Source organism: Skermanella stibiiresistens SB22, from assembly GCF_000576635.1.
GTDB classification, from domain to species: Bacteria; Pseudomonadota; Alphaproteobacteria; order Azospirillales; family Azospirillaceae; genus Skermanella; species Skermanella stibiiresistens.
Genome location: NZ_AVFL01000008.1, coordinates 1 through 113,011, shown reverse-complemented (window position 1 = coordinate 113,011; position 113,011 = coordinate 1). Strand labels below are relative to the sequence as shown.

Sequence of the window (113,011 nt, the reverse complement as noted above, 5' to 3'; positions counted from 1 at the left end):
TCGTGGATGTCGGCGGCGTCGATGCCCTGCTCGGCCAAGCGGCGCAGGATGGCGGCTTCGGACACATAGGTCTCCAGGCAGCCACGCCGGCCGCAGCCGCACAGCCGGCCATCCGGCACCACCTTGGTGTGGCCGATCTCCCCCGCGAAGCCGCTGGCACCGCGATAGACCCGGCCTCCCAGCACCAAGGCTCCACCGACCCCTGAATCGCCGGTGACGTAGACATAGTCCTCGACCGTGCGGCACAGGCCGAACAGACGTTCCGCGATGGCCGCCGCCTTGGTGTCGTTGTCGACCGCGACCGGGCAGTCGAACATCTCCTCCAGGGTCGAGCGGATCGGCACGTCGCGCCAGCCCAGGTTGGGCGCCAGCACCAGCGTTCCCGTCCTGTCCATCAGCCCCGGCACGCCAACGCCGATCGCCCGCACCGAGGCCCAGCCTTCGCCGATCTCGGCCAGTTCGCGGTCGATCACCGCGCGCACCGTCACCAGTGCCGCCTTGACGTCCAGGCTGCCGGGCAACTGGCAATGACCCAGCACCTCGCCGGTCAGCGTCGTGGTGACGACGCGGATGGTCGTTGGCTCCAGCCGGACACCGACCAGAACCCCCGCACTCCTTGGGATCGTCAGCGCGGTCTCCGGCCTACCGACCCGCCTGGTCTTGGCCTGCTCCGACCGCTCGACCAGCCGCAGGTCCTGCAACTGGGCGACGACGGTCGAAACCGTGGCTTTGTCCAGGCCGGTCAGCCGGCCGAGATCCCGCTGTGAGCTTTCCGGATGCTCGCGCAGAGCGTGAAAGACGCGCGCGATGTTTATCTGACGAATCAGTGCCGAGTTGACCCGGGCTGACACGGCGATGTTCTCCTCGCCCGCTTGACCATGCCTAAACCATAGGCTACGCTGTTTTTTGTTCGATGGTCTATCTAATTTGAGATCAAGCGTCGGGAAAGACGCCACGACATCGGACGGGAGGGATGAACGCCAGTGCCGCGCACACCACAGCGCCAGCAGCGCCTTTTCCATGACGTTTTCGCCCCTGGCGGCCTCGCCGCGGGGCATCCCCTCCCGCGCCCGTTCCACATCAGCGAGGGCACGATCAGATGAAGACGATCAAGGGACCGGCCATCTTCCTGGCTCAGTTCGCCGGCGACTCCGAGCCGTTCAACTCGCTCGCCGGGATCGCCCGATGGGCGGCGGGCCATGACTTCAAGGGCGTCCAGATTCCCACCTGGGACGCCCGCCTGTTCGATCTGGCGAAGGCGGCCGAGAGCGTCACCTATTGCGACGAGGTCAAGGGCATCCTGAACGAGGCGGGTGTCGAGCTGACCGAGCTGTCGACCCACCTCCAGGGCCAGCTGGTCGCCGTCCATCCCGCCTACGATCTCGCCTTCGACGGCTTCGCGGCGCCCGAGGTCCGGGGCAAGCCGGAAGCGCGCCAGAAATGGGCGGTCGAGCAATTGCGGCTCGCGGCCAAGGCCTCGCGCAACCTCGGCCTGACGGCGCACGCGACGTTCTCCGGCGCGCTCGCCTGGCCCTACCTCTACCCCTGGCCGCAGCGCCCGGCCGGTCTGGTCGAGACGGCGTTCGACGAGCTGGCCAAGCGCTGGCTGCCGATCCTCAACGAGTTCGATCGGGCGGGAGTCGACCTCTGCTACGAGATCCATCCGGGCGAGGACCTCCACGACGGCGTGACCTTCGAGATGTTCCTGGAGCGGGTCGGCGAACATCCCCGCTGCAATATCCTGTACGACCCCAGCCACCTGCTGCTGCAGCAGCTCGATTACCTGGGCTACATCGACGTCTACCATGAGCGCATCCGCATGTTCCACGCCAAGGACGCGGAGTTCAACCCGTCGCCGCGCCAGGGCGTCTATGGCGGCTTCCAACCTTGGATCGACCGGGCGGGCAGGTTCCGCTCGCTCGGCGACGGGCAGGTGGATTTCACCGGCATCTTCTCCAAACTGACCCAGTACGGCTTCGACGGCTGGGCCGTCCTGGAATGGGAGTGCTGCATGAAACATCCGGAGCAGGGGGCCGCCGAGGGCGCCGCCTTCATCGAGGCCCACATCATCGAGGTGACGGAGCGCGCCTTCGACGACTTCGCCGGCGCCGGCACCGATGACGAGGCTAACCGCCGCATGCTCGGCCTCGGCCCGACGGGAGGTGGCGCATGACCATCGAGGGCGGGAACGCCGCGGCGGCGCTGGGACGCCGGCTCCGGCTCGGCATGGTCGGTGGGGGCAGGGGAGCCTTCATCGGCGCGGTCCACCGGATCGCCGCCCGGATCGACGATCGTTGGGAACTGGTCGCCGGCGCGTTGTCGGGCGATCCGGCGCGCTGCCGCGACAGCGCCGCCGACCTCCACGTTCCGGAAGACCGCGCCTACACCGACTTCGCCGAGATGGCTCGGGCGGAGGCGGCGCGCGCCGATGGCATCGACGCGGTCGCCATCGTGACGCCCAACCACCTGCACTATCCCGCCGCCCGCGCCTTCCTGGACGCCGGCATCCATGTCATCTGCGACAAACCCATGACCGCGACGGTGGAGCAGGCTGACGATCTGGCGGCGGCCGTGGCGGCCAGCGGACGGCTGTTCGCGCTGACCCACAACTACACCGGCTACCCCATGGTCCGCCATGCCCGCGCCCTGGTGGCCGAGGGTGCGCTCGGGACGATCCGCGTCGTGCAGGTCGAATACCCGCAGGACTGGCTGACCACCTCGTTGGAGGAGACCGGCCAGAAGCAGGCGGCGTGGCGGACCGATCCGGCGCTGACCGGCGGCGGTGGCTGCATCGGCGATATCGGGACGCACGCCTTCAACCTCGCCGAGTTCGTCTCCGGTCTCCACTGCACCCAACTGGCCGCCGACCTCTCCAGCTTCGTGCCGGGCCGGCGGGTCGACGATAACGTCAACATGCTGCTGCGCTTCGGCAGCGGCGCCCGCGGCATGCTGTGGTCGAGCCAGGTGGCGCCCGGCCATGAGAACGGCCTGCGGCTCAGGATCTTCGGTGACCAAGCCGGCCTGGAGTGGCACCAGGAGCAGCCGAACCATCTGCGCGTCACCCGGTTCGGCGAACCGCCCCAGATCGTGACCCGCAACGGCCCCGGCTCCGGCCCCGCCGCGGCCCACGCCAGCCGCATCCCCGCAGGCCACCCCGAGGGCTACCTGGAAGGCTTCGCGCAGATCTACCGCGATGTCGCCGAGCAGGTCGCGGCATCCATCGAAGGGCGCGAGCCCGATCCCGCCGCCTTGCTGGTGCCGACCGTCGCCGACGGCGTCCGCGGCGTCCGCTTCATTTCCGCCGCCCTCGACAGCAGCCGCAACAACGCGGCCTGGACGGCGCTCTCGACCCCCTGATTTGCCCCCCGATCCGCCGGAGCCCCCCATGACCACCGAAATTTTCAAGAACATCGGCCGCATCCCCTTCAAGGGACCGGATTCGGACGACCCCCTGGCCTTCCGCGACTACGAGCCCGACCGCATGGTGCTGGGCAAGCGCATGGAGGATCACCTGCGGGTGGCGGTGTGCTGGTGGCACACCTTCTGCTGGCCCGGCGTCGACATGTTCGGCGCCGGCACCTTCGACCGTTCCTGGCAGGCGGCCGACACGCTGGAGAACGCCGAACTGAAGCTCCAGGCCGCGTTCGAATTCTTCGAGAAGCTGGGCGTGCCCTATTTCTGCTTCCACGACGCCGACGTGGCGCCCTTGGGCGAGACCATCGCCGAGGGTGACGCCAACCTCGCGCGGATCGAGGAACTGATGCGCGCCGGCATCGACCGCACCGGCGTCAAGCTGCTGTGGGGCACCGCCAACCTGTTCTCGCACCGGCGCTACATGGCGGGCGGCGCCACCAACCCGGATCCCGAGGTGTTCGCCTTCGCCGCGGCACAGGTGGCACGCGTGCTGGAGATGACCCACCGGCTGGGCGGCGAGAACTATGTGCTGTGGGGGGGCCGCGAGGGCTACGACACGCTGCTCAACACCGACATGAAGCGCGAGATGGACCAGCTTGGCCGGTTCCTGTCCATGGTGGTCGAGCACAAGCACCGCATCGGCTTCACCGGCACCATCCTGATCGAGCCGAAGCCGATGGAGCCGACCAAGCACCAGTACGACCACGACGCCGCGACGGTCCACGCCTTCCTCCGCAAATACGGACTGGAGAAGGAGATCCGCCTGAACCTGGAGGTCAACCACGCGACGCTCGCCGGGCATTCCTTCGAGCACGAGGTCGCCTACGCCATCGCCAACGACCTGATGGGCAGCTTCGACATCAACCGGGGCGATCCGCAGAACGGCTGGGACACCGACCAGTTCCCCAACGACGACCGCGAGGCGGCACTGGCGCTGTTCCACATCCTGTCCGCCGGCGGGCTGACCTCCGGCGGCTTCAACTTCGACGCCAAGGTGCGGCGCCAGTCGATCGACGCCGAGGACCTGTTCATGGCCCATATCGGCGGCATGGACACCCTGGCGCGCGGCCTGCTGATGGCGGAGCGGATGATCGGCGATGGTAAGCTGGCGGGCTTCGTGACCGAGCGCTACGCAGGTTGGACGCAGGGCTTGGGCGCCGACATCCTGGCGGGTAGGTCCAGCCTGTCCGACCTCGCGACCCTGGCCCGCGACCAGGGCTTGAAGCCGCAACCGCGCTCAGGCCGTCAGGAGTATCTGGAGAACCTGGTTAACAGGTACTAGTCTGCGCCCACCGAAGTCCGAAAACTGGGAGCCGACACCATGAACCTGCGGGACCTCACCGCCGCCCTGTATCTCGATGCCGAACAGCTCCAGGGCGGCACCCGCATCGTCCGCAGCCCGATCGACGGCGCCGAGATCGCCCGCCTGACGGACGACACGCCCGAGACGGCGGACGCCAAGATCGCCGCCGCCGCCGAGGCCTTCAAAGGGTGGCGGCTGGTGCCGGCTCCCCGGCGCGGCGAGCTGATCCGCCTGCTGGGCGAGGAGTTGCGCGCCCACAAGGAGGCGCTGGGCAGCCTCGTCACCCTGGAATGCGGCAAGTCGATCCAGGAGGGCTATGGCGAGGTCCAGGAGATGATCGACATCTGCGACTTCGCGGTCGGGTTGTCGCGCCAGCTCTATGGTCTCAGCATCGCGTCGGAGCGGCGGGGTCACCGGATGACCGAGACGTGGCTTCCCCTGGGGCCCATCGGCGTCATCTCCGCCTTCAACTTCCCGGTCGCGGTGTGGTCATGGAACTTCGCGCTGGCGATCGTCTGCGGCGATCCGGTGGTCTGGAAGCCGTCGGAGAAGACACCGATCACGGCGCTCGCCTGCCAAGCCCTGTTCGACCGCGCCGCCGCCCGGTTCGGCGACGCGCCGGTCGGCCTGTCCTCTGTCCTGATTGGCGACCGCTCGATCGGCGAGCGGCTGGTCGATGACCGCCGTATCGCCCTGGTCAGCGCCACCGGCAGCACGCGGATGGGCCGCGAGGTCGGACCCCGGCTGGCCCAACGCTTCGCGCGCTCCATCCTGGAACTGGGCGGCAACAACGCCATGATCGTCACGCCGTCCGCCGATCTGGAACTCGCGGTCCGCGCGATCGTGTTCTCCGCCGTCGGCACCGCCGGCCAGCGCTGCACCAGCCTGCGCCGGCTGATCGTCCATTCCGATGTCTACGACACGCTGGTGCCGCGCCTGAAACAGGCTTATGCCGGGATTCCGATCGGCGACCCGCTGGACAAGACCAAGCTGGTCGGGCCGCTGATCGACCGCGACTCCTTCGACGGCATGGCCCGCGCGCTGGAGAACGCGGCGGGCGAGGGTGGCACCGTCACCGGTGGTCGCCGGGTGCTGGCCGACCAGCATCCGGACGCCTTCTATGTCGAGCCGGCGCTGGTCGAGGTGCCGGCCCAGACCGACACGGTGCGCCACGAGACCTTCGCGCCGATCCTGTACATCCTGCGCTATGACACCTTCGAGCAGGCGGTGGCGCTTCAGAACGACGTGCCGCAGGGCCTGTCGTCCTGCGTCTTCACCACCGACCTGCGCGAGGCCGAGCGGTTCCTGTCGGCCAGCGGCAGCGATTGCGGCATCGCCAACGTCAATATCGGTCCCAGCGGCGCCGAGATCGGCGGCGCGTTCGGCGGCGAGAAGGAGACCGGGGGCGGGCGCGAGTCGGGTTCGGACGCCTGGAAAGCCTACATGCGCCGGCAAACCGCGACGGTCAATTACTCAGACGCCTTGCCGCTGGCCCAGGGCATCAAGTTCGGCTGACCGCCAAAAGATGATCGGCCAGCGGCGGTCCCCGTCGGGCGCGGGTGAGTTCCACCAGCCCCAGCTTGGACATGCCATAGACGTTGACGCTGGCGGGATCGTCCGCTGTCGCCTTGCCGAGCGCGTCGAGCACGCGTTCGGCATCGCCGCGCGACGCCATGTTGATGAAATCGACAATGACGATGCCGCCGATGTTGCGAAGCCGGAGTTGGCGCGCGATCTCGGCGGCGGCGTCCAGGTTGGTGCCCAAGGGATTGGGCCGCTCGCCGCCATTGACGTCAACCACCGTCAGGGCTTCGGTGCGGTCGATCACCAAGCCGCCGCCTCCGGGCAAAGGCACTTGGCGGTCTGTCAGGCGAAGCAACTCGCCCTCGATGTCGTGGCGGTCGAACAGGGCTTCGGGCTCGACCTGGATCAACGGCGTCAGATCGGAACCCCAGGCGACCAACTCATCCCGGATCGCCCGCTCCGCGACCACGATGCGGGAGATTGGCCGCCCGCCATTCTCGATGATCGCCCGGATCGCGGCGGAATGCCCGGCCTGGAGCGTCAGCGGTGGTGCCGAGGTAACACGCGCCTCGATCCCCCGCCACGCGACGGCCAAGCTTTCCGCCTCCGCCGCGACGGCTTCGGAATCGATGCCGAGTGCCGCACCGCGGACGATCCATCCGCCGCCCAGGCCGCCGGTGATCTCGGAGATCGTCTGTGACAAGCGCCCGCGCGCGTCGCCTTGCGCCAAGCGGCGCGAGATCGAGATGCCGGGCTTGAAGGGTGTCATCACCAGGAAGCGGCCGGGCAGGGTCACGTCCATCGTCAGGCTGGGACCCTTGCCGCCACCCGGTTCGGACTTCACCTGGACCAGCACCGCCTGACCCGTCCGCAGCGTGGTCGCAGCCCGCGCCGCCTTGCGGCTGGCCGGGGCGGATGTGCGCAGATCGGCGTTGTTGAGCAGGCCGGTGGCGCCCCCGATATCGACGAAGGCGCCGTTCAGCGCCGTCACGATCCGATCGACGCGACCCAGGACGATCTCGCCAAGCCGGCTCGGCCGCTCGGTGCTGTCGATATGGAGGTCGGTCAGCCGCCCGTCCTCGACCACCGCCGCGCGGGTCAGCGGTCCGGAGTGGTCGATCAGGATCTCTATGGAGGTGGTTTTGCCGCCAGTCACGAGAGTGTCGGAGACTGCGCCGCTGCCGGAACGAAGCCGACGCCGCGCAGCATGTTCGACACCTCGAACAGCGGCAATCCGACGACGTTGCTATAGGAGCCACCGATCCAACGGATCAGCGCCGCGGCACGCCCCTGGATGGCGTAGCCACCGGCTTTGCCGTGCCACTCGTTGGACGCGATGTAATCCTCCGTCTCCTCATGGCTCAGGACCTTGAAGGTGACGGCGGTCTGCACGACCCGGTCAAGGGTGCGTCCATCGGGCAGGACGAGGGCGACGCCGCCGAAGACGCGATGGCGTCTGCCGGACAATAATTTCAGGCAGGCGCGCGCCTGCTGTTCTGTCTCGGCCTTGGGGAGGATGCGGCGGCCACAGGCCACCACCGTATCCGCCGCCAGCACATGGCTGCCGGCATGGCGAGCCGCGACCAAGGCGGCCTTCTCGGCGGCGAGCCTCGCGGCGTGCCGGGCGGGAAGCTCGTCTCGGAGCGGGGTTTCATCCAAATCGGCGGGGTCGATGCTGGCCGGGTCGATCCCGATCTGGCGCAGCAGGTCAAGACGCCGGGGCGAGGCCGAGGCGAGCACCAGCGTGTTGGGGGCCGGCGCGACTGTCATGACATCGAGGTCACGGTCTGTCCTGCGCGGCGGTTACTTGAATCGGAATGTGATGCGGCCCTTGCTGAGATCGTAAGGGGTCATTTCCACATTCACCCGGTCGCCCGCGAGCACGCGGATGCGGTTCTTGCGCATCTTGCCGGAGGTGTGCGCGAGCACTTCGTGGTCGTTGTCCAGCTTGACCCGGAACATGGCGTTCGGGAGCAGTTCCATGACGGTGCCGGAGAATTCGATCAGATCTTCTTTTGCCATAAGTCCTTTGGTCCGTTCAGCAGATTCCGCGATGATAAGTGATCGCCGGAACCACGCGGGTCAAGCGGTTTCCCGGCGCGGGCCGAACAATAGGCCGAAGTGCCGGAAAACGATACTGCCCATTTTACAAAATCCCGACACAAACCGCTTTCCCGCAAAGAGAATGGCGCCAGCGCCTCCTCCGCTCATCTGGCGGAGGAGGCGCTGGCGCCGCGGTAAGGCGTATTGGGCCGGCGCAACTTAGTACCGGAACCTAGTGCCGCTCGACCATCAACTTCTTGATTTCCGCGATCGCCTTCGCCGGGTTCAAACCCTTTGGGCAGGTGCGGGTGCAATTCATGATGGTGTGGCAGCGGTACAGGCGGAACGGGTCCTCGAGCTGGTCGAGCCGTTCGCCGGTCATCTCGTCACGGCTGTCCGCGATCCAGCGATAGGCCTGGAGCAGGACGGCCGGTCCCAGATAGCGGTCGCCGTTCCACCAATAGCTGGGGCAGCTGGTGGTGCAGCAGAAGCACAGGATGCATTCGTAGAGGCCGTTCAGCTTCTCGCGCTCTTCCGGGCTCTGCAGGCGCTCGCGGTCCGGTGGGGTGGCCGATTGGGTCTGGAGCCATGGCTTGATCGAAGTGTACTGGGCGTACACCTGGTTCAGGTCGGGCACCAGATCCTTGACCACCTTCATGTGGGGGAGCGGGTAGATCGCGACGTCGCCCTTGACCTCCTCGATCGGCTTCAGGCACGCCAGCGTGTTGACGCCGTCGATGTTCATGGCGCACGAACCGCAGATGCCCTCGCGGCAGGAGCGGCGGAACGCGACCGTGCCGTCCACGTCGTTCTTGATGTGGATCAGGGCGTCCAGAACCATCGGTCCGCACTTGTCGAGATCGATCTCGAACTCGTCCAGATGGGGGTTCTGTCCGTCCTCGGGGTTCCACCGGTAGATCTTGAAGTTCTTGGCGCGCTTCGCGCCCTTCGCGTTCGAGACCCTTTTGCCCGGCGTGATCCGCGAATTGCGGGGTAGCGCGAACTCAACCATCGTATCAAATCCTCGAATACCTTGCCCGCCGCGAGCCGCGGCCCGGTGCCGGGACGGCCGATGCCGCCCCGGCCTTGCATTGGCCAGTCAGGTCAGTACACGCGCGCCTTGGGCGGGAACACCTGGACCTCGTTGGTCAGCGTGTAGAGGTGGACCGGACGGAACTCGAAAGTCGTCTTGCCGGCCTCGTCCATGCTGACGACGGTGTGCTTCATCCAGTTTTCATCATCGCGATCCGGGTAGTCCTCGCGGGCGTGGGCGCCGCGGCTTTCCGTCCGGTTCGCCGCCGAATTCATGGTGACGACCGCCTGATACATCAGGTTGTCCAATTCCATGGCTTCGACAAGATCCGAGTTCCAAACAAGCGAACGATCGGTGATGCTGACATGTGGCCGCTTGGCCCAGGCCTTCTGCATCAGGTCGACACCCTCCTCCAGCACCTCGCCGGTGCGGAAGACGGCGCAGTTGTTCTGCATGTTCCGCTGCATCTCGGCCCGCAGGTCGGCGGTCCGGATCTCGCCCTTGGCGTGGCGCAGGCGGTCGAACCGCTCCAGCGCCAGATCGTCGCCTCCCTTCGGCGCCGCGCGGTGGGACGAGCCCTTCTCGATCACCTCGGCCGCGCGGATGGCGGCGGCGCGGCCGAACACGACGAGGTCGAGCAGCGAGTTGGAACCCAGCCGGTTGGCGCCGTGGACCGACACGCAGGCGGCCTCGCCGATCGCCATCAGGCCCGGAACCACCTGGTCGGGGTTTTCCGGGGTCGGTCGGACCACCTCGCAGCGGTAGTTGGTCGGGATGCCACCCATGTTGTAATGGACGGTCGGCAGGACGGGGATCGGCTCCTTCGCCACGTCGACGTCGGCGAAGATCTTGGCCGTCTCGGCGATACCGGGCAGGCGCTCGTGGATGACCGCCGGGTCCAAGTGTTCCAGGTGCAGGTGGATGTGGTCCTTGTTGGGACCGACGCCGCGGCCTTCCCGGATCTCGATCGTCATCGACCGGCTCACGACGTCACGCGACGCCAGATCCTTGGCGGACGGCGCGTAGCGTTCCATGAAACGCTCACCCGCCGAGTTGGTCAGATAGCCGCCCTCGCCGCGCACGCCCTCGGTGATCAGGCAGCCGGCGCCATAGATGCCGGTCGGATGGAACTGCACGAACTCCATGTCCTGCAACGGCAGGCCGGCCCGCAGCACCATCGCGTTGCCGTCGCCGGTGGAGGTGTGCGCCGAGGTGCAGGAGAAGTACGCGCGGCCATAGCCGCCGGTCGCCAGCACCACCATGTGGGCGCGGAAGCGGTGGATCGTGCCGTCGTCCAGGTTCCAGGCCATGACGCCGCGGCAAATGCCGTCCTCGTCCATGATCAGGTCCATCGCGAAATACTCGACGAAGAACTCCGCCTCGTGCTTCAGCGACTGCTGGTACAGCGTGTGCAGGATGGCGTGGCCGGTCCGGTCGGCGGCGGCGCAGGTGCGGTAGGCGCGGCCCTCGCCGAACTTGGTGGTCATGCCGCCGAAGGCCCGCTGGTAGATCTTGCCTTCCGCCGTGCGCGAGAACGGCACGCCGTAATGTTCCAGCTCGATGATCGCCGGGATCGCCTCGCGGCACATGTACTCGATCGCGTCCTGGTCGCCCAGCCAGTCCGACCCCTTGACGGTGTCGTACATGTGCCAGCGCCAGTCGTCCTCGCCCATGTTGCCGAGCGCCGCGCTGATGCCGCCCTGCGCCGCGACCGTGTGGCTGCGCGTCGGGAACACCTTGGTGATGCAGGCGGTCTTCAGGCCTTTTTCAGCCATGCCAAAAGTGGCCCGCAGTCCGGCCCCGCCGGCGCCGACGACGACGACGTCGTAGGTGTGGTCGATAATCTGATAGGCGCTAGCCATCGCTGCCTCAGCCTCCGAATGCAATCTTGAGAACGGCGAAGATGCCGGCTACCGCGAGGACGAAGCAGAGGAACTTCGCCGCGATGATGGCCGCGACCTTGACCCATTCGTTATGAACATAGTCTTCCAGGACGACCTGGATACCGGAGGCGGTGTGTTGAAACGTCACACCCACGAACAGGATCATCATGATCGCCGAGAAGGGCGAGCGCAGCCACGCCACCGCGGCTGCGTGACCGTCGCCGACGATGCTCAGGGCGCCGAACACGAACCACAGGGTCAGCGGGATCAGGGCGATCGAGGTCAGGCGCGACATCCACCAATGCTGCGAGCCGGCCTTGGCGGAACCGAGGCCGCGGACGCGGCCCAGCTGGGTACGCAGGCCCGGATTTGAACTTGTGCTAGCCATTGGTCTTCCTCACCACGCGATCAGAGCGATGATCCAGGTCAGGATCGTGAGGCCCACCGAGGTGCCGATCACGATCCAGCCGCCAAGATACACCTTCGGAAGTTCGAGGGCGTATCCCGTGTCCCAGATCAGGTGCCGGATGCCGGCGCAGAAATGGAACCACAGGGCGAAGGTCCATCCGAACAGGAGCAGAAGGCCGAAGAACGACCCCATGAACCCCGCCGCGCGGGCGTAGCTTTCCGGCCCCGCCGCGGCTGCCAGCAGCCACCACACCATCAGCAGGGTGCCGACGGCGAGCCCAAGCCCGGTCACGCGGTGGGAGATGGACAGGACGGACGTGATCTGTGGTCGGTAAATTTGCAGATGGGGTGAAAGCGGCCGACTGCCGTTCGACATATCTGACATCCTCGCTTGGGCTGCCGCAACCTGACGCGCGCGGCTGTGCGAAAACCCGAATTTTTATTTTGCGAGGTTGATTTACGCCGCTGGTTCACTCGAGTCAACGGCACCCCGACAGTTCGACCGCGCTGCGGCATCGCGCTGCAACATGACGCGTACGGCGCGTGGCGCCTTGATCCGGCCTATCTCGCAGGTAGGTGAAACGGCCGAGGCGTACGGGCCGCCGGAGCCCAAGTATCCGTATCCTCGCCTCCAATGTTTCAGGGCGAGGTCGGTTCAAACAGGCGTTTGTTTCTTTCACGATACGGTAAAAACGCTGGGTTTTTCCGCAACGTGTCCGCATATCCAGCCGGTTTGACTGCCCATGACTGCCGCGTTCGAGCTGACATCGAGGATTGTTTTATCAATGTGGCGCAATTACGGGCATTCGCATGCGCGCGAAACGCGCACGCATTTTCCGGCCCGCGACCATTTGCGTCAGTGGTGTTCCTAATAGTCGGGATGGGTTTTCGGCAGTGCGGACCACGGGCGCGTCATGGATCCGGAAACGCGGAGCGGCGTCGTCGCGGGTGACGGGAGAACCCGTCCCCGAGATCGGGAGGGCGCCGGAAGGATTGGCGCGGGAAGGGAGGCGAAGCGGATCGTGTCTCCGCCGCCGGCTATCGGCCGCCGGTGCGGAACCGCTTGCCGTTGGAGCCGATATCGTTGTTGAAGCCTTCGGCGACACGGTCGTCGCCACCCGACGCCAGGCAAAGCGTGATGTTGATCGAGGCCAGGATCGCTTGATCTATCTGATCGGGGTCTTGAACGTAGCGTTTGATCGCTTGAAGCGCGCGAGTCACGGATTGTGCCATAACACTTGAACTCCGAAGAACTGCCGGGCGTCCATTGGACCGTTACCAGTATCCTGACCTGATCCAGGCCGCTTGTCTGTGAAGCGGGCCACGGCGCGCGAAGAATTCGATCCCTCCACGCTCGGCTCCGCTTCAACGAACATCGGTGTGGTGCCGGTGACTTATAGCATTAAAGAAATTAACTATAAGTGAAGGACGGTTATGGGGCACATACTACCACTTCCGCACGGCTTGTCTTGCGGCGGATTGTAGCAGTCCGTCGCGGTCCGAGGCGGCACCCCTCAGTGTCCGCCTTCGACGGCGGCGCGGGGTTTCCGCACCAGGGGCATGCAGAGCAGGGCGAAGGCGAAGACGCCGGCCATCAGCAGCAGGCAATCGGTGAATGTCAGCACCATCGCCTCGCGCTCGACCACGCTTCGGATCATCCGCAGGGCCGCCAAGTCGGGATCGCCCGTGATGACGCCGGAAAAGCGGCCGGACAACCCGTCCAGCATGTCCTGGACCCCCGGGCGGGATGTCGTCACGTTGTCGGACAGCCGCGACATGTGGAGGGCGTAGCGCTCGATCAGCACCGTGTTGATCGCCGCCAGTCCGATGGCGCCGCCAAGGTTCCGCATCAGGTTGTAGAGGCCGCTGGCGTTCTTCAATTGCGCCGGGGGCAGGGTGCCAAGCGCCAGCGTATTGATCGGGATGAAGCACATCATCAGCGAGAACCCGCGCACCGCCTGTGGTAGGAAAAGCTCGTAGAAGTCTGATTCGGCAGTGAGAATCGAGTTCAGATAGACGCCGAACCCGAACATGCCCAGACCGATCCCCAGCATCAGCCGCAGGTCCATCCTCTTCGACATGATCCCGGCCACCGGCGCCGACATGAACTGGAATATGCCGGTCACGAACATCACCATGCCGATCTGAAGGCTGTTCAGCCCCCTGATGCGGCCCAGGAACAGCGGCATGATATAGACCGAGCCATAGAGCCCGACACCAATCACGAAGCTGAATAGGCAGCCGATCGCGAAATTCCGGTCCTTGAAGGCGCGCAACCCCACGATCGGATTGTGGTAGGTCAGGACCCGGTAAAAGAACAGGACCGCGCTGACGGCGCACACGACCGCCGCCAGGGTGATCGTCCGATCCTCGAACCAGTCGTCGCGCGGACCCTCCTCGACGACGAACTCAAGCGTGCCGAGGAATAGCGCCATGAACAGCAGGCCGGGCAGGTCGAACCCCTTCAGGACGCCACGGTCCGGCTTGTCGACGTCGACGAAGCTCCAGACCAGCCCGGTCACCATCAGTCCGGGAGCGACGTTGATCAGGAACAGCCAGTGCCAAGACAGGCTCTGCGTCAGATAGCCGCCGAGCGTCGGCCCCAATGTCGGCGCCATGGTGGCGACCAGCCCGATCATGACCGACACCCCGGCGCGCTTGTCGGCGGGGAACAGCGAGAAGCTGGTGGCGAACACGGTCGGGATCATGGCCCCGCCCAGGAAGCCTTGCAGCGCCCGGAACACGATCAGCGACTCGATATTCCAGGCGAGGGCGCAGGCGAAGCTCATGACCGTGAAACCGATCGCCGAGATCACGAAGACGTACCGGGTCGACAGCACCCGCGCCAGAATGCCGGACAGCGGGATCATGATCACTTCGGCGATCAGGTATGACGTCTGGACCCAGCTGATCTCGTCCGCGCTGGCCGAAACACCGGCCTGGATCTCCGCCAAGCTGCTCGACACGATCTGGATGTCCAGGATCGCCATGAACATGCCGACGACCATGGCGAAGAAGCCGATCCAGTCCCGCGTCGTGACCTGACGGGTTTCCGGCGGGCCCGCCGCCATCACTTCCGTCCCGGTTCGGCGGCGGCGGCCGTCCCGAAGATCCCGCCGGCCGCCAGGGGTCCGATGCCCTCCTCGCGGGTATCGACCGCCGCCTCGACCGACAGACCGGGCCGCAATAGGCCGGCCAGCGGGTTGTCGGTGGGAACCGCGATGCGGACCGGGATCCGCTGGACGACCTTGGTGAAGTTGCCGGTGGCGTTCTCCGGCGGCAGCAGGCTGAATTGGGCGCCGCTGGCGGGCGCGAAGCTATCGACGGTACCGCGCAGGGTATGGCCGGGAAAGGCGTCGACCGACAGGGTGACCGATTGGCCGCGCCGCATGCCGGCCAATTGCGTCTCCTTGAAGTTGGCGACGACATAGACGTCGGGCAGCGGCACGACCGCCAGCATGGCGGTGCCGGCCTTGACGTACTGGCCGAGCTGGACGCCCTTGTTGCCGATCACGCCATCGACCGGCGATCGGATGATGGTGTGGCTCAGGTTGTCGCGCGCCAGATCCAGGCTGGCCGCGGCTTGCCTGACCTTGGCTTCCGCCTCCTTGCGCGACGCCTGGAGGACGCCCAACTGGTCGTGCTCCGCCGCCAGGGCCGCCTTCGCCTTGTCCAGCGCCGCCTCGGCCTTCCGCAGATCGGCCTCAGCGGTGTCGAATCGCTGCCGGCTGACGGTGTCGCCGCTGACCAGGCTCTTGACCCGGTCGAAATCCTGCCGGGCGCGGTGGAGGTCCGCGTCGGACCCGGCGACGGTGGCTTGCGCCTGCGCGATCATGGAGTGTTCGAGCGTGATGCGGCTGTCGATGCTGCCGATGGCGGCCTGGGCCGCTTCGAGCGCCGCGTCTGATTGGGCTTGCTGGGCCCTGTACTCGCTGTCATCGATCACCACCAGCACGTCGCCGGCGGCGACCTCCTGGTTCTCGCCGACCCTGATATCCGCGACGTAGCCGGCGATCTTGGGGCTGATGATCGAGATGTCGCTGTGGACATAGGCGTTGTCGGTCGATTCGAAAAACCTCCCGACGGTCCACCATTCCCAGCCGAAATAGCCGCCACCCGCCAAGGCCACCAGCGCCGCCCCAATCAGTACCGACTTGCGCATCAAGCTGAACTCCCGGACGACGACCGCGTGCGTGTTCGAACTGAACGGTTCAGTTCACTCTCCAACGATGGTCTCCTAATTATCCCTAGTCAAGTCGAAACTGAACGGTTTAGTTTAACCTTGAACCATCGTCTTCCGGAGACGCAGAGATGACCATGACGGCCACGCGGGACCCGCGGCCCGAAATCCCAAGTGGACCGAAGCCCGCCCAGATCCTGTCGGCGGCGAAGACGCTTTTCACCAGCCAGGGCTTTGGCGCCACCAGCATGGATGCCATCGCCAAGATGGCGAACGTCTCCAAGGCGACGCTCTACGCGCATTTCTCCGGCAAGGAGGAGTTGTTCGCCGCGATCGTCAGCCATGAGTGCCGCAGTCAGCAACCGGCGCTGTGGGCGCCGGGGGTAGAGGACAAGGATGTCGCCGACGCGCTGACCGAGATCGGCCGCAATTTCCTGGGCCTGCTGCTGTCGGCGCCCGCCGTGGCGATCTTTCGCGTCGTCATCGCCGAGTCCGCGCGCTTTCCGGAACTCGGCAGGATCTTCTTCAACTCCGGACCCAACCAAGTGCGGCAAAGCCTCAGCTCCTATCTGGCCCGGGCCTCGGCGCGCGGCCGTTTGGACATCAGGGACTCCTGGCGGGCCGGCGAACACTTCATCGGCATGCTTCAGACACCGGTCCATCTCGATGTGTTGTTCGGCGTCAAGGACGGTTTCACGCGCGACGAGCTCGATCGGATCGTCAGGGATGCAGTCGATACGTTCCTAAGGGCGTATCTGCCACGCGATCGAACGGCGATGGCGTGACATAAGTGGTACAATGTTCGAGAAAGCCGAGTTCCGGCCGGCCTCGGGCGTTCATCCAAAAGACTCGATGCACTGATTGTGAGGCTTGGTGTCAGCACAGACGCTCCCAGCGGCGGACGGCTATCTTCCGTCGCGCGCCCGTATCGCCATCGCGCTGATCTTCTTCGTCAATGGCGCTGTTTTGTCCAGTTGGGTACCCCATATCCCAACCGTCCAGCGAAAGCTCGACCTCAGCACCGGCATGCTCGGCTTGGCGCTGTTGGGGATCGCCTGCGGGTCGCTCCTGTCCATGCCGCTGGCCGGTCTGCTGGCCGCGCGCCACGGCAGCCGCGTCGTCACCCTGACCGCCGCCTTGCTCTTCTGCGTCGCGACACCTCCGCTGCTGCTGGCGGGGAGCCTGCCCCTGCTGTTGGTGTTCCTGGTGCTGTTCGGTGTCTTCAATGGGGCGATGGATGTCGCGATGAACGCCCATGGCGTGGCGGTCGAGCGCGCGATCGGACGCCCGGTGATGTCGTCGCTGCACGCGCAGTTCAGCATCGGCGGCTTGGTCGGGGCGGGCAGCGCCGTGGCCCTCCTGCCGCTCGGCGTCCCGCCGATCGTCCATGTCACCACCATCGCGGTGTTGGGATTCATCATCGTGATTGGCTCGGCCCGCTTCCTGCTGCCCCACAGTGCCGATAGCGGGGCGGGGAGCGGCAAAGAGGGTGGAGCAGGGGGGCATCGCTTCGTGCTGCCGCGCGGTCCCTTGCTCATCCTCGGCGCCATGGGGTTCTTCATCCTGATGACGGAAGGCGCCATGTCCGACTGGACCGCCGTCTATCTCCGGTCGGACCTGGGGACCGGGGCCGGCTTCGCCGGAGCCGGCTACGCCATCTTCTCCGCCGCCATGGCGGTCGGACGCTTGACGGGCGACAGGATGGTCGCGGGTCTGGGGGCGGTGGCGATGGTCCGGTGGGGGGCGGTGCTGGCGTCGGTCGGCCTGGGCGGCGCGCTATTGGCGCATGATCCGCTCATCGCGATCATCGGCTTCGGCCTCGTCGGCCTGGGATTGGCCAACATCGTGCCGATCCTGTTCAGCGCCGCTGGAAACACGCCGGGCATGGCGCCGGGTTCCGCCATCGCGGCGGTGACGACGGCTGGTTACTGCGGCTTCCTGGCGGGGCCGCCCTTGGTCGGGTTCGTGGCCGAGGTGATCGGCTTGCCGGGCGCCCTGGGAATCTTGGCGGTCGCCGTCGGCCTGATGTCATCGCAGGCGGGATTGCTCAAACCGCGTCGATGATCCAAAGGGTGATGTTGCTCGTGGGGTGATTTGTCGAGAGGGAAGGGAGTTGGGACGCCCCGCGGCGGACCGGCTCCAATCGCCCGCCGGGCGACCGCGGGGCGGAGGAAAAGCCTTAGCTTATCCTCAGTGGCTGGAGAGCCGCGTCAATTCGTCTTTGAGCCTGAGTTTATCAAACTTGAGTTTCTTGATGTCGATATCTTCGGAGCCCGGTTGCTTCTGGAGGCTCTCAATCTGTCTGTCGAGGGCGGCATGGCGGTCGCGTAGAGCCTGAACGTGATTCTCGTTGACCATGTGACTTGCTCCATGTCTTTCAGACTATAACCCCTGAAGCATACACACTCTCAAAGGGATTGCTAGCCTGTTCCGTAAGAAAATGAAAGTTCGGACACAATGGAAAGCAATTTTTCATCTATTTAAATGCATATCTTTGTAATCATCTTTGGGCGCCCACGGCTGATGTGTGTCGGCGCCGAAAAGCGCCCCATGGGGCCGGCAGCCTGAATACCTTTGAAAACGGCTGACCCCTGGGCGGGGCACAGGCATGGTGGCCCCGCGATAACCGATCAATCTTGAAGTAGTCATGAGGAGGCGGTGGTGCCCAGGGACGGATTTGAACCGCCGACACGGGGATTTTCAGTCCCCTGCTCTACCAACTGAGCTACCTGGGCTTCGCCATTACCTCGCGGCGGCTTTGAAAGCGGCGCCGCGGGGCAGGGAGGTGCTTATAGGAAAGTTTGCGGACGGTGTCCAGCGGCTAAAGCTCGGCAAATCCACGGTTCGCGTAGCAGGATCTAGGGAACGGCCACAGGCACTCACCAACTGTTGGGGGCGCACTCGACAGGCTGATTTTGAGGCTGGAAAGGGAATGGTGCCCAGGGACGGATTTGAACCGCCGACACGGGGATTTTCAGTCCCCTGCTCTACCAACTGAGCTACCTGGGCATCTTCCAGGGCGTCGCCGTGGCGCCGCCGTAGGGCCGTGCTTGTAGGAAAAATTCGGCGGCCTGTCCAGCGTCGGATTACGTTTTCGTGAGGAATTTTCGCGGCGTCCGGAAAAAAGAAAAAGGCCCGCGCCACCGTCGGGTGGCGCGGGCCTTTTCCTATCCCAAGCGCGGGAGTTCAGGCCGCCGCGGTGCCGCCGACCGTCAAGCCGTCGATCCGCAGCGTCGGCTGTCCGACACCGACCGGCACGCCTTGGCCTTCCTTGCCGCAGGTGCCGATGCCCGGATCCAGCGCCATGTCGTTGCCGATCATGCTGACCTTGGTCAGCGCGTCGGCGCCGTTGCCGATCAGGGTGGCGCCCTTGACGGCGGGGCCGATCTTGCCGTCCTCGATCAGGTAGGCCTCGGACGCGGAGAAGACGAACTTGCCGGACGTGATGTCGACCTGCCCGCCGCCGAAGTTGACCGCGTACAGCCCCTTCTTGACCGAGCGGATGATCTCCTCCGGCGACTTGTCGCCCGAGCGCATCACCGTGTTGGTCATGCGCGGCATCGGGTGGTGGCCGAAGCCCTGACGGCGGCCGTTGCCGGTCGGCTTGACGCCCATCAGGCGGGCGTTCATGCGGTCCTGCATGAACCCAACCAGGATGCCGTCCTCGATCAGGGTGGTCGACTGGCTGGGCGTGCCCTCGTCGTCCACCGTCAGCGAGCCGCGGCGACCTTCGATGGTGCCGTCGTCCACCACGGTGACGCCGGGCGACGCGATCCGCTGGCCCAGCAGCCCGGCGAAGGCCGAGGTCTTCTTGCGGTTGAAGTCGCCTTCCAAACCGTGGCCGATCGCCTCGTGCAGCAGGATGCCGGGCCAGCCGTTGCCCAGTACCACGGTCATCTCGCCGGCGGGGGCCGCGATCGAGTCGAGGTTGACCAGCGCCTGGCGCAGCGCCTCGTCGACCTGGCCGCGCCACGCCGCCGGGTCGAGATAGGCCTCGTAGCTGGTGCGGCCGCCGACACCGTGGCCGCCGGACTCCATGCGGTCGCCGTCACCGACCACGACCGAGACGTTCAGCCGGACCAGCGGCCGGACATCCGAGACCCGCAAGCCATCGGCGCGGATGATCTGGACCGCCTGCCACTCGCCGCCGATCGAGGCGGAGACTTGGCGGACGCGCGGATCGCGGGCGCGGGCATAGGCGTCGATATCGGCCAGCAGCTTGACCTTGGTCTCGAAATCGACCAGGGCCAGCGGGTTGATAGCCTCGTACAAGGCGCGGTTGGTGCCGGTCGGCGGCTCGGCCATGGTGCCGCTGTGGCCGGCGTGGACCGCCTTGACCGTCACGGAAGCGCGGCGGATCGCGTCCTCCGACAGGGTCGAGGCATGGGCGTAGCCGGTCGACTCGCCCGAGATCGCCCGCAGCCCAAAGCCTTGGCTGGTGTCGAAGCTGGCGCTCTTCAGCTTGCCGTCGTCCCAGGCGAGGCTTTCCGACTGGCTGTATTCGAGGAAGAGTTCACCGTCGTCGGCGCCCGCCAACGCTTCCGACACGATCGATTCGGTGCGTGACCGGTCGAGCCCGGCGCGGTTGAAGAAGATGTCGTCGGTAACGGCGAGCGTGCTCATACAGGACTCCAGAACGGGATACCGGGGCGGCTGGCCCATCATAAGGTCAGGATACTTATGTGGGCCAGCCTCCTTGGATGTGAAGGGCCAGCCTTTACCCGCCCGGCACCGGCCCGCCCGGATCAGGCCCGCCCGATCACGCCGCCGGCTGCGCCTCGGCGGTCCGCTCCAGCGCCTGGGTGATCAGCTCGCGGGTGTTGGCGACGCCGTACAGCTCGATGAAGCTGCCCATGCGCGGCCCCTGTGTCTGGCCCAGCAGCACCTCGTAGAGCGCCTGGAACCAGCTCTTGAGGTCGGCGAAGCCATGGCGTTTGCCGATCTCGTAGACCTGGAACTGGATCTCCTCCGCCTTGGCGCCCTCGGGCAGGCGGCCCAGCTCGTCGAGCAGTTCGGTCATCGCCGCGCGCTCGGTCTCGGTGGGCGGGCGGTAGCGCTTGGTCGGCTTGACGAAGTCCTGGTAGTAGTTGACCGCGTACTGCACCAGCCGATCCAGGAACGGCGCCGTCTCCGGGCTGGCCTCGGGCGCGTAGCGGGAGATGAATCCCCACATCACGTCCTTGCTCTCGGCGTTGGCGACACCGGCCAGGTTCAGCAGGATGTTGTAGCTGAGGTCGCTGCGCGCCGCCGGCGGATTGCCGCCGTGGATGTGCCAAGCCGGGTTCTCCAGCTTCCGCGCCGGTTCCTCCGCCGGGAACTTCGACGTGAAGGCCAGGTACTCGTCCACCGCGCGCGGGATCACGTCGAAATACAGGCGCTTCGCCACACGGGGCTTCTGGAACATGTAGAGCGACAGGCTCTCCGGCGGGGCGTAGCGCAGCCATTCCTCGACCGATAGGCCATTGCCCTTGGACTTGGAGATCTTCTGCCCCTTGTCGTCCAGGAACAGCTCGTAATTGAAGCCCTCCGGCGGCTGCGTGCCCAGGATTTGGCAGATCTTTCCCGCCAGCTCGACCGAGGGGATCAGATCCTTGCCCGACATCTCGTAGTCGACGCCCAGCGCGTGCCAGCGCATGCCCCAGTCTGGCTTCCACTGAAGCTTGCAATGGCCGCCGGTGACGGGAACCTCGGTCTTCCGGCCGTCCTCGTCCTCGAACACGATGGTGCCGGCATCCGGGTTGTGTTCCAGGACTGGCACCTGCAGGACGCGACCGGTCGTCGGCGAGATCGGCAGGAACGGGCTGTAGGTCGCCGCCCGCTCCTCGCGCAGCGACGGCAGCATCACCTTCATGACGGCGTCGTAGTTCCGCAACACCGACAGCAGCGCCTCGTCGAACCGGCCCGAGCCGTACCAGTCCGTCGCCGACTGGAACTCGTACTCGAACCCGAAGCTGTCGAGGAAGCCCCGCAGCATGGCGTTGTTGTGATGGCCGAAGCTCTCGAACTTGCCGAACGGATCGGGCACCTTGGTCAGCGGCTTGCCCAGGTGCTCGCGCACCATCTCCTGGTTCGGGATGTTGTCGGGGACCTTCCGCAGCCCGTCCATGTCGTCGGAGAAGGCGAACAGGCGCGTCGGCACGTCCGGCGCCATGATCTGGAACGCGCGGCGCACCATCGTCGTGCGCGCGACCTCGCCGAAGGTGCCGATATGCGGCAGGCCCGACGGTCCATATCCCGTCTCGAACAGGACATAGCCTTTGGCGGGCGTTTTCCCTTTGTGACGCGCGATCAGCTTGCGCGCTTCCTCAAAGGGCCACGCCTTCGCCTGCAATGCCAATTCCTGGTCGCCAGACATGATACTTCACCGCTTGGGATAAAGATTGAAAGAGGGCGAACCTAGGGAACTCGCGCGCGCGGGTCAATCTTGTCGGGGGCTCCCGCCAGTCCTAACATGGCGGCGGCCCCGACTTCGTCAGCAAGGTTCCGCCCTCCCCATGATGCAGGACGTCATCAACTCCTTCGCCGCCGCGGCCGGGCTAATCCTCGGCTTCGACGACACGCTCGCCCAGATCGTGTCGCTGTCGCTGCGCGTGACCCTGACCGCCGTCGCGATCTCCATGGTGATCGGCCTGCCCCTGGGCGCGATGCTCGGCATCTCCCGCTTTCCCGGTCGGGGCGTCCTGATCGTCCTGTTCAACGCGCTGATGGGCCTGCCGCCGGTGGTGGCTGGCTTGCTGGTCTATCTGGCGCTGTCGCGCTCCGGCCCGCTGGGCAGCCTGGGCCTGCTGTTCACGCCCAGCGCCATGATCATCGCGCAGACCGTGCTGGTCGCGCCGATCATCGTCTCGATCACCCGTCAGGTGGTCGAGGACATGTGGGGCGAGTATCAGGAACAGCTGCGTTCGCTGGGATCCTCCCGCTGGCGGGCGATCCCGACCCTGCTGTGGGACGCCCGCTTCAGCCTGATCACCGGCGTTCTGGCCGGCTTCGGCCGGGCAAGCGCCGAGGTCGGCGCCGTGCTGATCGTCGGTGGCAACATCGCCGGCGTCACCCGCACCATGACGACAGCCATCACCCTGGAGACCGGCCGCGGCGATCTGGCGCTGGCGCTCGGCCTGGGCCTTCTGCTGCTGGCGCTGACCCTGACGATCAACGCGGCCGCCTACCTGATCGGCCAGATCGCCCGCCGCTCCGCCGGTTAGGCTTCCGCCAGGATCAGCGTCGCGCTCAGACCGCCGCCCGGCCGGTTCAGCAGGGTCACGTCGCCGCCATGGGCGCGGGCGATGGTGCGGGCGACCGATAGGCCCAGGCCGGTGCCGCCGGTGTCGCGGCTGCGCGAGCGCTCCAGCCGGTAGAACGGCGCGAACACCTTCTCCTGTTCCTCCACCGGAATGCCGGGACCGTCATCGTCGATCCGGATCGCCACCTGCCCATCCTCGCGCTGCTCCAGCAGGGTGACCCGAGCACCGCCGCCGTATTTGAGCGCGTTGTCGATCAGGTTGCCGATCGCGCGGCGCAGCGCCATCGGGCGGCAGCCGATGATCCTGTGCTGCGGCCCCGCGTATTCGATGGCGAAGCCGGCGTCGCCCAGGTCATCCACCAGACTCTCCAGCATCGCCGCCAAGTCCAACGACACGCGCGGCTCCTTGCGGGCGTCGTCGCGGGCGAAGGCGAGGGTGGAGGTGATCATCGCCTCCATCTCCTCCAGGTCGGCCAGCATCTTCCGCTGCTGCTCCGGGTCGTCGACGAACTCGGCGCGCAGGCGCAGCCGGGTCAGCGGTGTGCGCAGGTCGTGGCTGATCGCCGCCAGCATCTGCGTCCGGTCCTCGACGAAGCGGTGCAGGCGCGTCTGCATCTGGTTGAAGGCGCGTGTCGCCTGCCGCAGCTCGCGCGGGCCCGTCTCGGGCAGGAGAGGGGCCTCGCCATCGACCCCCAGCCGGTGCGCCGCCTCGGCGAACCGCTTCAGCGGCGCGCTCAGCAGCCGGCCAACCCAGATCGACAGGCCGAAGATCACCAGCCCGACCAGCCCCATCCACAGCCCGAACCGCAGCAGCCGGAACGGCCCGTCGCGCTCGGGGTCGGAGCGGAACGTCAGCCACGTGCCATCCGACAGCGGCAGCGCCATCCGCATCACGTTGCCGAACAGCCGCGCCTCGGCGGGCGCCAGCGGGCCGGGGCTCGGCGGCCCGTTCCGCACCTCGATCAGGATCTCCCGCTCCGAATCGCCCAGAGCCTGTCGTACCCGGCGCCGGAAGCCGTCGAACGGGAACCCGCTCTGGTTTCGCTGGAACTCGGGTGGCTTCGGCCGCCACTCGACCTCCAGCCCCGGCGCGTCCACCGCGCGGACCACGCGCGGGCGGAACTGCGGCGGCGTCTCGTCTGCCAGCCGGGTGATCGCCGCGACCCGCTCCACGATCCGGCCGGGACCATGGCGGGGTGGCCCCTCGCCGGCGTCGGTCAGATAGACCAGCGCGCTGACGCCCTGGGTCAGGGCCAGAGCCATCAGCACGGTGAAGCCCAGCCGCACGGCGATGCCGCCGGGCATGAACCGGCTTTTCGCCAGCAGGTTCCAAATCCGGGCCGCCCGCATCTCAGCCCCGGGTCACGGACGGGGTGAAGATATAGCCGCCGCTGCGAACGGTCTTGATCAGCGTCGGCTCCTTGGCGTCGGGCTCGATCTTGCGCCGCAGCCGGCTGACCTGGACATCGACGCTGCGGTCGAACGGCATCGCCGTGCGGCCCCGCGCCAGATCGAGCAGCTGGTCCCGGTTCAGCACCCGCTGGGGATGTTCGGCGAAGGCGACCAGCAGGTCGAATTCGCCGGCGCTCAGTTGGACCAGCACATTATCGGGCGACCACAGCTCGCGCTTGGCGACGTCCAGCCGCCAGCCCTCGAAGGTCAGACCGCGATTGGCCGGCTCGGCCTGCCCGCCGCCAGTCGACGAACCACCCACGGGCAACCCGGTGGAGCGGCGCAGCACCGCCTTGGCGCGCGCCAGCAACTCGCGCGGGTTGAAGGGTTTCGCCAGATAGTCGTCGGCCCCCATCTCCAAGCCGACGATCCGATCGGTCTCCTCGCCCATCGCCGTCAGCATGATGATCGGGATGCCGCCCAGCGGAGCGGGTTGCGCGCGCAGCCGGCGGCACAGCGCCAAGCCATCCTCGCCGGGCATCATCAGGTCGAGCACGATCAGGTCGATGCGGGAGGTCTCCAGCACCTTCATCATCTCCAACCCGTCCTTGGCGCTCGACACGCGATAGCCATGCTTGGTCAGGAACTGGGAGATCAGGGTGCGGATTTCCCGGTCGTCGTCGACCACGAGAAGGTGGGGCTGTTTGTCCATGGCCGGCATCATCGTCCAACCCGCGTCGATCGGTTAAGGGAATAGTTGTAACGGATCGTTACAGCCAGCGCGCTGGTTACACTACGTTACCAAAAGGGCGGTTGGCGGACATCAAGCGGCAAAGCGGCGCTCCTATCTTCACCTCATCGGAGCGGCACACCGCTTCGCCGCATCAAATGGAGACTAGAAATGAAGCGTACCGTTTTGGCGACCCTCGCGTTCGGCACCCTGCTCGCCGCCGCGGTTCCGGTCTTCGCCCAGGGCGGCCCCGGTGGGCCCGGCGGTCCCGGTCCGCGGTTCGAACGGATGTGCGAGAACCACGAGGCGCGCGTCGCCGGCATGCTGGCCTTCGCGGAAACCCGCCTGAAGATCACCGACGCGCAGCGTCCGGCGTGGGACAGTTTCGCCACCGCCGTCAGGAACACCGATGGTGTCATGGCCAAGCGCTGCGCCGATCCCGCCAGCTTCAAACGCCCGGCGACGCTGCCCGAGCGGGCCGCCCGCATGGAGGACATGATGACGACCGGCCTGGAGCAGGTCCGCCAGATCCGCCCCGCGCTTGATCAGCTCTACGCCACCCTGTCCGACGATCAGAAGAAGACCGCCGACGAGATGTCGGAGCGCATGATGCGTCATGGCCCCGGCGGCTTCGGTGAGTTCGGACACGGCATGCGTCATGGCCATGGTCCCGATCATGGTCCGGGCAGGGGCCCCGGCGGCGACGGCCCGCGTGGCGAGCCGCGCCCCAACTAAGTAGGCTCCAGCACGGCGCGCCGATTTCGCTTTATGAGCCGGCGCGCCGCCGCTATGTCTATCGCGTGAACCAATTGACCCGCCTCCTGATCGAAGCGGGGCCGCTCGCGGCCTTCTTCGTGACCAACGCCAAAGCCGGCATCATCACCGGCACCGGCGTCTTCATGGCCGCGACCGCCGTGGCCGTCCTGCTGTCCTGGCACCTGGAACGCAAGCTGCCGATCATGCCCCTGGTCGGCTGCTTCTTCGTGCTGCTGTTCGGCGGATTGACCATCTGGCTCGAGGACGACCTGTTCATCAAGCTCAAGCCGACGGTGGTCAACCTGCTGTTCGCCACGGTGCTGTTCACCAGCCTGGCGTTGCGCCGCAACGTGATGAAACCGCTGCTCGGCACGGTGTTGAGCCTGAGCGACGAGGGTTGGCGCATCCTGACCCTCCGCTGGGCCTGCTTCTTCGTCGTACTGGCCGTGCTCAACGAGGTGGTCTGGCGGACCATGACCACCGACGCCTGGGTCAACTTCAAGGTGTTCGGCATTCTGCCGCTGACCCTCGTGTTCAGCGCCCTCCAGATGCCGGTGATCATGAAGCACCAGACCCCCGAGGAGCCCGCGCGCGCCGAATGACCGCCCCAGCCGTCCCGGAACTCGCCGGTCCCGATTATCTCCCCCCGGACTATCTCCCCTATGCCGAGGGTCCGTTCCGGATGGCGATGGGCCTGATGGCCCTCAAGCCGGCGGACTGGATCGAGATCGACCAGCACCACGCCGCCGAGATCGCCCTGCGGAACCACCTGCTGGACACCCGCCGCGACGAGGTGCTGGCGATGACCCCGGAGGCGCTGGACGCCTGCCGCGAGGTCCTGGAGCAGCTGGCCGGTTTCCTGCCGGAGCGGTTCCCCGGCATCTTCGAACGAGTGGGCTCCAAGCTGGTCAACCATCTGACCGGCCACCGCTGGCCTGTTTCCGCCAACGTCACCGACCCGCTCGACATCGCCGGGCGCATGGTCCAGGAGGATCTGTGCGTCCTGCAAGACATCGACGGCGAGCTGAGGCTGACGGCGGGCGTGCTGTGCTTTCCCAACCGCTGGCGCTTGGCCGACAAGCTCGGCCTGCCCATGATCGGCATCCACGGCCCGGTGCCCTCCTATGCCGAGCGCCTGGGCAAGCCGGTCGACCGCTTCCTCGGCCTGATGACGCCGGACCGGCCGGTATGGCGGATGAACTGGTCCTTGACCAGCGACCCGACACTGTTCCAGCCGACCGGCCATGGCCGACGCGACATCGATCCCAGCGTCACCCCCGAAAATGCCGGCTCGCGCATCCTCCTGCGGGTCGAGCGCCAGACGCTGCGCCGCTTGTCGCGCACCGGCGCCGTGCTCTTCACGATCCGGACGTATCAGCGGACGGTCGACGGCCTGGCCGATCGCCCCGGCGAACCGGCCCGGCTGGCCGCCGCGATCCGCGCCCTGCCCGACGACACCGCGCGCTACAAAAGCATCGCCCCGTTCCGGGAGGCACTGCTGGCGTTCCTTGATCGGCAAATCCCCGGCAAGCATGAAGCGGACGGTTCTGGTCCGCAAATCGGCCCATAATTGTAACGGTACATGCGCCGCCCGGCACCCTAATCCTCGACTCGGAATCCTTAATTTCGAAGTCGGTAATTTAGAGGTGACGCATGACCGAGCCCACGGCACTCGATCAGTATTTGATCGAACTGGTCAATCGCGCGCGTCTGGACCCCGCCGCCGAGGCGGCGCGCCTGGGCATCGACGTCAACCAGGGTCTGGCCGAGGGCCAGATCAGCTTGGCGCCAAAACAGCCGCTCGCGTTCAACGCCACCCTGGGTGACTCGGCGCTGGGCCATGCCCAGTGGATGCTGGAAACGGACGAGTTCTCGCACTCGGGCGTCGATGGCAGCGACCCCGGCATCCGGATGGCCGAGGCCGGCTACGAGTTCACCGGCGACTGGCGGTGGGGCGAGAACATCTCCTGGCGCGGCACCATCGGTCCGGCGGAGGACACCACCGCCTCGGTCTCCGCGCAGCACGACGCGCTGTTCCTCAGCGCCAGCCACCGCGTCAACATCCTCCAGGACGACTTCCGCGAGATCGGCACCGCCACGCCATCCGGCGAATTCATGAACTACAACGCCGTGATGGTGGACGAGAACTTCGGCAAAACCGGCACCGGCGTGTTCCTGACCGGCGTCGCCTATGACGACCTGGACGCCGACGATTTCTACACGCCGGGCGAGGGCAGGGCGGGGATCACCGTGACCGCCGTCCTCCAGGGCTCTCCCGAACCCGTCGTCCTGACCGATGTCACGGCGACGGCCGGCGGCTACGACATCCCGGCCCAGCCGGGCAATTACGTCGTGACGTTCTCAGGCGGCGGCTTGGCCTCGCCCATCGTCCAGACCGCGACGGTCGGGACCGAGAACGTGAAGCTGGACCTGATCGACCCCGGGACCGGCCTTGGCTCGGACGGGCAGGTGGCCGGGGCTTCCGGAACGGCCGATTCTCCCATGGACGATGCCACGCTCTCGTCGATTTGGAACTTCCTCCAGACCGAAGCCAGGGACCTGGATGTCAACACCCTGATCGACCACGTCGGAGGCGGCCAACCCGTGCCGGAGGCATGGCTTCCCGTGCTCCAGCAGGGCGCCGAGTTCCTGCGCGCTCAGGACCTGGAAAAATTCGCCGACGAGTTCGCCAACTATGTCGAACTGCTCGGCGTGCCGCACGGGCACAATCCGGACGACGGTTTCGGCGCCTGAAAACGAAACGGCCCGGGGAAGACTCCCCGGGCCGCCAGTCTAATACTGCTACGAGTTGTTGTGTATCGTAGGTCGGCTATAGCGCAGCGACAGCCGACACCACTCCTGCATGTCGGCTGCCGCTGCGCTATAGCCGACAAGCCGGATGCAAGTCTTAGTAGCGGTAATGATCCGGCTTGTACGGGCCGGCGGTCGGGACGCTGATGTAGGCGGCCTGCTTCTCGGTCAATTCGGTCAGCTTGGCGCCGATCTTGCCGAGGTGGAGGCGGGCGACCTTCTCGTCCAGGTGCTTCGGCAGGACGTAGACCTTGCGCTCGTAGTTGGCGTGGTTCTGCCACAGTTCGATCTGGGCCAGCACCTGGTTGGTGAAGCTGGCGGACATCACGAAGCTGGGGTGACCGGTGGCGCAGCCGAGATTGACCAGCCGGCCCTTGGCCAGGACGATCAGGCGCTTGCCATCGGGGAACACGACCTCGTCGACCTGCGGCTTGACCTCTTCCCACGCGTAGTTGCGCAGGCTGTCGATCTGGATCTCGCTGTCGAAGTGACCGATGTTGCAGACGATCGCCCGGTCCTTCATCTGGCGCATGTGATCCTGGGTGATCACGTCGACGTTGCCGGTCGCCGTCACGAAGATGTCGCCGACGCTGGCGGCGTCGTCCATGGTCGTGACCTGATAGCCTTCCATCGCCGCCTGGAGCGCGTTGATCGGATCGATCTCGGTGACCAGGACGCGGGCGCCTTGGCTGCGCAGCGACGCGGCCGAGCCCTTGCCGACATCGCCATAACCGGCGACCACGGCGACCTTGCCAGCCATCATCACGTCGGTGGCGCGCTTGATGCCATCGACCAGGCTCTCGCGGCAGCCATACAGGTTGTCGAACTTGGACTTGGTGACGCTGTCGTTGACGTTGATCGCGGGGACCTTGAGGGTGCCGGCCTTGACCATCTCGTACAGGCGGTGGACACCGGTGGTGGTCTCCTCCGACAGGCCGCGGACGTCGTTCAGCATCTCCGGATACTTCTCGTGCATGATCTGGGTGACGTCGCCGCCATCATCCAGGATCATGTTCGGCGTCCAGCCATCGGGGCCGCGCAGGCTCTGCTCGATGCACCACCAGAACTCCTCCTCCGTCTCGCCCTTCCAGGCGAAGACCGGGGTGCCGGCGGCGGCGACGGCGGCGGCCGCCTGATCCTGGGTCGAGAAGATGTTGCACGAGGACCAGCGGACGGTGGCGCCCAGATGGGTCAGCGTCTCGATCAGCACGGCGGTCTGGATCGTCATGTGCAGGCAGCCGACGATGCGGGCGCCAGCCAGCGGCTTGGACGCGCCGAATTCCTCGCGCAGAGCCATCAGGCCGGGCATCTCGGTCTCGGCGATCGCGATTTCCTTGCGGCCCCAGCCGGCAAGCTCGATGTCCTTGACCTTGTAGTCGGTGAAGCCACTGGAGACGGCCATCTGGAAAACTCCTGAACAAACTTTTGACGATAGCTCTGGGTGCGAACCCGATACGAGCGACTGCGGAGGGTTTATCAAGAGTGGCCATTCCTAGCAAGCATAAAGATATCTTTATGTGTGCAACAAAGCATGGCGGCCCTAATCGAAAGAATATTGCGACGGTCTGTCACTGAGGGGGCGAATCGATGCCACGCGGGGGATAATGACGGATCGGAAATAATGAATCACAAATTTTCCATGGATTCTTATGGGAAAGTAATATCACAAATGGCTTAGCTTTCGCGGTCGAGGCAAGTGGAGGCTGGCGAATTCGATGGGATCGCATGTGATGACGGATCAGAACAGGACACCGGGACGGCCGGTCCGCGCCGGCACCACCGTGGGAGCGGCCTTGCAGTTGCTGCTCGGTGTGGCATTGGCCGCGGATCTCGTCTTCCTCGGCATGGTGGGGCTACAGCTCTCCAACCGTGTGGAGGCGACCGGGATGGGTTTGGCGGCGGGTTGCGCCATCGTGCTCGGGATGGCGTTGTGCCAGGTGACCAGAAGAATCGGTGAGCCGGAACAGGCGTTGGAACGCGGCTGAGATCGGCGCAGCCGGGATCCGCGCCGGCGTCACGCCAGCGCGTTGAAGTCGTCCAGCAGGATCGCGATTCGGCCGCCGTCGCTCTGTTCCATGATGACGCGCGCCCTGCGGGTCGCCTCGACCAGATCCAAGCCCCTGATCCGGCGTTTGACCGCCAGCAGCGACCCCGGCGACATCGACAGTTCCCGGATGCCAAAACCCAGCAGCAGCGCGGCGTAACGTGGATCGCCGGCGATCTCGCCGCAGACGCTGACGGGGATGCGCGCCCGCAGCGCCGCCTCGGTCGAGAACTGGATCAGGCGCAGCACCGCCGGGTGCAGCGGATCATACAGATGGGCCACCTGCTCGTCGCCCCGGTCGATCGCCAGCGTGTACTGCGTCAGGTCATTCGTCCCGATCGCGAAGAAATCGCAAGCCGTCGCCAAGGCGTCGGCGGACAGCGCGGCGCCGGGGATCTCTATCATGGCCCCCAGCGGCGGCAGGGGATCGGCGATCCTGACACCCCGGCGCTTCAGCCGGTTGGCGACCCGGATCAGGATCTCGCGAACCTTGCGGACTTCCGAGACCGCGCAGATCATCGGCAGCAGGATACGGATCGGCCCGTGGGCTCCCGCCCGCAGCATCGCCGCCAACTGGGTTTCCAGCAGCTTGGGCTCGCGCAGTGACAACCGGATCGCCCGAAGCCCCAGGGCGGGGTTGGCGCAATCGGCGAAATGGCCGCGCAGGGATGTCGCCAGCTTCTCGCCGCCGATGTCCAGGGTCCTGACAGTGACCGTGCGGCCCTGCATGCCCTCAACGATGCCCTTGATGCTCTCGTACTGCTCCTCCTCGTCGGGCAGGTCCTCGCGGTTCATATAAAGGAACTCGGTGCGCAGGAGACCGACGCCGGCGGCGCCGGCCCCCATGGCGCCCTCCACGTCGCGTGGCATCTCGATGTTCGCGTTCAGCACGATCGAGGTTCCGTCGCGGGTCACCGCCGGCAAGTCGCGCAATCGCTTCAGCGCTTCCCGCTCGCGCGCGAGATCCTTTTGACGCGACATGAAGCCGTTGAGGGTCGCGACGCTGGGATTGATGAAGACCCGGCCCGCGATGCCGTCGACCACGACCGGATCGCCGGTCCGCACGCCATGCGACAAGCCCGCGACACCCAGCACCGCCGGAAGGCTGAGCGAACGCGCCATGATGGCGGTATGGCCCTCCGCGCCGCCCAGCACGGTCGCGAACCCGCCGATGCGGCGCGGGTCCAGCAAAGCCGTGTCGGCGGGCGTCAGTTCCTCGGCGATCACGATGCTGCCTTCCGGCACCTGGGAGAACGCCTGGAACTTCCGCTGCATCAGCACCCGGATCAGACGTGATCCGACCTCGCGGACATCGGCGATGCGCGCTGCGATATAGGTATCCTTCATCTCCGAGAAGCTGTGCGCCAGCGCCGCGATCTCGGCTTGGACGGCGCCCTCGGCGTTGATCCTGTCCTCGGCGATCCGGCGCTCGACGCCGCGTGTCAGCCGCGAGTTGGACAGCATGGCGAGATGGGCGTCCAGTAGGAAACCGACATCCTCCGCCGCCGACTCGGGTAGGATCGAGGCCTTCTCCTTCAACTTCCGGATCTGCCGGCACGCCTTGCCCGTGGCCTCGACGAACCTCGTCCGCTCCGCCTCGACGTCCTCGGGGGCGATCTGGAATTCGGGAACCTGGAGCGTGCCACTGTCGACGACATAGGCTGGCCCGATCGCGATGCCGGAAGACACGCCAAGGCCGCGCAGCATTTTCTCGGGTGATGTCAGGCCGGTCATCCTCGAGTCCGGCGTCTCGGGCGCTTTGGGGGCGTCGCCGTCAGTCTTCATCGAACTTGCGCCCGATCAGATCGACCAGCGCCGCGATCACGGGTTCCGCTTGTTTTCCTTGGGCGCGCAGGGTCACGGTGCAGCCTTGGCTGGCGGCGAGCATCATCAAGCCCATGATGGATTGACCCGACACAACCATGTCGTTGCGCTCGACCTCGACCTCCGCGTCGTACAGCGCCACCAGCTTGACGAACTTCGCAGCGGCGCGCGCGTGCAACCCACGCTGATTACGGATGAGGACGGTGTCGCTGACCACCGCGGCACCGCCGCCGGGGGGAACTTCGCTACCGGGTGCCGGCATTGATCAGATCTCGGAAAGCAGGGTGGACGCGACGTTGATGTATTTCCGGCCAGCGTCGCGGGCGGCCAGCACGGCGTCCGGCAGGTTCTCCGATCGTCGGACGCTGGCGAGCTTGATCAGCATGGGCAGGTTGACCCCGGCTATCACCTCCACCTTGGCCTTGTCCATCACGCTGATCGCGAGGTTGCTGGGTGTGCCGCCGAACATGTCGGTCAGCAGGACGACTCCGCTGCCGTCATCGACCTCCGCCACGCTGCTCAGGATGTCGCACCGGCGCTGCTCCATGTCGTCATCGGGACCGATGCAGACGGCGGCGACCTGATCCTGTTCCCCCACGACGTGCTCAAGCGCCGCGATGAATTCCGTCGCGAGCCGCCCATGCGTTACAAGAACCATTCCGATCATCGAACTTCCTTCTATCAACCGATCTGATCGCCGGCTTGTTAATCACGGAGCCAGCGCCAGACGCCGTCCTGTCTGGATGGCGTCAGGTTTGGCGGTTGCCGCTCCGTTCAAGGTCGCGATGCGTCAGCCCCACTTTATACCCCTGGCCGCCGAGCCATTCGGCCAGGGATTTGGCGACGAACACCGAGCGGTGCCGTCCACCTGTGCAACCGATGGCGATCGTCAGGTAGCTCTTTCCCTCCTGGTTGTAGCGCGGCAACAGCGGCTGCAACAGGTCTGTCAAGCGCCTGAAGAAGGCATCGAAGTCGGGATCCTCCGCCACCCGCGCGGCCACCGGAGCATCCAATCCGGTCAGGGGCCGCAATCGCGGATCGTAGTGGGGATTAGTTAAAAATCGCACATCGAAAACCAGGTCGGCCTCGCGCGGCACGCCCTGGCGGAACGAGAAGGACGTGACGAACACGTGGAGCGTCGGCTCCGCGCTCAGCTTGAAGTGACCAGCCAGGATGCGGCGCAGGTCGTGGATCGACAGCAGGGACGTGTCGATCGTGATGTCGGCGCTGTCCTTCAGCGGGGCCAGCAGCGTCCGCTCGCGGAGGATGCCATCGGCGACCGGCCGGTCGACAGCCAGCGGATGGCGCCGGCGCGTCTCGGTGTAGCGTCGCTGCAGGATCTCGTCGCCACATTCCAGGAAGATCAGGCGGACCGCGAGATCCGGCCGAGCCGCCAGCGCCTCGACCCCCTTCATCAGCGCGTCGGAACTGAAGTGGCGGGTCCGGGCGTCGACCGTGATCGCGATCGGCCGCGATAACAGGTCGCCTTGGTCGACCAAGGCGTCGACCATGTTCATCGGCAGATTGTCGACCGCCTCGTAGCCAAGGTCCTCCAGGCATTTGAGGGCGGTGGACAGGCCGGCGCCCGACATTCCGGTGACGACGGCCACCGGCCGGCGGACCATCGTCTTCTCGGAGCGTTCGGTGACGGCCGCTCCCTCCTCGGAGATCGGCATCGTCATGGGCGTTCAGGCACCGGGTGCAGCGCTCCTCCCGCCAGACGCGCCGCCGCGAGTCTCAGTTTGGCGGGGGTGGACGCGTGGAAGGGAGACAGGGTCAGCCGGCGAATCGGGCGGTCGAGCAGGGCGCTCGTCTCGATCTCCGGCAAGCGTTCGACCTTATCGTCGGGCGCCAGGTCGACGACCAGACCGATGGGAGCGGTGCGCGCGGCGTCCATCGGCAGGATGCCGACGCCGCGGACCTCGAGGAGGCCAGCGAGCGTCTTGGGCGCGCGGGCCATGACACGGCCGGCCGCGTCCAAGGTCAATTCGATCTGGTCGTCGGCGACCAGCCGCGCCCCTCCGTCGATCAGGCGGAGCGCCAGATCGGACTTGCCGCTGCCCGGGGGGCCCCGCAAGAGGACGCCGAAACCGGACAGCGCGACGCAGGTGCCGTGGATCGTCAACATGGTTTGGGGAGGTTGCTGCGCCCGCGCCCCGCTGTCAATGCCGACCCGAGGGCCGACCCGCGGGAATGTGTTGTTCTTTCGAGACTTCCAACACGATTTCGGTTTCACGAACGAGGGCGCCGGGCCGCTCCCGCGCACGCGGCCGCGGCCTCGCCGCCGGTGCTCCCACCGGGGTTCCCATTGGGCTTCCCCTGGGCTTCAGTGGAGCCTCAGTTCCGCGTCGACGAAGCGGTAGGCGTTGGGGGTGATCAGGGGGTTGGTCGCCACCTTGACGGAATGGACCTTGCCATCCAGCTCGCGCTCCCAAAAGGTCAGGAACTTGCGCAGCACCGGGTAGCGCGGGGCGATGTCCAAGTCCTGCCAGACGTAGCTTTGCAGCAGGCCGGGGTGGTCGGGCATGTGGTACAGGATCTCGGCGATTGTCAGGCGGTAGTCACGCAGTTGAAGACTCAAACTCGCCATTCGGATCTCCTCCGTGGTTGCGGCCAGCGGCAACTCCCAATGCTTGTTCGTTGATCCCAGTGTGAAGCTGGACAATTCGGCTGGCAAGCAAAATCATCCTTTATAATCAGTGTATTAGCAGCCGGTTCCGGAGGTTGCTGCCAGGGTTTTGGCAGGTGGCGAAAAAATCCGCGACAAGGCTCTTGAATCGCGTTTCGGCTTGGATTAGCTAGTTGGCACTTCTCGATGGGGAGTGCTAACAGGCGCTCGCCGGCGCCCCACCGGGAGGGATGGTCACCTGATTTCAGGACCGGCGCCGTCCGGTCCGGCATTCATTTCCGGTATCGTGAGCAAGGAGAGTCCGCGATGAAGTTCCGTCCGCTGCATGATCGTGTCGTCGTCCGCCGGGTCGAGCAGGAGAGCAAGACCGCCGGCGGGATCATCATCCCCGACACCGCCAAGGAAAAGCCGCAGGAAGGCGAGGTGATCGCCGTTGGTTCGGGCGCCCGCGACGAGTCCGGCGTCATCCATCCGCTGGACGTCAAGCCCGGCGACCGCGTGCTGTTCGGCAAGTGGTCGGGCACCGAGGTCAAGATCGACGGCGTCGACTACCTCATCATGAAGGAGTCGGATCTGCTCGGCGTCCTGGAAGGTTCCGCCGCGACCGCCAAGGCCGCCTGAGACGCTCCACTCCACCCACATCACTCATTGATATAGACCAAGGTTTACGGACATGGCTGCCAAGGAAGTCAAGTTCAGCATCGACGCCCGCAACAAGATGCTGCGTGGCGTGGACATTCTCGCCGACGCCGTCAAGGTGACGCTGGGCCCAAAGGGCCGCAACGTGGTGCTTGAGAAAAGCTTCGGCGCTCCGCGCATCACCAAGGACGGCGTGACGGTCGCCAAGGACATCGAGCTGTCCGACAAGTTCGAGAACATGGGCGCGCAGATGGTGCGCGAGGTCGCCAGCAAGACCAACGACCTGGCGGGTGACGGCACCACCACCGCGACCGTGCTGGCCCAGGCGATCGTTCGCGAGGGCGTCAAGTCGGTCGCGGCCGGCATGAACCCGATGGACCTGAAGCGCGGCATCGATCTGGCGGTGGAAGCCGTCGTCGCCGCCGTCAAGGCCTCGTCCAAGAAGATCGGCACCAATTCCGAGGTGGCCCAAGTCGGCACCATCTCCGCCAACGGCGAGCGCGAGATCGGCGAGATGATCGCCCGCGCCATGGAGCGGGTCGGCAACGAGGGTGTCATCACCGTCGAGGAGGCCAAGTCGCTCGAGACCGAACTGGAGGTCGTCGAGGGCATGCAGTTCGACCGGGGCTATCTCAGCCCGTACTTCGTGACCAACGCCGACAAGATGCAGGTCGAGCTGGAAAGCCCCTACATCCTGCTGCACGAGAAGAAGTTGTCGGGCCTCCAGGCCCTGCTCCCGGTCCTCGAAACCGTCGTCCAGAGCGGCCGTCCGCTGCTGATCGTCGCCGAGGACGTCGAGGGCGAGGCGCTGGCGACCCTGGTGGTCAACAAGCTGCGCGGCGGTCTCAAGATCGCCGCCGTCAAGGCTCCAGGCTTCGGCGACCGACGCAAGGCGATGCTCGAGGACATGGCCATCCTGACCGGCGGCCAGGTCATCAGCGAGGATCTTGGCATCAAGCTGGAGAACGTGACGATCGACATGCTGGGCACCGCCAAGCGCGTCGTCATCACCAAGGAGAACACCACGATCGTCGACGGCGCCGGCAGCAAGGCCGACATCGACGCCCGCTGCGGCCAGATCCGCCAGCAGGTCGAGGAGACCACCAGTGACTACGACCGCGAGAAGCTCCAGGAGCGTCTCGCCAAGTTGGCTGGCGGCGTCGCGGTGATCCGCGTCGGTGGCGCCACCGAGGTCGAGGTCAAGGAGCGCAAGGACCGCGTCGACGACGCGATGCACGCGACCCGCGCCGCGGTCGAGGAAGGCATCGTGGCCGGTGGCGGCGTGGCGCTGCTCTACGCCACCAAGGCGCTGGACGCGATCAAGACCAACAACGACGACCAGCGCGTCGGCGTCGAGATCATCCGCCGGGCCCTCCAGGCTCCGGCGCGCCAGATCGCGACCAACGCCGGTGTCGATGGCTCCATCGTCGTCGGCAAGCTGATCGAGCAGTCCGACACCAGCTTCGGCTATGACGCCCAGTCCGGCCATTACGGCGACATGTTCCAGTTCGGCGTGATCGACCCGACCAAGGTCGTCCGCACCGCGCTGCAGGACGCCGCCTCGGTCGCCGGCCTGCTGATCACCACCGAGGCGATGGTGGCCGAAAAGCCCGAGAAGAAAGCCGCTCCGGCCGGGATGCCCGGTGGCGGCATGGGCGACATGGACTTCTGATCCAAACGATCAATATCGCATCACCGATGCAATCGACCTTGGGCGGCCCCACCGGGCCGCCCTTTTTTCGTACCTCGAGTTGCATTAAATTGCACAGTAGCCGCCGTAGGTCGGGTGGAGCGAAGCGGCACCCGACACCAACGCGCCGGCTTGTCGGGTGCCGCTTCGCTCCACCCGACCTACGGTTGAATTTCTGGAACTTACCCGTGAGCGACACGATGGAATGGTGGCATCCCGACAGCTTCGCCCGGCGGCGTCCGTTCCTGGAGGGCAGGGCGCGGGTGGCGTCGCGGATCCGCGCCTGGTTCGAGGAGCGGGGATTCATCGAGGTCGAGACGCCGGCGCTTCAGGTCTCTCCCGGCCTGGAACCGCACCTGATCGCCTTCGCAACAGACTTGGTCGGGCCAAATCCCGACGACCGGCGGACCCTCTACCTGCACACCAGCCCCGAATTCGCCATGAAGAAGCTGCTGGTGGCGGGAGTGCCGAAGCTGTTCCAACTGGCCAAGGTCTACCGCAACGGCGAGCGGTCGGGCACCCACAGCCCGGAGTTCACCATGCTGGAGTGGTACCGGGCGGGTGCCGGCTACCGCGACTTGATGGACGACTGCGTGGATCTGGTCCGGACGGCGGCGCGCGTGGGTGGCCGTGAGACTTTCGAGTGGCGCAGGCGATCCTGCGATCCTTTTGGCCCATGGGAGGTGCTGAGCGTCGCCGACGCGTTCGACCGCCACGCCGGCATCGACTTGCTGGCGACCGCCCCCGATCCCAACGCTCCCGACACCGCGCTGCTGGCGCGCGCGGCGGATCGGGCCGGCATCACGCCGCATGACGGCGACACCTGGGAGGATCTGTTCTTCCGCATCTCGCTGGACCTGATCGAACCGCATCTCGGCATGGACCGTCCCACCTTCCTGACGGATTATCCGGTCTCCATGGCGGCGCTGTCCCGCCCCAAGCCGGAGGACCCGCGCGTCGCCGAGCGGTTCGAGCTGTACGCCTGCGGCCTGGAACTCGCCAACGCCTTTGGCGAACTGACCGACGCCGCAGTCCAGCGCGCCCGGTTCGAGGCCGACATGGACCTCAAGGAGCGGATCTACGGCGACCGCTACCCGATCGATCCCGACTTCCTCGCGGCGCTGGAGTTCGGCATGCCGGAAAGTTCGGGGATCGCTTTGGGCTTCGACCGGTTGACCATGCTGTGCACGGGAGCGGCGGAGATCGCCGATGTCCTGTGGGCTCCCGTGGCCGGATTTGAAAGGTAAGTGCTTGTTCGCCTCTTTTGGACGATTGATCCAACGCCTGCCGCTCGCGGCGGCGCTGCTCCTGCTGGCGTCCTGCGCCAGCCTGCAACCCAATCCCCTGCTCGGGCGCTGGACCATGGTGACGCCGATGGCGCCCGGCGTCGTGCTGGGGATCTATGAGTTCCGCAGTTCCAGCATGACCGCCTTCGGCCTGACCCAGAGCGTCGAGTACTCGGTCGAGGGGAACGACGTTCTGGTGGTTCCTGAAGGCATCGGGATCGGGTTGGAGGTGACCGTCGACGAGGACGAGGGCACCGCCCGCCTCACCGATCCCGTCACCGGCGGCCTCGTCACCCTGCGCCGGCTTCGGAACTGACCGACGGCACCGGCGCCGCCCGCTGCTCGCGGTGGAAGACGAACAGCCCGCTGGCGATGATCAGCGCGGCACCCGACAGCACCCAGGCGTCCGGCACGTCGTTCCAGACCAGCCAGCCCAGCGCCATGGCCCAGACGAGCGAGCTGTACTGGTAGGGGACGACGACGGCCGCCGGGCTAACGGCCAGCGAGCGGTTGATCAGGACGTGGCCGACCACCGCCACCACGCCGAGCACGGCGAGCAGGGCCAAATGCACGGGGGTCGGCGGGATCCAGACGAACGGCGCCACGGCGGCACCGGCGAGGCCGATGCCCAGCGTCTGTAGGCTGACCATGCTCAGCGCTCCGGTCCCGCGCAACGAGCGCGTCAGGATCAGGGTGAAGGCGAAGGTCAGGCTGCCGGCCAGCGCCGCCATCGCTCCCCACGAGATGACATCGCCGGTCGGTCTCAACACCAGCAGCACACCGACGAACCCCACGCCCACGGCGCTCCAGCGCCGCGCGCCGACCTTCTCGCCCAGCAGGGGAACCGACAGGGCCGTGACGAACAGGGGAGCCGCCATGTAGATCGTCATCACGTCGGCCAGCGGCAGCGCCCGGACCGACAGGAAGAACAACGCGACCTCCAAGGCGATCAGCACCACGCGGGTCAGGTGCGCCAGCGGCTTGGCGACGCGGAAAACCTTGACCGGGCCGGCCCGGATGATCAGCGGCGCCAGGATCAGCATCGACGCGGCGCCGCGCACCGCCAGGATCATCGGGACCGGATAGATCTCCACCAGCCACTTCCCGATCGCGTCGTTCAGCGTGAACAGCGACATGCCCAGGACCATGCAGAGGATGCCGTGCCTGTTGTCCGCACGCTCCTCCGACGGGGCCGCCAAGGGCAGGGTGGGCGATACGGCCGGAGACGAGGGAGGGGACAAGGTGGGAACTCCGGATGGGCCTCAGGCGGCGTCGCGCGTCAGGCGGCGGTGAAGGAAGGCCAGCACGGCGGCCTCCTCCGGTTTCAGGGCGTCCAGCTCAGACCGGAGGTCGTCTTCTATCCGATCCTTCAGTTGGGTGGCCAGATCACCTTCGATATAGCTGTCCAGCACGTGGGGGTGGATGTAGCATTTCCGGCAGATCGCCGGCGTGTTGCCCAGCCTCGCCGAGACGCGTTCGATCGCCGCCCGAAGGTTCCGCTTGGCGGCGGCCTGGGTGTCGAAGCTCTCGAACTCGGCCAAGGCCATCGCCGCCAGCACGGTCCCGGCCCAAGTGCGGAAGTCCTTGGCCGAGAAGTCGCGGCCACTGATCTCCCGCAGGTAATCGTTGACGTCCTGCGATGTCACGCCATGGCGCTGACCCTCGTCGTCCAGGTATTGGAACAGGTGCTGGCCGGGCACGTCCTGGCAGGACTTGACGATGCGGGCGATCCGCCGGTCCTTGATCTGGAGGTTCCAGACCTTGCCGCTCTTGCCCTTGAACTGGAAGCGCAGCTTGCCGCCGTCGACCTCGACGTGGCGGTCCTGCAGGGTGGTCAGGCCGAAGCTCTTGTTCTCCTTGGAATATGTCGTGTTGCCGATCCGGATCAGCGTGTTCTCCAGCAGGTGGACGACGGTCGCCAGCACCTTCGCGCGCGGCAGGCCCCGCTTGGCCATGTCGGTGGCGATGCGCTCGCGGATGGCGGGCAGGGCGCGGCCGAATTCCAGCATGCGCTCGTATTTCGTGCTGTCGCGGACTTCCCGCCAGCGCGGGTGATACCGGTATTGCTTGCGGCCACGATCGTCGCGTCCGGTCGCCTGGATGTGGCCGTCGGGATCGGCGCAGATCCAGACATCGGTGTAGGCAGGCGGGATCGCCAGCGACTTGATCCGGTCGAGTTCCGCCTTGTCCTTCAGCGGCGTGCCGTCCGGCTTCCGGAACGCGAAGCCCTTGCCCGATTTCCGGCGCCTGATGCCCGGCTCCTCGTCCGAGACATAGACCAGCCCCGCCTGCTCGGCGGCGGCCGGTGGATCGACGAGGATGCCTTCCTCTCCAGCCTCTCCCGTCTCCTTGGTAGCGTCCGTTTCCTTGGTCGCGTTGATGGCGCCGTCCCGCATTCCTGGTTCCCTGGTCCTGGTTCCACCGCATGGGTGCTCCAGCAATAACCCTCTGAGAAGAAAATCAGCGCGCTCCGTTTCTCGGACGGGACCTTGAGGCCCGTTCGTTTGTTCTCACGTCACCGATAGTCGATCCGACGTTCTCCTGAAATTTCTCATCGAGGCCGATACGTGTACAAAATGCCGTCCGTCGCCAATGTCGCCCGCCGATCCCGCATTCAGGAAGGTCTTCCCTTTCCGCTGGGCGCCACCTGGGATGGCCTGGGCGTCAACTTCGCCTTGTTCTCCGCCCACGCGACCAAGGTGGAGCTGTGCCTGTTCGACCGCGACGGCAAGCGCGAGCTGGAACGCATCGAGCTGCCGGAATACACCGACGAGGTGTGGCACGGCTATCTGCCGGACGCCCGCCCCGGCACCGTCTACGGCTATCGCGTCCACGGCCCCTTCGAACCGACCGCCGGTCACCGGTTCAACCACCACAAGCTTCTGCTCGACCCCTACGCGAAGGCCTTGGTTGGGCACATGCGCTGGTCCGACGCCCATTTCGGCTACCGGATCGGCTCGCCGCGCGACGACCTGTCGTTCGACCGCCGCGACAGCGCTCCGGGCATGCCGAAATGCCGCGTGGTCGATCCCGCCTTCACCTGGGGCAACACGCAGGCGCCGCGCATTCCGTGGGAACGGACGATCTTCTACGAGACCCATGTCGGCGGCTACACCATGCGGCACCCCGCCGTGCCGCCCCAGCTCCAAGGCACCTACGCCGGCCTGGCGCACCAGGACGTGGTCGACTACATCCGCAGCATCGGCATCACCTCGATCGAGCTGCTGCCGGTCCACGCCTTCTTGGATGACCGCCATCTGCTGGAGCGCGGCGTCCGGAACTTCTGGGGCTACAACTCGATCGGCTTCTTCGCTCCGGAGACGCGTTATTCCGCGACCGGCACGATCGGCGAGTTCAAGGAAATGGTGGCGCGCTTCCACGACGCCGGCATCGAGGTGATCCTGGACGTCGTCTACAACCACACCGCCGAGGGCAACGAGCGCGGCCCGACCCTGTCGTTCAAGGGCATCGACAACGCCTCGTACTACCGGCTGGCGCCCGATCCGCGCTATTACATCAACGACACCGGCACCGGGAACACGCTGAACGTCTCCCATCCGCGAGTCCTCCAGATGGTGACCGACAGCCTGCGCTACTGGGCGACCGAGATGCGGATCGATGGCTTCCGCTTCGACCTCGCCACCATCCTGGGCCGCGAGCCGCATGGCTTCGACGAGGGTGGCGGCTTCCTCGACGCCTGCCGCCAGGACCCGATCCTGTCGCGCGTCAAGCTGATCGCCGAACCCTGGGACATCGGACCCGGCGGCTATCAGGTCGGCGGCTTCCCGCCCGGCTGGGCCGAATGGAACGACCGCTACCGCGACACCATCCGAAGCTACTGGAAGGGCGACGAGGGCAAGCTGCCGGAGGTGGCGTCGCGCCTGACCGGCTCCAGCGACTTCTTCGAGAAGCGCGGGCGGCGGCCGTGGGCCAGCGTCAACTTCATCACCGCCCATGACGGCTTCACCCTGAACGATCTGGTCTCGTACAACGAGAAGCACAACGAGGCCAATGGCGAGAACAACCAGGACGGTCACTCCAACAATCACAGCTGGAACCACGGCGTCGAGGGACCGACCGACGATCCCGAGATCAAGGCGCTGCGCGAACGGCAGAAGCGCAACCTGCTTGCGACGCTGCTGTTCTCGCAGGGCACGCCGATGATCCTGGCCGGCGACGAGTTCGGCAACACCCAGGGCGGCAACAACAACGTCTATTGCCAGAACAGCGATATCGGCTGGATCAACTGGGACAAGATCGATGACGATGACCAGTCGCTGATCGAGTTCGTCCGCGAGGTCGTGGCGCTCCGCCAATCGCATCCCCTGCTGGGACTGCCCAAATTCCTCCACGGCAACCAGGACCCCGAACTGGGCGTCAAGGACATCACCTGGGTGACACCCGCCGGGACCGAGAAGAGCCCCGAACAGTGGCAGGATCCCATGGCCCGCTGCGTCGGCATGTTGCTGGACGGCAGGGTGGCGCGCGGTCTACAAGCCCAGGCGTTGGGCAAGCCGGGCGATATCCTGATGCTGGTGATCAACTCCTATCACGAGGACGTACCCTTCAAACTGCCGAGCGTTCCGGGCGTCGTCGGTTGGCAAACCCTGCTCGACACCTCCAAGCCGGGCGGAAAGTCGTCGATGCTCGACGTCGAGGCGCCGATCACGGCCGCGGGCCGCAGCCTGTCGCTGCTGACCGCGCTGCATGACGGGGCGGTCTGGACCAGCGCCGAATCCGCCCGCGAACGGCTGAACATGCCGGAAGTCGATCCGGTACCGGAAGTCATCGACGAGGACGCTCCGGTGGAGGCGCCGACCGGCGCCGAACTCGCCGCCTTCGATCCCGCCGACCATGGCGGGGCGCCCGAGGAAGCCGCTGAGCCGGCGGAGGCGACCGGGTCCGATCCTCTTGAGACGCCCACCAGATGACCGAGCAGCTGGGGCCTAACGACGAGTGGTTTCGCGCTATCGCCGACAGCGCCCCGGTCTTGATCTGGATGTCCGACACCGAAGGGCGGGGGATCTATTTCAACCTCGCCTGGCTCGACTTCACCGGCCGCCCGACCGAGCGGGAGGCCGGTGACGGCTGGATGGAGCGATTGCATCCGGAGGACCGGGGCCAGATCGACGCGGCGTACGAGGCGTTCCACCAGCGCGTGCCGTTCCAGCTCCAGTTCCGCCTGCGCCGCAAGGACGGCGCGTGGCGCTGGATGCTGAATTCCGGCAAGCCCCGCCACACTCCCTCCGGAGAGTTCGCGGGGTACACCGGCAGCTGCGTCGACATCACCGAACGATTCGAGGCGGAATCCGAGGCGCGCCGTCAATTGGGGCTGATGCGCGCGATCACCGACAACGCCGCCGAGGCGTTGTTCCTGATGGACGGGGAGGGCAGGATCTCGTTCGTCAACCCGGCCGCCGAGCGGATGTTCGGCTGGACGGCTGACGAGCTGGTCGGCGCCGTCCTGCACGACAAGCTGCATCACCACCACGCGGATGGCCGCCCCTATCGGATCGAGGATTGTCCGATCACCAGTGTCTTCGCGACGGGCGACACGCTGCGCGAGCACGAGGACGTGTTCTTCCGGCGCGACGGGGCCCCGGTCGATGTCCTCTGCTCGGTGGCACCCATCCTCACCGGCGGTGGCGTCGACGGCGCGGTCGTGGTCGCGCACGACATCACCGACCGCAAGCGGGCGGAGGAGGCGCTCCAGCGCAGCGAGAGCCGGTTCGCCGCCATCTTCCGGCAGGTCATCGTCGGCATCACCCAGTTCGACCTCGACGGCCGCTTCCTGCTGGTCAACGAGCGGTTCTGCGAGATCGTCGGCCGCCCGATGGAGGATGTCCTCAAACAGACCAGCCAAGGGATCAGCCACGCCGACGACGCGGAGCGGACGGTGGCGCTGATGCGGCGCGCCGCCGATCTGGGTGAGGATTTCCAAGTGGAGAAACGCTATCTCCGGCCCGATGGCTCCGCCGTGTGGGTGAACAACAGCGTCTCGGTCATGCGAGGCCCCGACGGCACCCCCCGGTTCCTGGTCGCGGTGGTGCGCGACATCACCGAGCAGAAGCGGGTCGAGGCCGAGATGTCGCGCGCCAACCAGGAACTTGTCGCCGCCCTCGACGAGCGGGAGGTCCTGCTCAAGGAGGTCCACCACCGCGTCAAGAACAACCTACAGGTCGTTGTCAGCCTGCTCCGCCTGCAAGCGAGCCGGCTGCGCGACGCGACCGGGGTCGACGCCCTCCGCGAGAGCCTCAACCGCGTCTCGGCCATGAGCACCATCCACGAGCTGCTGTATCGCTCGACCACGCTGGCCGACATCGACTTCGCCGAGGTGCTGCGGACGCTGACCGCCAACCTGCGTGACGCCTACGACCTGGGCGAGGGCCACGTCGTCACGATCGTCGAGGTCGATCCCGTGCCGGTTAGCATGGATGCCGCCGTGCCGCTGGCCCTCATCGCCAACGAGCTGATCTCCAACGCCTTCAAGCACGCCTTTCCCGACGGCGGCCCCGACGGCGGCCCGGGGGAGGTCAGGGTCGGCCTGTCGCGCGAGGATGGCGCCATCGTGCTGCGGATTTCCGACACGGGTGCCGGCTTCATCCCGCCCCGCCGCGCGTCCAGCCTGGGGCTGATGCTGGTTGACCGGCTGGTCAAGCAGATCTCCGGCCGGCTGGACATGGAGCCGCCGCCTGGAACACGATACCGGATGACCTTTGACTTGCAGTGAGGGCGACCTGGAATGACCGACGGGGCAGGGCGGCACGAGTCTCCGGCGGAGGACTGGCGATTCGCCACGGTTCCCGGCTCGGCTGGCGAGCGGCGCGATTTCCGGATCACGCTGGGGCTGCGCGAGGGCTGGAAGCGGACTGGCAGGATCTACGACATCGAGGAGGCCGTCCGCGCCGCCCATGACTGGATGAAGCGCAAGGCCGACGCCGGCCAGCCGTTCCTGTCCGGCATGTTCACCCGGGGCGAGGTGGTCTACGCCTGGCCAGGCGTCGAAGGCACCATGGGCTCCGCCGGCAGCGACCGCGAGCCGGTGGCGATCTTCACCGGCGAGGCCTTGCCCCTCTACAGCGGCGATCTCGACGACGACGCGATTTGCGCCCTGCTCAACGAACTGGCCTGTGAGATGGGGCGTTTGCTCGGCCAGGAGGATCTCCACCTCGCCTACAAGGATCGCGCCTGGGTGCTTCGGCGGGTGCTGGACTGACGATCGCGTTCGTCGACCGGGTCCCGGCTCAGGTTGACGTTTACAATGGGCGTGACCGATGTCTAAAAGGAGATTGGCGCCGAGCCCCATCGACGTCCCCCGACCGACACACCCCAACCGACCAGCCGATCCACGGGAGAGCTGAAATTGATGGCCGCACTCGATGTCCGGCCCGTCTTCTACGTGATCGGCAGCCTCCTGACGATCCTCGCGGTGGCGATGCTGGCGCCGATGCTGACCGATCTCGCCGTCGGCAGCGCCGACTGGCGGGTTTTCGGCACGGCTTCGGCGCTGACGCTGTTCTTCGGCGTGCTGATGCTGCTGACCAACTGGTCGCCACGCCTGACGCTGAACCTGCGGCAGACCTTCCTGCTGACCACGTTGAGCTGGGTGATCGTCTGCCTGTTCTCGGCGCTTCCGTTCATGTTCTCGGAGATCGGGCTCAGCTTGACCGACGCCTATTTCGAGGCGATGTCGGGCCTGACCACGACCGGATCGACCGTGATCGCGGGTCTCGACACGCTGCCGCCCGGACTGCTGCTGTGGCGGGCGCTGACCCAATGGCTGGGCGGCATCGGCATCGTCGCCATGGGCATCGCCATCCTGCCGTTCCTGCGCGTCGGCGGGATGCAGCTGTTCCGCTCGGAGTCGTCGGACCGCTCGGACAAGGTCGTGGCGCGCGCGTCCGACCTCGCGATCTGGCTCGGCTGGGTCTACCTGACCCTGACCATCATGACGACCGCAGGTCTCCGCCTCAGCGGCATGACGATGTTCGACGCGATCACCCACGCCATGGCGGCGGTCTCCACCGGCGGCTTCTCGACCCGCGACCCTTCAATCACCGCCTGGGGGAACGACGCCGTCGAATGGGTCCTGGTGGTGGCGATGATCGCCGGTGGCCTGCCCTTCGTCCGCTTCCTCAGCTTCGCCAAGGGCGATCCGCGGCCGTTGTGGCGCGATACCCAGGTTCGCTGGTACCTGGGATTCCTGGCGGTCGTCTCGGTGGCGATGGGTCTGTGGCTGGCGGTGCGGCAGGACATCGGCTGGTACGACGGCATCCGGCTGGCGACCTTCAATGTCGTCTCGGTCGTCACCACCACCGGCTTCGCGTCGGCCGACTACAATGATTGGGGACCGCTGGCACTGGCGGCCTTCCTGGTCCTGACCCTGGTCGGCGGCTGTACCGGATCGACCGCCGGCGGCATCAAGATCTTCCGGTTCGAGATCCTGTTCCTGGTGCTCAAGAAGCAACTCGTCCGGCTCTACAGCCCGAACCGCGTCTATCCCGTCACCTACAACGAGAAGATGGTCGACAACGACATCATGCTCTCTGTGATGAGTTTCGGCTTCGTCTTCATGGCGTTCCTGCTGGTCTTCACGATCGCCCTGGGTGCCGCGGGGCTGGACCTGCTGACGGCCCTGTCGGGCAGCGCCACGGCACTGGCCAATGTCGGCCCTGGTTTGGGTCCGATCATCGGACCGGTCGGCAACTTCGCGACGCTGCCGGATGTCGCCAAATGGATCCTGACCACCGGCATGCTGCTGGGCCGGCTGGAGTTCTTCACCGTGCTCGTCCTGATGAACCCGAACTTCTGGCGCGGCTAGGGCGCCACCATCGCGCCGGTGCCAAGCCCTTCCAGAAGCCTGCCTCCGCGCGACGCCAAGGCGTCGGCGCGGCCGCGGTCGCCGATCAGCTCCATCATCCGGATCGCCCCGGACAGGCGAGCCCTGGTTTGCCGGACCTCCGCGTCGGGCGCCCCGCGCCGCTCCAGGTCGCCGATCAGGGTGGCGGCGCCGCGCTCCAACTCCTCCTCGATCATCTTCAAGGCGCTTTCGACCATGCCGCCCAACCCCAGCGGTGCGGCAATCCGGGTACACCGCCGCAAGGCGCGGGCGTGCTCCTCCGCCTGGAGCGACCGCTCGGCCGAAACGTCGATCTCCAGCACGGCCGACAGGACGCGGGCCGGCGCCGTGTCGATGACATTGGACTGGATCATGCCGCGGACCACGCCGCGCACGGTCTGCAACCGGCTCGTCACCGAGTCGTCATAGGCTGAATCCAGGGCGCTGCCGGCCGAGATCAAGCCATCGACCAGGTTCTCCGCCAAGGAGACGGCGTCGCCGGGCCGGGCGGCCAGAGTCGCGTCGCTGGCCAGCCTGTGCGACCGCTGCTCCAGGTTCCGCACCACCATGGCGCCCAGCCTGGAGATGATCAGCGGCTTCTGGGCCCGCGTCAGCCGGCCGAAGTCCATGTCCTCAAGCCGCTGTAGCAGCGACGCCGGATTGGCGAGCCGTCCCGCCACCGCCAGCAGGATGGTGAGCGGCCTCGCCGGGTCGCGTCTCGCGGAAATCTCGACCTGCCGCTCGATCACCGCGATATCCGTCGCCGACAGATAGGCGATGGGCTTTTCCGGAAGCAACGTCTTCAACTCCTCGATCGTCTCCGCGCTGTCGAGGAAAGGCACGACGGACTCGATGTCCCGGCGCAACGTGGCGTCCAACCCCTGACCGTCCTCGGTGTCGGGGGTTTCCAGCCGGCGGGTCAACACCTCCGCCGCCGCCCGCCACAACTGGCGTCCGATGGCATGCTGGCCGGCGGAGTCGGTTGGATCCAGCGCCGCGTGATTGTGCTGAAGCAGGTTCATCAACTTCGGATCGACGTCGTTCTCGACCAGCCGCCAGACTGGGATGATCACGCGCCGCTGGACCCCTCCGATCGATCCATTGCGGCCACCGCCCTCCAGCACATCCTCGAACGGCAGGCACATCAGCCGCGTCAGGCTGGGCCTGCGCTGGGGGCGCACCTGGGTCAGGCGCGGCCGGATCGTCGCCAGGGTGTTCCGAACCTCCGGCCGCTCCTGGACCTGCTCCAGCAACTTGACGATTTCCCAAAATTTCGCGGCTGGAACGTCCAGCAGCCGCTTTTCCAATTCCCTGAGGTCGGTTCCCGAAGTCTTCATCCCGCTCACGCCTTGGCCCGCTCGATCAGCTGAATCATGACCATACCCTCGGTTGCCGGTCGGCCGACCCGCGCGGGGACCGCTGCTCCGGCATGGTGACCACGCACCGTCCAGTGGCGCCGTCCACTTCCGGCGGACGCCTTGGTCAACTAACGGAGTGTATAGGTCAAAACTTCCTCTAGTCTACAAGCGCTGGACTGATCGATAATCTTTTTATCGGGTTCGATAGGTGAGTGGGCGAGGAATTCGACAACTCTGGCGATCAGCGCGGGTCCGACCTCACCATCCAGCGACATGATCGATTCCGGGTGGAACTGCACGGCGGCGATCGGCAGGTCGCGATGCTCGATCGCCATGACGACTCCATCCTCGGCCAGCGCGGTGATCTCCAGATCGGCCGGCAAGGCCAACGTCTCCGCGAACAACGAATGATAGCGGCCGACGGTGAATTCGGTTGGCAGTCCCGCCAGCGTCCGCCCGCCGGCACGGCCACTCCCCGTCAGCCGCACCCGCGACGGTTTTCCGTGCATCGGCCGATCCAGTACCCCAAGGCGTCCGCCGAAATACTCCGCTATGCCCTGAAGGCCGAGACAGACGCCGAAGACCGGCACGTCCCGCGCCAGCGCCGCGTCGAGCGTCGCCGCGATGTCGAAATCGGCCGGCCGGCCGGGGCCAGGCGAGAGCACCAGCAGTTCCGGCCGTATCTCGGTCAGCCTCGCGCGAGCGGCATCCGGCCGCAGTGTCGTCACCTCGGCACCGGTCCGCCGGAAGTAGTCGCCCAGCGTGTGGACGAAGCTATCCTCGTGATCGACCAGCAGGACGCGCTTGCCGACCCCAAGCCGTGGCGCCTCTCCTAGGCCCGCGCGACCATCGCCTGGGACATGCCGGATCGCGGCGAACAGGGCGGATCCCTTCAGGCGGCATTCCGCGTCCTCCGCCTCCGGATCGCTGTCGAACAGCAGGGTGGCGCCGACCCTGACCTCGGCGACACCCTGGCGCAGCCGGATCGTTCGCAGCGTCAGCCCGGTGTTCATGCCGCCGTCGAAGGTCAGGCAGCCGATGGCGCCACCGTACCAACGGCGCGGCGACTTCTCGTTGCCCTCGACGAAGCTCATGGCATGCCGCTTGGGAGCACCCGTCACCGTCACGGCCCAGGTGTGGCTGAGGAAGCCGTCGAGCGCGTCGAAGCCGTCGCGCAGCGTTCCTTCCACATGATCGACCGTATGGATCAGCCTGGAATACAGCTCGACCTGCCGGCGGCCGATCACCCGGACCGAGCCGGGCTCGCAGATCCTGGACTTGTCGTTGCGGTCCACGTCGGTGCACATGGTCAGTTCCGACGCGTCCTTGGCCGAGTTGAGCAGGGTCAGGATCTGCGCCGCGTCGCCGATCGCGTCGGCGCCGCGCGCGATGGTCCCGGAGATCGGACAGGTCTCGATCCGGCGCCCCTCCACCCGCACGTACATTTCCGGCGACGCCGCCACCAGGAACTCACCCTCGCCCAGGTTGATCAAAGCCCCATAGGGCGACGGGTTGGCGGCCCTCAATCGGCGGAACAATGTGGCCGGTCCACTGGCCGATGGCTCGGAGAAGGTCTGGCTCAGCACCACCTCGAACAGGTCACCGCGCTTGAAGGCCTCGCGCGCCCGTTCCACGGCGGCGGCGTACTCGCCCGGCCCATGGTCGCTGGCGGTCACGCCATCATGGCCGGCGGGCGCCGCCACGTCGTACCGGGCGGGTGCCGTGGCCCGCGCCAGCCCATGGGTCCGTTCGCCCGAAGCCGTGAACTCGTAGTGGTGGATCGTGGCGCTGGCGCTGTGGTGATCGACCACCAGGATCTCGTCGGGCAGATAGAGGACGAGGTCGCGCTGGTCGTCGGCGCGCTCCAGCCGCTGGCGGATCGCCTCGAACTGGAAGGCCAAGTCGTAGCCGAACGCGCCGTACAGGCCGAGCGTGTGATCCTCATCCGACCCGAACAGGTCGGAGATCGCCCTCAGCACGGAGAAGACCGAAGGCTGCCGGCTGCGCTCCTCCTCGGCGAAACCCGCTTCCGCGACCCTCACGCGGCACTCGGCCAATCCCGGCGCCCGCCGCAGACGCTCCAAGGCGTCATGCCCCTCCAGCGCCTCGCCGATCGCCCGGACCAGCACACCTCCGCGCGGATTTAGAGCCTCGATGCTGATCGTCCGCTCCCGGGCGGTCAGCATCACCGGTGGATCGACGAAGCCCAGGTCCCAGCGGGTATAGCGTCCGGGATAGTCGAAGCTGGATGACAGCAGCGCGCCGCGCGAGCGTTCCAGCGCGTCGATCAGGGGCTCAACGGCATCCTGGTAGGGCTGTTGGATCAGGCGGCGCTCGATCCGGATGCCGCCGCGTGTCCGATAGGCGAGGGTGTCTCGGTGGTGGTCCATGGCCGTGGTGTCCGTTTGGTTGTCCGGCTGGTGGGGAGCTGCGGCGGATACCGAACGGAGTGTCCACGTCTTCTCGCGGAAAAGACGAAGGCCGCCCGGAACCCGCGGCGGCCTCGATGTCGATCCCGAAGATCGTCAACGCGTGTGGTTTGGCCGCCCGGTTACACGGGCCACCACCAACGCTGCGCTGCTGTGACGATCAAGGTGTTCATGAACTTGACGATGTCACGCCGCCCCGGCGCCGGTCAAGACCGATTCGGCCGCTTCGGCGGTCATGCCAGCGTGCCACATCGACACGCCGGTCCGCGGGCGGTACGACCATCAGTTCCTCGGTCCTCCGGAGCCCCCGTTGCAAAGTTTCAGCTATCGCCTCAAGAGACTCGGCATGGGCCTCGTGGTGCTGGACACGTCCTGGCGGATCACCGCCTGCGACGCCTTGGCCCGGCACCTGCTGGGACGCCAGCCGGCTCCGCTGCTGGGTCGGTCGATCCTGGACCTTCATCCGCCGCAAGTCCGCCAAAGGGTGGAATGGCTTCTCGAGTCCGCCGCACAAGGTCCCGCCAGTCTCCTGGTGTCGCTGCCCGACCGCACCATCCTGGTCCGCGTCGTGGCGCTGGAGGAGGGCGGGGGACTGGCCATGGCCCTGTTCGATCTCGGGGACGCGGACGCCACCGATCACCCGCGGGCGGCGGTTCCAGCCTCGCCGACACCCGGCGCCGATCCGGCGCCCGCGACCGCCGCGCTGGCGAAGGTGCCGATCACCCGCCACGACGGGGTGTTCCTGCTCGACCCCACCAAGGCTGTCAATTTCGAGGCGGCCGGCCACTACACCACGGTTGTCACCGCCGCTGGCCCGCTGTTCTGCGGCCTATCGCTCCGGAAGCTGGAGGAACGGCTGGAGGACAGCCGCTTCATCCGCGTCCACCGCAGCTACATCGTCAGCCTGAACCACGCCACCACCCTGGTCCGCGAGGATGGCAGGACGGCTTTGGTGATGGACGCGCCGGACAAGCCGCGCGTCCCGGTCGGGCGCAATCACATGGAACGGGTCCGCCAACGCCTGGGCCTTTGAATGCGGGACCTTCGAGGAAGAGGACCCTGACGTCCACGCCGCGCCAACGCCGTTCGCGCGACCGTGGCGCGGTTCGTTAGGAGCCGCTTCCAATCTCGGTGTGCCCAAGCAAATCCTGACGCCCGCACCCCCTATCCGGACACGCCAAGCCATGGACAACGATACCGCCACACCGGTCACCGACCGCTACACCAGCTTCGCCGGCATCGACTGTGCCGGTAACAGCCTGCGTCTGGTCCAGGCGATCCGCCGCCACATCGACGATCCGGCCAAGACCAACAAGTTCTGGGAAGCCTTCAAGATCAAGCTGGCCCACGCCGAACTTGAGCCGGACAGCCGCAAGGCCGACGAACTCTGCTTGCTATGCTCCCATGTCTGCTACCTGGACGAGCTATTCGAGGAACATGGCGACGAGGAAGGCTTGAGACTGCTGCGCGTGCTGGAGGTGGAGTGCTGCTGAGGCTGTTCAGGCGCCTCGCGTCGCCTGACTTCCGAGTCCAGGCGGTCGCCCAGCGCATCCTTGGTGACCTGCAAGTCGTAAGTGACTTGAAGATTTACCCAAAATCTTTCCGACATGTCGAAGTATAGCGACAGGCGCAACGCGATGTCGGCGGTGATGGCTCTGTTCCCATCCAAGATCGCGGTGACCCTGGTGAGTGGAACGCCAATATCCTTGGCCAGACTGTAAGCGGAGAGTTTCAGGGGCTCCAGAAATTCCTCCCGGAGGATTTCGCCGGGATGGATCGGCGGTAAGATGCTCCGCGCCTCGTCGTTCGACGTTTGGTGAGTAACGTCCGTATCCTTGCTTATGTATGCCGACATGTTTATGCGATATTTCCGTATAATGGATCCTCGGATCAAGTCCGAGGATGACGAGAGGGTAAGTTAACAGGGCTCGTGAATTTTTGCCGCAGATAGTCACACCAACAAACCGTCATCCTTGGACTTGATCCCAGGATCCATTATACTGGAGTGGTCCTAAAGGCCGTCTGCATTTATAAGGGCAAGAGCGACTATTTTCAAGTCAGCTACCCTGCGGGCTTGGAAGTAGGGTTGCAGCCTTCTCCACTGTTTCGAAGACAACGCCCGGCTAGGCATCGCCCGATAGCCGACGGCATTCCTTGAAAGGATTGCGTTCCCAAGACGAATTAGGATAACATGCCTAATCCAGCCGCTCCCGGAGCCCCCGCATGTCGTCCTCCCAAATCACCGCCGCCCCCAATCCCATCGACGTCCCGACCGGCTACACGCCGCTGTCGCTCCGGCACGAGGCCTTCGCCCGGCATGTCGCCTCCGGCGCCAGCTTCGCGCGGGCCGCCCGGATGGCGGGCTACGCCTGGAACAGCGCGCGCCAGACCGGATCGCGGCTGATGCGCGACCCAGGCATCGCCGCCCGCGTGGTCGAACTGTCCGCCGCCGAGGACCATCGCCGCCGGGCCGAACTGGACGAGTTGGCGGCCGCCGCCAAGCGCATCCTGCTCGACGCGATGGAGAAGCAGAACTTCTTCGCGGCACTGCGCGCCATCGACCGCATCACGACGTTGCGCGATCTGGAAGGCCAAGGGATCGACGCCCGCGCCGCCGCCTTCGACGCCGAACCCGACGATGGCGTCGAGACAGGCTCCACTTCCAGCATCGCCGAGCCCGAAGCCCTGTTCGAACCGCCGATGCCGCCCGCCATCCCCGCCCCGGTCGAACCCGCTCCCGACGACCCTGAAAGGGCGCACAGGAAGACGGTCAACGCCCGCAACCTGCACCAGCGCCGCTGCCTCGACCTGCTGACGACCCGCCACCCCGACATCCGCGCCCGCCTGCGCAGGCAAGAGGATGCGCACCTCTATTTCGACGACCACCTCCGCCTGCTGCCATCCAACCGGTGGCCGCAGCAGCCACAGGAGCCGCCCCAACGGCCGTCACGTCATGACGGATGATGACATAAGCGGCCATGATCCCGGGGGTGCCGCTCCGGGGACGGCGGCCGGAGAGTGGCACTCCCGCCCTTTCGTCGCGGCGTCTTCACCCCCCAACGCCCTCCGCCTGCGGCCCCGGTGCCAACCTCTTGCCATCCTCACCCGGCTGGGTGAACAGGTACGGGACGAAGCTTCGGTGGTGCTCGTCCACCGTCAGGTGGCTGCCGATCGGCGGGAACGCGCGTTGCTGGCAGTCCTCGCGCTCGCAGATGCGGCAGCTAACGCCGATCGGCACGGCGGCGTCGGCGTTGCTGATGTCGAGCCCAGCCGAATACACCACCTCGCTGGCATAGGCCGCCTCGCAGCCGAGCCCGATGGCGAACTGGCGGCTGGGCTTGAGATAGGCGCCGGCCCGCTTGGTGACGCTGCGGGCCACGCAGATATAGGCGACGTTGTCCGGCATGCGGGCGAGCTGCACCAGGATCTTTCCCGGTTGGGCGAAGGCCTCGTGGACGTTCCACAGCGGGCAGGCGCCGCCGAACCGGGCGAAGTGGAAGCGGGTGGCGCTGTGCCGTTTGGTGATGTTGCCGGCCATGTCGACGCGGACGAAGTAGAACGGCACTCCTCGGGCGCCCGGCCGCTGGAGCGTGCTCAGCCGGTGGCAAACCTGCTCGAAGCTGACGCCGAAGCGGCTTTGCAGTTGTTCGATGTCATGGCGCACCGCGCGCGCCTGCGCGGCGAAGGCCCGGTAGGGCATCACCAGCGCGCCGGCGAAATAGTTCGCCAGCCCGACGCGGCAGATCGAGCGCGCGTCGTCGGTGGTGAAATTGGCTTGGCCGATCAGCTGCTCGATCGTTTCGTTCTGGCCCAGCAGCGCGATCTGGTTGGCCAGATGGAAGGCCCGGCTGGGTCCGCTCAGCAGCGCCGAGAGATAGAGCGTCCCGCTCGCCGCGTCATAGCGGCGCATGGCGGTCTCGCCGTCATGGTCGGCCACGATCCTGACCCGGACATCGTGGCGGGCCTTCAGATGGGCCATGAGGTCGGTCTGCATGTCGGCGGCCCGGAACCCCTCCTGCTCCGACAGCCTCTCGGCGGCCTCGTCCAGCGGGCCGACATAGTTATTGGAATAGTGGAAGTAGTCGCGGACCTCCTCATAGGGGAATTGCGGTCCCGCCAGCGCCTGACCGCGCTCGTGGCTGGACAGCGTCTCGGCGAGCGACTGCACCCGCTCCTGCAGTTTTTGGTAGGCTTGGTGCAGCACCAGAGAGCGCCGCGCCAGTTCGGGCGAGGCGGCGGCGGCGTTGCGAAGTTCCGACATGGCGATGGCGCCGCCGGAGAACAGGGGATCGGCAAGGGCCTCCCGCAGGTCGGAGACCAGCCGGGCCTCCTCGTCCTCCACGAAGGTCGCGAGGTCGATCTCGAAGATCGTCGCGATTCGTAGCAGCACGGGCAGTGTCAAGGGACGCTGATTGTTTTCGATCTGATTCAGGTAGCTCGGCGACAATTCAAGCATTTTGGCAAGTGCCGCCTGCGTCAAAACGCGCTGTTCGCGCAGACGGCGCAGCTTGTAACCGAGAAAAAGCTTCTTTTGCATGCTAATCTATGCCGGATCTTCGCAAACTTCGCAGTCTCATCATCTCGTTCGGCGAAGCTTTTTGCAAGTTCGCTCTTTTGTTACGGGACAAACATTGCAACCCTGCCAAGGATGCAAATAAGGTGCGCTGCCGCTTTCGGATGCCGGGGCGGATCAAGGCGCGTGGTTTGCGGTGGCGTGGAACTGGGTATGCTTGGCGCACGGTGCGGTGTCGCGCCGGCCCATGCGGCACCAATGCCGGTTGAACGGGGGAAACGACTGATCATGCAGGAAGTTCTTGCGAAGCTCGAACAGATGCGCGCCGCGGCGCGGGCCGGTGGTGGCGAACGGCGGATCGAGGGCCAGCACGCCAAGGGCAAGCTGACCGCGCGCGAACGGCTGGAACTGTTGCTCGACGAAGGCTCGTTCGAGGAATGGGACATGTTCGTCGAGCATCGGTGCGCCGACTTCGGCATGCAGGAGCAGAAGGTGCCTGGCGACGGTGTCGTCACCGGCCATGGCACGGTCAACGGCCGGCTGGTCTTCGTGTTCTCGCAGGACTTCACCGTGTTCGGCGGTTCCCTGTCGGAAGCCCACGCCGAGAAGATTTGCAAGGTGATGGATCAGGCGCTCAAGGTCGGCGCTCCGGTCATCGGCCTCAACGACAGCGGCGGCGCCCGCATCCAGGAGGGTGTCGCCTCGCTCGGCGGCTACGCCGAGGTGTTCCAGCGCAACGTGATGGCGTCGGGCGTGGTCCCGCAGATCTCGCTGATCATGGGCCCCTGCGCCGGCGGCGCCGTCTACTCCCCCGCCATGACCGACTTCATCTTCATGGTGAAGGATAGCTCGTACATGTTCGTGACGGGTCCCGACGTGGTCAAGACCGTGACCCACGAGATCGTCACGGCCGAGGAACTGGGCGGCGCCGTCACCCACACCGCGAAGTCGGGCGTCGCCGACCTGGCGTTCGAGAACGATGTGGAGGCGCTGCTCCAGACCCGCCGCTTCATCGATTTCCTGCCGCTGTCCAACCGCGAGAAGCCGCCCGTCCGGGTGACCGCCGACCCGACCAACCGCGACGACTTCTCGCTCGACACGCTGGTTCCGGCCAACCCGAACAAGCCCTACGACATGAAGGAGCTGATCCTGAAGGTCGCGGACGAGGCCGACTTCTTCGAGATCCAGCCCGATTACGCCAAGAACATCATCACCGGATTCGCCCGGATCAATGGCGGCTCGGTCGGCATCGTCGCCAACCAGCCGGTGGTGCTGGCCGGCTGCCTGGACATCCAGTCGGCCATCAAAGCCGCCCGCTTCGTCCGCTTCTGCGACGCCTTCAACATCCCGATCGTGACCTTCGTCGACGTTCCGGGCTTCCTGCCGGGCACGGCGCAGGAATACAACGGCATCATCAAGCACGGCGCCAAGCTGCTGTTCGCCTACGCCGAGGCGACCGTCCCCAAGGTCACCGTCATCACCCGCAAGGCGTACGGTGGCGCCTACGACGTCATGGCGTCCAAGCACCTGCGCGGCGACGTCAACTACGCCTGGCCGACCGCCGAGATCGCGGTCATGGGGCCGAAGGGCGCGGTGGAGATCATCTTCCGGTCGGACATCGGCGACCCGGAGAAGATCGAGCAGCGGACCGAGGAATACCGCCAGAAGTTCGCCACCCCGTTCGTCGCCGGCAGCCGCGGCTATGTCGATGACGTGATCATGCCCCACGGAACCCGGCGCCGCGTCTCCAAGGCTCTCGCCATGCTGAGGAATAAGCAGCTCGAGAATCCCTGGAAGAAGCACGACAACCTCCCGCTCTGAAGGCGTGACCACCATGTTCACCAAAATTTTGATCGCCAACCGTGGTGAGATCGCCTGCCGCGTCATCAAGACCGCGCGCCGGATGGGCATCAAGACCGTCGCGGTCTACTCCGAGGCCGACTCTGCGGCGCTCCACGTCGAGATGGCCGACGAGAAGGTTCTGATCGGACCGGCGCCCTCCGCCCAGAGCTATCTGGTCGCCGACCGCATCATCGAGGCGTGCAAACGCACCGGCGCGCAGGCCGTTCATCCCGGCTACGGCTTCCTGTCCGAGAAGGCCGAGTTCTGCGAGGCGCTGAAGGCCAACGGCATCACCTTCATCGGTCCCGACGTCCGCGCCATCGGCGCCATGGGCGACAAGATTGAGTCGAAGAAACTGGCGCGCGACGCCGGCGTCAGCACGGTTCCCGGCTACCTGGGTGTCATCCCCGACGAGGAGGAGGCGGTCCGGATCGCCAAGGACATCGGCTATCCGGTGATGATCAAGGCGTCGGCCGGCGGCGGCGGCAAGGGGATGCGGGTCGCCTGGAACGACGACCAGGCGCGCGAGGGCTTCCGCTCCGCCACCAACGAGGCGCGCTCCAGCTTCGCCGACGACCGTGTCTTCGTCGAAAAGTACATCGAGCAGCCGCGCCACATCGAGATCCAGGTGCTGGGCGACGCCTTCGGCAACACCCTGTACCTGGGCGAGCGCGAATGCTCGATCCAGCGTCGCCACCAGAAGGTCATCGAGGAGGCACCGAGCCCCTTCATCGACCCCGCCACCCGTAAGGCGATGGGCGAGCAGGCGGTGGCCCTGGCCAAGGCGGTGGAATACAAGTCGGCCGGCACGGTCGAGTTCATCGTCGACGCCAACCGCAACTTCTACTTCCTCGAGATGAACACCCGGCTCCAGGTCGAGCATCCGGTCACCGAGATGGTCGTGGGGCTGGATCTCGTCGAGCAGATGATCCGCATCGCCGCCGGCGAGCGCCTGAAGCTCCAGCAAAGCGACGTCGAACTGAGCGGCTGGTCGATCGAGGCCCGCGTTTACGCCGAGGACCCGACCCGGGGATTCCTGCCCTCCACCGGCCGCCTGACCCGCTATGTGCCGCCGGCCGAGGACGCGCATACCCGTGTCGACACCGGCGTCTATGACGGCGGCGAGATCAGCATGTTCTACGACCCCATGATCGCCAAGCTGGTCAGCCGGGGCGCCGACCGCAACAGCGCCATCCACCACATGCGGGAAGCGCTGGACAAGTTCCAGATCCGCGGCGTCGCCCACAACATCAGCTTCCTGTCGGCGCTGATGAACCACTCGCGGTTCGTCGAAGGCCGCCTGACCACGAACTTCATCGCCGAGGAGTTCCCCGACGGCTTCCATGGGCTGTCGCTCGACACCGACACCAACGAAAGGCTGATGGCGGTCGCCGCCTCCGTCCAGCGTCAGGTCGAGGAGCGGGCAGGCACGATCAGTGGTCAGCAGTCCGGCGCCCGGCACGCGGTCGGACGCTGCTGGGTCGTGCGGACCGAGCGGACCAACCACGCCTGCACCGTCGACCCGGTCGACGACGGCTACGACGTGGTGTTCGGCGGCAAGCGGTTCGAGGTTCGCTCGGACTGGGAGATCGGCCAGCCGCTGTGGACAGGTACCGTCAACTACCGTCCGCTATCGATCCAGTTGGACCGCGCCGGCACCGGCTACCGGCTGATCCACGCCGGCGCCGAGATGAAGGCCCAGGTGCTGACGCCCCGGGCCGCTCAGCTCGCCGACCTGATGCCGGTCAAGCTGCCGCCCGACATGTCCAAGTTCCTGCTGTCGCCGATGCCGGGGTTGCTGGCCCGCGTCGCGGTGGAGGTCGGGCAGGAGGTCAAGGCCGGCCAGGAGCTCGCGGTGGTCGAAGCCATGAAGATGGAAAACCTGCTGCGCGCGGAACAGGACGGCAAGGTCGAGAAGATCCACGCGGCGCCGGGCAGCAGCCTCGCGGTCGATCAGATTATCATCGAATTCGCCTGACCGCCAACGACAAACACCTGAGTGAAGGTCCTCGACATGACGTCGTTCTCCCCGACCCACCCGACCCTGTTGAACACGCTGGCGCCCAGTCGCGGCATCATCCAGGCTGCGGGGTTCGCCATCGGCGGTAGCCTGCTGCTGGCCCTGTCCGCCAAGGCGCAGGTGCCGTTCTGGCCCGTTCCGATGACGTTGCAGAGCCTCGTGGTGATGATGCTCGGCATGGCCTACGGCAGCCGGCTCGCCATGGCGACCGTGTTGCTCTATCTGGCCGAGGCCGCGATGGGTCTGCCGGTGCTGGCGGGGGCCGGCGCCGGCATCGCCTACATGACCGGCCCGACCGCCGGCTATCTCGTCGGCTTCGTGCTGGCCGCTGGCCTGATCGGCTGGCTGGCCGAGCATAGCTGGGACCGCACCCCCGTCAAGGCTGTGGCCGCCATGTCGATCGGGCACGCCCTGCTGTTCATCCCCGGCGTCGCGTGGCTGGCGGTCCTGTTCGGCTTCGACAAGGCCATCGCGGTCGGCCTGGCGCCGTTCTACGCCGCGACCCTGCTGAAGACGGCGCTGGGCGCCGCGCTGATGCAGGCGGCTTGGACGGTGGTCGCCCGCCGCTCCCGCGACCGCGCCTGACCAGCCGGGCAGGGTGATGGGGCGCCTCCATTTAGGGGGCGCCCGTTTCCCGTTTCGGCCCAAGTCCCGGCACCCCCGCGTCATTCCCGCGCGGCGCGCGGCTGGCGTTCCAGGCGCAGGTGACCACCGCTCCGCCGATCTGTTAGTGTACCGTGCAAGAAATTCCGTCGAACAAGACGCTTAGACCGCCTCCGGAGGACTGTCCCATGGTCGATTTCCCCAAGAAGACGCTGGCCGACTGGACCGCGCTCGCCACCAAGGACACCGGCGGCGCCGCGCCGGACACGTTGGTGTGGGACACGCCGGAAGGCATTCCCGTCAAGCCGCTCTACACCGCCGATGACCTCGCCGGGCTGGAACTGGACACGCTGCCGGGCTTCGCGCCGTACACCCGCGGTCCCCGCGCCACGATGTACACCCACCGGCCCTGGACGATCCGGCAGTACGCCGGCTTCTCGACGGCGGAGGACAGCAACAGGTTCTACAAGCAGAACCTCGCCGCCGGGCAGATGGGCCTGTCCGTCGCCTTCGATCTGGCGACCCACCGCGGCTATGACAGCGACCATCCGCGCGTCGTCGGCGATGTCGGCAAGGCCGGTGTGGCGATCGACAGCGTCGAGGACATGAAGATCCTGTTCGCGGACATCCCGCTGGACAAGATGACCGTTTCGATGACCATGAACGGCGCCGTGCTGCCGGTGCTGGCCGGCTACATCGTCGCGGCGGAGGAGCAGGGCGTCAGCCAGGACAAGCTGGCCGGGACCATCCAGAACGACATCCTGAAAGAGTTCATGGTCCGCAACACCTACATCTATCCGCCGGCGCCCAGCATGCGGATCGTCGCAGACATCATCGAATACACGGCGCTCTACATGCCGCGCTTCAACTCGATCTCGATCAGCGGCTATCACATGCAGGAGGCCGGGGCGACCGCCGTCCAGGAATTGGCCTTCACGCTGGCCGACGGGCTGGAATATGTCCGCGCCGCCAAGTCCAAGGGCCTGAAGGTCGACCAGTTCGCCCCCCGCCTGTCGTTCTTCTTCGCCATCGGCATGAACTTCTTCATGGAGATCGCCAAGCTGCGCGCGGCGCGGCTGCTGTGGGCGCGCCTGATGCAGAAGCACTTCGAGCCGAAGGACGCCCGCTCGCTGGCGCTCCGCACCCACTGCCAGACCTCCGGCGTGTCGCTGACCGAGCAGGACCCCTACAACAACATCATCCGCACCACGGTGGAGGCGATGGCCGCCGTGCTGGGCGGTACCCAGTCGCTCCACACCAACGCCTATGACGAGGCGCTGGGCTTGCCGACCCAGTTCTCCGCCCGCATCGCGCGCAACACGCAGCTGATCGTGGCCGAGGAGACCGGCATTCCCAACGTGGTCGATCCCTTGGGCGGCTCCTACTACATCGAGGCGCTGACCAACTCGCTGGTCAGCCACGCCCAGGCTCTGATCGACGAGGTCGAGGGGTTGGGCGGCATGACCCACGCGGTCGAGAGCGGCATGCCGAAGCTGAAGATCGAGGAGGCCGCCGCCAAGCGCCAGGCCCGCATCGACCGGGCGGAGGAGGTCGTGGTCGGCGTCAACAAATACCGCGTCGCCAACCCTGAGAAGGTCGACGTGCTCGACATCGACAACACGGCGGTGCGCGAACAGCAGGTGGCCCGTCTCAAGACGATCCGTGCCAGCCGCGACGAGGCCGCGTGGCGGGCTTCGCTCGACGCGCTGACCGCGGCGGCCAAGGACGGCTCCGGCAACCTGCTCGACCTCGCGGTCAAGGCGACGCGGGCGCGGGCGACGGTTGGCGAGATTTCCGACGCGCTGGAAGCGGTGTTTACCCGCCATCGCGCGGTGATCCGCTCGGTCAGCGGCGTCTACGGCGCAGCCTACGAGGGCGACGCGGGCTTCGCCAGCATCCAGACGGAGGTCAAGGACTTCGCCGAGAAGGAGGGCCGTCGTCCCCGGATGCTGGTGGTCAAGATGGGCCAGGACGGTCACGACCGCGGCGCCAAGGTGATCGCCACCGCCTTCGCCGATATCGGGTTCGACGTCGATGTCGGTCCCCTGTTCCAAACCCCGGACGAGGCCGCCCGGCAGGCGATCGAGAACGACGTCCACGTCATCGGCGTCTCCAGCCAGGCCGCCGGCCACAAGACGCTGGTCCCGTCGCTGATCGAGGAACTGCGGAAGGCCGGTTCGGACGACATCGTGGTGGTGTGTGGCGGCGTTATCCCGCCGCAGGACTACGACTTCCTGCTCAAGTCAGGCGTCGCGGCGATCTACGGCCCAGGCACCAACATCCCCAAGGCGGCCCACGAGATCCTGGGCATCATCAGCCAGTAGGGGGCGAGGGAGGGGAGGGCCGGGCCGCGGCAAATCGGCCCGCTGGCCCGGCGATTGCGGCATCTCAAGGATGCCGCCGCCAGGACTCGCTACGGTGAGGTGTAATCGCCGTCGTTGGAGTGTCCACGTATGCGTATCGCCTTGACCAGCCTTGACCTGGAAACCGTCACCGCCCATGCCGGCCGCTGCCGCAGCTTCCTCGTCTACGAGGCGGAAGCGAGCGCCGAGCCGGTCAGGGTGGAGGATATCCGACTGGCGGAAGACCAGATCTTCCACGTGTTCGAGAGCGATGGGCCGCATCCGCTGGACGCGGTCACCGTGGTCATCACCGGCAACGCTCGGGAAAAGTTCATCCGGAAATGCGCCGGGCGCGGCATCCAGGCCGTCCTGACGTCGGAAACGGACCCGATCGCGGCGATCAAGGGCTTATTCGCTGGGACACTGCCCGCTCCAGCTCCCTTGCCGGATCAGTGCGACCACGAGCACTGAAATCCGATGGGGAGGTTATCCGACGGTGCGGCCAGCCAGGGTGGGGGGCGCGTCGCCGGGCCTCGGGGTGAAGACCGCCTGGGTGATGGCGCGCTCGATCTGCTCGCGGGTGAACGGCTTCTTGATCACCGGCCCCAGATAGTCCAAGCCGCGCTGCTTCAGTTCCTCGGCGAAAGCGGTGACGAAGATGATCGGCAGCGCCCGGGATTCGCGCAGCGCCTGGGCGGTCGTGATGCCGCTGCCGCCATGGGCCAGCCGCAGGTCCATCAGGGCCAAGCTGGGCTGGTTGGCGGCGGCGGCGGCCAGCGCCTCCTCCATCGTCGCGGCGGTGCCGCAGACCTTGTGACCCATCGCCAGGACCGTCTCGGTCAGGTCATAGGCGATGATGGCGTCGTCCTCGACGATCAGGATGTTGGCGACCAGCTGCTCGCGCATGGCGTTCTGGGCCCGGCCCAGCGCCTCGCGGATCTGTTCCACCGGCAGGTCCAGCACGTCGGCCGCCTGGCTGGTCGGCAGCTCCTCGAGGCTGACCAGCAGGAAGACGCGGCGCTCCAGTTCCGGCAAGGTCCCGAGCGCGGCCTCCATCGGGTGGCCGGCCTCGGTCGCCGCCGTCTTGCCGCCCGCGCCGCCCGTGGGGGCGTCGAACAGCGTGTTGAGCAGCGCGTAAAGCCGGCGCCGGGTGGCGACTTCCTCGTCGGCGTCCAGACGAAAGGTCACGGGGTCGCCCAAGGCGTCCTCCATCGCGCGCGTGACCAAATCGTCGCCGCGCGACGTGGAGCCGGTGAGCGCGCGCCCGTAGCGTCGCATGTACGGCAACTGAGCCATCAGTCTCCGGGCTTGCGCTTCCATATGTCCTCCGCAGGTCCCCTTCCGTTCCTTGAAGGGATGATGTCTGTTTATCCCGCGCGTGGAACGAATTCAAGCCGAGTACGCGAGTGTAGTCCGGGCTCTGACTTTTGAATAAGCACAAAGAGTAGTTCGGCGGTTGATGGTCTAGGCCGGCCCCGTGGGTAAGTCTTTCGGGATATGCCGCGCGGGTGCCTTCTTTGGAGAGGCGATTCGCCGCTGCCGTTCGCCCATGCCGTGTCTTTCCTTCCGTTTATAATCGTCCCGAAGATGGGGTGGCGGCAGTACTCATCCGAGCGTGTCCCCGTGGCACGGATGGGGAACACCGCGCAGGCATCGTCGTTGATGGGAGCCATCATGAATGTGAATGATAACGTCGGCGGGATCCGCACCGTGACCGTCTGGGACGTGCCGGTCCGTCTCTTCCACTGGACGCTCGTCGCCGCGGTGGCGACCTCCTGGGCGACGGCGGAACTCGGTCTGACGCGCGTTCATTTCGCCAGCGGATACGTCATCCTGATCCTGCTGCTGTTCCGTGTCACGTGGGGTGTCGTGGGCAGCCAGACCGCCCGCTTCGGCGACTTCCTCAAGGGTCCGGCGGCGGCGTTGCGCCATCTGCGGGAGCTTCGCGCCGTGGGGCCAGGGGCTCATCCGGTGCTCGGGCACAATCCCCTCGGAGGATGGATGGTCGCGGCTCTGTTGACCGTCCTGCTGGTTCAGGCTGGCACCGGCCTCTTCACCAGCGACGACATCCTGGTCGACGGTCCTCTCGTGGCCCATGTCGCCGGTTCGACCGTCAAGCTGTCGAGCACCATTCACCGGCTGCTCTTCAACCTGATCGCGGTCATGATCCTGATCCATGTCGGCGTGATCGTCGCCTATCTCAAGCTGCGTGGGCAAAACCTGATCAGGCCGATGGTGACGGGGGTGAAGGCCGTGCCACCCGGTGTCACGGTCGAAGCCCCTCGCCAAGCCAGCCTCGTCTGGGCGGCGCTTGTCGCCGCCATGGCTGTGGGATTGGTCTTTGCCCTGATCAAGGCGGCCTGAGCAGGGCGCTGGTGTGTTCACCCCAACGCCAAGCCCGAGGCCCCTGCGTCATTCGGAGCGGTAGCTGTCGTGGCACGCCTTGCAGGTTCCGCCGACGGCGCCGAACTGCTTCTGCACGGCGGATTTGTCGCCCGAGCCGACCAGTTGAACCAGCTTGGCCGTTTCGGCCTCGAAAGCTCCCGCCTTGGCCGTGAAGTCCGCGTTGTTCGTCCAGATCGCCGGCTTCGCCTTGGTCTCTCCCTTGTCCGATCCAGGAGGGAACAGCGCGGGCACCCGCTTCGCGAAGTCCGCCATCGCCTGCGCCGGGGCGGCGATGCCACCGAGATCGGCGCCGTCCTCGAAGATCTTCTTGATGGCGCCCATGGCCTTCTTGTTGGCCTCGAAACCTTCCTTGCGGGTCTTCAAGGGGTCGTCCGACGCGTTGACACCGCCGGACAGCGCCGCCGTGCCGATCAGGAGCGCTCCAGCCAGGGTCGCCAGGGTGGTGAAACCGTTTTTCCGCATGTTTCTCACTCGCCGCATCGTGATGTTCTTTCCGTCGCGCGGAGAATTTCGAGACCCGCGACAGTTGTCAACGAGGTGTTCCAGATCCCTTCTTGCGAGTGGTTCGCGACATGCCCGAAAGTGTTCGTTACCTGTCCGGAACCATGCTGGGGACCGGCGGGTTATCCCACCGAAATGCGAGACCTTTTGCTGCTCACTCCCACGGTCCCCCATCCGGCCAGCACGGGCGCTTCCATGCGCGCCTGGCGCATTCTGCGTCACTTATCCGGGACCTACCGGGTCCATCTCGGCTGCTTCGCGGACGACTCGATCGATCGACGGCGTGAAGGTTTCGTGCGCCAGTTCTGCCATGGCGCCTTCTTCGCGCGCTGCGATGCCCCGGTGACGCGGGGGAAGGGAGCCGCTGGCCTGCTTGGTCTTGGGCGACCCTCGCGATTGGGCCAGGACGCAGGCCTGTCGGCCTGGGTTGAGAGAATCTGGAATGAGCGGCGGCCGACCCGTGTCCTGGCGCTCTGCGCGGCCATGGCGCCCTACGCGCTGATGCGGCCCGACTTTCCCGCCCGCCGGGTGCTCGACCGGGCCGATATCGACGGCGATCAGGAATTGGCGCCGGCGATCGACCTGAAGCGGCCCAGTCTGGCGATCTGGCGGTGGCTGCAGATACGCGAACTGAGGGCGATGCTGCTGCTGGACCAGCATCGGCTGGCGCCGTGGGACGCCAGCCTGCTGAACTCGGCCCGCGCGGTGGCTACCCTCCGCGAGATGTTTCCCGAGATCGCCGGTCGGATCCACCATGTTCCCGATGGCATCGACACCGTGCGCTTCGCGCCCAATGACGGCCAGCATGCCGCTCCCTTGCCATACGGTGGTCGGTCGATCCTGATGGCGGGCCCCCTCGACAGCCAAGCCGACGCGGACGCGGCCAAGTGGTTCGCGCGGGAAGTTTTGCCCCGCGTCAGGGCTGTGGCGCCGGATTGCCGGTTGATCCTGACTTCGGGCGAACCGACTCCGGCGATGCGTTACCCGGCGACCTGCCCGGGAGTGACACTCGCGACGGGGGTGCGCGACATTCGACCTTGGATCGCCCACGCCTCGGTGGTGGTCGCTCCCCAAGGGACGCCCAAATCGCGGTTGGTGCTGGAGGCGATGGCGATGGCTCGGCCGGTGGTCGCCGCTCCCGCCGCGTTGGGCGACGCGCGCGAGCGGGTCGAGCGCGACCTTTGGCTCGCCGAAGGAGCGACGGACTTCGGCCATGCCGTGCTGGCGGCACTGCATCCGACGCTCGGCCCGTCGGTTGGGCGCGCCGCCCGCGCGCGCATCCTGGCAACCCACTCGTGGGAGGCGGGATTGACGCGGCTCGACGCCGTTCTCGAAGGGCGCGCCTTCGCGATACCGGCGCGCACCCACACCATGTCCCGAGGCTGATCTCGGGTCATGGGTTTGTGCGTCGCGGCATGTCGCCGCACCTCCTTCGCTGCGACGCAACATGTTTGGTATAGGCGGGCATCGGGACTTCGGCCATGCTATAGCCCGTGTGCGGGCGGATAACGGTGCCAGGGCGATTCGGGCGGTGATGACGCGGCCGGCATGGAACCACTGGACCGTATCGCTCTCCGGATCAGAGTAGAGGAGGCTTTCGGTGCCCAACAAGCAGTTGCTTCATTTGGTTTTTGGTGGACAGTTGGTCAGCCCGGCTTCGACCGAGTTCGTCGATCCGACCAAACTTCATATCGTCGGCATTTTCCCGAACTACGCGGAAGCTTACAAGGCTTGGCGGGGCGCCGCGGCCGCGACGATCGATGACGCCCATATGCGGTACTTCATCGTCCACATGCACCGCTTCCTTGATCCGACGAATGAGGCGCAACCCAGCTGACCTTGGAGATCGCCGGCCTCTGTTGTGGTTTAGGTTTGTTAACCAGTCTGTAATGTTTTCCGGAATAAGGTTAACGCACCCTAGCTGAGGGTGAGGCAAGTGTTCCCGACTATCGGGGTGTGGTTCCAGGCGACTGGTGGCACACCCCGCTTTCTTTTTGTCAGGGTGTCTTCGCCCGGGGGAAAGCCTTCATGCCGGTAGCTTGCTCGCCTGTCGCGTCGTCGAGCCATGGGAGCGAACGGCGGATACCTCGGGAACCGATGTGGAACGTGCCTGTTCCTCGGGCAATGGTGGGCTTCCTCCCTGTACCGCCAGGCACTCGAATGCCGCCGTGCGGGACCATCACCCGACGGCGGCTTTTTTCGCTGTCGCCGAATATGACGGGTCGGACATTTTGACTATGTGCCTCGACATCATTGCCGATGGTTTTCGTTGGCGTCGATGCGATAGCATATCGAACTTGTCGGGATTTTAGTCATCTTACGCGTGTGAAGTTGCTTCATTTTGCAGCTTTCATTTTTGCCTCTGGTGAGCCGGATAGCGCCAAATGTCTGATCAAGATAGCGAAGCCCAGATCCTCCAAGGCATACCGGACCACGAATTGCAGGACTTCCTGGCGTGGCGCGATCGCGTGCGGGATGCCAACATTTCCTCGAAGACGCTGCTCGCGACCGACTACCTGAACCATTTCAACGAGATCGTCATGCTGATCGAGATGGTTCCGGACATGCCCGACATGGTCGAGGACTGCCGCATGTGGCACCCGAAATCCTATCAGCATCACTTCCAGGATAGTGGATTCTCCGAGAAGAAGCTGGCGATCGAAGCCTACGATCATGTCCCGAACAAGTTCCGGTCACCGTTCGAGGCCACCATCGCGCAGTTGGACGCGGTGATCCTGTTCACCCTCGATCGCATGGAAGCGGCAATCGCGGCGGCCGACACCGACCGCCTGCGTTTCGAGTGCTCGACCTCGGTCGAGATGCTTCACAAGATCATGCAAGTCGCCAACGGCATCATCCATGGCACCACCCACGTCATGCAGCAGACGGAGATCGACGATTACATGGGCAAGTAGGTCCAGTTGTCGTCCAGCCATCCGGCATGGTACTACCAATCATGTCCCTCTCGATCCTCATCGGCGATGGTCGCCTCCCTGATCAAGTTCATGATGGAGCCATGCCATGGGACACCTTCGCCCGTGACAGGCTGCCGGACGGCGACCTTCTGCCGAAGCTTCTATTCGATGTTCCGCGGTATCGGTTCGAGGGCGACCTGAACGTGGCCGTCGAACTGGTCGACCGTCATGTCCAGGCGGGACGTGGCGCGCGGCCTTGCCTGATCGAGGCCGCCTCCGGACGCGTGATCAGCTATGGCCAACTGGCCGCCGACATCGACCGCGTGGCCCGTGTGCTCACCGAGGATTTCGGCCTCGTCCCCGGCAACCGGGTGCTGCTGCGATCCCCGAACTCGCCGATGCTGGTGGCCTGCTGGCTGGCCGTGGCGAAGGCGGGGGGCATCGTCGTTCCAACCATGCCTTTGCTGCGGTCCCGGGAACTGCGACTGATCTGCGCCAAGGTCCAGGTCCAGTTGGCGCTGTGCGACGACCGGTATCTGGAGGAACTTGTAGCCGTCGGCGTCGAGGACGATACCGGTCCGGTCATCCTGCCATTCGGCGACCTCGCGGGACGGATGGTGGAGAAGTCTGCGGACTTCGCCGCCCGTGCGACCGACGCCGCCGACATCTGCCTGATCGCCTTCACCTCCGGCACCACAGGCCTTCCCAAGGCGGCGGTCCATTTTCACCGCGACCTTCTGGCGGTCACGGAAGGCCTGCCGCGCCAGACGCTTGGCGCCGGACCGGATGACGTCTTCTGTGCCGGGTCATCGCTGGCGTTCACCTATGGTCTTGGGGCGGCCATGCTGTTTCCCCTGCGTCTCGGCGCCGCCAGCGTGCTGGTGGAGGCGGCAACTCCCGAGGCGCTGCTGGACGCGATCCACGATCACCGCGTCTCGCTCTGCTTCTCGGTTCCCACCGGCTACCGCGCCATGGCCGAACTGGCCCGGGATCGGCCCTTTCCAGCGCTCCGCGCCTGTGTCTCCGCGGCGGAGACGCTTCCCAGCCGAACCATGGAGGACTGGATGTCGGCGACGGGATTGCCGATCATCGACACCATCGGCTCGACCGAGATGCTCCACACCTTCATCGCCAATCCACCGGAGGCGCTGAGGCCCGGCGCCACCGGCAAGCCGTTGGAGGGGTATCAGGCGATGGTCGTGGACGACGCGTTCAGACCGCTGCCGGCGGGGCAGGTCGGGCGTCTCGCGGTCAGGGGACCGGTGGGGTGCCGGTACTTGGACGATCCGCGACAGGCCGTCTACGTGCGGGATGGCTGGAACCTGACCGGGGACGCCTTCCTGGTCGATGAGGACGGTTATTTCTGGTACCAAGGCCGCACCGACGACATGATCGTTTCCTCCGGCTACAACATCTCGGGCATCGAGATCGAGGAAGTCCTGCTGGAGCATGGTTCCGTGAGGGAATGCGCGGTCGTCGCCGCACCCGACGAGCGGCGGGGGACGATTCCGAAGGCCTTCGTCGTGATCCGGGAACCTGCCCGCGAGGGTCCGGAGTTGGCCTCCGAACTCCAAGCTTTTGTCAAGAAGCGCATCGCGCCCTATAAATATCCCCGCGAAGTTGAGTTCATGGCATCCCTGCCACGCACCGAAACCGGGAAAATCCAAAGATTCAAGCTTCGTGACATGGAGCTGGCCCGCGCCGCCGCCAGAACACCCGGTTTCTAGCTGGGTTTGATTATCATTATGTGTCCTGACGCCGGTAACTTCCCGTCAAGAATGATTGCGTAGGGTGCATGCTGAGCGATGCCGCCGTCTAGGTGCATACGGCCTAGGCGGATACGGCGCCGTCCCGTGTTTTCATGAGTCGTCCCGAGCCCATCGCGCACCTATGCCCATCGTCGTCGTCGTGGACGATCGCCGCATCAATTTGAAGATACTTTCAAAGCTGGCCGGATCGCTGGCCGCTGATATCATCGTCCACGCCTTCGCCGACCCTGTGGAGGCGCTGGACTGGACCGCCTCCAACTGTCCCGACCTCTGCATCACCGACTTCAAGATGCCGGTCCTGGACGGTGCCGCATTCATCAAGCGGTTTCGGGCCCAGCCCGACCGGACCCACGTGCCGGTCGTCGTGGTGACGGCCTTCGACGACGCGCGCCTCCGGCGGCAGGCCTTGGAGGCGGGTGCGGACGATTTCCTGCTCGGTCCGGTTGATCCTCTGGAATTTCGCGCGCGGGTGAGGACGCTTCTCACACTTCGTCGTCAACATCTGCTACTCCGTGGTCAGGGTGTCAGGGCAACCGTGGCTCGTTGCCGCGACCTTGTCGAAGTGCTGGACACAGTGCCAGCCATGGTGTCCGCTACCGGGCCGGATGGACGGTACCAGTATGTCAATCGCACATATGCCGCCGCATTGGGCGTCAGCGCCGAACGGGCGGTCGGCCGGTCGCCGGCCGATCTTCTGCCTCGGGATGGGGGAACCCGCGCGATGGCGTTGGACCGCCGCGTCGCCGCCCGGGGAGAACCGATGACACCGTTCGAGGAAGAGGTCGAAATGCCCGATGGCGTGTGCCGCACCTTGGTGACGCTCAAGACGCCAGTCCGCGATCGCGCCGGGACCATCGTGCGGATCGTCACCGTATCGATGGATGTGACGGCCCGTGCCAGGGCGCGAGACGGAGAGTGAGCATGACCGGACAGCTTCCGGACCTGACCATCGATCCGGATGGGGAGATCGAGCTACCCGCTGCCGCGCCGGGTCGGGTGCGTGGCCTGATCCTTTCCGTGGTGGCGGCGGCTTTGGGCTTGTTCATCGCGCTGGCGGTTCACGTCATGGTGGGCGATGGCGGCATGATCATGCCGGCATCGGCCGTGTCCATGATGGCTGCCGGCCCGTTCGCCTTGTCTTGGTTCGCATGGCGGAGGGATCTCCCCGCCGCTTGGCGGGAGATCGTGTTCCGATGCGCCGACGAGGTGGTCCAGGCCAACCTGAGGATCCTCGGCCTCACCGCGATGATGCTCTATGTCGCTGGTGTGACGCTGGTGTTCCAAGCCCCCGGTTCGCCGCACGTCCCCGGAATGGAGCGCGCGGAGATGGTCATGGTGATCCTTCAAGCCGGGGCATTGGGGGCTTGGATGATCCTCCTCGACCTGCTTTGGCGGCGCCGGCCTTGCCGGAAGAGACGGCTCTGGTCGATGGCGGCCGATCTGGTCTGCGTCACGGCGGTTCTCTGCGTCGGCGGTCCGGCGATGCAGGTTTGGAGTTTTTGCTATCTGGGAATGGCACTCGCGTGCGGCATGACCGATGGCCGGAATGGCTTGATCGCGGCGTCCGCCGCCGGGACCGCCGGCTTGGCCATCGTCAGCGTCCTCACGGGAGCCTTGGCCGATTTCCCTTTGCTGATCGTCGGAGTCGGCAGCGGGCTGCTGCTGCTCCCCGCGGTGGCGGCCTTCATGGAGGCTTCGGGTTTTGGCAGGACCACCCGCGCTCCCCGCCGGAGCTTCCGCATATTGCTGGCGGAGAATAGCCGATATGGCATCCGCAGCTTGCGGCGCGTGCTGGAGCGGGCGGGACACACGCTGATGATCGCCGAGAATGGAGACACGGCCCTGGACCTGCTGCACAAGGGCGGTATGGATGTCATGCTGCTCGATGTGCACCTGCGCGAACCAAACGCCTTGGATATCGTACGAATGTACCGATTCATGCGGTCGGAGGATGCCAATCTGCCGATCGTCGGAATCGTGCCGGGATTGACCGAACCGGTTCGGAAACGCTGTATCTCGGCGGGAATGAACGAGGTGTTACCGGCACCAGTCGAGGAGTTCCGTCTGCTCGAGGCGGTGGACAGACTGGGAGCGGCCTCGTTGAGCGCTCGGCAAGCCCTGGAGACCGGCGTCATCGCGTCGATCTCTTCACACCCCCGATTTTCCGCCGTCGCGGAGCCGAGCATAGACGAGGACGCACTCGACGCGCTGGAGTCGCTGGATCCGGACAATGGCTTCCTGGAAGACGTCATTTCCGTTTTCCTGACGGATGGAGCCGAATTGATCGACGCGATGGTAAAGGCGCTGAACGAAGGTGATGTGCTCAGCTTTCGTGAGCACGCCGATTCACTCGGGAGTAGCTCCACCCATATCGGAGCCATCAGACTGGTGAAGCTTCTGTCACGATGTCGCGACATGCCGACGCGCGGCTTCAAAGAGGAAGGCAACCAGCGTTTACTTCAGATCCAGGAAGAATTCCGGCGTGTCCGCACGGCGCTGCAAAGCCACGTTTGGACGCTGCATCACAGCCAATATAACTAAAAGCCAATGCCAATGATGGTTGTGGGTGCCGATCACGCCATCAGTTTGCTGAGCCGCAGGTTCCGCTTCGCCAACAAGGCTGGCAAACCATGGCCGCCCAACCAGTCATACTCGACACGGCGTTGATCGACCACCGGATCGACCGCCCTCAGTGCCTCGTCCGGAATGCCGGGGTGACACATGATGAGACCCGTGCCAACCCTGGTATCAGGCAGATCCTCGACGAACCTATCCATCAGGGTTCCGAACGGAATACGATCCGAAAAATCGTAGACGCCTCGAAAGCCTCTATTGGTGACGATCGTATGTCGTCGCGCAAGTTTACGCAAGCCTCCTGACAATATTGATATAAGAATCGTTTTGGGGATCGCGATGCCTCGCGTTGAGATTTTAGTTATCTCATCATGGCACAATCTTAAATATGTCGGAGAGCCTTTGAGTCGTGTTTCGATAGCGCGAATCACCGCCGATCGCACGATCGGAAGCTGATGGACGTGCTGGTGTCCATCGATGAAAGCGGGCGTTCGACCCAAGGCGGATTCGAAGGCGTCGATCTGGCGGTTCACCTCGGCATCGATCTCCGCGGCATCGAGTTGCCGGGTGAGGGCCAGCCGCATCAACGTGTTGAGAGGAGGCAGCCTGCCGCCCGGCGCGGTGCGAGGCATCCCTCCCAACGGCGGATGGTCGGTGAGGGTCACATGAAGTCCCAGATCCGCCTTGTCCGCATAGGGCGTCAGCCAAGTCGCGTGGTCGCGCCAGAACGGTGTCAGCGTCATGCAACTGGTGGCCGAAAGCCTGTCGCGGTCGATCAGGTCGCGGATCGCCGAACTGACGCCCGGTGAGAGCGCGTAATCGTCGGCGCATAGCACGAACGGCTTTGGCGGGGCGGGGCTGGTGGCGGTCACGATGGCTATCCGGCGAGTTGATGATCGGGAGTGGCGGGCGGGTGATAGAACCAAAGCCGCTAGACGAATGCAAACGCCCGGGTGAGGCGCTCGGCGGACGGGAGCGCGGATGTCGCGCCGTTCCCACGCCCTTGACCCCAGGCGTTTTCCTAGCCCATAAGTCATACCTCCAACGATAGAGCCGCTGGCGAGGGCATGATGGATGGGCGCAAGTTCCGGTTGGTGACGAGAAGCGACTTCGACGGGTTGGTGTGCGCCGTCCTCCTGCGCGAACTCGATATGATCGACGATATCAAGTTCGTCCATCCCAAGGACATGCAGGACGGCGCGGTGGCGTTGGGGCCAAATGACATCACGACAAACCTGCCCTATGTCGACGGTGTCCACCTCGCCTTCGATCATCACCTGAGCGAGACCATGCGGGTCGGGGCGCGCGACAATCATGTCATCGACCCCAAGGCCCCATCCGCCGCGCGGGTGGTCTTCGACCATTATGGGGGAGCCGATCGGTTCGTCCGCATATCCTCGGACATGATGGCGGCGGTCGACCAAGCCGACTCGGCGGATTATGGAATCGATGACATACTGAATCCAGTTGGCTGGACGCTTCTCAACTTCCTGATGGATCCAAGAACGGGACTCGGCCGCTTCCGGGATTTCCGGATCTCCAATTATCAGTTGATGATGGAATTGATCGAGCGGTGTAGGGACCATGACATCGCTGGCATCCTGGCTTTGCCGGACGTCACCGAACGGGTCGAACTCTACTTCGCCCAGGAGGAGTTGTTTCGCCAGCAGGTTGGCCGCATCGCGGCCGTTCATGATGACTTGATCGTGCTGGACCTGCGCGGCGAGGAGACGATTCACGCCGGTAACCGGTTCATGGTCTACGCGCTGTACCCCCGGTGCCGGGTGTCGATGCACGTCCTTTGGGGCTTGAAGCAGCAGAACACGGTCTTTTCCGTCGGAAAATCCATCCTCGACCGCGGCTCGCCAATCATGGTCGGGCCGCTCATGTTGGAATATGGCGGCGGAGGCCATGCGGCGGCCGGCACTTGCCAGGTGGACAACGACCGCGCGGAGGCGGTGAAGGCTGAATTGATCGCGAGGATATCCACGCCAATTCAAACCAGTTAATGTTCATTTAGCGAATCGTCAACCAGTCACCCGCATAGTGTCCGGGTCGCGGCCTGAATGTGGAGAGGCGGCATTTTCGATGGAGACGGTACTGTCCGGTCCCCCTGATGGCACCGTTCGGCGTACGGCGCTCCTGATCACATCCGTGGCCGCCGCCTCGGTCCTGACGACGCTCGGTCTGTCCATCATTGGCATGGATTCGTCGGCCTGGGCGTCGCTGGTCGTCATCCTGGTCGTGATCATCGCGCTGGGAGGCGTGGCCAACTTGAAACTTCGCCAACGGCTTGGCCGACGACGTGATCCGGTGCCGGATCGGGCGGCGGACGGCGAGACCGCGTCCGGCCGGCGCCTTCAAGCCATCGTCTCGTCCATCCCGGAAATGCTGATGATCAGCCGCGACGGCCTGCTCGACTATGTCAACGCCGGAGGCCTCAGGATGCTCGCCGCGTCGTCGGCGGATATCCTGCTGGCCCGTCCGGTGCTGGACATGGTGGATGGAGTCACGTCTGCGGAGATCCGCGCCCGGCTGGAACGGGCGCTGGCCGCTGGCGAGGCGTTTCCGCCCAGCGAGATCTGGGTGGCGAGGCTCGACGGAAGCTCGCTCTGCGTCGAGATCAGCGGTGTGCCGATGCCCACGTCATCCGGTGCCGAGGTCCTGCTCATCGCCCGCGACATCTCCGCCCACCGGCGGACCGAAGCGGCCCTGCGCGACGCGAAGGAACAGGCTGAACTGGCCAACCGAACCAGGAGCCAGTTCGTCGCAAACATGAGCCATGAGCTTCGCACGCCGCTGAACGCGATCATCGGTTTTTCCGAGATCATCGCGGACGAGTCATTTGGGCCAACCGGACAGCCGCTCTATACCGAGTACGCTAGGGACATTCGTGACGGCGGCCGCCACCTGCTGACCGTCATCAACGACATCCTCGATTACGCCAAGGCCGAGGATGGCAAGATGGAACTGTACGAGGACATCACCGACTTGCATGTGATCATCGGCGCCTCCGTCCGCGTCATGATTGGACGGGCGGAGAACGCCGACGTGAGGATCAGGCAGGAGATCGAGGAGAATTTGCCGCACGTGCTGGCCGACGCGATGAAACTGAAGCAGGTTCTGCTCAACTTGGTTTCCAACGCGGTCAAGTTCACCGCGCGCGGTGGCTCGGTCACGATCTCGGCCGGCTCCGCGTCCGACGGTGGGTTGGACATCGCGGTGCTCGATACCGGGATCGGCATGACCGAAGCGGAAGTCCGCGTCGCGCTCGAACCCTTCACCCAGATCGAGTCGGACCTGAACCGCAAATACGAGGGCACCGGTCTGGGGCTGCCGATCACCAACTCTCTGGTCAAACTCCATGGCGGCCGGCTGCTGATCGATAGCACCCCGGGTGTCGGCACGCGGGTCACCGTCCATCTGCCGGCCGCCAGGATCTTCCGGCAGGCGAGCCAGCCAACGCTTTCAGCCAGCTGACCGGTTCGCCGCCGCACCGTCCCTCTCGATCGTCCCGGCTATGCGACCGTCTTGGCGTCAGGCTTCAGCTCAAGCAATTTAACGACATCGCCCATTACGAACCTGTTCTGAACCGTGATCAGCCCGGCTTCGGGAAGATACGTTTCATACCGGGCCGTGTATCGCGCGGCGAAGGCGAAGTTCAGCCAAGGCGAGACCACCCGCATCATCATGCGGACGGGAGCTTTCTTCGACAGTGTGTAGTCGAGGATCCGGATCGTGCCGTCGGGTTTGCAGACTCGCCGCATCTCCCGCAGCACCGGAAGCTGCAACTCCTCCGGCAGGACGCAGAACACGAAGGTGGCCGCGATGGCGTCGAAATGGTTGTCGGGAAAATGGGTCCGTGTCAGATCCATCTCCAGGAAGTCGGCCCGGACCTCCTCCTTGAGGGCCCGCTTCCGAGCCCGCACCAGCATCCCAGGGCTGTTATCGACACCCACCACCCTGGCGTCCCGCGGATAGAAGGGAATATTGCAGCCGGTGCCGCAACCGGCGTCGAGTATCACTCCACCGGCCCCGCGAAACACATCGGCGCGTAATCGCTTCTTCCAGGAGACCTCGTAGGCTTTGTCCAGCACGTCGTAGAGGGGGGCGATCCGTTCGTACGTTTGGTAACTCACCGCACATCACCCTTCGCTGGAGATTAACTCAGTGGATGCGGTGCGGATACTCCGAGGAAGCCAGTGTTGGCAAATGAACCTTTTAATACGAGGGCTTTGAAGTCAGGCCTCCATATTTGCCACCCAGGATCACTGCATAGCGTCGATCACCGGGGATGGTGGAATGGATGCGTGACGCCTTGAGGCGCTGCCGCTCCTCGCGCAACGCCATGACTTCCTCGATCTTCCGCAGCGGCCGCAGCAGATAGGGGCTGACGTTGAGGCTCGTGGAGTCGTCCATTACGTGAATCGCCTGCCGGAAAGCTTTTGCATGAGGCGGGATAATGGCCGTCGCGGTGCGAATAGGGCAGCGCGATTAGGTCTGTTCGCCGATGCAATGACGGTTTAGCCATCCGGAAGGCGTAGTGTCCGCCGCGATCATCCATCGGCGTCACCGGATGGAGGCGGCAAGCTGGAAATAGTCAGGAACATCCCGAACTAGGTATTTATTTAAAATACATTATATTCCGAATTCGGACAGCGCCCGCTGATAAACGGCCGGATCGACATTGCCGCCGGAGCAGACCACCGCGAGCGTCCGCCCCTCGATCGCGACCTTGCCGGCGATCACGGCGGCCAGGGCGACGGCACCACCCGGCTCGACCACAAGCTTGAAGTGATCCCTGGCCACCGCCATGGCGCGACCAACCTCGGCGTCACTCACGGCGAAGCCGCCGGCGAGGTGCTCGCCATTGACCGCGAAGGTCAGGATGCCGGGAGTCGCGGCCAACAAGGCATCGCAGAAGGACGACGCTCCCGGCGTGTTCGCCAAGCGCTGGCCTGCCACCAGTGACCGCCGCGTGTCGTCGAAACCCTCCGGCTCGACCGCGAAGATCTTGGTTTCCGGCAGGCGGCCCGAGAGGGCCAGCGCGATACCGCTGATCATGCCGCCACCACCACAGGGCGCCAGCACCGCGTCGAGCGTCGCTCCCGCCGCGTCGGCCTGATCGGCGAGTTCGAGGCCGATGGTGCCCTGGCCCGCCATGACATGCGGATCGTCATAGGGACGAACCAGGGTGGCGCCGGTTTCGCTGGAGATCCGAGCGCCTATGGCTTCCCGATCCTCCGTCCAGCGATCGTAGAGCACGACTTCGGCGCCCCAGGCGCGGGTGTTGGCGATCTTGATCGCCGGCGCGTCCGACGGCATCACGATGGTCGCTTTGATACCCAGCATCCGAGCCGCGGCCGCGACGCCCTGGGCGTGATTTCCCGATGAGAAGGCGACGACGCCGTTGGCACGCTCCACCTCGGGGATCTGGCTGATGCGGTTGAACGCGCCTCGGAACTTGAAGCTACCGGTCCGTTGTAGGACTTCCGCCTTCACCAGAAGCCTGCCACCGAGTTGGTCGTTCAGAAGCGGCGATTCCAGAAGCGGCGTGACGACGGCATGGCCTTTCAGGCGCCCGGCGGCCGCGATGACATCGGCGTGGGTCGGCGGGCTGAGGCCGGGAAGGGTGGGACTGTGCGAGGATGGGGAGGAGGCGGGCATGCGGCTATCCTGGCAAGCGGGAACCTAACCGCGATCGATCGAGCCGGACAGATCGGCCAAACCACCCAGGACCAGCGCCGGAGTGCCGGGAAGCCGTTCCCGCTCGGCATCGAAGCGGTTCAACCACACGGTTTGGAAGCCGAAGCTGGCGGCTCCGGCGACATCCCAGCCGTTCGACGACACGAAGCAGATTTGCCCACGATCCAGGCCGAAGCGATCGCAAGCGAGCTGATAGACCGATCGGTGCGGTTTGTAAACGCCGACCTCCTCGACCGACAGCACCGCGTCCAGGTATCCCGCGATACCGGCGCTTTCCACCCCGGACGCCAGCATATCCGGCGTGCCGTTGGAGAGGATGGCCGTCGTCAGTCCCCTGGAGCGGAGTTCCGCCAGCACCGGCGCCACATCGGGATAGGCGTCCAGCGACAAGTAGCGCCGCATCAGCTTCTCCTTCAGCGCGTCGTCGTCCAGTCCCGCGACACCGAAAGCGTGGTCCAAGGCGTCGCGCGTGACCTGCCAGAAATCACGCCTATGGCCCATCAGGCTCAGCAGCCACGTGTATTCGAGCTGCTTGGTCCGCCACAGCCCACCCACGAGCTCCGCCTTGCCGCCCAGCTCGGCGGCCAGTCGGCCGGTCGCCGACCGGACGTCCAGCAGCGTGCCATAGGCGTCGAAGACACATGCCCCGATGCCCGAAAGCCTTTCCCGAATTGGGTTGGCCGTCACCGTTTCAGATCCTCCTCCAGGAGCAGTCTGGCGTTTCCACCGTTCATGCGGGCGCGGTAGACGTGGACCGCCTCCATCACCCTCTGGACATAGTTGCGCGTCTCGTAGATCGGAATCAACTCGATCCAGTCCACCACGTCCACACCCTCCGACCGTGGATCGCCATTGGTTTGAAGCCATTCGCGGACGCGGCCGGGGCCCGCGTTATAGCCGGCGATCGCCAGGACGTACGAGCCGTTGAAACGGTCGAGCAGTTCCCTCATGTAGGCGCTGCCGAGCGCGATGTTGTACTCCGGGTCCGCCGTCAGGCGGCTGTTGGTGTGGCGCATGCCAAGCTGGTCCGCCACCTGCTTGGCGGTGGCTGGCATCAATTGCATCAGGCCACGAGCCCCGGCGGGGCTGACGGCGTTTTGATTGAACGTGCTCTCCTGCCGGATCAGGGAGTGGACGAGCGCCGGCTCCAGCCACCCCAATTCCGGCATGCCCACCACGGGATAGCCCGAGTCCGTCAGTATCACGTCATCCTGTACCGCCTGTTTGGCGACGGAGACCGCCAAGTCCGCCCGCCCCATTTCGCGGGCGAGGCCGGCGATCAGGACGAACTCCTCCGCGAGCTTGGCATTTGCAGCCATCCTGCGGACGAAGATGCCCTCACGGTCGGCCACCGGATCGATCTGGTTGAGCATCCGCGTCAGCCTGGGCAGTTCTTTCCGGCCAAAGGCTGCGACCGCCTCGGCCGAGGGGCGGGTTTCCGCCGAGAGGGTGACGGCACGTGGGTCGCGCGAGCGCTGCTGGGCCAGTTGTCCGTAGAAGGTGGTGCCGTGCCGGGCCGCGACGCCATACCATTTGCGGGCGTCATCCTGCCGATTGAGGGCTTCGGCCGCGCGCCCCGCCCAATAGGCGCCGCGCGACTGGCTGATCGGAGCGCTGACACCGGAGTAGAGCCGTTCGAAATGCTTCAAGGCCTCGCGCGGCTGATTGGTGAAGCGGAGCGCTAGCCAGCCCGCCAGGAATTCGGCCTGGGCCATCGGCAGGCCGTCCTTCTGCGCGTGATCGGCCGCGATCCGGTAGGCCTCGGCATAGGCGCCCCGCTCGATGGCGCGGCGTGCCAGGATGTGCATTTCGGCCCACCACGCGGCTGGGCGTCCCATGTCGGCCGGCTTGTTCATCACGATCTCGAGCGCGCCGGCATCCATGTCCTTGCGACGGCGCCAGCGGGCGCGCTCGTAGAGCAATCCAGGATCGGCCCGCAGGCTGGGCGGAACCTTGTTCAGGATGGCGTCGATGTTCCCCTTCCTCATGCCCGCCATATGGAACCGGGCCTCCGCCAAGGCTTGGTGGCCGGATCCGACGACGGGGTACATGCGGCGGGCGGCACCCTCCTCGCCGTCCCATACCAGCCGGTCGAACCGGGCGAGATGGTCGCGCTGGCGGAGCAGGTCGCCGAAGCGGGCGCGGAAGTCCAGTTCCTCGGTGACGCCCATTCCACCGGCGATCCAGCGCTCGCGGACCAGGTCCGCCGCGCGGGCCGTATTGCCGTCGTTCAGCAGGACGGTCGCGTAGCGCGCCGCCCCGCCGCCGGTCAGCGGCGGATATGCCTCGAACCACGTCTTGACCTCGGAGGCGGGCATCCAGACCGGCATCGCCACTTCGGCGTTGCGGCGGAGCGTGTTCAGGTTTGGCCATTCGGGGTTCTGCCGGATGAACGCGGCGATGGTCTCGAAACCGGCGGTGGTCTCCGGACGCGCCATATCGAGCCACTGGATCACCTTGGCCGGCAGTCGTTCTCGCGCCTGCGACGCCACGGCTCCGGCCTCGTCCCAGCGTCCCGCCTCGGCGGCCTTGAAGGCGGCCCGATAGAGCTGGAGATCGCGTTCGTCCAACTCCGCCGCCGCGGCGCCGGACAGCCCGGCGCCAGCCACCAAGGCGCACAATACCATCGTACGCAGATGGCGGGCGCACTTGCCGTACCAGCCCGCTGCGGCTAATGTGCCTGCCTCAATCGTTGTGCCGGTACGGAGGTTGGCATGTTCACAGGTTCCATCGTCGCGCTCTTGACGCCTTTCAAGAACGGCAAAGTCGACGAGAAAGCCTTCCAATCCTTCGTTGATTGGCAGATCGTCCAAGGCACCCACGGGCTCGTTCCGGTCGGCACGACCGGCGAATCGCCGACCCTGAGCCACGAGGAGCACCGGCGCGTCGTCGATCTCTGCATCGAGGCGGCGGCTGGGCGCGTTCCGGTCATCGCCGGCGCCGGCTCCAATTCGACCGCCGAGGCGATCGAATTCACCCGCCACGCCAAGAAGGCGGGCGCGGATGCCGTGCTCAGCGTCACGCCCTATTACAACAAGCCCACGCAGGAAGGTCTGTATCAGCATTACAAGGCGATCCATGACGCTGTCGAAATTCCGATCATCATTTACAACATACCGGGTCGGAGCGTGGTCGACATGACGGTCGCCACAATGGCGCGTCTGGCGAAGCTGCCCAATATCGTCGGCGTCAAGGATGCCACAGCCGATTTGACCAGACCGTTAAGAACGCGCGTCGAGATCGGTCCCGAATTCTGCCAGCTGAGCGGCGAGGACGCCACCGTCGTGGGATATCTGGCGCAGGGTGGTCATGGTTGCATCTCCGTCACCGCCAATGTGGCGCCGGCCCAGTGCAGCCAACTGCACGCGGCTTGGCAGGCCAAGGATTGGCCGACGGTCGAGCGGCTGCGCGACCAGCTGATGCCGCTGCACCACGCGATCTTCCTGGAAACCAGCCCCTCGCCGGTCAAATACGCCGCCAGTCTGCTGGGCCTGTGCTCCGAGGAGGTTCGGTTGCCGGTGGTGCCGGTGACCGACGCCACGAAGACGGCGGTGCGCGAGGCGATGGTCAAGGCCGGCGTGCTGAACTGATACCCTACTTGGTTCGGCGGATCGCTCCCTCGGGAGTGGTCCGCCAAGCCGAGCTGGCGACGGAATAAGAAGAAAGTAGAGGATACCCCATGGCTCAGCCGGGGCCTGTAACGAGCCGCATGGTGGCTCAAAATCGCCGCGCCCGGTTCGATTACTTCATCGACGACACGCTCGAGGCTGGGATCGCGCTGTTGGGCACCGAGGTCAAGTCGCTGCGCTCCGGCAAAGCGAGCATTGGCGAGTCCTATGCCGGTGCGCAGAACGGCGGACTTTATCTGGTCAATTCCTACATTCCGGAATATCAGCTGGCTGGCCAGTATTTCCAGCATGAGCCGAAGCGGCCGCGCAAGCTGCTGGTGCACAAGCGCGAGATGAACAAGATGATGGGGGCGATGAAGCGCGATGGCGTGACCATCGTCCCCCTGTCGATCTATTTCAACGCGCGGGGCATCGCCAAGGTCGAGTTGGGGATCGCGCGCGGCAAGAAGAAGGTCGACAAGCGCGCTTCTGAGAAGGAGCGGGATTGGCAGCGAGACAAGGCGCGTGTCATGCGCGGCAAGGGCAAGGACGTCGACTGAGCAGCGGTCAAGCCGCGAGATCGAACGGAACCATGCCCGCCCGGCGCGGTTGGAGCCTCCAACGGAAAGACTGAAGGAGGCGACATGCGCGCGCTGGTTTGGCACGGCAAGGAAGATGTTCGGATCGACACGGTCCCTGATCCGAAAATCGTTAATCCGCGCGACGCGGTGATCAAGGTGACGTCGACCGCGATCTGCGGATCGGATCTCCATCTGTATAACGGCTATATTCCCTCCTTGAAGTCGGGAGACATCCTGGGTCACGAGTTCATGGGTGAGGTGGTCGAGGTTGGCACGGAAACCGGTAACCTCAAGGTCGGCGATCGGGTCGTCATCCCCTTCACGATCGCTTGCGGTCATTGTTATTTCTGTGATCATGACTTGTATTCGCTGTGCGATAACTCAAATCCCAACGCGGAGATGACGTCCAAGGTGATGGGACAGTCACCCTCGGGTTTGTTCGGCTATACCCATCTGTTCGGCGGCTACGCCGGTGGACAAGCAGAATACGTCCGCGTTCCCTACGCCGACATCGGGCCCTACAAGGTTCCGAACGGCTTGACCGACGATCAGGTGCTGTTCCTGACGGACATCTTCCCAACTGGGTACATGGCGGCGGAGAATGCCGACATCGAACCGGGCGACGTCGTCGCAGTCTGGGGCTGCGGACCGGTCGCCCAGTTCGCGATCCGCAGCGCCTTCATGTTGGGCGCCGAACAAGTGATCGCGATCGACCGTATCTCCGAGCGCTTGGCGATGGCGCGGGATGGTGGCGCGATAACGATCAATTTCGATGAGGAGGATGTCCACGACCGCCTGATGGAATTGACCGGCGGTCGCGGCCCAGACGGCTGCATCGACGCGGTCGGCATGGAAGCCCATGGCGGAGGCAGCGTGGATGCCGTCTATGACAGGGTGAAGTTCGCGGCGTTCATGACGACGGATCGGGCGCATGCACTGCGCCAAGCCATTCTGGCTTGCCGGAAGGGAGGTACGGTTTCCTTGGCCGGCGTCTATGGTGGCGTGGTGGATAAGATCCCGATGGGTGCGGCCTTCAACAAGGGGCTGAAGTTCAAGATGGGGCAGACACACGTTCACAAATATCTGCCACGCCTGATGAGGCACATCGAGGACGGCGATCTGGATCCCAGCTTCGTGATCACCCACAAGGTGCCGCTGGACAAGGCGCCGGATGGCTATCGCACATTCCGGGACAAGAAGGACAACTGCATCAAGGTCGTCCTCAAGCCATAGTCCGAGTGGCTGTTCGACAGCACAAAATAAAACACCGGACGGGCCAACCGTCCGGTGTTCTCATATCCGCGGGACCGAGTCGAGCTTTACCGTCGGGCTCAGGCGTTTTCGTACAGATTGCCGTGGGGATCGCCACCCGGCGGGTCGCGGTGCTGGTGCACACGGGCGATCGATGGCGACAAATCCTGAAGTTCGATGAAATTATCCGCTTGGCGCCGCAACTCATCCGCCACCATCGGCGGCTGGCTGCGGACCGTGCTGATCACCGAAACGCGGACACCCTTGCGCTGCACGGCATCGACAAGCCTGCGGAAATCGCCATCGCCGGAGAAAAGCAGGATATGATCGACATGTTCGGCCATTTCCATCACGTCGATGGCCAACTCTATGTCCATGTTTCCCTTGATCTTCCGGCGACCGGACGCGTCGGTGAATTCCTTGGTCGGCTTCGTCACCATGGTATAACCATTGTAATCAAGCCAATCCACGAGCGGTCTAATCGGGGAGTACTCCTGGTCCTCGACTAGGGCTGTATAGTAAAAGGCACGAACAAGGCGACCTTTGGATGCGAACAGGTCAAGCAAGCGCTTATAATCGATATCGAAGCCCAGCGCTCTCGCCGCCGCGTACAAATTCGCGCCGTCAATGAACATTGCGATACGTTCTTCTTGATAGAAAATCATCTTAGTACCTTTTGGACTATAATGGTTGTCACTACCCGGTCGATTTCTTTTTCCGCTCCGGTCCGCTATGCAGGAGGGTCTTTAATGCCGCACTGGACACGATGTAGAGATAGGGCAATGCTTCCAAGCAGACAAGAGGTTCCCTTCAGGTGATGACGAAAGTGATTTTCATCGCATTAGGATCAAACCTTTCCAGTGATGTGCTTGGCTCGCCGAAAGACATATGCGAAGCCGCGCTGAGGGCTTTGGAGGATCGTGGAATCTCAGTCACCAGCCGCTCGCGCTGGTTTCGGACGGCTCCGGTCCCAGTATCCGATCAACCTTGGTTTGTTAACGGTGTGGTTGCCGTTGGCACCGATCTGCCACCGGCCGACCTGCTCTCGATACTTCACGAGATCGAGGCGGAGTTCGGGCGCACCCGGAAAATCAGGAACGAGGCCCGGTTGCTGGACCTCGACCTGATCGCCTACGGGGATCTGGTGACCGACGGGCGGAACGCCGACGACGGAACCGGGCCGATCTTGCCGCATCCCCGGATGCGCGAACGGGCGTTCGTGCTGCTGCCGCTGGCCGATATCGCGCCCAACTGGCGCCATCCCCAAACCGGGGAGGCCATCGCCGACTTGATCGACGGGCTGCCGGCCGACCAACGGGCGGAACCGCGGCCCTGACGACTCCTTTGGTAAGCGTCGGTGAGCTCGGCCCGCCGTGTCGGAGGGCGCCGTCGCCCTTGCTTCGCTTGAATGCAATCCGTATATAGAAAAGCTTGGCATATAGTTGGAGTTTGCCCGTAATGGCACGCGTAACCGTTGAAGATTGCGTCCTCAAGATTCCAAATCGTTTCGAGCTGGTGATGATGGCCGCCCAACGGGCTCGGGACGTCGCCACCGGCGCCTCCCTGTCGATCGACCGCGACAACGACAAGAACCCCGTCGTGGCGCTCCGTGAGATCGCCGACGAGACGATCGGTCTCGACGACCTGCGCAATGCGCTGATCCGCGGTCACCAGAAGGTGGTCGAGGCGGATGAGCCGGAGGACGACATCGTCGAGCTGATGGCGGGCGAGCAAGCCTGGGCCCAGCAGATGACCGGCGTCGATGACGACATGGCCGGCGACGAGCTGGGTGCCGACGGGGATGTGGAGGAGGGCGATGACGTCCTGTCCGACATCGAGGAGGAGCCTGGCATCGATGTCGACAGCGAGGAGGGCCAGTTGGTCGATCGCGACGTCGATGACGTGGGCAAGGCCTACGAATAGGTACAACCTCCTTCGGGATCGGTGGCCTCATGGCGGGCTGGGGTGGTGGAGGATTGCCGTTCGAGTGTGCGAGATCCGACGAATGACACCGCTGTTCGCCGCGGGTGAGGGCCGATGATCCGGCAGTACGAGCTTGTCGAACGCGTCAAGGCGTATGATCCCAACGCGGATGAGGATGCCCTCAACCGCGCGTACGTCTTTTCCATGCGCGCTCATGGCTCTCAGACGCGCGCGAATGGGGACCCCTACTTCTCGCATCCGCTTGAGGTCGCCGGCATCCTCACGCAGATGAAGCTGGATACCGCCTCGATCGTGACGGCTCTGCTGCACGACACGGTCGAGGATACGGTGGCGACGCTGGAGGATGTCCAGCGGCTGTTCGGCCCGGACATCGCCAAGCTGGTGGACGGCGTGACCAAGCTGTCGCGCATCGAGCTTCAGAATATCGAGACACAGACCGACCAAGCCAAGCAGGCGGAGAACTTCCGCAAGCTGGTGCTCGCCATGTCGGAGGACATCCGCGTCCTGCTGGTCAAGCTGGCCGACCGCGTCCACAACATGCGGACCCTGGCGTATCTGAAGGATCCGGAGAAGCGCAAGCGCATCGCGCGCGAGACGCTGGAGATCTACGCGCCGCTCGCCGAGCGCATCGGCATCCACAAGATGAAGGACGAGCTGGAGGACCTCTCGTTCGCCGAGCTGAACCCGGACGCGCGCGACAGCATCCTCGCCCGGCTGTCCTTTCTCCGCACGGCGGAGGGTGGACTGGTCGGTCGCGTCCTGGAGGAGCTTCGCCATACCCTGGCGGAGTACGGTTTGCCGAACGCGACGGTCACCGGACGCGAGAAGACCGCCTATTCGATCTGGCGCAAGATGCAGCGCAAGAACGTGGCGTTCGAGCAGCTCTCGGACATCATGGCGTTCCGCGTCATGGTCGATTCGATCGAGCAATGCTACCAGGCCCTGGGCGTGATCCACGCCCGCTATCCCGTCGTGCCGGGCCGGTTCAAGGATTACATCTCGACGCCCAAGCCGAACGGCTATCGCAGCATCCACACCTCGGTCATCGGACCGGAGCGGCAGAGGATCGAGGCGCAGATCCGCACCAACGACATGCACGAGGTCGCGGAACTGGGTGTCGCGGCCCATTGGGCGTACAAGCAGAACCATCAGCGCACCGAAGGCCGCCAGTATCGCTGGCTGCGTGAGCTTCTGGATATCCTGGAGCACGCCCAGAAGCCGGAGGAGTTCCTGGAGCACACCAAGCTGGAGCTGTTCCAGGATCAGGTGTTCTGCTTCACGCCCAAGGGTGACCTCATCGCGCTGCCGCGGGGCGCCACGCCGGTCGACTTCGCCTATGCCGTCCATAGCCAGATCGGCGACACCTGCGTCGGCGCCAAGGTCAACGGCCGCATGCTGCCGCTGCGCAGCCAGTTGCAGAATGGCGATCAGGTCGAGATCTTCACGTCCAAGGCGCAGACCCCGTCGCCGACCTGGGAACGTTTCGTCGTCACCGGCAAGGCGCGGGCGCGCATCCGCCGCTTCATTCGGACCCAGCAGCGCTCGCAATACATCGACCTCGGCAAGGCGCTGCTTCAGAAGCTGTTCCGCCAGGAGAGCTACGAGTTCTCCGACAAGGCTGTGGATGGCGTCATCAAGATCTTCCAGGCGGCGTCGGTCGACGACCTGTTCGCCAGTGTCGGCGCCGGCATGCAGTCGGCTCGGGAGGTGTTCAACGCCGTCTTTCCCGGTCACAAGGCGATCGTGGAGCGTGAAGACAAGGTCATCCCGATCAGCAGGTCGGCCAAGGCGAAGGGCAAGAAGGACGTTCCGCTCCCGATCCGCGGCCTGATACCGGGCATGGCGGTCCATTACGCCGGTTGCTGCCATCCCCTGCCGGGCGATCGCATCGTCGGCATCGTCACCACCGGCAAGGGCGTCACCATCCACACGATCGATTGCGAGACGCTGGAGAGCTTCACCGAGACGCCGGAACGCTGGATCGACGTCGGATGGGACAGCGGCGGCGACGCCGCAGAGGATCATGTCGGCCGCATCACTGTCATCATCGCCAACGAGGCCGGCAGCCTCGGCACGCTCTCCACGGTGATCGGCAAGAACGGCGGCAACATCACGAACCTCAAGATCACCAGCCGCAACACCGATTTCTTCGAGATGCTGATCGATATCGACGTCAAGGACGTCAAGCATCTGACGAACATCATCGCGGCGCTTCGCGCCACGCCCGTGATCAATTCGGTCGATCGCGCGCGTGGACGGTGACTCCAAAGGTTCAACGCTCCATATGGAGCGCGCGGCGCCTCGGCCTGGATACCGCGCGCCGCCGCGACTTGGAGCCCTGAGATGAAACGCGACCTGCGCCTTGGCGTGAACATCGACCACGTGGCGACCGTGCGCAACGCGCGTGGCGGCCGTCACCCGGACCCCGTCAGGGCGGCATTGGCGGCGGAACGGGCGGGAGCCGACGGCATCACCGCCCACCTGCGCGAGGACCGGCGCCATATCATCGATGGCGACATCGATCGGTTGATGGCGGAGATCAGGCTGCCTTTGAATCTGGAGATGGCGGCGACCGACGAGATGGTTCGGATCGCGCTTGGGCACCGGCCGCACGCCGCCTGCATCGTTCCGGAGCGGCGCGCCGAACGGACGACCGAGGGCGGTCTGGATGTCGTTGGGAACAAGGCGGCTCTGGAGCCGATGATCGGGGAACTGCGCGCCGCCGGTATCCGCGTCTCACTGTTCATCGCGCCCGATCCGGTCCAGTTGGATGCCGCCGTCGCGGTGGGCGCCCCGGTGGTCGAACTCCACACGGGAGCCTATTGCGACGCGGAAACCGACGGCGCGAGATCGCTCGAACTCGACCGGATCACGACCGCCGCCGCCCATGCGGAGGCGATCGGGCTGGAATGCCACGCGGGCCATGGGCTCGACTTCGACACGGTCAGGGCCATCGCGCGGATCCCGACGATCGTTGAATTGAACATCGGCCACTTCCTGGTCGGCGAGGCGATCTTCGGCGGGCTCGACGCCTCCATCAAGCGCATGCGCGCCCTGATGGACGAGGGGAGGCGGACCGCATGATCCTCGGCATCGGCAATGACCTGATCGACATCCGGCGCATCGAGCGCACCCTTGAACGGTATGGCGACCGCTTCCTCGATCGCGTCTTCACCGACCTGGAGCGCCGCAAGTCCGATCGGCGCAACCAGCGCGCGGCCAGCTACGCCAAGCGGTTCGCCGCCAAGGAGGCCTGCGCCAAGGCGCTGGGCACCGGATTGAACCGGGGCGTCTATTGGCGCGACATGGGGGTGGTCAACCTGCCCGGCGGTCAGCCGACGATGTCCCTGACCGGTGGCGCGCTCAAGCGGCTGGGCGAGATCACCCCGCCCGGCATGACACCCGTGATACATCTGACCTTGACCGACGACGTGCCTTTGGCGCAAGCCATCGTCATCATATCGGCCGTACCGGCTGGCGGAGCGCCCCAGGACGGCTCCGCCGCCGGTTCCGCCGACACCCCAACCTGACCGCCACGGAGCAGCCGCCCGCGGGTGGCGTCATGTCATGACAGAACTGACCAGAAAGCAGATAGACTCGATGCAGAAGAACAAGAGCGGCGGCATTGGCGAGACCATCAAGACGGTCGTCTACGCCGTCGTGATCGCGTTCGGCGTCCGGACCTTCGCCTACGAGCCGTTCAACATCCCATCCGGTTCCATGATTCCGACGCTGCTGGTGGGCGACTATCTGTTCGTCTCCAAGTTCTCCTATGGCTATAGCAAGTACACGGTCGCCTTCGGCGCCGACTTGTTCGACGGCCGCCTGCTCTACACCAAACCGGAGCGCGGCGATGTCGCCGTGTTCAAGCTGCCGCGCGACAACAAGACCGATTATATCAAGCGTATCGTCGGTCTACCCGGTGACCGCATTCAGATGATCGGCGGGATCCTCCACATCAACGGTGAGGCGGTAAAGCGCGAGAAGACCGACGATTTCGTCACGACCGACCAGTTCGGTCGGCAGATGCGGGTGACGCAGTACATCGAAACACTGCCCAACGGCCGGCAGCATCGCATCATCGAGGAGAGCGACAACGCCTCGCTCGACAACACTCCCGTCTATGTCGTTCCCGAGAACCATTTCTTCTGCATGGGCGACAATCGTGACAACTCCCTGGACAGCCGGGTCGGCTCGATGGTCGGGTTCGTGCCGGTGGAGAACCTTGTCGGCCGGGCCGAATTCCTGTTCTTCTCGCTCGATGAGGGCGCCCGCTTCTGGGAGTTCTGGAAGTGGCCGTGGTCGGTCCGCTTCGGCCGCATCTTCGACGGCGTGAACTGAGCGGGGAGGGGGCATGTCAGCGATCGACTCCGATCACGCGAACCTCGCCGAACTCGCCGTGTCCCTGGGGCACGAGTTCCAGCGGCCGGAACTGCTGGTCGACGCGGTCACGCATCCCAGCCTCAGTGGCATGGAGCGTGCGGGCAAGCGGGTGGGCAAGGTGCCCACTCCCGGCTTGGCCTATGAGCGCCTGGAGTTCCTAGGCGACCGGGTGCTGGGTCTGGTGATCGCCAACTGGTTGCTGGAGCGTTTCCCCGCCGAGCGCGAGGGCGCGCTGGCGCGCCGGCTCGCCAGTCTGGTGCGCTGGGAGACGTTGAGCGACGTGGCGTCGACCCTGGACCTTGGCCGTTATCTTCGGCTTTCCGCCGGCGAGGCCGGATCCGGTGGACGGACGAACGGCACCATCCTGGCTGACTGCTGCGAGGCGGTGATCGGGGCGCTGTACCTGGATGGCGGCCTACCCACCGCCGAGCGCTTCATCCGCGCCCGCTGGACCAGCCAGATCGACCGCGCGGCGTCGCCGCCGCAGGACGTCAAGACCGCTCTCCAGGAATGGGCGCAAGGGCGGGGCAAGCCTTTGCCAATCTACGAAACCATGGGCCATACCGGCCCTGATCACAGTCCGCGGTTCGAAGTCAGAGTGCATTTGGAGGGCCATGAGCCGGTCCTTGCCCAAGGCAGTTCGAAGCGAGCCGCCGAGAAAGCCGCGGCGGCCGAAATGCTGCGCCGCGTGGGAGCACCGATAGATGAGTGACGAGACCGCCACACCGATCCCTGGCCCGATTCCCGACCCGTTGGCTGCGGAGACCCCCGCCGGGGGCGAACCCGAGGTTTACGTGCCCGAACACCCCAGTTGCGGCTTCGTGGCCCTGGTGGGGGCGCCGAACGCCGGCAAGTCGACGCTGTTGAACACCATGATCGGCTCCAAGGTGTCGATCGTCTCGCACCGTGTCCAGACCACGCGCACGCGCGTCCTTGGCATCGCGACCGAGGGCGACGCCCAGGTGATCTTCGTCGACACTCCCGGCATCTTCGCGCCCAAGAAGCGGCTGGAGCGGGCGATGGTCGCGGCCGCGTGGCAGGGTGCCACCGACGCCGATCTCGTCGTCCTGCTGGTCGACGCCGCCCGCAAATCGGTCGACGCCGACACCCGTTCGATCATCACGACGCTGCGGGACTCCGGCCGGCAGGCGATCCTGGCGCTCAACAAGATCGACCTGATCAAGCGTGACAAGCTTTTGGCATTGGCCGCCGATCTGAACGCGGAGGGCATCTTCAGCGATGTCTTCATGATCTCGGCGGAGACCGGCGACGGCGTCGCCGACCTGCGGAAGCTGATCGCGTCGCGCATGCCGAAGGGGCCTTGGCACTTCCCTGGCGATCAGCTGTCCGACATTCCCATGCGGCTGCTCGCGGCCGAACTGGTCCGAGAGAAGCTGTTCCTCCAGCTTTACCAGGAACTGCCCTATTCGGCGACGGTGGAGCCGGAAGGTTGGGAGGAGTTCGACGACGGCAGCGTCAAGATCTCCATGGTCATCTTCATCGAGCGGGACAGCCAGAAAGCGATCGTGCTCGGCAAGGGCGGCCAGCGGATCAAGCAGATCGGCGCCACGACGCGGATCGAACTCGAGGAGATGCTGGAGCGCCGTGTCCATCTGTTCCTCCACGTCAAGGTGCGTGAGGAGTGGACCAACGATCCCGAGCGGTACCGGGAGTGGAACCTGGACTACAACGCCTGAGGCAGGCGGTAGAACGCCGCCGCCGTTCCGCCCATCAGACGCCGGCGCTCGGTGTCCGAACAGGTCTTGGTCGCCCACAGCACCGTTTCGACCCAACGGGCGTAGTCGGTCGCCAGGGTGCTGACCGGCCAATCGCCGCCGAACATGAGTCGGTCGAAGCCAAAGCTCTCGATGACATGATCCATGTAGGGCCGCAAGTCGTCGCGGCCCCATCGGGAGTGGTCGGCCTCGGTCGCCATGCCCGACAGCTTGCACCAGACGTTCGGCAACTCGGCCATGGCGCCGATATCAGCCTTCCACTGATCGATCAGGCCGGCGCGGATACCGGGCTTGCCGACATGGTCCAGCACGAGGGCGACATCCGGGCAGCTCCGCGCCAGTTCGACCGCAGCCGGCATCTGGTGGTGATAGACGCAGATATCGAAGCTGAGACCACGTCGGCCCAGCAGCCGCACACCCTCGATGAAGTCGGGCCTGACGCAGAAACGCGGATCCGGCTCATCCTGGATCAAGCGCCTGACGCCGCGCACCAGCGGCAGTTCCGTCAGCTTGTCCAGGTGTGAGTCCATCCTTTCACCCAACTCGACCGGCGCCGCGGCGACGATGGCTCCGATGCGGGGATCCAGGGTCGCCAGTTCGCCGACCCAGTGGGCCTCGGCGAGGCGGTCGCCCTCCGCAGCGTCAACCTCCACGAACACCATCCCAGCGACTTTGATCGAACCGCGGGCTCGGTCGAAATCGCCCGGCAGATGCGGCTTGTTTAAGGCCGGCACCGCCGCCATCCAGGGATAACTCAGCTTGGCTGGATCATAGAGATGCACGTGGCTGTCGATAATCGGGAGTTCATCCATGACGCGGCCAGGCCTCCGGGAAAAGGTCCGTTGATGCTAGACGAATTCAGCCGAGGCCACCAGCGGATGCCTGGAGCGAACCAGCCTTATAATCGAAAGTGGTAATCCCATAGCCAAGTGAAATGGCAAAGATCGAAAACCAGGTGGGTAGAATTATTGGGATCGATCTTGGCAAAATTGGTATAATTCGGGGTAATCCCTAAACCAAAACCGGCTGTGGGGTGATATTTACTTGTCGTTAAGATTCTGAAGTCACTATTGCCTTGTGGGCAGCAGGCGCCACCTCGACAAACCCCTCAGGAAAGAGCTGATCATGTCCGACTTTCGCCGTTCCACCGATCTCCGCATCGCTCAGTCCAGCCGCGTTCATGCCCGCCTGATCGAGCGTTTCATCGAGGTGACGGAAGCGGAACTCGCCGGCCAGTCCGATCCGTTCGTCCGCGAGAGCCTTCTGGATCTCCTGTCCACCATGCGCGACGATCGGCGCGGCTATGGTGTGCTGGGCGGAGTCATGGCGGTCAGCGAAGCGGCCTGATCGGAGTTTCCGCTGGATCAAGGTTCGTGGCGCCAGTGAGGCGAAGCCGGCCAGCCAATCGGCACCGGTTTCGCCACATGAGGCGGAAAACTTTTCCAACCCTCGAATATTTGTGGACTGACCGGTCCGAAAGCCCCATCTATCTCGTGTGACCGAACCGAGGGGCTGACCGCCGATCATGGGTAGACCGCGTAAATTCAATGCCGATGAAGCGCTGGACCGTGCGTTGCACGTGTTCTGGAGCAAAGGCTACGCGGCGACGTCCATGACCGACCTGCTCGACGCCATGGGCTTGAGCAAGAGCAGCTTCTACGAGTTTTTCGGTAACAAGCACGACGCCTTCATGGCCGCCTTGCGTCGCTACGCCGACCGCGAGGTCGCCCGCCTTGACGCGTCGGTGTGCTCCGGCGGATGTGCTCGGCGATTGATCGAGATCCAACTCCGCGGAGTCATCGATCGGCCTACGGGGGAAGGCGACCGGCGCGGTTGCCTGACCGTCAATTGCGCCGTCGAATTGGCGCCCCACGATCCCGTCATCGAAAGCGCCGTCACGGCGCACATGGATCGGATGGAGGAGTTGTTCCATCGCCTGATCGCGCGAGGACAGGCGGAAGGCGGGATATCGTCCCGCCAGGACGCGCGCATGCTGGCCCGATACCTCCTGAATGGCTTGTGTGGTCTCCAAGTGATGGCGAAGGCCGGGCGTGACGCCAAGTCGTTGGAGGACGTCGTCTCCACCATCCTCACCGCCCTCGACTAGATATGCGTACTAGATCGGCAAATCCGCGGTTCCGTATCACCTATTCTGGACCAAATGGTCCAGAACCTTGAATGGAAAGTGAATAACCATGACCAGCAAACCTGAAAGCGACCTGTTCCAGCCGGTCAAGCTGGGACCCTATGCCTTGGCCAACCGCATCGTGATGGCGCCGCTGACCCGCAGCCGGGCGAACAAGGATGACGCTCCTTATGCGATGCACGCGGAGTATTATGGCCAACGCGCCACCGCTGGCCTGATCATCAGCGAGGCGACGCAGATCTCGCGCCAAGGCAAGGGCTACGCGTATACGCCCGGCATCCACAGCGAGGCGCAGGTCGCCGGCTGGAAGCTGGTAACTGACGCCGTCCACGCCAAAGGCGGCCGCATCTTTCTTCAGCTTTGGCATGTCGGGCGCATCTCGCATCCGTCGCTTCAGATAGACAACGCTCTCCCGGTCGCTCCCAGTGCCATCAAGCCGGAGGGGCAGGCTTTCACCGAAGCCGGGTTCGTGCCGTTCGTCACTCCCCGCGCCCTGGAGCTGGACGAGATCCCCGGCGTGATCGAGCAGTACCGGACCGCGGCCGAGAACGCCAAGCTCGCCGGCTTCGACGGTGTCGAGGTGCATGCCGCCAATGGCTACCTGCTGGACCAATTCCTACGCGATGGGACCAACAAGCGGACGGACGCCTATGGTGGTTCGATCGAGAACCGCGCCCGGTTGATGCTAGAGGCGACGGAGGCTGTGGTTGGCGTCTGGGGTGGCGATCGCGTCGGCATCCGCCTGTCACCGACCACTCCGGCGAACGACATCGCGGACAGCGATCCCGAGCCGGTCTTCTCCCACGCCGTCGAGCAACTGAATCGCTTCGGCTTGGCCTATATCCATCTGGTCGAGGGCTCCACCGGTGCCAGCCGAGAGGTTTCCGGGGCGGTCGACTATCATAAGCTGCGTCGGCTGTTCAACGGCCTCTATATCGCCAACAACCTGATAGACCGGGAAACCGCGATCAAGCTGCGCCAGGATGGCGACGCCGATCTGGTGGCGTTTGGCCGGCCATTCATCTCCAATCCCGACCTCGTCGAGCGCCTGCGCATCGACGCGCCGCTGGCCGAGGCGAACAAGGACACCTTCTATGGTGGCGGGGCCGAGGGCTACACCGACTATCCGTTCCTTAGCGACGTGGATCGTCAAGCCGCGGCGGATTGATGGTGAGTGGCGCCGCCGGATCGCCAACCGGCGGCGCCACCGGCGCCTTGCTTCAAGCCGCCTTTTCGAAAGACGCATCCTGGTCGGCGGCATCGTCTCCGTCGCGGGTCCGCTGAAGTCCGATCCTGTAGTATGTCAGCCGTTCACGTTGAAGCGTCCCGACATACTCGATCAAGCTCTCGCGCAGGAATCCGGGTTCACAAGCCTCCGCGCGGCTCAGCACGACGCCGATATAGTCGTCCAGCAACATCAGGTGGATAAGCGCGGCGCGCATGGCGGTGCTTTCATTGACCGTCCGCAGAGGCTGATCGTCCATCTATTCCCCCGAATTGTTTTATGGTTATTGGATCGACTCCGTGGCATGCATATGCGCTATCGCCGAGCCACGACCAAGACTTCCATACGACATTGGTCACCGTCATGCGGGCTAACGCCGTCGGCTTTGCTGCGACACACAATCCACGTTCGAATTTTCAACCACAGGCGCCTAGCGCCTGCGCGTAAAGCCAGCCGGCCACAACCGTGACCAGCGCCTGTTCCGCGAAGGAACCCGTTTTAATCAAAGGAAAGGCGAATGTCCGACGCAAAGGCCACGCGAGACATAGTCCGGCGGGGGTGATGAGGTCGGCGACCAAATGACTGGCGTAGCCGATGATGAACGGCAGCGTGTGATGCCACTGCTGGCCGTCCCAGCGCAAAGCCGAAACGCATCCCACGACGGCGAGCAGGGAATGCGTGACACCGCGATGTCCGAATATCTTCGATACCGGTATCGAGATGAATTTGAGGCGCCGGCCGACCCATGATTTCGGGTGGTCTATGTCAGGTCCCAGGGATCCAAGGATCGCCAGACCAAGCGCCACGGGATCGAGCAGAGGCAACCCCATGTCGTGGGCCAGATAGAGCCATGACGCGGAGCCGATCAGGGCGTGGGAGCCCGCCATCATGGGGCGCCTCCGGCTTCGCTTCGATGGGATACCCGACCAGCCTGAGAAGACATCTGAACCGCACGCGATAAAATATTGATTCCATTATGAGTCTATCGCAATTATCCACAGAACTAAAGCTGAACATCAGGGCGATTTGGTGGCTGGGCGCCAAGTCGCTGAACACGCGCCGCGCGGCCGGTGAACGACAGTCGTGAGATGGCGTCGTAGATTAGGACAGGAAGGGAAACAGGCCCATTAGCGCCGCGACCACGCTGTCGTAGCAACTGAGGCTTGGGCCGAACATCACTGCCATGGCTTCGCCGTTCCTGCCATCCAAGGCTAGTTGGAACGCCGATATCCCGGCGTCCCACAAGCCGGAGCAACCCGATGAGATGGTATTCAGGGCGGTGCCCGCGTCGGCCGCGAAGTCGCTGACCGCGTCGGCGGCGCTGTTCAAGCTGTCTGCCGCTTCACTCATGTTGGTTCCCCAAGTCGACGCCGGCTCGATCAGTTCGACGCTTCCACCGTGAAACTGATCGAGCCGCCAAAAGTTTCTCCCGGTGCCAGTTCCGCGAACCCGGTGCCAGTCTCGCCTGTCGCCACCCGATTGACAGCGTTCGTCATATGGCTGACCGGCTCGAAGCAGAAGTAGTCCTGATTGTGGGGGGCATAGACGACGGCATGGCGGAATGGCACCGTCGCCGTGACCGTCAGGCCGACCCCCATTCCCGGCCAATCGATCCGAGCGTGTCCATTCCAGCCGGTGAAGTTGTTGTCGATGACCACGTCGTCAAGAGTGATGCCATGCGGGAAATCCCAAGCCAGCGGCAAGGGCACCAGTTCGGTCGGAATTCGCGCGTCGTCGCCCAGCCAAACACTCTCGAGCTGGGCTGTCAGCCGGGTCCCGTGCGGCTTTGGGAAAAAAGGGTGCAGACCGAGCCCGGCGGGCATTGGAACATCGCCGGTATTGGTCATCCCCATCGTGATGGTCAGGCTATCATCGGTGATCTCGAACCGCTGGGTGGCCCGGTACGGGTAGGGCCACGCATCGGCGCCATGATCGAACGCCAGGGAAGCCGTCTGATCGTTCCGATCGACCACCGTCCAGGGCGTCTGCCAGCCGTGGCCATGGATCACGTCCGGGATGAATGGCGCGTTGGGCGGCAGGTCGACGGCCAATCCATGGAACGTGAAGTGCCCTCCGGCGATTCGGTTCGAAAACGGAACGAGGGGATGGCAGGACAGGTCGGCCGGCTGGCATCGGTCGATGGCGTGCGGCTGGGCGGGGCGCAACAGGTGGAGCGGCGGCAGGTCGCCACGGTGCAACAGCAGGCGGATGATCGAGCCGCCACACTGGGGGCTGAGCGCGCATTCCAGGGGTCCACGGCGAAGGACCAACGGCGTCGCGGAACCGTCCCCGGAATCCGCGACTGTATTCGCCATCGCCTCGGCCAGTGAATCTGCCACTGGTTCTGCCATCAGTGCGCCTCGGACTGGTTGCGGCGTTGTCGTGAATGGCGGATATGACATAGCCTAACGGCAAATGAAAGACGCGCCCGCGAGATCGGAATAGCCGATATCGCGGTGCGGTGAGAGGGCAGGGAGGCGGCACGTGTTTCTTGGGATCGATTTGGGCACATCAGGCGTCAAGGCGGTGTTGGTCGACGCCGATCAGAAGGTGGTGGCCCAGGCCGTGGCGCCGCTGACGGTCTCGCGGCCGCACCCCTTGTGGTCGGAACAGGACCCGGAGAGCTGGTGGCGCGCCACCAATTCGGTGGCGACGGAGCTGCGCCGCTCACATCCGGCGGAGATGGCCCAGGTGTCGGGCATCGGGCTGTCGGGACAGATGCATGGCGCCACCCTTCTGGACGGGCGGGATCGGGTCCTACGCCCCGCCATCCTCTGGAACGATGGCCGCAGCGGTGCCGAATGCGTCGAATTGACCCGCCGGATGCCAAGCCTTCCGGAGATCGCCGGCAATCTGGCGATGCCGGGTTTCACGGCGCCGAAGCTGCTGTGGGTTGCCCGCCACGAGCCCGAGATCTTCCGCGACGTCGCCAAGGTGCTGCTGCCCAAGGACTACGTGCGCTTGCGAATGACCGGTCGTTACGCATCCGATATGTCCGACGCCGCCGGCACCCTGTGGCTCGACGTGGCGGGGCGGCGCTGGTCTCCCGAACTTCTCGCCGCCACCGACCTGGACGAGGGCGAGATGCCCGAACTGTTCGAAGGCTCCGAGCCGACGGGATTGCTCTTACCCGAGGTGGCGGCCGGCTGGGGGATGGGAGCGTCCGTCGAGGTCGCGGGCGGTGGTGGCGACAACGCGGCCGGGGCCGCCGGAGTCGGAGTGTTGAAGCCCGGATCGGCCTTCCTATCGCTCGGCACATCCGGCGTGCTGTTCGTCGCCAATGATGGATTCGCGCCCAATCCAGCGCGCGGCGTCCATGCCTTCTGCCACTGCTTCCCGGGTCTCTGGCACCAGATGTCGGTGATCCTCAGCGCCGCGAGTTGCCTGACTTGGGTGACGCGCCTGACAGGAGCGTCGAGCGAAGCCGCATTGCTAGCCGAAGTGGAGGCGGCCGATCGCGACACCGGCTCGCTGCTGTTCCTGCCGTACCTGTCCGGCGAGCGTACGCCCCACAACGATCCGGACGCCAAGGGCGTGTTCTTCGGTCTCACCCATGATCACGACCGTGTCGATCTGGCCCGCGCCGTGCTGGAGGGGGTGGCCTTCGCCTTCGCCGACGGGCAGGCGGTGCTCGCCGAGTCAGGCACCGAGATCGGCGCGATATCGGTCATCGGCGGAGGTGCGCGGAGTCGCCTGTGGGGCCGCATCCTGGCCGACGTTCTGGGGAGACCCTTGACGTATCACAAAGGTGGCGAGGTTGGCCCGGCCTTCGGCGCCGCCCGCCTGGGCCGCCTGGCGGTGACCGGAGAGGACATGAACGAGGTCTGCCTGGCACCGCCCACCGATTTCGTGATCGAGCCGGACGGGGCCGCCACCGAGCGGCACGCGTCCAAATTGGCATTATACCGAGAGGTGTACCAAGGTCTCTCGGGCCTGTTTCGGACTCGGGTGGCGTCATGATTTGGCCATATGGTTAACCTTTACCTATTATGGTCGGATGGGGGTTCGGACCTCAAACCCCGTCCAGGGCAGAACGATTTAGCGGAGCGACCATGTGCCGTTGGCTGGCCTATCAGGGCCGTCCGATCCAGATCGACACCCTCCTGTTCAAACCGGTCAACTCGCTGATCCACCAGTCGCTGTCGGCGCAGCGTGGCCACGTGCCAACCAACGGCGATGGCTTCGGGCTGGGATGGTACGGACATTTGCGGAAGCCGGGCCTCTACCGGGACACCATGCCGGCCTGGAACGACCTGAACCTTCGTTCCGTATCCGAACAGATCAAGTCGGGCCTGTTCTTCGCCCATGTCCGCGCCTCCACCGGCACGTCGACGGCCAGGGTGAACTGCCATCCCTTCCGCTACGATCGCTGGTTGTTCATGCACAATGGACAGATCGGAGGCTGGGCGGTCGTGCGGCGAGCGATCGAGAACCTGATCGCCGACGACCTCTATCCCTTCCGTGAGGGCAGCACCGACAGCGAAGTGATCTTCTACCTGTTGTTGACCAATGGCGTGACCGATAACGTCGACGACGCCTTCGCGCGAACTTGCCGCCAGATCCAGGACGTCATGGCGGCGCATGGCATCATCGAACCCTTGCGCCTGACCGCCTGCCTGACCGATGGCGAGAGGATGTTCGCCCTCCGCCATTCCAGCGATCACGCCTCGCCGACGCTGTTCTACGCGTCGGGTGGCGGCATCAGCGTGGACCAGGGATGTTGCAGGTTCGAGAGTACCCAAGGCGACGTGCTGATCCTGTCCGAGCCGCTGGACGCGATCGAAGCGGTCTGGCACGAGGTTCCGGAAGGTCACATGCTGACGGCGACGGGAGGCAGGGTGGAACTGCACCCGTTCGATCCGTCGCCGAAATGAACAAGTCCTAGCCGAAATCCGGCAGGCTGGGAGCACGCTGCACCAGCGCCTCGATCAGGACGAGCGCGACGTCCAGCGACTCGACCAAGCCGGACGTCATTTGGCTGACGGGTTCGGGCTGGCCCATCAGTCGATCACGGACCTCGGTCAGGGTCCGTAGCTCCGGCAGGAAAAGCTCGCGTGCGCCCAAGGGCAGGACGACGGCTTTGTCCAGCATCGTATAGAAGCGGGTGCTGGTGCGGACCAGCATCACCAGCATCACGGTATCGAGTTGCTGGAACTTGCCGTTCAGCTCGGCCGCGTGCTCGTCAGCCACGCGGCTCAGCCGTTCCTCGATCAGGGCGATCAGCGCCTGGAATTCGTCTACCTTGGCGCGGAACCGGAAGTAGCCGGAGAACGAATCGCGGCTGGCCTCGTGATGCGCCCGCTCCGCCAAGGCCGCGGCCTGCCGCGCCTGTGTCTCCAAGGCCGACAGCATGGTGGCGATCTCGTGCCGCGTCGGGGGAGTGCTCTTGCTGTGCCGCGCCAAATCTTTCGACCCCCAAAGCGAACCGGGACCGGTCCATCCGCCAGAATGAGGTATAGAACCTTGGGGTGTCTCGCGATATCGACAACGGTCCTCGCATACCGTGGCAAATCATCGCTTGGCCGGCGCTCGGCCCTTCGACGCCGAAATTTATCACCTTCCGATAACTGAGCCCATTCCGTCCGCTCGATGGTTTCAGTTCAACGATCAAGCCTGGGTTGTTGGCTGATTGATGAACTTCACCGGGGGGCATGGGATGCGTTGGCAAGGGCGCCGGCAGAGCGATAACGTCGAGGACCGTCGTGGTGATTCGGGACCCATGGGAAGGTCGGGGCTACCAGGAGGCATGCTCGGCGGCCGCGGCATGCGGACCGGCGGCATCGGGTTGGCCGGGACGGTGGTCATCCTGTTGCTGGGCTTGGTATTCGGGTTCGATCCCAGCGTCCTGCTGAACGGTGGCTACGTCGAGGAACCACCCGTCCGCACCAATTCGGCCTCGGCGCCCCGGTCCGGCAACGACCAGGATCTGAGCGGCTTCGTCAGCGTCGTGCTGGCCGAGACTGAGGACGTCTGGGGCGAGATCTTTGCCCAATCCGGCAGACAGTATGAGCAACCCGTGCTGGTGCTGTTCAGCGGCGCCGTGCAGTCGGCTTGCGGGTCGGCCCAGGCGGCCATGGGCCCGTTCTACTGCCCGGCGGACCGGAAGCTCTACATCGACCTGGATTTCTACCGGGATCTTCGCAACCGCATGGGCGCGCCGGGCGACTTCGCGCAGGCCTATGTGATCGCCCACGAGGTTGGTCACCACGTCCAGAACCTGTTGGGTGTCTCGCGCGATGTCCAAGCGGCCCAACAGCAATCGTCACGCGCCGACGCGAACGCGTTGTCGGTGCGGTTGGAACTGCAAGCCGACTGCTTCGCCGGCATCTGGGCCTATCACATGGCCCAGCAGGATCAGGTGCTGGAACCCGGCGACATCGACGAGGCGCTGAACGCCGCCAGCGCCGTCGGCGACGATCGACTCCAGGAGCGGGCGACCGGGAGGATCACGCCCGACAGCTTCACCCACGGCAGCTCCGCCCAGCGCGTCGAGTGGTTCCGCCGTGGGCTGGAAGCCGGAGCCCCCAACTCCTGTGACACGTTCAAGGGAGGCTGAGGCAAAGGAGGCCGAGGCGCCTCAGTCGGCCAATTCGAGCACGACGGGGGTGTGGTCGGACGCCTTTTCCTCGCCGCGCGGCCCGCGGTCGATGTCGCAGGCGACCAACCGATCGGCCGCCTGGGGCGACAGCAGGAAATGATCAATCCGGATGCCCTGGTCGCGTGGCCAGCGGCCGGCCTGATAATCCCAGAAGGTATAGGCCTTGATCTCGTCTGGGTGCAGCGCGCGGAATGCCTCGGTCAGGCCGAGGTTGAGCAAGGCCCGGAATTGGGCCCGCGTCTCTGGACGAAACAAGGCGTCGGTTTCCCACGCCTGGGGATCATAGACGTCCTCTACGGCGGGAATGACGTTGTAGTCGCCACCGAGCACGAAGGGCTGTTCCGTCCAGAGCAGCCCGGCCGCGTGGGCCCGCAGGCGTTCCATCCAGCGAAGCTTGTACGGGTATTTCTCCGTTCCCACCGGATTGCCGTTGGGCAGGTAGATTGACGCGACGCGGACGCCGGAGACCGTCGCCTCGACATAGCGGCCCTGTACATCCTCTGGATCGCCGGGCAGGTGCTCGAGCACGTCCTCGGCTGGCTGCTTCGACAGCAACGCCACGCCGTTGTAGCTCTTCTGTCCGACGACGGCGCAGTGATAGCCCAGCTTCTCGAATTCCGCCTTGGGGAACGAGGCGGTCTCGCACTTGATCTCCTGGAACAGGACGACGTCCGGCGAGGTCCGTTCCAGCCAGCCCAGCACGTTCGGCAGGCGGGCTTTGACGGAATTGACGTTCCAGGTGGCGATTCTCATGCGGTGGTCTTCCCTGACGGCCTTGGCGGATCATGCGCTCGAAGGCCGGCATGGAAGACGAACCGGGGACGGAACTCAAGGCTTGGTTTCGATCAACCCGCCTTCAGCTCCGACCATGCCGCGTCTAGACCCTTGGCGAAGCGGGAGCACATTTCGGCCGCCTCGTCGTCGGTGATGATCAGCGGCGGGGTGAAGGCGATGCGGTCGCCGATGGCGCGGACGATCAAGCCGACCTCCTGGCACTTGCCCTGGACCAGCGTCCCGACCTTGCGGGCCGGATCGAAGGGCTGGCGGGCGGCCTTATCGGCCATCAACTCGACGCCCGCGATCAGGCCGACGCCGCGCGCGTTGCCGACCAGCGGGTGGTCCTCCAGGGCCTTGAAGCCTTCCTGCATGACCGGCGAGACGCGCCTGACATGGCCGACGATGTCGCGCTCCTCGTAGATCCTCAGCGTCTCCAAGGCGACGGCGCAGGCGACGGGATGGCCGCCATAAGTGTAACCATGGCCGAAGCTGCCGAGCTTGTCGCTCTCGCTGACCAGGGCCTCGTAGATCGGTTCCGAGATCATCAGTGCCGAGATCGGCTGGTAGGAGGCCGACAGCGCCTTGGCGCAGGAGACCATGTCGGGCACCAGCCCATAGGTCTCGCTACCCCATAGGTTGCCGGTGCGGCCGAAGCCGCAGATGACCTCGTCCACCAGGAACAGGATGTCGTATTTGCGGAGGATCGGCTGGATCTTGTCGAAGTACCCGGCTGGCGGCGTGATGGCGCCGCCGCCGCCCTGGACCGGTTCGGCGATGAAGGCGGCGACCGTCTCCGGCCCCTCGGCCAGGATCAGCGCCTCCAGGTTCGCCGCCATCCGGCTGGAGAAGTCCTCCTCGCTCTCGCCGTCCTCGTGGAAACGGTAGTAGTTGGGATTGTCGGCGTGCCGGAACATCGGCAGCGGCACGTCGAAATCGCTGTGCATGTGCGGCTGGCCCGACGCGCTGACCGAGGCGACGGTGTTGCCGTGGTAGCCGCGCACCCGGCCGATGATCTTCTTCTTTTCCGGCTTGCCGATCGCGTTGTGATAGTACCAGACCAGCTTGATGGCGGCGTCGTTCGCCTCCGAGCCGGAGCACTGGAACAGCACCTTGGACATCGGCTTCGGGGCGATCGACAGCAGCTTCTCGGCCAAGTCGACGCTGGGCAGGTTCCCCTTGCCGAAGAACGTGTGGTAATAGGGCAGTTCCAGCATCTGCTTGTAGGCGGCCTCCGCCAGCCGCTTCTCCGAGAAGCCCAGCGACGCGCTCCACAGGCCGGCCATCGCCTCCAGGTAGCGGTTACCCGATTCGTCGAACACCCAGATGCCCTCGCCCCGCTTCATCAGGGTTCCACCGTCGTCCCGATAGGCTTTCAGGTCGGTCTGCTGGTGGATCAGGGAAGCGCGGTCGCGGGCGTCGTAGGAGTTCGGGAGAGTGGGGGAGAACATCATGCCTCTTCAGATCAACGGATGGGGTCTCGAGCTTGTGACGGCGCCTCAATCGGCCATGGCGGACTGGGGAGCGCCGCCGACGACCACCGGGGTCAAGTCCCGGCCCTCCTCGGCGGCGGCCGCCGCTTTGCGGGCCTTGCGGCGGGCGTCGTCACGGCGCTTGAGGATCTCGTAGGCGACGGCGGCCGCGACGGTGATCGCCACGATCATCACGGCGAGCGCGCTGATCGCGGGGGTCGAGCCCTGCCTCACCCGTCCGGCCAGGACGGTTGTCAGCGTCTTGTCCGCCAGGATGGCGAAGGTGGTGGTGTTATAGTTCTCGAACGACGCCAGGAAGGCCAGCACCGACGCCGACAGCATGGCGGGGCGCAGGAACGGCAGCAGCACGTCGCGGAACACCTGGGCGTGGGTGGCGCCCAAGTCGAGCGCCGCCTCCTCCAGCGAGCGGTCGAAGCGTTGCAGCCGCGCCAGCAGGATCAGCATGCAATAGGCCGAGATGAAACTGGACTGCGACAGCACCGTCATCACGATGCCGTCGTAGAACATCCTGATGCCGGTGGTCTGGGTGACGTCGCGCCAGAAGATCACTGTCGAGATGCCGATGATGACGCCCGGCGTCAGCACCGGCGAGACGACGACCAGATAATAAAGCGGCCGGGCGCGGGCGTGGATCTGGGTCAGGACGATCGCTCCCGCCAGCCCCACCGGAACCGAGACGCAGACCACCAGCACGCCGATCAGCAGGCTTGTCCGGAGCCCCTGGACCACCTCGCCGTCGGACAACAATATCCGGAACCACTCCAGCGTGGCGCCTTCGAACGGCACCACCGCCGGATAGTTCGAGCTGTTGAACGCGGTGATCCCCATCACGATCAGCGGACCGAACAGATAGGTGAAGAACCCGGCGAGATAGATCCCGATCAGCCACCGGTTGACCAACTGTCCGGTCATCGCGTGATCTCCCCCAGGCTCAGCTTGCCGATCCGCATCGCCGCCAGGACGAACAGGATGCAGGCCAGCAACAGCAGCAGCGCGTAGGCGGCGCCCTGCGACCAGTTGAAGGCTTGGTAGAAGCGGTCATAGACGATCGGGGTGAACCACAAGGTGCTGGGACCGCCCAGGATCAGCGGAGCGGCCAAGGCGCCCGCCGTCAGCATGAAGACCAGCGTGCAGCCGGACGCGATGCCCGGTTTGGCGTGGGGCAGCACGATGAAGGCGTGGATGTGCCACCAAGGGGCGCCCAGATCGCGCGCCGCCTCGATCTGGTTGCGGTCCAGGCTCTCGATAGCGTTGTAGAGCGGGAAGACCATCATCAGCAGGTAGGCGTAGGACAGGCCGGCGTACATCCCGATGTCGAGACCCAGGAAGTCGACGGGCTGATCGACCAATCCCAGGCCGATCAGTGCCTGGTTGACCACTCCGGACGAGGCCAACAGGATTCGGATCGCGAAGGCGCGCAGGATCTCGTTGACCCAGTAGGGTGCGATCAGCATCAGCATCAACAGGCGCAGGCGCGCCGGCGTGCTGACCTTGGCCATGTAGAAGGCTACGGGGTAGCACAGCGCCAGATTGAAGGCCGTGACCACGATCGAGGCGCCGATGGTCAGCGCGAAGGCCTTGATGTGGATGATGTTCCACTGCGCCGTCGAGCGGGTCGAGCCGAACAGGAAATACTGGTAGTTCTCCAGCGTATAGAGGTCCTTCGGCCCCCCCATCTGGTTGGGCGGCAGCTTCGGCCGGAACGACAGGTCGATCATGTAGAGCTGGGGCAGGACGATCATGAGGATCGTCCATAGCGTCACCGCCGCGATCAGGTAGATCGAGACCGCGATGCCATTCCGCTTGAAGAACGAGATGGGGGCGTTGGCCCCGGCGCGGCGGCGTTCCAGCCAGGCGGTCATGGCGTAGAACGCGACGACGACCACCGGCAGCGCCAGGATCAAGGCGTGTCCGACACTGCTATGCATCGGCGTAGCCCTCGCGCGGGAGCACGATGGCGTCCTCCGGGGCGAAGCCGAGACGGACGTGGGCGCCGGGCTCCGGAACGGTCTCGCCGCGTCCGAAGGTGACGGTGACGGTACCGCCGCCACTCAAGGTGAATGTGGCGTGGGTCTGGCTGCCCTCATAGGCGACCTCGCCGGTGCGGGCGGCGAGGGGACCTTCGGCGTCGACGAACAGGGCCTCCGGCCGCACGAACAGCACGGCCTCCGAGCTTCGGCGCAGCTTCCGCAGATTGCGGCCCGACAGCGGGCCGGCCGGGCTGGCGACTTGGGCGATATCCCCATCCGTTTCGGCGACGGTGCCGATGAAGGCGTTGTTCTCGCCCACGAAGGAGGCGACGAAGGCGGTTCGCGGCGTCTCGTACAGGGTGCGACCGTCGGCCACCTGTTCGATCACCCCCTTGTTCATCACCGCGACGCGGTCCGACATGGTCAGAGCCTCGCCCTGGTCGTGGGTGATGTAGATGAAGGTGATGCCGACGCGCCGTTGGATCGCCCGAAGCTCGTTCCGCATGTGATGGCGCAGCTTCAGGTCCAGGGCGGACAGCGGCTCGTCCAGCAGCAGCACCTTGGGCTCGACCGCCAGCGCGCGGGCGATGGCGATCCGCTGCTTCTGTCCGCCGGACAACTCGTCGATCCGCTTGTCGCCTTGGCCGGGCAGGGCGATCAAGTCGAGCAACCGGTCCGCCACCTTGCGCCGCTCGGTCTTGGAGGTGCCCCGAACCCGGAGGCCGTAGGCGATGTTCTCCGCCACCGACATCATCGGGAATAGGGCCAGGTTCTGGAAGATCAGCGCGGTCGGGCGGCTGTTGGGACCCTGCCCCCGCATGTCCGCCCCGCCTATCCGGACACTGCCGTCCGTGGGTTCGATGAAGCCGGAGATCGTCCGCAGCAAGGTCGTCTTCCCGCAGCCCGAAGGGCCGAGGAAGCTGAAGAACTCGCCAGGTTCGATCGCCAGCGTCGCGTCATCCACCGCGGTGAAGTCGCCGAAGCGGATGCTGACCTTGTCCAATTCGACGGCTGCCGCCATGGAGCTTTTCCCTCCGGAAGCTAGGCTCACGCCGCCTTGTACTTCTCGGCGTACTGGGTGCGCAGTTCGGCGAACCAGGAGGGCTCCGGCGGCCGGTTCCACAACTTGTCGACGGCGTCGCTGGGGAAGGCCTCCAGGAAGTTCTTCTTGGCGACATCGGACAGCAAGTCGCCGGCCCCCTTGGAGACGGGGTTGTAGCCAGAGCCATCGGCGATCTTGGCCGACACCGCGGGCGAATGGACGTAGTTCAGCCACTCGTAGATCTGGTCGATGTTCTTGGCTTCCTTGGTCATCGCCCAGCCGTCGAGCCACGCGATGGCGCCTTCCTGGGGAGCCATGTAGGAGACCGGCTTGCCGTCCTTCTTGAGGCTGAGCGCCGGGCCGTCCCAGGTCATGCCGATGACGACGCCGTTCTCCATCAGGCCGGACTTGGTGTTGTCGGCGCTGTCCCAGAACTGCTTGATCCAGGGCTTCTTCTCGATCGCGACCTTGAGGATCTGGTCGTAGATCCGGGTCATCGACTCCTCGTCCTTGAAAGCGTCGAGCATGCGGTTGGACGGCAGCTTGCCTGTCGCGTCGAGCCACAGTCCGATACCGAGCAGCAGCGAGTGCGGCCGGCCCTGGACCTTGCCCTTGTACTGCTCCTCCCACAGGGAGCCGTAGCTGAGCGTCTTGTAGTCGAGCTTGGTGAGATCGGTGCGCCACGAGATGGCCTCCGATCCCCACGTGTGCGGCAGATGGTAGAGCCCACCGTCCCAGGTCCAGACGCTGGTGGAGGCCTGGAGCATCGCCGGCAGCAACTGGTCGAGCTTCAGCTTGTTGGTGTCGAACGGCGCCAGCAATTCCAGTTCCTGGAACTGGGGAGCGCGGTCGCGGGTCGGGGCGCACAGGTCGAAGCCCTCGCCACCGGTCGCCTGGAGCTTGTTGATCTGCTCCTCGTTCTGGGAGAACGGGGTCGTGTTGACCTTGATGCCGGTCTTCGCCACGAAGTCCGGGATCACCGGATCGGGCAGCTCGTCGCTCCAGTTGAGCAGGTTCAACTGACCGGAGGACGACAGGGCGTCGCGGACGATCCAGGGTCCCGTGGCCGCGATGGCTCCCGCCGCGACCGAAGCTTTCAGAAGGGTGCGGCGCGTGAACGCCTTGGCCGCGCGCATCGTCTCCACGCTGTCATTCGACTTGGTTCCACCGCTCATGATCAGCCCCTAGCCCGTGTTGGTTTGCATCGGCGGGGATGCAGGATGCGGGCCAGCGGACTTTGACGGGACGATCAATAAAGATCATAGGGGCATTGAACTGATTTTAGGCAAACGCGGGTTGGTTTGCGGCGAAATTCATCGAATGTCGTTTCGTGAGGTCACTTGGCGATGGTTCCACGCCGGACCCCAGGAGGTCCGGCGCTGGCGGGCGTGCCGCGCTCAGACCGCGAAGGACGATCCGCAGCCGCAGGATGCGGTGGCGTTGGGGTTCTTGATCTGGAAGGACGCTCCCATCAGATCCTCGACGAAATCGATGACCGAGCCGTTGAGCAGGTCGAGCGAAGCATCGTCGGTGACGACGCCAACGCCCATGTGCTCGAACACGTGGTCGTCCTCGTTGACCGCCTTGTCGAAGCCGAAGCCGTACTGGAAACCAGAGCAGCCGCCGCCCGAAACGGTGATGCGAAGCATCAGCGCGTCATCCCCCTCCATCTGGCGGAGGACGGCGACACGCTTGGCGGCGCTGTCGGAGATGGCGAGAGCCCGAGCGCCCAGGCCCGCCGCCGCTGCGGTATCGATCTGCGGAGTGTTGAGCGCCGTATCGGCCATGGTCTGCTCCTGGTCAAAGCCAAAGATTGAAAGTCGGAAACGGGCTTGAAAAACGCCCATGTCGGGATTGTCGTCCGTACCCCATATCAGTTCCTTATGTAAGCAGACCCAACCAATTCTTCAAAGGGCCGGAACCACCGCCGGTCAATAGGTCGCGCTGGTTAACGGGCTGGTTAACGAATAGCGATGGTCATTGAAATCCATGCCCCACAATCGGTAGTGTCCGGTCATGATCGCTGATCAATCCCTTCTCCGGACAGGACCGGGCGCGCTTTCGCCCGGATCGGCGGTGTTCGCGTGCCGGCCGGACCAGACGCGCGGCCGGCTGAAGCCGGAGCCGGAGAGTCCGACGCGATCGGTCTTCCAACGCGATCGCGACCGCATCCTCCATTCCGGCGCGTTCCGCAAGCTGAAATACAAGACGCAGGTCTTCGTCTATCACGAGGGCGACTATTATCGCACCCGCCTGACCCACAGCCTCGAGGTGGCCCAGATCGCCCGGTCGGTAAGCCGCACGCTTGGATTGAACGAGGATCTGGCGGAGGCGGTGGCGCTGGCTCACGACCTGGGGCATACCTGCTTCGGACACGCGGGTGAGGAGGCTCTCAACGAGGCTATGCGTCCCTACGGGGGCTTCAGCCACAATGACCAGACCCTGCGCATCCTGACGCGGCTGGAACGCCGCTACGCCGAGTTCGACGGGCTGAACCTGACGTGGGAGACGCTGGAAGGCGTGGTCAAGCACAACGGCCCGCTGCTGCCGGAACTGCCGGGCCATAGGCTGCCGACGACGATCCGCGAGTTCCAGGAGGTGTGGGACCTCGAGTTGGGCACCAACCCCGGAATGGAGGCGCAGGTCGCGGCCTTGGCCGACGACATCGCCTATAACAATCACGACATCGATGATGGGGTTCGCGCCGGGCTTTTCACGCTGGATGAGATCGCCGAACTGCCGCCGCTGGATGGCATCATCGCCGGATTGCGCGACCGGTATCCCGGCCTGGATCATACCCGAATGATCCACGAGACGATCCGTCGCATGATCGACCTGATGGTCACCGACCTGATCGCCGAGACCCGGCGGCGGATCGCGGAAGTCGATCCCCGATCGGCCGCGGAGGTGCGGAGCGCGCCCCGCGCGCTGGTCGCCTTCGGTGACGGGATGAGGGAGCATGATCGGGTCTTGCGCGGATTCCTGAAACAGCGCATGTACCGCCACTACAAAGTGAACCGCGTCACCAGCAAGACGCGACGTGTAGTCTCCGAGTTGTTCGGGCTGTTCATGGCCGAGCCGGAATGCCTGCCGACGGAGTGGCAGGTTGACCTGGCGGCGATGGGCGCCAGCGACGACACGTCCCGCGCCCGGCTGGTGGCCGATTATATCGCAGGCATGACCGATCGCTTCGCCTTGGCGGAGTATGAGCGGATGTTCGACATGGAATCCAAGACCTGATGAATCTGTTCAACGAGTTCGCCAAAGATCTTCGCGTCATCCTGGATGACCTCGCCGCCAACGGGGAGCTTCCGGCTGGGCTCGACCTTTCCAAGGTGACGGTGGAGCCGCCGCGCGACGCGTCCCATGGCGACCTGTCGACCAACGCGGCGCTGGTGCTGGCCAAGCAGGCTGGACGAAAGCCGCGCGAGATCGCCGACCTGCTGGTGGCGCGCCTCCAGGGGTTGGCCGATGTCACGTCGGTGGAGATCGCGGGACCGGGATTCGTCAACCTGCGCCTGTCGGACGACACGTGGCGCCAGCGCGTCGGCGACATCCTGGTGGCGGGTGTCACCTATGGCAACAGCAGCGTCGGCGCCGGCACCGCCGTCAATATCGAATACGTCTCGGCCAACCCGACCGGCCCGCTTCACGCGGCGCACGCGCGCGGCGCCGTGGTCGGTGACGCTCTGGCCTCCCTTTTGGAGAAGGCGGGATACACCGTCACCCGCGAATACTACATCAACGACGCCGGCGCGCAGGTCGAGGTGCTCGGCCGCTCGACCTATCTGCGCTATCGGGAAGCCCTGGGCGAGACCGTCGCCGAGGTTCCGGCCGGCATGTATCCGGGCGAGTACCTGAAGGATGTCGCGGCGGATCTGGTCGAGCGCGATGGATCGAAGTGGCTGGACGCTCCCGAATCCGAGTGGCTGCCCGCCATCCGCGATTTCGCGATCGAGCGGATCCTGATCGGCATCAAGGAGGATCTGGCGGCGCTGGGCGTGCGGAAGCAGATCTTCTCGTCCGAGCGGGCGCTGATCGCCAGCGGCGCCGTCGAGGACGCCTATCAATCGCTGATCGACCAGGACCTGATCTACCAGGGTGTCCTGGAGCCGCCCAAGGGCAAGAAGCCCGACGATTGGGAGCCGCGGCCGCAGACCTTGTTCCGCGCCACCCAATTCGGCGACGACGTGGACCGCCCGCTGAAGAAGTCGGACGGCAGCTGGACCTATTTCGCCAACGACATCGCCTATCACCTGGACAAGTTCCGGCGCGGCAGTTCCGTGCTGATCGACGTGCTGGGCGCCGACCATGGCGGCTATGTCAAGCGGATGCAGGCGGCGACCACGGCGGTGACCGGCGGGCAGGGAACGCTGGACGCCAAGATCTGCCAGCTCGTCCACCTGCTCCAGAACGGCGAGCCGGTCAAGATGTCGAAGCGGGCCGGCACCTTCGTGACGCTGCGCGACGTCATCGACCAAGTGGGCCGCGATGTCGTCCGCTTCATCATGCTGACGAGGCGTAACGACCAGACGCTGGAATTCGACTTCGCCAAGGTGACGGAGCAGTCGAAGGACAATCCGGTGTTCTATGTGCAGTACGCGCATGCCCGGTGCCATTCCGTCCTGCGCCACGCCAGCGCCGCGGCCCCGGAGCGGAACCTGGGTCCGGATGTGCTGGCCGCCACGGCGGCTTTGTCCCGCCTGGAGGCTCCCGAGGAACTGGCGCTGATCAAGCTGATGGCCAATTGGCCCCGGATCATCGAGTCGGCGGCGCAGGCGCACGAGGCGCACCGCATCGCTTTCTACCTGTACGATCTGGCCGCCGCCTTCCACGGCCTGTGGAACAAGGGCAAGGACGACACGACCATGCGCTTCCTGCTTGAGGAAGACCCTGAACTGACCACCGCCCGGCTGGCGCTGATCAAGGCGGTGTCGATCGTCATCGCATCCGGCCTGGGTGTGATGGGAGTGGAGCCTGTCGAGGAACTGCGCGGATGAGCCAGTACGATCGCCGAGACGACCAACACCGGAACGACCCCCGCCGAACCGACCCGGGCCAGGATCCTTACCAGGACGGCTATGGCCAGGATGGTTACGCGGCCGATCCGGATCCCGCCGCGGAGGACGCCCGATACATGCCGCGCGACCTGCGGGTCGAGCCGAGGGGTCATCAGCGCGGCTCCTACCGGCCGAACCCCGACGCCCGCCCTTCGCGCGGACGGCGACGGTTGCTGGCGCCGATCCTGGCCGCCGTCGGGCTTATGCTGTTTTTCGCGATCGTCTGGTTCACCTACAACAGCGGACAGGACGGCACGACCGAGGGCGGCATGCCGTTGATCAAAGCCGACGGCACGCCGACCAAATTGCGGCCGGACCAGCCCGGCGGCATGAACGTGCCGCACCAGGACAAGCTGATCTACGATCGGTTGAAGGCGGAGAATGGCAACACCGAGACCGCCGCGGTGGAGCGCCTGCTGCCGCCCCCGGAGTCGCCGCTGCCGCGCCCGGAGCCTCCCGCCGCCGCGCAGGAGCCGGCGCCCATCACGATGCCGCCTGGCTTGGCCGAGACCGAGCAGCCGGCGTTGATCGAGGAGGACGACGCGCCGCCGCCT

Annotated in this window: 107 protein-coding genes, 2 tRNA genes and 1 pseudogene (1 of these 110 cut by a window edge); 57 read left to right on the top strand and 53 right to left on the bottom strand. The window is 65.4% G+C overall.

What is annotated here, in order from left to right; translation table 11 throughout:
• Positions 1-851 carry the 5' portion of an ROK family transcriptional regulator gene (locus N825_RS12890; RefSeq protein WP_051512260.1) on the bottom strand. It extends 325 nt beyond the left edge of the window, so only the first 851 of its 1,176 coding nucleotides appear in the window; the start codon lies at positions 849-851; its stop codon lies off the left edge, out of view.
• A 248-nt stretch (positions 852-1,099) separates the two neighbouring features.
• On the opposite strand from N825_RS12890, the gene N825_RS12885 reads away from it, so the two are divergent.
• From N825_RS12885 to amaB, 4 genes are read left to right on the top strand one after another with little or no spacing between them, the layout of a single operon-like run.
• The gene (locus N825_RS12885) at positions 1,100-2,173 is read left to right on the top strand and encodes a sugar phosphate isomerase/epimerase family protein (RefSeq protein ID WP_037452082.1); all 1,074 of its coding nucleotides are present in this window, start codon (positions 1,100-1,102) and stop codon (positions 2,171-2,173) included.
• Complete coding sequence (locus tag N825_RS12880; protein ID WP_051512256.1) at positions 2,170-3,357, top strand: Gfo/Idh/MocA family protein; 1,188 nt, start codon at positions 2,170-2,172, stop codon at positions 3,355-3,357. The genes N825_RS12885 and N825_RS12880 overlap by 4 nt, the downstream gene beginning before the upstream one ends.
• Positions 3,358-3,385: 28 nt before the next feature.
• On the top strand, positions 3,386-4,696 hold the full coding sequence (gene xylA / locus N825_RS12875) for a xylose isomerase (protein ID WP_037452080.1): 1,311 nt from the start codon (positions 3,386-3,388) through the stop codon (positions 4,694-4,696).
• A 39-nt stretch (positions 4,697-4,735) separates the two neighbouring features.
• Entirely contained in the window at positions 4,736-6,232 is a 1,497-nt protein-coding gene (amaB, locus tag N825_RS12870) for an L-piperidine-6-carboxylate dehydrogenase (RefSeq protein WP_037452077.1), read from the top strand.
• On the opposite strand, the gene N825_RS12865 is transcribed toward amaB, so the two are convergent.
• From N825_RS12865 to N825_RS12820, 10 genes are all read right to left on the bottom strand, one after another.
• Entirely contained in the window at positions 6,219-7,397 is a 1,179-nt protein-coding gene (locus N825_RS12865) for a ribonuclease E/G (protein ID WP_037452074.1), read from the bottom strand. The two genes, amaB and N825_RS12865, sit on opposite strands and share 14 nt — an antisense overlap.
• Positions 7,394-8,011, bottom strand: a complete 618-nt coding sequence (locus N825_RS12860) for a Maf family protein (protein WP_037452071.1) — start codon at positions 8,009-8,011, stop codon at positions 7,394-7,396. Before N825_RS12860 ends, N825_RS12865 begins: the two co-directional genes overlap by 4 nt.
• 33 nt (positions 8,012-8,044) lie before the next feature.
• Entirely contained in the window at positions 8,045-8,263 is a 219-nt protein-coding gene (gene infA / locus N825_RS12855) for a translation initiation factor IF-1 (protein WP_037452069.1), read from the bottom strand.
• A gap of 253 nt (positions 8,264-8,516) precedes the next feature.
• Complete coding sequence (locus tag N825_RS12850) at positions 8,517-9,296, bottom strand: succinate dehydrogenase iron-sulfur subunit (protein WP_037452066.1); 780 nt, start codon at positions 9,294-9,296, stop codon at positions 8,517-8,519.
• Between the two features lie 92 nt (positions 9,297-9,388).
• The gene (sdhA, locus tag N825_RS12845; RefSeq protein WP_037452064.1) at positions 9,389-11,179 is read right to left on the bottom strand and encodes a succinate dehydrogenase flavoprotein subunit; all 1,791 of its coding nucleotides are present in this window, start codon (positions 11,177-11,179) and stop codon (positions 9,389-9,391) included.
• A 7-nt stretch (positions 11,180-11,186) separates the two neighbouring features.
• On the bottom strand, positions 11,187-11,588 hold the full coding sequence (gene sdhD / locus N825_RS12840) for a succinate dehydrogenase, hydrophobic membrane anchor protein (protein WP_037452061.1): 402 nt from the start codon (positions 11,586-11,588) through the stop codon (positions 11,187-11,189).
• Positions 11,589-11,597: 9 nt separating this feature from the next.
• Positions 11,598-11,984: a succinate dehydrogenase, cytochrome b556 subunit gene (sdhC, locus tag N825_RS12835; protein ID WP_037452059.1), complete on the bottom strand. Its 387-nt coding sequence runs from the start codon at positions 11,982-11,984 to the stop codon at positions 11,598-11,600.
• Positions 11,985-12,646: 662 nt separating this feature from the next.
• Positions 12,647-12,829: a hypothetical protein gene (locus N825_RS12830; protein WP_245613096.1), complete on the bottom strand. Its 183-nt coding sequence runs from the start codon at positions 12,827-12,829 to the stop codon at positions 12,647-12,649.
• A gap of 293 nt (positions 12,830-13,122) precedes the next feature.
• Entirely contained in the window at positions 13,123-14,679 is a 1,557-nt protein-coding gene (locus tag N825_RS12825; RefSeq protein WP_037452056.1) for a DHA2 family efflux MFS transporter permease subunit, read from the bottom strand.
• On the bottom strand, positions 14,679-15,770 hold the full coding sequence (locus N825_RS12820; RefSeq protein WP_037452053.1) for an HlyD family secretion protein: 1,092 nt from the start codon (positions 15,768-15,770) through the stop codon (positions 14,679-14,681). Before N825_RS12820 ends, N825_RS12825 begins: the two co-directional genes overlap by 1 nt.
• Positions 15,771-15,919: 149 nt before the next feature.
• On the opposite strand from N825_RS12820, the gene N825_RS12815 reads away from it, so the two are divergent.
• Complete coding sequence (locus N825_RS12815) at positions 15,920-16,573, top strand: TetR/AcrR family transcriptional regulator (RefSeq protein ID WP_051512254.1); 654 nt, start codon at positions 15,920-15,922, stop codon at positions 16,571-16,573.
• Positions 16,574-16,661: 88 nt separating this feature from the next.
• Positions 16,662-17,852 (top strand): MFS transporter, encoded by a 1,191-nt coding sequence (locus tag N825_RS12810; protein WP_198038308.1) that lies wholly within the window; start codon positions 16,662-16,664, stop codon positions 17,850-17,852.
• 126 nt (positions 17,853-17,978) lie between these two features.
• Here N825_RS12810 and N825_RS37885 read toward each other — a convergent pair whose 3' ends face one another.
• The 5 genes from N825_RS37885 to N825_RS12790 all read right to left on the bottom strand — a co-directional run bounded on the left by N825_RS37885 (position 17,979) and on the right by N825_RS12790 (position 22,143).
• Complete coding sequence (locus tag N825_RS37885) at positions 17,979-18,146, bottom strand: YdcH family protein (protein WP_084164693.1); 168 nt, start codon at positions 18,144-18,146, stop codon at positions 17,979-17,981.
• A gap of 301 nt (positions 18,147-18,447) precedes the next feature.
• Positions 18,448-18,523, bottom strand: a tRNA-Phe gene (locus N825_RS12805).
• Between the two features lie 198 nt (positions 18,524-18,721).
• Positions 18,722-18,797, bottom strand: a tRNA-Phe gene (locus tag N825_RS12800).
• Positions 18,798-18,974: 177 nt separating this feature from the next.
• Positions 18,975-20,411, bottom strand: coding sequence for a metalloprotease TldD (gene tldD / locus N825_RS12795; RefSeq protein WP_037452046.1), 1,437 nt, complete (start codon positions 20,409-20,411; stop codon positions 18,975-18,977).
• A gap of 136 nt (positions 20,412-20,547) precedes the next feature.
• A complete protein-coding gene (locus N825_RS12790) occupies positions 20,548-22,143 on the bottom strand; it encodes a lysine--tRNA ligase (RefSeq protein ID WP_037452043.1) in 1,596 nt (531 codons plus the stop codon).
• A 139-nt stretch (positions 22,144-22,282) separates the two neighbouring features.
• Here N825_RS12790 and N825_RS12785 point away from each other — a divergent pair, with 139 nt between their 5' ends.
• Complete coding sequence (locus tag N825_RS12785; RefSeq protein WP_342666022.1) at positions 22,283-22,990, top strand: ABC transporter permease; 708 nt, start codon at positions 22,283-22,285, stop codon at positions 22,988-22,990.
• Here N825_RS12785 and N825_RS12780 read toward each other — a convergent pair.
• A complete protein-coding gene (locus tag N825_RS12780) occupies positions 22,987-24,378 on the bottom strand; it encodes an ATP-binding protein (RefSeq protein ID WP_037452040.1) in 1,392 nt (463 codons plus the stop codon). The two genes, N825_RS12785 and N825_RS12780, sit on opposite strands and share 4 nt — an antisense overlap.
• Before the next feature lies 1 nt (position 24,379).
• Complete coding sequence (locus N825_RS12775) at positions 24,380-25,132, bottom strand: response regulator (RefSeq protein ID WP_037452445.1); 753 nt, start codon at positions 25,130-25,132, stop codon at positions 24,380-24,382.
• A 189-nt stretch (positions 25,133-25,321) separates the two neighbouring features.
• Here N825_RS12775 and N825_RS12770 point away from each other — a divergent pair, with 189 nt between their 5' ends.
• From N825_RS12770 to N825_RS12755, 4 genes are all read left to right on the top strand, one after another.
• The gene (locus N825_RS12770) at positions 25,322-25,885 is read left to right on the top strand and encodes a Spy/CpxP family protein refolding chaperone (protein WP_037452038.1); all 564 of its coding nucleotides are present in this window, start codon (positions 25,322-25,324) and stop codon (positions 25,883-25,885) included.
• A gap of 65 nt (positions 25,886-25,950) precedes the next feature.
• Positions 25,951-26,508 (top strand): septation protein A, encoded by a 558-nt coding sequence (locus N825_RS12765; RefSeq protein WP_037452035.1) that lies wholly within the window; start codon positions 25,951-25,953, stop codon positions 26,506-26,508.
• On the top strand, positions 26,505-27,476 hold the full coding sequence (locus N825_RS12760) for a heme-dependent oxidative N-demethylase family protein (RefSeq protein ID WP_051512250.1): 972 nt from the start codon (positions 26,505-26,507) through the stop codon (positions 27,474-27,476). The genes N825_RS12765 and N825_RS12760 overlap by 4 nt, the downstream gene beginning before the upstream one ends.
• Positions 27,477-27,559: 83 nt before the next feature.
• On the top strand, positions 27,560-28,660 hold the full coding sequence (locus tag N825_RS12755; protein WP_051512248.1) for a CAP domain-containing protein: 1,101 nt from the start codon (positions 27,560-27,562) through the stop codon (positions 28,658-28,660).
• Positions 28,661-28,814: 154 nt separating this feature from the next.
• On the opposite strand, the gene ahcY is transcribed toward N825_RS12755, so the two are convergent.
• Positions 28,815-30,119, bottom strand: a complete 1,305-nt coding sequence (ahcY, locus tag N825_RS12750) for an adenosylhomocysteinase (RefSeq protein ID WP_037452032.1) — start codon at positions 30,117-30,119, stop codon at positions 28,815-28,817.
• 328 nt (positions 30,120-30,447) lie between these two features.
• On the opposite strand from ahcY, the gene N825_RS12745 reads away from it, so the two are divergent.
• Positions 30,448-30,702, top strand: a complete 255-nt coding sequence (locus tag N825_RS12745; protein ID WP_037452029.1) for a hypothetical protein — start codon at positions 30,448-30,450, stop codon at positions 30,700-30,702.
• A 29-nt stretch (positions 30,703-30,731) separates the two neighbouring features.
• On the opposite strand, the gene ptsP is transcribed toward N825_RS12745, so the two are convergent.
• The 6 genes from ptsP to N825_RS12715 all read right to left on the bottom strand — a co-directional run bounded on the left by ptsP (position 30,732) and on the right by N825_RS12715 (position 35,175).
• Positions 30,732-32,546 carry a phosphoenolpyruvate--protein phosphotransferase gene (ptsP, locus tag N825_RS12740; protein WP_084164692.1) on the bottom strand — a complete coding sequence of 605 codons (1,815 nt, stop codon included), beginning with the start codon at positions 32,544-32,546 and terminating at the stop codon, positions 30,732-30,734.
• Complete coding sequence (locus tag N825_RS12735) at positions 32,536-32,847, bottom strand: HPr family phosphocarrier protein (protein WP_084164691.1); 312 nt, start codon at positions 32,845-32,847, stop codon at positions 32,536-32,538. The genes ptsP and N825_RS12735 overlap by 11 nt, the downstream gene beginning before the upstream one ends.
• A 3-nt stretch (positions 32,848-32,850) precedes the next feature.
• Positions 32,851-33,252 (bottom strand): PTS sugar transporter subunit IIA, encoded by a 402-nt coding sequence (locus tag N825_RS12730; RefSeq protein WP_037452025.1) that lies wholly within the window; start codon positions 33,250-33,252, stop codon positions 32,851-32,853.
• An 82-nt stretch (positions 33,253-33,334) separates the two neighbouring features.
• Positions 33,335-34,267, bottom strand: a complete 933-nt coding sequence (gene rapZ / locus N825_RS12725; RefSeq protein WP_084164690.1) for an RNase adapter RapZ — start codon at positions 34,265-34,267, stop codon at positions 33,335-33,337.
• Positions 34,264-34,713, bottom strand: a complete 450-nt coding sequence (locus tag N825_RS12720; protein WP_037452023.1) for an HPr kinase/phosphorylase — start codon at positions 34,711-34,713, stop codon at positions 34,264-34,266. Before N825_RS12720 ends, rapZ begins: the two co-directional genes overlap by 4 nt.
• A gap of 198 nt (positions 34,714-34,911) precedes the next feature.
• Complete coding sequence (locus N825_RS12715) at positions 34,912-35,175, bottom strand: usg protein (protein ID WP_037452433.1); 264 nt, start codon at positions 35,173-35,175, stop codon at positions 34,912-34,914.
• Between the two features lie 345 nt (positions 35,176-35,520).
• Between N825_RS12715 and groES the strand changes: the two genes are divergently transcribed.
• The 4 genes from groES to N825_RS12695 all read left to right on the top strand — a co-directional run bounded on the left by groES (position 35,521) and on the right by N825_RS12695 (position 39,145).
• Entirely contained in the window at positions 35,521-35,835 is a 315-nt protein-coding gene (groES, locus tag N825_RS12710) for a co-chaperone GroES (protein ID WP_037452020.1), read from the top strand.
• 52 nt (positions 35,836-35,887) lie between these two features.
• The gene (gene groL / locus N825_RS12705) at positions 35,888-37,525 is read left to right on the top strand and encodes a chaperonin GroEL (protein WP_037452017.1); all 1,638 of its coding nucleotides are present in this window, start codon (positions 35,888-35,890) and stop codon (positions 37,523-37,525) included.
• Between the two features lie 218 nt (positions 37,526-37,743).
• Positions 37,744-38,790, top strand: coding sequence for an EF-P lysine aminoacylase EpmA (gene epmA, locus N825_RS12700; protein WP_037452014.1), 1,047 nt, complete (start codon positions 37,744-37,746; stop codon positions 38,788-38,790).
• A 25-nt stretch (positions 38,791-38,815) separates the two neighbouring features.
• Positions 38,816-39,145 carry a hypothetical protein gene (locus tag N825_RS12695; RefSeq protein WP_037452011.1) on the top strand — a complete coding sequence of 110 codons (330 nt, stop codon included), beginning with the start codon at positions 38,816-38,818 and terminating at the stop codon, positions 39,143-39,145.
• On the opposite strand, the gene N825_RS12690 is transcribed toward N825_RS12695, so the two are convergent.
• Together N825_RS12690 and N825_RS12685 are read right to left on the bottom strand one after the other, a co-directional pair.
• Positions 39,120-40,070: a DMT family transporter gene (locus tag N825_RS12690; RefSeq protein WP_245613095.1), complete on the bottom strand. Its 951-nt coding sequence runs from the start codon at positions 40,068-40,070 to the stop codon at positions 39,120-39,122. The two genes, N825_RS12695 and N825_RS12690, sit on opposite strands and share 26 nt — an antisense overlap.
• Before the next feature lie 21 nt (positions 40,071-40,091).
• Positions 40,092-41,225 (bottom strand): DNA topoisomerase IB, encoded by a 1,134-nt coding sequence (locus N825_RS12685; protein WP_051512244.1) that lies wholly within the window; start codon positions 41,223-41,225, stop codon positions 40,092-40,094.
• Between the two features lie 180 nt (positions 41,226-41,405).
• On the opposite strand from N825_RS12685, the gene glgX reads away from it, so the two are divergent.
• The 4 genes from glgX to N825_RS12665 all read left to right on the top strand — a co-directional run bounded on the left by glgX (position 41,406) and on the right by N825_RS12665 (position 47,650).
• Positions 41,406-43,760: a glycogen debranching protein GlgX gene (gene glgX / locus N825_RS12680; protein WP_037452005.1), complete on the top strand. Its 2,355-nt coding sequence runs from the start codon at positions 41,406-41,408 to the stop codon at positions 43,758-43,760.
• Positions 43,757-45,559 (top strand): PAS domain S-box protein, encoded by a 1,803-nt coding sequence (locus N825_RS12675; protein ID WP_037452003.1) that lies wholly within the window; start codon positions 43,757-43,759, stop codon positions 45,557-45,559. The genes glgX and N825_RS12675 overlap by 4 nt, the downstream gene beginning before the upstream one ends.
• A 12-nt stretch (positions 45,560-45,571) precedes the next feature.
• On the top strand, positions 45,572-46,045 hold the full coding sequence (locus N825_RS12670; RefSeq protein ID WP_037452000.1) for a hypothetical protein: 474 nt from the start codon (positions 45,572-45,574) through the stop codon (positions 46,043-46,045).
• 150 nt (positions 46,046-46,195) lie between these two features.
• Positions 46,196-47,650: a TrkH family potassium uptake protein gene (locus N825_RS12665; protein ID WP_037451997.1), complete on the top strand. Its 1,455-nt coding sequence runs from the start codon at positions 46,196-46,198 to the stop codon at positions 47,648-47,650.
• Here N825_RS12665 and N825_RS12660 read toward each other — a convergent pair.
• Both N825_RS12660 and N825_RS12655 read right to left on the bottom strand, forming a co-directional pair.
• Positions 47,647-49,005, bottom strand: a complete 1,359-nt coding sequence (locus tag N825_RS12660) for a hypothetical protein (protein ID WP_051512242.1) — start codon at positions 49,003-49,005, stop codon at positions 47,647-47,649. The genes N825_RS12665 and N825_RS12660 overlap by 4 nt on opposite strands.
• A 149-nt stretch (positions 49,006-49,154) precedes the next feature.
• Entirely contained in the window at positions 49,155-51,416 is a 2,262-nt protein-coding gene (locus N825_RS12655; protein ID WP_051512240.1) for an anthranilate synthase, read from the bottom strand.
• A gap of 349 nt (positions 51,417-51,765) precedes the next feature.
• On the opposite strand from N825_RS12655, the gene N825_RS12650 reads away from it, so the two are divergent.
• Together N825_RS12650 and cowN are read left to right on the top strand one after the other, a co-directional pair.
• Positions 51,766-52,488 (top strand): PAS domain-containing transcriptional regulator, encoded by a 723-nt coding sequence (locus N825_RS12650; protein ID WP_198038307.1) that lies wholly within the window; start codon positions 51,766-51,768, stop codon positions 52,486-52,488.
• 151 nt (positions 52,489-52,639) lie between these two features.
• The gene (gene cowN, locus N825_RS12645; protein WP_037451990.1) at positions 52,640-52,948 is read left to right on the top strand and encodes a N(2)-fixation sustaining protein CowN; all 309 of its coding nucleotides are present in this window, start codon (positions 52,640-52,642) and stop codon (positions 52,946-52,948) included.
• Here the strand turns inward: cowN and N825_RS37880 are convergent.
• Positions 52,867-53,310, bottom strand: coding sequence for a HigA family addiction module antitoxin (locus N825_RS37880; protein ID WP_084164688.1), 444 nt, complete (start codon positions 53,308-53,310; stop codon positions 52,867-52,869). The two genes, cowN and N825_RS37880, sit on opposite strands and share 82 nt — an antisense overlap.
• A gap of 368 nt (positions 53,311-53,678) precedes the next feature.
• On the opposite strand from N825_RS37880, the gene N825_RS12635 reads away from it, so the two are divergent.
• Positions 53,679-54,419, top strand: coding sequence for a terminase small subunit (locus tag N825_RS12635; RefSeq protein WP_037451987.1), 741 nt, complete (start codon positions 53,679-53,681; stop codon positions 54,417-54,419).
• 85 nt (positions 54,420-54,504) lie between these two features.
• Here the strand turns inward: N825_RS12635 and N825_RS12630 are convergent, their stop codons facing one another.
• On the bottom strand, positions 54,505-55,992 hold the full coding sequence (locus N825_RS12630) for a helix-turn-helix domain-containing protein (protein WP_051512239.1): 1,488 nt from the start codon (positions 55,990-55,992) through the stop codon (positions 54,505-54,507).
• 264 nt (positions 55,993-56,256) lie between these two features.
• On the opposite strand from N825_RS12630, the gene N825_RS12625 reads away from it, so the two are divergent.
• The 5 genes from N825_RS12625 to N825_RS12605 all read left to right on the top strand — a co-directional run bounded on the left by N825_RS12625 (position 56,257) and on the right by N825_RS12605 (position 63,246).
• The gene (locus tag N825_RS12625) at positions 56,257-57,789 is read left to right on the top strand and encodes an acyl-CoA carboxylase subunit beta (protein ID WP_037451984.1); all 1,533 of its coding nucleotides are present in this window, start codon (positions 56,257-56,259) and stop codon (positions 57,787-57,789) included.
• Positions 57,790-57,802: 13 nt separating this feature from the next.
• Entirely contained in the window at positions 57,803-59,788 is a 1,986-nt protein-coding gene (locus tag N825_RS12620) for an acetyl-CoA carboxylase biotin carboxylase subunit (RefSeq protein ID WP_037452420.1), read from the top strand.
• Positions 59,789-59,824: 36 nt separating this feature from the next.
• Positions 59,825-60,415 carry a biotin transporter BioY gene (locus N825_RS12615; RefSeq protein ID WP_051512319.1) on the top strand — a complete coding sequence of 197 codons (591 nt, stop codon included), beginning with the start codon at positions 59,825-59,827 and terminating at the stop codon, positions 60,413-60,415.
• A gap of 206 nt (positions 60,416-60,621) precedes the next feature.
• Positions 60,622-62,757: a methylmalonyl-CoA mutase gene (gene scpA, locus N825_RS12610; protein ID WP_037451981.1), complete on the top strand. Its 2,136-nt coding sequence runs from the start codon at positions 60,622-60,624 to the stop codon at positions 62,755-62,757.
• 129 nt (positions 62,758-62,886) lie between these two features.
• Entirely contained in the window at positions 62,887-63,246 is a 360-nt protein-coding gene (locus tag N825_RS12605; RefSeq protein ID WP_037451979.1) for a NifB/NifX family molybdenum-iron cluster-binding protein, read from the top strand.
• Positions 63,247-63,261: 15 nt separating this feature from the next.
• Here the strand turns inward: N825_RS12605 and N825_RS12600 are convergent, their stop codons facing one another.
• On the bottom strand, positions 63,262-64,071 hold the full coding sequence (locus tag N825_RS12600) for a PhyR family response regulator anti-anti-sigma factor (protein ID WP_245613094.1): 810 nt from the start codon (positions 64,069-64,071) through the stop codon (positions 63,262-63,264).
• 378 nt (positions 64,072-64,449) lie between these two features.
• On the opposite strand from N825_RS12600, the gene N825_RS12595 reads away from it, so the two are divergent.
• Complete coding sequence (locus tag N825_RS12595) at positions 64,450-65,139, top strand: cytochrome b/b6 domain-containing protein (protein ID WP_037452415.1); 690 nt, start codon at positions 64,450-64,452, stop codon at positions 65,137-65,139.
• Positions 65,140-65,187: 48 nt separating this feature from the next.
• On the opposite strand, the gene N825_RS12590 is transcribed toward N825_RS12595, so the two are convergent.
• Positions 65,188-65,643: a c-type cytochrome gene (locus N825_RS12590; protein ID WP_037451975.1), complete on the bottom strand. Its 456-nt coding sequence runs from the start codon at positions 65,641-65,643 to the stop codon at positions 65,188-65,190.
• Positions 65,644-65,877: 234 nt separating this feature from the next.
• On the opposite strand from N825_RS12590, the gene N825_RS12585 reads away from it, so the two are divergent.
• The 6 genes from N825_RS12585 to N825_RS12560 all read left to right on the top strand — a co-directional run bounded on the left by N825_RS12585 (position 65,878) and on the right by N825_RS12560 (position 72,907).
• Positions 65,878-67,068 (top strand): glycosyltransferase, encoded by a 1,191-nt coding sequence (locus tag N825_RS12585; protein ID WP_037451973.1) that lies wholly within the window; start codon positions 65,878-65,880, stop codon positions 67,066-67,068.
• Between the two features lie 214 nt (positions 67,069-67,282).
• Positions 67,283-67,519 (top strand): DUF4170 domain-containing protein, encoded by a 237-nt coding sequence (locus tag N825_RS12580; protein ID WP_037451970.1) that lies wholly within the window; start codon positions 67,283-67,285, stop codon positions 67,517-67,519.
• Between the two features lie 547 nt (positions 67,520-68,066).
• The gene (locus tag N825_RS12575; RefSeq protein ID WP_051512237.1) at positions 68,067-68,597 is read left to right on the top strand and encodes a hypothetical protein; all 531 of its coding nucleotides are present in this window, start codon (positions 68,067-68,069) and stop codon (positions 68,595-68,597) included.
• Between the two features lie 101 nt (positions 68,598-68,698).
• Positions 68,699-70,324, top strand: a complete 1,626-nt coding sequence (locus N825_RS12570) for an AMP-binding protein (RefSeq protein ID WP_037451968.1) — start codon at positions 68,699-68,701, stop codon at positions 70,322-70,324.
• 163 nt (positions 70,325-70,487) lie between these two features.
• The gene (locus N825_RS12565) at positions 70,488-71,285 is read left to right on the top strand and encodes a response regulator (protein WP_051512234.1); all 798 of its coding nucleotides are present in this window, start codon (positions 70,488-70,490) and stop codon (positions 71,283-71,285) included.
• 2 nt (positions 71,286-71,287) lie between these two features.
• Complete coding sequence (locus tag N825_RS12560; protein ID WP_157619139.1) at positions 71,288-72,907, top strand: response regulator; 1,620 nt, start codon at positions 71,288-71,290, stop codon at positions 72,905-72,907.
• Between the two features lie 32 nt (positions 72,908-72,939).
• Here the strand turns inward: N825_RS12560 and N825_RS12555 are convergent, their stop codons facing one another.
• Positions 72,940-73,812 (bottom strand): ChbG/HpnK family deacetylase, encoded by an 873-nt coding sequence (locus N825_RS12555; protein WP_245613093.1) that lies wholly within the window; start codon positions 73,810-73,812, stop codon positions 72,940-72,942.
• A 195-nt stretch (positions 73,813-74,007) separates the two neighbouring features.
• Here N825_RS12555 and N825_RS12550 point away from each other — a divergent pair, with 195 nt between their 5' ends.
• The gene (locus N825_RS12550) at positions 74,008-74,949 is read left to right on the top strand and encodes an exopolyphosphatase (RefSeq protein ID WP_037451963.1); all 942 of its coding nucleotides are present in this window, start codon (positions 74,008-74,010) and stop codon (positions 74,947-74,949) included.
• A gap of 79 nt (positions 74,950-75,028) precedes the next feature.
• Positions 75,029-76,420: a sensor histidine kinase gene (locus N825_RS36475; protein WP_084164685.1), complete on the top strand. Its 1,392-nt coding sequence runs from the start codon at positions 75,029-75,031 to the stop codon at positions 76,418-76,420.
• 38 nt (positions 76,421-76,458) lie between these two features.
• Here the strand turns inward: N825_RS36475 and N825_RS12540 are convergent, their stop codons facing one another.
• The 5 genes from N825_RS12540 to N825_RS40325 all read right to left on the bottom strand — a co-directional run bounded on the left by N825_RS12540 (position 76,459) and on the right by N825_RS40325 (position 81,255).
• Complete coding sequence (locus N825_RS12540) at positions 76,459-77,079, bottom strand: class I SAM-dependent methyltransferase (RefSeq protein WP_037451961.1); 621 nt, start codon at positions 77,077-77,079, stop codon at positions 76,459-76,461.
• 82 nt (positions 77,080-77,161) lie between these two features.
• Positions 77,162-77,359, bottom strand: coding sequence for a hypothetical protein (locus N825_RS12535; protein ID WP_037451958.1), 198 nt, complete (start codon positions 77,357-77,359; stop codon positions 77,162-77,164).
• A 219-nt stretch (positions 77,360-77,578) separates the two neighbouring features.
• Entirely contained in the window at positions 77,579-78,607 is a 1,029-nt protein-coding gene (locus tag N825_RS12530; RefSeq protein ID WP_037451955.1) for a threonine ammonia-lyase, read from the bottom strand.
• Between the two features lie 24 nt (positions 78,608-78,631).
• A complete protein-coding gene (locus N825_RS12525; protein WP_245613092.1) occupies positions 78,632-79,333 on the bottom strand; it encodes a haloacid dehalogenase type II in 702 nt (233 codons plus the stop codon).
• Complete coding sequence (locus N825_RS40325; RefSeq protein WP_245613101.1) at positions 79,330-81,255, bottom strand: lytic transglycosylase domain-containing protein; 1,926 nt, start codon at positions 81,253-81,255, stop codon at positions 79,330-79,332. The genes N825_RS12525 and N825_RS40325 overlap by 4 nt, the downstream gene beginning before the upstream one ends.
• A gap of 105 nt (positions 81,256-81,360) precedes the next feature.
• On the opposite strand from N825_RS40325, the gene dapA reads away from it, so the two are divergent.
• The 3 genes from dapA (at position 81,361) to N825_RS12505 (ending at position 84,068) form a co-directional block, all read left to right on the top strand.
• Positions 81,361-82,236, top strand: a complete 876-nt coding sequence (gene dapA / locus N825_RS12515) for a 4-hydroxy-tetrahydrodipicolinate synthase (RefSeq protein WP_037451949.1) — start codon at positions 81,361-81,363, stop codon at positions 82,234-82,236.
• Between the two features lie 89 nt (positions 82,237-82,325).
• Positions 82,326-82,814: an SsrA-binding protein SmpB gene (smpB, locus tag N825_RS12510; RefSeq protein ID WP_037451946.1), complete on the top strand. Its 489-nt coding sequence runs from the start codon at positions 82,326-82,328 to the stop codon at positions 82,812-82,814.
• A gap of 84 nt (positions 82,815-82,898) precedes the next feature.
• Positions 82,899-84,068 (top strand): zinc-dependent alcohol dehydrogenase, encoded by a 1,170-nt coding sequence (locus N825_RS12505; RefSeq protein WP_037451943.1) that lies wholly within the window; start codon positions 82,899-82,901, stop codon positions 84,066-84,068.
• Between the two features lie 98 nt (positions 84,069-84,166).
• On the opposite strand, the gene N825_RS12500 is transcribed toward N825_RS12505, so the two are convergent.
• Positions 84,167-84,751, bottom strand: a complete 585-nt coding sequence (locus tag N825_RS12500) for a LabA-like NYN domain-containing protein (protein ID WP_051512223.1) — start codon at positions 84,749-84,751, stop codon at positions 84,167-84,169.
• Between the two features lie 152 nt (positions 84,752-84,903).
• Here N825_RS12500 and folK point away from each other — a divergent pair, with 152 nt between their 5' ends.
• From folK to era, 8 genes are all read left to right on the top strand, one after another.
• On the top strand, positions 84,904-85,422 hold the full coding sequence (gene folK / locus N825_RS12495) for a 2-amino-4-hydroxy-6-hydroxymethyldihydropteridine diphosphokinase (protein WP_037451941.1): 519 nt from the start codon (positions 84,904-84,906) through the stop codon (positions 85,420-85,422).
• Between the two features lie 122 nt (positions 85,423-85,544).
• Entirely contained in the window at positions 85,545-86,009 is a 465-nt protein-coding gene (gene rpoZ, locus N825_RS12490; RefSeq protein ID WP_037451938.1) for a DNA-directed RNA polymerase subunit omega, read from the top strand.
• Positions 86,010-86,123: 114 nt separating this feature from the next.
• The gene (locus N825_RS12485; protein ID WP_037451936.1) at positions 86,124-88,292 is read left to right on the top strand and encodes a RelA/SpoT family protein; all 2,169 of its coding nucleotides are present in this window, start codon (positions 86,124-86,126) and stop codon (positions 88,290-88,292) included.
• 81 nt (positions 88,293-88,373) lie between these two features.
• Positions 88,374-89,114: a pyridoxine 5'-phosphate synthase gene (locus N825_RS12480; RefSeq protein WP_037451933.1), complete on the top strand. Its 741-nt coding sequence runs from the start codon at positions 88,374-88,376 to the stop codon at positions 89,112-89,114.
• The gene (gene acpS, locus N825_RS12475; protein ID WP_051512220.1) at positions 89,111-89,560 is read left to right on the top strand and encodes a holo-ACP synthase; all 450 of its coding nucleotides are present in this window, start codon (positions 89,111-89,113) and stop codon (positions 89,558-89,560) included. The genes N825_RS12480 and acpS overlap by 4 nt, the downstream gene beginning before the upstream one ends.
• A gap of 37 nt (positions 89,561-89,597) precedes the next feature.
• A complete protein-coding gene (lepB, locus tag N825_RS12470) occupies positions 89,598-90,371 on the top strand; it encodes a signal peptidase I (RefSeq protein ID WP_051512217.1) in 774 nt (257 codons plus the stop codon).
• A gap of 13 nt (positions 90,372-90,384) precedes the next feature.
• Positions 90,385-91,125, top strand: a complete 741-nt coding sequence (gene rnc, locus N825_RS12465; protein ID WP_037451927.1) for a ribonuclease III — start codon at positions 90,385-90,387, stop codon at positions 91,123-91,125.
• Positions 91,118-92,110, top strand: coding sequence for a GTPase Era (gene era / locus N825_RS12460; protein WP_084164683.1), 993 nt, complete (start codon positions 91,118-91,120; stop codon positions 92,108-92,110). The genes rnc and era overlap by 8 nt, the downstream gene beginning before the upstream one ends.
• Here the strand turns inward: era and N825_RS12455 are convergent.
• Positions 92,098-92,961, bottom strand: coding sequence for an amidohydrolase family protein (locus N825_RS12455; protein ID WP_037451925.1), 864 nt, complete (start codon positions 92,959-92,961; stop codon positions 92,098-92,100). The genes era and N825_RS12455 overlap by 13 nt on opposite strands.
• 313 nt (positions 92,962-93,274) lie before the next feature.
• Between N825_RS12455 and N825_RS12450 the strand changes: the two genes are divergently transcribed.
• The 3 genes from N825_RS12450 (at position 93,275) to N825_RS12440 (ending at position 95,463) form a co-directional block, all read left to right on the top strand.
• Positions 93,275-93,496, top strand: a complete 222-nt coding sequence (locus N825_RS12450; protein ID WP_037452399.1) for a hypothetical protein — start codon at positions 93,275-93,277, stop codon at positions 93,494-93,496.
• Positions 93,497-93,674: 178 nt separating this feature from the next.
• Positions 93,675-94,256 carry a TetR/AcrR family transcriptional regulator gene (locus N825_RS12445; protein ID WP_037451922.1) on the top strand — a complete coding sequence of 194 codons (582 nt, stop codon included), beginning with the start codon at positions 93,675-93,677 and terminating at the stop codon, positions 94,254-94,256.
• 88 nt (positions 94,257-94,344) lie between these two features.
• Positions 94,345-95,463, top strand: coding sequence for an alkene reductase (locus N825_RS12440; RefSeq protein ID WP_037451919.1), 1,119 nt, complete (start codon positions 94,345-94,347; stop codon positions 95,461-95,463).
• A 52-nt stretch (positions 95,464-95,515) separates the two neighbouring features.
• Here the strand turns inward: N825_RS12440 and N825_RS12435 are convergent, their stop codons facing one another.
• The 4 genes from N825_RS12435 to N825_RS12420 all read right to left on the bottom strand — a co-directional run bounded on the left by N825_RS12435 (position 95,516) and on the right by N825_RS12420 (position 97,859).
• Positions 95,516-95,779: a hypothetical protein gene (locus N825_RS12435; protein ID WP_037451916.1), complete on the bottom strand. Its 264-nt coding sequence runs from the start codon at positions 95,777-95,779 to the stop codon at positions 95,516-95,518.
• 157 nt (positions 95,780-95,936) lie between these two features.
• Positions 95,937-96,410, bottom strand: coding sequence for a metal-dependent hydrolase (locus N825_RS12430; protein ID WP_051512207.1), 474 nt, complete (start codon positions 96,408-96,410; stop codon positions 95,937-95,939).
• Positions 96,411-96,621: 211 nt separating this feature from the next.
• The gene (locus N825_RS12425; RefSeq protein ID WP_037451913.1) at positions 96,622-96,870 is read right to left on the bottom strand and encodes a hypothetical protein; all 249 of its coding nucleotides are present in this window, start codon (positions 96,868-96,870) and stop codon (positions 96,622-96,624) included.
• Positions 96,871-96,899: 29 nt separating this feature from the next.
• The gene (locus N825_RS12420; RefSeq protein WP_198038304.1) at positions 96,900-97,859 is read right to left on the bottom strand and encodes an aldose 1-epimerase; all 960 of its coding nucleotides are present in this window, start codon (positions 97,857-97,859) and stop codon (positions 96,900-96,902) included.
• Between the two features lie 145 nt (positions 97,860-98,004).
• On the opposite strand from N825_RS12420, the gene xylB reads away from it, so the two are divergent.
• Positions 98,005-99,480, top strand: a complete 1,476-nt coding sequence (gene xylB, locus N825_RS12415; protein WP_037451910.1) for a xylulokinase — start codon at positions 98,005-98,007, stop codon at positions 99,478-99,480.
• A gap of 92 nt (positions 99,481-99,572) precedes the next feature.
• Positions 99,573-100,394 carry a class II glutamine amidotransferase gene (locus tag N825_RS12410; RefSeq protein WP_037451909.1) on the top strand — a complete coding sequence of 274 codons (822 nt, stop codon included), beginning with the start codon at positions 99,573-99,575 and terminating at the stop codon, positions 100,392-100,394.
• Positions 100,395-100,401: 7 nt separating this feature from the next.
• Here N825_RS12410 and N825_RS12405 read toward each other — a convergent pair whose 3' ends face one another.
• Positions 100,402-100,923, bottom strand: coding sequence for a hypothetical protein (locus N825_RS12405; RefSeq protein ID WP_037451907.1), 522 nt, complete (start codon positions 100,921-100,923; stop codon positions 100,402-100,404).
• Between the two features lie 229 nt (positions 100,924-101,152).
• Between N825_RS12405 and ypfJ the strand changes: the two genes are divergently transcribed.
• Positions 101,153-102,076, top strand: a complete 924-nt coding sequence (gene ypfJ, locus N825_RS12400; RefSeq protein WP_425423731.1) for a KPN_02809 family neutral zinc metallopeptidase — start codon at positions 101,153-101,155, stop codon at positions 102,074-102,076.
• A gap of 21 nt (positions 102,077-102,097) precedes the next feature.
• Here ypfJ and N825_RS12395 read toward each other — a convergent pair whose 3' ends face one another.
• From N825_RS12395 to erpA, 7 genes are all read right to left on the bottom strand, one after another.
• The gene (locus N825_RS12395; protein WP_037451904.1) at positions 102,098-102,871 is read right to left on the bottom strand and encodes an exodeoxyribonuclease III; all 774 of its coding nucleotides are present in this window, start codon (positions 102,869-102,871) and stop codon (positions 102,098-102,100) included.
• A gap of 92 nt (positions 102,872-102,963) precedes the next feature.
• On the bottom strand, positions 102,964-104,346 hold the full coding sequence (locus tag N825_RS12390; protein ID WP_037451901.1) for an aminotransferase: 1,383 nt from the start codon (positions 104,344-104,346) through the stop codon (positions 102,964-102,966).
• A 45-nt stretch (positions 104,347-104,391) separates the two neighbouring features.
• Entirely contained in the window at positions 104,392-105,297 is a 906-nt protein-coding gene (locus N825_RS12385) for an ABC transporter permease (RefSeq protein WP_037451898.1), read from the bottom strand.
• Positions 105,294-106,313 (bottom strand): ABC transporter permease, encoded by a 1,020-nt coding sequence (locus tag N825_RS12380; RefSeq protein WP_084164681.1) that lies wholly within the window; start codon positions 106,311-106,313, stop codon positions 105,294-105,296. Before N825_RS12380 ends, N825_RS12385 begins: the two co-directional genes overlap by 4 nt.
• Positions 106,306-107,376: an ABC transporter ATP-binding protein gene (locus tag N825_RS12375; protein ID WP_037451895.1), complete on the bottom strand. Its 1,071-nt coding sequence runs from the start codon at positions 107,374-107,376 to the stop codon at positions 106,306-106,308. Before N825_RS12375 ends, N825_RS12380 begins: the two co-directional genes overlap by 8 nt.
• 26 nt (positions 107,377-107,402) lie before the next feature.
• The gene (locus tag N825_RS12370) at positions 107,403-108,572 is read right to left on the bottom strand and encodes an extracellular solute-binding protein (RefSeq protein WP_084164680.1); all 1,170 of its coding nucleotides are present in this window, start codon (positions 108,570-108,572) and stop codon (positions 107,403-107,405) included.
• 222 nt (positions 108,573-108,794) lie between these two features.
• On the bottom strand, positions 108,795-109,184 hold the full coding sequence (gene erpA / locus N825_RS12365; protein WP_084164679.1) for an iron-sulfur cluster insertion protein ErpA: 390 nt from the start codon (positions 109,182-109,184) through the stop codon (positions 108,795-108,797).
• 229 nt (positions 109,185-109,413) lie between these two features.
• Here erpA and N825_RS12360 point away from each other — a divergent pair, with 229 nt between their 5' ends.
• The 3 genes and pseudogenes from N825_RS12360 to N825_RS36470 all read left to right on the top strand — a co-directional run.
• Complete coding sequence (locus N825_RS12360) at positions 109,414-110,637, top strand: deoxyguanosinetriphosphate triphosphohydrolase (RefSeq protein WP_051512203.1); 1,224 nt, start codon at positions 109,414-109,416, stop codon at positions 110,635-110,637.
• Entirely contained in the window at positions 110,637-112,397 is a 1,761-nt protein-coding gene (gene argS, locus N825_RS12355; protein ID WP_037451892.1) for an arginine--tRNA ligase, read from the top strand. The genes N825_RS12360 and argS overlap by 1 nt, the downstream gene beginning before the upstream one ends.
• Positions 112,394-113,011: pseudogene (locus N825_RS36470) on the top strand (hypothetical protein); the annotation flags it as partial. The gene argS and the pseudogene N825_RS36470, both read left to right, overlap by 4 nt.

What these genes read in the sequence shown, in the direction of transcription:
- N825_RS37880 (WP_084164688.1), bottom strand. Translation starts at nt 53,310, where the DNA reads ATGTCGGCATACATAAGCAAGGATACGGACGTTACTCACCAAACGTCG.
- N825_RS12755 (WP_051512248.1), top strand. Translation starts at nt 27,560, where the DNA reads ATGACCGAGCCCACGGCACTCGATCAGTATTTGATCGAACTGGTCAAT.
- dapA (WP_037451949.1), top strand. Translation starts at nt 81,361, where the DNA reads ATGTTCACAGGTTCCATCGTCGCGCTCTTGACGCCTTTCAAGAACGGC.
- N825_RS12440 (WP_037451919.1), top strand. Translation starts at nt 94,345, where the DNA reads ATGACCAGCAAACCTGAAAGCGACCTGTTCCAGCCGGTCAAGCTGGGA.
- N825_RS12360 (WP_051512203.1), top strand. Translation starts at nt 109,414, where the DNA reads ATGATCGCTGATCAATCCCTTCTCCGGACAGGACCGGGCGCGCTTTCG.
- N825_RS12585 (WP_037451973.1), top strand. Translation starts at nt 65,878, where the DNA reads ATGCGCGCCTGGCGCATTCTGCGTCACTTATCCGGGACCTACCGGGTC.
- N825_RS12620 (WP_037452420.1), top strand. Translation starts at nt 57,803, where the DNA reads ATGTTCACCAAAATTTTGATCGCCAACCGTGGTGAGATCGCCTGCCGC.
- N825_RS12785 (WP_342666022.1), top strand. Translation starts at nt 22,283, where the DNA reads ATGATGCAGGACGTCATCAACTCCTTCGCCGCCGCGGCCGGGCTAATC.
- N825_RS12505 (WP_037451943.1), top strand. Translation starts at nt 82,899, where the DNA reads ATGCGCGCGCTGGTTTGGCACGGCAAGGAAGATGTTCGGATCGACACG.
- groL (WP_037452017.1), top strand. Translation starts at nt 35,888, where the DNA reads ATGGCTGCCAAGGAAGTCAAGTTCAGCATCGACGCCCGCAACAAGATG.
- N825_RS36475 (WP_084164685.1), top strand. Translation starts at nt 75,029, where the DNA reads ATGGAGACGGTACTGTCCGGTCCCCCTGATGGCACCGTTCGGCGTACG.
- glgX (WP_037452005.1), top strand. Translation starts at nt 41,406, where the DNA reads ATGCCGTCCGTCGCCAATGTCGCCCGCCGATCCCGCATTCAGGAAGGT.
- N825_RS12850 (WP_037452066.1), bottom strand. Translation starts at nt 9,296, where the DNA reads ATGGTTGAGTTCGCGCTACCCCGCAATTCGCGGATCACGCCGGGCAAA.
- N825_RS12430 (WP_051512207.1), bottom strand. Translation starts at nt 96,410, where the DNA reads ATGATGGCGGGCTCCCACGCCCTGATCGGCTCCGCGTCATGGCTCTAT.
- sdhC (WP_037452059.1), bottom strand. Translation starts at nt 11,984, where the DNA reads ATGTCGAACGGCAGTCGGCCGCTTTCACCCCATCTGCAAATTTACCGA.
- N825_RS12665 (WP_037451997.1), top strand. Translation starts at nt 46,196, where the DNA reads ATGGCCGCACTCGATGTCCGGCCCGTCTTCTACGTGATCGGCAGCCTC.
- N825_RS12770 (WP_037452038.1), top strand. Translation starts at nt 25,322, where the DNA reads ATGAAGCGTACCGTTTTGGCGACCCTCGCGTTCGGCACCCTGCTCGCC.
- scpA (WP_037451981.1), top strand. Translation starts at nt 60,622, where the DNA reads ATGGTCGATTTCCCCAAGAAGACGCTGGCCGACTGGACCGCGCTCGCC.
- N825_RS12595 (WP_037452415.1), top strand. Translation starts at nt 64,450, where the DNA reads ATGAATGTGAATGATAACGTCGGCGGGATCCGCACCGTGACCGTCTGG.
- N825_RS12820 (WP_037452053.1), bottom strand. Translation starts at nt 15,770, where the DNA reads ATGCGCAAGTCGGTACTGATTGGGGCGGCGCTGGTGGCCTTGGCGGGT.
- N825_RS12500 (WP_051512223.1), bottom strand. Translation starts at nt 84,751, where the DNA reads ATGATTTTCTATCAAGAAGAACGTATCGCAATGTTCATTGACGGCGCG.
- N825_RS12885 (WP_037452082.1), top strand. Translation starts at nt 1,100, where the DNA reads ATGAAGACGATCAAGGGACCGGCCATCTTCCTGGCTCAGTTCGCCGGC.
- erpA (WP_084164679.1), bottom strand. Translation starts at nt 109,184, where the DNA reads ATGGCCGATACGGCGCTCAACACTCCGCAGATCGATACCGCAGCGGCG.
- N825_RS12720 (WP_037452023.1), bottom strand. Translation starts at nt 34,713, where the DNA reads ATGTTGACGATCCACGGCACCTGCGTCGCGCTGTCCGGTTTCGGCGTC.
- acpS (WP_051512220.1), top strand. Translation starts at nt 89,111, where the DNA reads ATGATCCTCGGCATCGGCAATGACCTGATCGACATCCGGCGCATCGAG.
- N825_RS12760 (WP_051512250.1), top strand. Translation starts at nt 26,505, where the DNA reads ATGACCGCCCCAGCCGTCCCGGAACTCGCCGGTCCCGATTATCTCCCC.
- N825_RS12560 (WP_157619139.1), top strand. Translation starts at nt 71,288, where the DNA reads ATGACCGGACAGCTTCCGGACCTGACCATCGATCCGGATGGGGAGATC.
- N825_RS12745 (WP_037452029.1), top strand. Translation starts at nt 30,448, where the DNA reads ATGACGGATCAGAACAGGACACCGGGACGGCCGGTCCGCGCCGGCACC.
- N825_RS12410 (WP_037451909.1), top strand. Translation starts at nt 99,573, where the DNA reads ATGTGCCGTTGGCTGGCCTATCAGGGCCGTCCGATCCAGATCGACACC.
- N825_RS12735 (WP_084164691.1), bottom strand. Translation starts at nt 32,847, where the DNA reads ATGCCGGCACCCGGTAGCGAAGTTCCCCCCGGCGGCGGTGCCGCGGTG.
- argS (WP_037451892.1), top strand. Translation starts at nt 110,637, where the DNA reads ATGAATCTGTTCAACGAGTTCGCCAAAGATCTTCGCGTCATCCTGGAT.
- N825_RS12685 (WP_051512244.1), bottom strand. Translation starts at nt 41,225, where the DNA reads ATGCGGGACGGCGCCATCAACGCGACCAAGGAAACGGACGCTACCAAG.
- N825_RS12825 (WP_037452056.1), bottom strand. Translation starts at nt 14,679, where the DNA reads ATGGCGGCGGGCCCGCCGGAAACCCGTCAGGTCACGACGCGGGACTGG.
- N825_RS12380 (WP_084164681.1), bottom strand. Translation starts at nt 106,313, where the DNA reads ATGCATAGCAGTGTCGGACACGCCTTGATCCTGGCGCTGCCGGTGGTC.
- N825_RS12780 (WP_037452040.1), bottom strand. Translation starts at nt 24,378, where the DNA reads ATGCGGGCGGCCCGGATTTGGAACCTGCTGGCGAAAAGCCGGTTCATG.
- sdhA (WP_037452064.1), bottom strand. Translation starts at nt 11,179, where the DNA reads ATGGCTAGCGCCTATCAGATTATCGACCACACCTACGACGTCGTCGTC.
- N825_RS12485 (WP_037451936.1), top strand. Translation starts at nt 86,124, where the DNA reads ATGATCCGGCAGTACGAGCTTGTCGAACGCGTCAAGGCGTATGATCCC.
- folK (WP_037451941.1), top strand. Translation starts at nt 84,904, where the DNA reads ATGACGAAAGTGATTTTCATCGCATTAGGATCAAACCTTTCCAGTGAT.
- N825_RS12655 (WP_051512240.1), bottom strand. Translation starts at nt 51,416, where the DNA reads ATGGACCACCACCGAGACACCCTCGCCTATCGGACACGCGGCGGCATC.
- N825_RS12385 (WP_037451898.1), bottom strand. Translation starts at nt 105,297, where the DNA reads ATGACCGGACAGTTGGTCAACCGGTGGCTGATCGGGATCTATCTCGCC.
- era (WP_084164683.1), top strand. Translation starts at nt 91,118, where the DNA reads ATGAGTGACGAGACCGCCACACCGATCCCTGGCCCGATTCCCGACCCG.
- infA (WP_037452069.1), bottom strand. Translation starts at nt 8,263, where the DNA reads ATGGCAAAAGAAGATCTGATCGAATTCTCCGGCACCGTCATGGAACTG.
- groES (WP_037452020.1), top strand. Translation starts at nt 35,521, where the DNA reads ATGAAGTTCCGTCCGCTGCATGATCGTGTCGTCGTCCGCCGGGTCGAG.
- rpoZ (WP_037451938.1), top strand. Translation starts at nt 85,545, where the DNA reads ATGGCACGCGTAACCGTTGAAGATTGCGTCCTCAAGATTCCAAATCGT.
- ptsP (WP_084164692.1), bottom strand. Translation starts at nt 32,546, where the DNA reads ATGAAGACTGACGGCGACGCCCCCAAAGCGCCCGAGACGCCGGACTCG.
- lepB (WP_051512217.1), top strand. Translation starts at nt 89,598, where the DNA reads ATGACAGAACTGACCAGAAAGCAGATAGACTCGATGCAGAAGAACAAG.
- N825_RS12635 (WP_037451987.1), top strand. Translation starts at nt 53,679, where the DNA reads ATGTCGTCCTCCCAAATCACCGCCGCCCCCAATCCCATCGACGTCCCG.
- N825_RS12660 (WP_051512242.1), bottom strand. Translation starts at nt 49,005, where the DNA reads ATGAAGACTTCGGGAACCGACCTCAGGGAATTGGAAAAGCGGCTGCTG.
- N825_RS12550 (WP_037451963.1), top strand. Translation starts at nt 74,008, where the DNA reads ATGATGGATGGGCGCAAGTTCCGGTTGGTGACGAGAAGCGACTTCGAC.
- N825_RS12615 (WP_051512319.1), top strand. Translation starts at nt 59,825, where the DNA reads ATGACGTCGTTCTCCCCGACCCACCCGACCCTGTTGAACACGCTGGCG.
- cowN (WP_037451990.1), top strand. Translation starts at nt 52,640, where the DNA reads ATGGACAACGATACCGCCACACCGGTCACCGACCGCTACACCAGCTTC.
- N825_RS12450 (WP_037452399.1), top strand. Translation starts at nt 93,275, where the DNA reads ATGTCCGACTTTCGCCGTTCCACCGATCTCCGCATCGCTCAGTCCAGC.
- N825_RS12590 (WP_037451975.1), bottom strand. Translation starts at nt 65,643, where the DNA reads ATGCGGAAAAACGGTTTCACCACCCTGGCGACCCTGGCTGGAGCGCTC.
- N825_RS12860 (WP_037452071.1), bottom strand. Translation starts at nt 8,011, where the DNA reads ATGACAGTCGCGCCGGCCCCCAACACGCTGGTGCTCGCCTCGGCCTCG.
- N825_RS12445 (WP_037451922.1), top strand. Translation starts at nt 93,675, where the DNA reads ATGGGTAGACCGCGTAAATTCAATGCCGATGAAGCGCTGGACCGTGCG.
- sdhD (WP_037452061.1), bottom strand. Translation starts at nt 11,588, where the DNA reads ATGGCTAGCACAAGTTCAAATCCGGGCCTGCGTACCCAGCTGGGCCGC.
- ahcY (WP_037452032.1), bottom strand. Translation starts at nt 30,119, where the DNA reads ATGGCCGTCTCCAGTGGCTTCACCGACTACAAGGTCAAGGACATCGAG.
- amaB (WP_037452077.1), top strand. Translation starts at nt 4,736, where the DNA reads ATGAACCTGCGGGACCTCACCGCCGCCCTGTATCTCGATGCCGAACAG.
- N825_RS12535 (WP_037451958.1), bottom strand. Translation starts at nt 77,359, where the DNA reads ATGGACGACTCCACGAGCCTCAACGTCAGCCCCTATCTGCTGCGGCCG.
- N825_RS12600 (WP_245613094.1), bottom strand. Translation starts at nt 64,071, where the DNA reads ATGGCTCAGTTGCCGTACATGCGACGCTACGGGCGCGCGCTCACCGGC.
- N825_RS12630 (WP_051512239.1), bottom strand. Translation starts at nt 55,992, where the DNA reads ATGCAAAAGAAGCTTTTTCTCGGTTACAAGCTGCGCCGTCTGCGCGAA.
- N825_RS12565 (WP_051512234.1), top strand. Translation starts at nt 70,488, where the DNA reads ATGCCCATCGTCGTCGTCGTGGACGATCGCCGCATCAATTTGAAGATA.
- N825_RS12730 (WP_037452025.1), bottom strand. Translation starts at nt 33,252, where the DNA reads ATGATCGGAATGGTTCTTGTAACGCATGGGCGGCTCGCGACGGAATTC.
- N825_RS12530 (WP_037451955.1), bottom strand. Translation starts at nt 78,607, where the DNA reads ATGCCCGCCTCCTCCCCATCCTCGCACAGTCCCACCCTTCCCGGCCTC.
- rapZ (WP_084164690.1), bottom strand. Translation starts at nt 34,267, where the DNA reads ATGACGATGCCGATCTCCGAGGAGGGAGCGGCCGTCACCGAACGCTCC.
- N825_RS12815 (WP_051512254.1), top strand. Translation starts at nt 15,920, where the DNA reads ATGACCATGACGGCCACGCGGGACCCGCGGCCCGAAATCCCAAGTGGA.
- N825_RS12395 (WP_037451904.1), bottom strand. Translation starts at nt 102,871, where the DNA reads ATGAGAATCGCCACCTGGAACGTCAATTCCGTCAAAGCCCGCCTGCCG.
- N825_RS12425 (WP_037451913.1), bottom strand. Translation starts at nt 96,870, where the DNA reads ATGAGTGAAGCGGCAGACAGCTTGAACAGCGCCGCCGACGCGGTCAGC.
- epmA (WP_037452014.1), top strand. Translation starts at nt 37,744, where the DNA reads ATGGAATGGTGGCATCCCGACAGCTTCGCCCGGCGGCGTCCGTTCCTG.
- tldD (WP_037452046.1), bottom strand. Translation starts at nt 20,411, where the DNA reads ATGAGCACGCTCGCCGTTACCGACGACATCTTCTTCAACCGCGCCGGG.
- N825_RS12790 (WP_037452043.1), bottom strand. Translation starts at nt 22,143, where the DNA reads ATGTCTGGCGACCAGGAATTGGCATTGCAGGCGAAGGCGTGGCCCTTT.
- N825_RS12375 (WP_037451895.1), bottom strand. Translation starts at nt 107,376, where the DNA reads ATGGCGGCAGCCGTCGAATTGGACAAGGTCAGCATCCGCTTCGGCGAC.
- N825_RS12570 (WP_037451968.1), top strand. Translation starts at nt 68,699, where the DNA reads ATGCCATGGGACACCTTCGCCCGTGACAGGCTGCCGGACGGCGACCTT.
- rnc (WP_037451927.1), top strand. Translation starts at nt 90,385, where the DNA reads ATGTCAGCGATCGACTCCGATCACGCGAACCTCGCCGAACTCGCCGTG.
- N825_RS12575 (WP_051512237.1), top strand. Translation starts at nt 68,067, where the DNA reads ATGTCTGATCAAGATAGCGAAGCCCAGATCCTCCAAGGCATACCGGAC.
- N825_RS12715 (WP_037452433.1), bottom strand. Translation starts at nt 35,175, where the DNA reads ATGGCGAGTTTGAGTCTTCAACTGCGTGACTACCGCCTGACAATCGCC.
- N825_RS12880 (WP_051512256.1), top strand. Translation starts at nt 2,170, where the DNA reads ATGACCATCGAGGGCGGGAACGCCGCGGCGGCGCTGGGACGCCGGCTC.
- smpB (WP_037451946.1), top strand. Translation starts at nt 82,326, where the DNA reads ATGGCTCAGCCGGGGCCTGTAACGAGCCGCATGGTGGCTCAAAATCGC.
- N825_RS12435 (WP_037451916.1), bottom strand. Translation starts at nt 95,779, where the DNA reads ATGGACGATCAGCCTCTGCGGACGGTCAATGAAAGCACCGCCATGCGC.
- N825_RS12605 (WP_037451979.1), top strand. Translation starts at nt 62,887, where the DNA reads ATGCGTATCGCCTTGACCAGCCTTGACCTGGAAACCGTCACCGCCCAT.
- ypfJ (WP_425423731.1), top strand. Translation starts at nt 101,153, where the DNA reads ATGAACTTCACCGGGGGGCATGGGATGCGTTGGCAAGGGCGCCGGCAG.
- N825_RS12480 (WP_037451933.1), top strand. Translation starts at nt 88,374, where the DNA reads ATGAAACGCGACCTGCGCCTTGGCGTGAACATCGACCACGTGGCGACC.
- N825_RS12390 (WP_037451901.1), bottom strand. Translation starts at nt 104,346, where the DNA reads ATGATGTTCTCCCCCACTCTCCCGAACTCCTACGACGCCCGCGACCGC.
- N825_RS12675 (WP_037452003.1), top strand. Translation starts at nt 43,757, where the DNA reads ATGACCGAGCAGCTGGGGCCTAACGACGAGTGGTTTCGCGCTATCGCC.
- N825_RS12370 (WP_084164680.1), bottom strand. Translation starts at nt 108,572, where the DNA reads ATGAGCGGTGGAACCAAGTCGAATGACAGCGTGGAGACGATGCGCGCG.
- N825_RS12455 (WP_037451925.1), bottom strand. Translation starts at nt 92,961, where the DNA reads ATGGATGAACTCCCGATTATCGACAGCCACGTGCATCTCTATGATCCA.
- N825_RS12670 (WP_037452000.1), top strand. Translation starts at nt 45,572, where the DNA reads ATGACCGACGGGGCAGGGCGGCACGAGTCTCCGGCGGAGGACTGGCGA.
- N825_RS37885 (WP_084164693.1), bottom strand. Translation starts at nt 18,146, where the DNA reads ATGGTCAACGAGAATCACGTTCAGGCTCTACGCGACCGCCATGCCGCC.
- N825_RS12625 (WP_037451984.1), top strand. Translation starts at nt 56,257, where the DNA reads ATGCAGGAAGTTCTTGCGAAGCTCGAACAGATGCGCGCCGCGGCGCGG.
- N825_RS12775 (WP_037452445.1), bottom strand. Translation starts at nt 25,132, where the DNA reads ATGGACAAACAGCCCCACCTTCTCGTGGTCGACGACGACCGGGAAATC.
- xylA (WP_037452080.1), top strand. Translation starts at nt 3,386, where the DNA reads ATGACCACCGAAATTTTCAAGAACATCGGCCGCATCCCCTTCAAGGGA.